At 47.1% G+C, this 115,343-nt stretch carries 84 protein-coding genes (2 of these 84 only partly in view); 44 read left to right on the top strand and 40 right to left on the bottom strand.

Annotation, left to right across the window (positions count from 1 at the left end; genetic code table 11):
• The 10 genes from UNH61_RS09330 to UNH61_RS09375 all read right to left on the bottom strand — a co-directional run.
• Window positions 1-501, bottom strand: the 5' portion of a protein-coding gene (locus UNH61_RS09330) for a trypsin-like peptidase domain-containing protein (protein WP_326991821.1). It extends 495 nt beyond the left edge of the window; only the first 501 of its 996 coding nucleotides appear in the window; the start codon lies at window positions 499-501; its stop codon lies beyond the left edge, outside the window.
• Between the two features lie 258 nt (window positions 502-759).
• Window positions 760-2,130 carry a RagB/SusD family nutrient uptake outer membrane protein gene (locus UNH61_RS09335; RefSeq protein ID WP_326991822.1) on the bottom strand — a complete coding sequence of 457 codons (1,371 nt, stop codon included), beginning with the start codon at window positions 2,128-2,130 and terminating at the stop codon, window positions 760-762.
• Window positions 2,131-2,139: 9 nt separating this feature from the next.
• Window positions 2,140-5,379 carry a TonB-dependent receptor gene (locus UNH61_RS09340; protein WP_326991823.1) on the bottom strand — a complete coding sequence of 1,080 codons (3,240 nt, stop codon included), beginning with the start codon at window positions 5,377-5,379 and terminating at the stop codon, window positions 2,140-2,142.
• Between the two features lie 87 nt (window positions 5,380-5,466).
• On the bottom strand, window positions 5,467-6,507 hold the full coding sequence (locus tag UNH61_RS09345; protein WP_326991824.1) for a FecR domain-containing protein: 1,041 nt from the start codon (window positions 6,505-6,507) through the stop codon (window positions 5,467-5,469).
• Window positions 6,508-6,584: 77 nt separating this feature from the next.
• Window positions 6,585-7,154, bottom strand: coding sequence for a sigma-70 family RNA polymerase sigma factor (locus UNH61_RS09350; RefSeq protein ID WP_326991825.1), 570 nt, complete (start codon window positions 7,152-7,154; stop codon window positions 6,585-6,587).
• Between the two features lie 134 nt (window positions 7,155-7,288).
• Window positions 7,289-7,540, bottom strand: coding sequence for a hypothetical protein (locus UNH61_RS09355; protein WP_326991826.1), 252 nt, complete (start codon window positions 7,538-7,540; stop codon window positions 7,289-7,291).
• Between the two features lie 18 nt (window positions 7,541-7,558).
• On the bottom strand, window positions 7,559-8,197 hold the full coding sequence (locus UNH61_RS09360) for a hypothetical protein (protein ID WP_326991827.1): 639 nt from the start codon (window positions 8,195-8,197) through the stop codon (window positions 7,559-7,561).
• A 19-nt stretch (window positions 8,198-8,216) separates the two neighbouring features.
• Window positions 8,217-10,199, bottom strand: coding sequence for a TonB-dependent receptor plug domain-containing protein (locus UNH61_RS09365; protein ID WP_326991828.1), 1,983 nt, complete (start codon window positions 10,197-10,199; stop codon window positions 8,217-8,219).
• 102 nt (window positions 10,200-10,301) lie between these two features.
• A complete protein-coding gene (locus UNH61_RS09370) occupies window positions 10,302-10,997 on the bottom strand; it encodes a LytTR family DNA-binding domain-containing protein (RefSeq protein ID WP_326991829.1) in 696 nt (231 codons plus the stop codon).
• The gene (locus UNH61_RS09375) at window positions 10,994-12,004 is read right to left on the bottom strand and encodes a histidine kinase (RefSeq protein WP_326991830.1); all 1,011 of its coding nucleotides are present in this window, start codon (window positions 12,002-12,004) and stop codon (window positions 10,994-10,996) included. The genes UNH61_RS09370 and UNH61_RS09375 overlap by 4 nt, the downstream gene beginning before the upstream one ends.
• A 191-nt stretch (window positions 12,005-12,195) precedes the next feature.
• On the opposite strand from UNH61_RS09375, the gene UNH61_RS09380 reads away from it, so the two are divergent.
• From UNH61_RS09380 to UNH61_RS09395, 4 genes are all read left to right on the top strand, one after another.
• On the top strand, window positions 12,196-13,653 hold the full coding sequence (locus tag UNH61_RS09380) for an alpha-L-fucosidase (RefSeq protein WP_326991831.1): 1,458 nt from the start codon (window positions 12,196-12,198) through the stop codon (window positions 13,651-13,653).
• 212 nt (window positions 13,654-13,865) lie between these two features.
• On the top strand, window positions 13,866-14,783 hold the full coding sequence (locus UNH61_RS09385; RefSeq protein ID WP_326991832.1) for a TIM barrel protein: 918 nt from the start codon (window positions 13,866-13,868) through the stop codon (window positions 14,781-14,783).
• Window positions 14,784-14,798: 15 nt separating this feature from the next.
• Window positions 14,799-16,946, top strand: coding sequence for an SUMF1/EgtB/PvdO family nonheme iron enzyme (locus tag UNH61_RS09390; protein ID WP_326991833.1), 2,148 nt, complete (start codon window positions 14,799-14,801; stop codon window positions 16,944-16,946).
• A gap of 55 nt (window positions 16,947-17,001) precedes the next feature.
• On the top strand, window positions 17,002-18,771 hold the full coding sequence (locus tag UNH61_RS09395; RefSeq protein WP_326991834.1) for an SGNH/GDSL hydrolase family protein: 1,770 nt from the start codon (window positions 17,002-17,004) through the stop codon (window positions 18,769-18,771).
• 16 nt (window positions 18,772-18,787) lie between these two features.
• Here the strand turns inward: UNH61_RS09395 and UNH61_RS09400 are convergent, their stop codons facing one another.
• The 5 genes from UNH61_RS09400 to UNH61_RS09420 are packed head-to-tail and all read right to left on the bottom strand — an operon-like array spanning window position 18,788 to window position 23,041.
• Window positions 18,788-19,543, bottom strand: a complete 756-nt coding sequence (locus UNH61_RS09400; RefSeq protein WP_326991835.1) for a LytTR family DNA-binding domain-containing protein — start codon at window positions 19,541-19,543, stop codon at window positions 18,788-18,790.
• Window positions 19,540-20,616, bottom strand: coding sequence for a histidine kinase (locus UNH61_RS09405; RefSeq protein WP_326991836.1), 1,077 nt, complete (start codon window positions 20,614-20,616; stop codon window positions 19,540-19,542). The genes UNH61_RS09400 and UNH61_RS09405 overlap by 4 nt, the downstream gene beginning before the upstream one ends.
• Window positions 20,617-20,634: 18 nt before the next feature.
• Window positions 20,635-21,609 (bottom strand): NAD-dependent epimerase/dehydratase family protein, encoded by a 975-nt coding sequence (locus UNH61_RS09410; RefSeq protein ID WP_326991837.1) that lies wholly within the window; start codon window positions 21,607-21,609, stop codon window positions 20,635-20,637.
• Between the two features lie 3 nt (window positions 21,610-21,612).
• A complete protein-coding gene (locus UNH61_RS09415; RefSeq protein WP_326991838.1) occupies window positions 21,613-22,416 on the bottom strand; it encodes an SDR family NAD(P)-dependent oxidoreductase in 804 nt (267 codons plus the stop codon).
• Entirely contained in the window at window positions 22,403-23,041 is a 639-nt protein-coding gene (locus UNH61_RS09420; RefSeq protein ID WP_326991839.1) for an START domain-containing protein, read from the bottom strand. The genes UNH61_RS09415 and UNH61_RS09420 overlap by 14 nt, the downstream gene beginning before the upstream one ends.
• 180 nt (window positions 23,042-23,221) lie before the next feature.
• On the opposite strand from UNH61_RS09420, the gene UNH61_RS09425 reads away from it, so the two are divergent.
• The 11 genes from UNH61_RS09425 (at window position 23,222) to UNH61_RS09475 (ending at window position 33,763) form a co-directional block, all read left to right on the top strand.
• Window positions 23,222-23,590: a tetratricopeptide repeat protein gene (locus tag UNH61_RS09425; protein WP_326991840.1), complete on the top strand. Its 369-nt coding sequence runs from the start codon at window positions 23,222-23,224 to the stop codon at window positions 23,588-23,590.
• Window positions 23,542-24,345, top strand: coding sequence for a hypothetical protein (locus UNH61_RS09430; protein ID WP_326991841.1), 804 nt, complete (start codon window positions 23,542-23,544; stop codon window positions 24,343-24,345). The genes UNH61_RS09425 and UNH61_RS09430 overlap by 49 nt, the downstream gene beginning before the upstream one ends.
• Before the next feature lie 80 nt (window positions 24,346-24,425).
• Window positions 24,426-26,012 carry a beta-N-acetylhexosaminidase gene (locus UNH61_RS09435; RefSeq protein ID WP_326991842.1) on the top strand — a complete coding sequence of 529 codons (1,587 nt, stop codon included), beginning with the start codon at window positions 24,426-24,428 and terminating at the stop codon, window positions 26,010-26,012.
• Between the two features lie 81 nt (window positions 26,013-26,093).
• Window positions 26,094-26,591 carry an anthrone oxygenase family protein gene (locus tag UNH61_RS09440; RefSeq protein WP_326991843.1) on the top strand — a complete coding sequence of 166 codons (498 nt, stop codon included), beginning with the start codon at window positions 26,094-26,096 and terminating at the stop codon, window positions 26,589-26,591.
• A gap of 10 nt (window positions 26,592-26,601) precedes the next feature.
• Window positions 26,602-27,399: a helix-turn-helix transcriptional regulator gene (locus tag UNH61_RS09445; protein ID WP_326991844.1), complete on the top strand. Its 798-nt coding sequence runs from the start codon at window positions 26,602-26,604 to the stop codon at window positions 27,397-27,399.
• 75 nt (window positions 27,400-27,474) lie between these two features.
• A complete protein-coding gene (locus tag UNH61_RS09450; RefSeq protein ID WP_326991845.1) occupies window positions 27,475-27,852 on the top strand; it encodes a VOC family protein in 378 nt (125 codons plus the stop codon).
• A gap of 251 nt (window positions 27,853-28,103) precedes the next feature.
• Entirely contained in the window at window positions 28,104-29,138 is a 1,035-nt protein-coding gene (locus UNH61_RS09455; protein ID WP_326991846.1) for an AraC family transcriptional regulator, read from the top strand.
• A gap of 273 nt (window positions 29,139-29,411) precedes the next feature.
• Entirely contained in the window at window positions 29,412-29,861 is a 450-nt protein-coding gene (locus UNH61_RS09460; protein WP_326991847.1) for a MauE/DoxX family redox-associated membrane protein, read from the top strand.
• Window positions 29,858-30,337 (top strand): hypothetical protein, encoded by a 480-nt coding sequence (locus UNH61_RS09465; protein WP_326991848.1) that lies wholly within the window; start codon window positions 29,858-29,860, stop codon window positions 30,335-30,337. The genes UNH61_RS09460 and UNH61_RS09465 overlap by 4 nt, the downstream gene beginning before the upstream one ends.
• 6 nt (window positions 30,338-30,343) lie before the next feature.
• Window positions 30,344-33,025, top strand: a complete 2,682-nt coding sequence (locus tag UNH61_RS09470) for a lanthionine synthetase LanC family protein (RefSeq protein ID WP_326991849.1) — start codon at window positions 30,344-30,346, stop codon at window positions 33,023-33,025.
• Between the two features lie 483 nt (window positions 33,026-33,508).
• The gene (locus tag UNH61_RS09475; protein ID WP_326991850.1) at window positions 33,509-33,763 is read left to right on the top strand and encodes a DUF6520 family protein; all 255 of its coding nucleotides are present in this window, start codon (window positions 33,509-33,511) and stop codon (window positions 33,761-33,763) included.
• Window positions 33,764-34,039: 276 nt separating this feature from the next.
• On the opposite strand, the gene UNH61_RS09480 is transcribed toward UNH61_RS09475, so the two are convergent.
• Genes UNH61_RS09480 through UNH61_RS09495 form a run of 4 tightly spaced genes read right to left on the bottom strand, consistent with a single transcriptional unit; the run spans window position 34,040 to window position 40,640 of the window.
• Window positions 34,040-35,401 (bottom strand): redoxin domain-containing protein, encoded by a 1,362-nt coding sequence (locus UNH61_RS09480; protein ID WP_326991851.1) that lies wholly within the window; start codon window positions 35,399-35,401, stop codon window positions 34,040-34,042.
• A gap of 18 nt (window positions 35,402-35,419) precedes the next feature.
• Window positions 35,420-35,869, bottom strand: a complete 450-nt coding sequence (locus UNH61_RS09485; protein ID WP_326991852.1) for a protein-disulfide reductase DsbD domain-containing protein — start codon at window positions 35,867-35,869, stop codon at window positions 35,420-35,422.
• 9 nt (window positions 35,870-35,878) lie between these two features.
• Entirely contained in the window at window positions 35,879-37,318 is a 1,440-nt protein-coding gene (locus UNH61_RS09490; RefSeq protein ID WP_326991853.1) for a RagB/SusD family nutrient uptake outer membrane protein, read from the bottom strand.
• Between the two features lie 19 nt (window positions 37,319-37,337).
• Window positions 37,338-40,640 (bottom strand): SusC/RagA family TonB-linked outer membrane protein, encoded by a 3,303-nt coding sequence (locus tag UNH61_RS09495; RefSeq protein WP_326991854.1) that lies wholly within the window; start codon window positions 40,638-40,640, stop codon window positions 37,338-37,340.
• Window positions 40,641-40,869: 229 nt separating this feature from the next.
• Here UNH61_RS09495 and UNH61_RS09500 point away from each other — a divergent pair, with 229 nt between their 5' ends.
• Window positions 40,870-41,409, top strand: a complete 540-nt coding sequence (locus tag UNH61_RS09500; protein ID WP_326991855.1) for a sigma-70 family RNA polymerase sigma factor — start codon at window positions 40,870-40,872, stop codon at window positions 41,407-41,409.
• 62 nt (window positions 41,410-41,471) lie between these two features.
• A complete protein-coding gene (locus tag UNH61_RS09505) occupies window positions 41,472-42,584 on the top strand; it encodes a FecR domain-containing protein (protein WP_326991856.1) in 1,113 nt (370 codons plus the stop codon).
• Here UNH61_RS09505 and UNH61_RS09510 read toward each other — a convergent pair.
• Complete coding sequence (locus UNH61_RS09510) at window positions 42,558-44,024, bottom strand: hypothetical protein (RefSeq protein ID WP_326991857.1); 1,467 nt, start codon at window positions 44,022-44,024, stop codon at window positions 42,558-42,560. The genes UNH61_RS09505 and UNH61_RS09510 overlap by 27 nt on opposite strands.
• 99 nt (window positions 44,025-44,123) lie before the next feature.
• On the opposite strand from UNH61_RS09510, the gene UNH61_RS09515 reads away from it, so the two are divergent.
• Window positions 44,124-45,161 carry a cellulase family glycosylhydrolase gene (locus UNH61_RS09515; protein WP_326991858.1) on the top strand — a complete coding sequence of 346 codons (1,038 nt, stop codon included), beginning with the start codon at window positions 44,124-44,126 and terminating at the stop codon, window positions 45,159-45,161.
• 91 nt (window positions 45,162-45,252) lie between these two features.
• On the opposite strand, the gene UNH61_RS09520 is transcribed toward UNH61_RS09515, so the two are convergent.
• A complete protein-coding gene (locus UNH61_RS09520) occupies window positions 45,253-46,473 on the bottom strand; it encodes a thioredoxin fold domain-containing protein (protein ID WP_326991859.1) in 1,221 nt (406 codons plus the stop codon).
• Window positions 46,474-46,798: 325 nt separating this feature from the next.
• Here UNH61_RS09520 and UNH61_RS09525 point away from each other — a divergent pair, with 325 nt between their 5' ends.
• The 8 genes from UNH61_RS09525 to UNH61_RS09560 all read left to right on the top strand — a co-directional run bounded on the left by UNH61_RS09525 (window position 46,799) and on the right by UNH61_RS09560 (window position 54,978).
• The gene (locus tag UNH61_RS09525; protein ID WP_326991860.1) at window positions 46,799-47,731 is read left to right on the top strand and encodes an AraC family transcriptional regulator; all 933 of its coding nucleotides are present in this window, start codon (window positions 46,799-46,801) and stop codon (window positions 47,729-47,731) included.
• A gap of 69 nt (window positions 47,732-47,800) precedes the next feature.
• Window positions 47,801-48,757 (top strand): bifunctional helix-turn-helix transcriptional regulator/GNAT family N-acetyltransferase, encoded by a 957-nt coding sequence (locus UNH61_RS09530; RefSeq protein WP_326991861.1) that lies wholly within the window; start codon window positions 47,801-47,803, stop codon window positions 48,755-48,757.
• 159 nt (window positions 48,758-48,916) lie between these two features.
• Window positions 48,917-50,185 carry an L-fucose:H+ symporter permease gene (gene fucP, locus UNH61_RS09535; protein WP_326991862.1) on the top strand — a complete coding sequence of 423 codons (1,269 nt, stop codon included), beginning with the start codon at window positions 48,917-48,919 and terminating at the stop codon, window positions 50,183-50,185.
• Window positions 50,186-50,338: 153 nt separating this feature from the next.
• Window positions 50,339-51,460: a cyclopropane fatty acyl phospholipid synthase gene (gene cfa / locus UNH61_RS09540; RefSeq protein WP_326991863.1), complete on the top strand. Its 1,122-nt coding sequence runs from the start codon at window positions 50,339-50,341 to the stop codon at window positions 51,458-51,460.
• A gap of 115 nt (window positions 51,461-51,575) precedes the next feature.
• Window positions 51,576-52,487 carry an ATP-binding cassette domain-containing protein gene (locus UNH61_RS09545; protein WP_326991864.1) on the top strand — a complete coding sequence of 304 codons (912 nt, stop codon included), beginning with the start codon at window positions 51,576-51,578 and terminating at the stop codon, window positions 52,485-52,487.
• 4 nt (window positions 52,488-52,491) lie between these two features.
• The gene (locus UNH61_RS09550) at window positions 52,492-53,256 is read left to right on the top strand and encodes an ABC transporter permease (protein WP_326991865.1); all 765 of its coding nucleotides are present in this window, start codon (window positions 52,492-52,494) and stop codon (window positions 53,254-53,256) included.
• Between the two features lie 2 nt (window positions 53,257-53,258).
• Complete coding sequence (locus tag UNH61_RS09555; RefSeq protein ID WP_326991866.1) at window positions 53,259-54,305, top strand: histidine kinase; 1,047 nt, start codon at window positions 53,259-53,261, stop codon at window positions 54,303-54,305.
• On the top strand, window positions 54,295-54,978 hold the full coding sequence (locus UNH61_RS09560; RefSeq protein ID WP_326991867.1) for a response regulator transcription factor: 684 nt from the start codon (window positions 54,295-54,297) through the stop codon (window positions 54,976-54,978). Before UNH61_RS09555 ends, UNH61_RS09560 begins: the two co-directional genes overlap by 11 nt.
• Window positions 54,979-55,055: 77 nt before the next feature.
• Here UNH61_RS09560 and UNH61_RS09565 read toward each other — a convergent pair whose 3' ends face one another.
• From UNH61_RS09565 to UNH61_RS09580, 4 genes are read right to left on the bottom strand one after another with little or no spacing between them, the layout of a single operon-like run.
• Complete coding sequence (locus UNH61_RS09565; protein ID WP_326991868.1) at window positions 55,056-56,300, bottom strand: DUF5689 domain-containing protein; 1,245 nt, start codon at window positions 56,298-56,300, stop codon at window positions 55,056-55,058.
• A gap of 25 nt (window positions 56,301-56,325) precedes the next feature.
• On the bottom strand, window positions 56,326-57,777 hold the full coding sequence (locus tag UNH61_RS09570) for a SusD/RagB family nutrient-binding outer membrane lipoprotein (RefSeq protein ID WP_326991869.1): 1,452 nt from the start codon (window positions 57,775-57,777) through the stop codon (window positions 56,326-56,328).
• A gap of 24 nt (window positions 57,778-57,801) precedes the next feature.
• On the bottom strand, window positions 57,802-61,218 hold the full coding sequence (locus UNH61_RS09575; RefSeq protein WP_326991870.1) for a SusC/RagA family TonB-linked outer membrane protein: 3,417 nt from the start codon (window positions 61,216-61,218) through the stop codon (window positions 57,802-57,804).
• Between the two features lie 6 nt (window positions 61,219-61,224).
• Window positions 61,225-62,205, bottom strand: a complete 981-nt coding sequence (locus UNH61_RS09580; RefSeq protein WP_326991871.1) for a FecR domain-containing protein — start codon at window positions 62,203-62,205, stop codon at window positions 61,225-61,227.
• 212 nt (window positions 62,206-62,417) lie between these two features.
• On the opposite strand from UNH61_RS09580, the gene UNH61_RS09585 reads away from it, so the two are divergent.
• Complete coding sequence (locus tag UNH61_RS09585; protein WP_326991872.1) at window positions 62,418-64,061, top strand: hypothetical protein; 1,644 nt, start codon at window positions 62,418-62,420, stop codon at window positions 64,059-64,061.
• Window positions 64,062-64,147: 86 nt separating this feature from the next.
• Here the strand turns inward: UNH61_RS09585 and UNH61_RS09590 are convergent, their stop codons facing one another.
• From UNH61_RS09590 to UNH61_RS09615, 6 genes are all read right to left on the bottom strand, one after another.
• Complete coding sequence (locus tag UNH61_RS09590; protein WP_326991873.1) at window positions 64,148-64,747, bottom strand: sigma-70 family RNA polymerase sigma factor; 600 nt, start codon at window positions 64,745-64,747, stop codon at window positions 64,148-64,150.
• A 77-nt stretch (window positions 64,748-64,824) separates the two neighbouring features.
• Window positions 64,825-66,795: an ATP-binding protein gene (locus UNH61_RS09595; RefSeq protein ID WP_326991874.1), complete on the bottom strand. Its 1,971-nt coding sequence runs from the start codon at window positions 66,793-66,795 to the stop codon at window positions 64,825-64,827.
• A 246-nt stretch (window positions 66,796-67,041) separates the two neighbouring features.
• On the bottom strand, window positions 67,042-67,527 hold the full coding sequence (locus UNH61_RS09600) for a GNAT family N-acetyltransferase (protein ID WP_326991875.1): 486 nt from the start codon (window positions 67,525-67,527) through the stop codon (window positions 67,042-67,044).
• A gap of 138 nt (window positions 67,528-67,665) precedes the next feature.
• Entirely contained in the window at window positions 67,666-69,657 is a 1,992-nt protein-coding gene (ligD, locus tag UNH61_RS09605) for a DNA ligase D (RefSeq protein WP_326991876.1), read from the bottom strand.
• A 13-nt stretch (window positions 69,658-69,670) separates the two neighbouring features.
• Window positions 69,671-72,697, bottom strand: coding sequence for a DUF2723 domain-containing protein (locus UNH61_RS09610; RefSeq protein WP_326991877.1), 3,027 nt, complete (start codon window positions 72,695-72,697; stop codon window positions 69,671-69,673).
• A gap of 102 nt (window positions 72,698-72,799) precedes the next feature.
• Window positions 72,800-73,270 carry a pyridoxamine 5'-phosphate oxidase family protein gene (locus UNH61_RS09615; protein ID WP_326991878.1) on the bottom strand — a complete coding sequence of 157 codons (471 nt, stop codon included), beginning with the start codon at window positions 73,268-73,270 and terminating at the stop codon, window positions 72,800-72,802.
• A gap of 152 nt (window positions 73,271-73,422) precedes the next feature.
• Between UNH61_RS09615 and UNH61_RS09620 the strand changes: the two genes are divergently transcribed.
• From UNH61_RS09620 to UNH61_RS09650, 7 genes are all read left to right on the top strand, one after another.
• On the top strand, window positions 73,423-75,564 hold the full coding sequence (locus tag UNH61_RS09620; protein WP_326991879.1) for a PQQ-binding-like beta-propeller repeat protein: 2,142 nt from the start codon (window positions 73,423-73,425) through the stop codon (window positions 75,562-75,564).
• A 147-nt stretch (window positions 75,565-75,711) separates the two neighbouring features.
• The gene (locus UNH61_RS09625; protein WP_326991880.1) at window positions 75,712-76,299 is read left to right on the top strand and encodes an RNA polymerase sigma-70 factor; all 588 of its coding nucleotides are present in this window, start codon (window positions 75,712-75,714) and stop codon (window positions 76,297-76,299) included.
• 67 nt (window positions 76,300-76,366) lie between these two features.
• On the top strand, window positions 76,367-77,488 hold the full coding sequence (locus tag UNH61_RS09630) for a FecR domain-containing protein (protein WP_326991881.1): 1,122 nt from the start codon (window positions 76,367-76,369) through the stop codon (window positions 77,486-77,488).
• Window positions 77,489-77,953: 465 nt separating this feature from the next.
• On the top strand, window positions 77,954-81,361 hold the full coding sequence (locus tag UNH61_RS09635; RefSeq protein ID WP_326991882.1) for a TonB-dependent receptor: 3,408 nt from the start codon (window positions 77,954-77,956) through the stop codon (window positions 81,359-81,361).
• A 10-nt stretch (window positions 81,362-81,371) separates the two neighbouring features.
• Window positions 81,372-83,138 (top strand): RagB/SusD family nutrient uptake outer membrane protein, encoded by a 1,767-nt coding sequence (locus UNH61_RS09640; protein ID WP_326991883.1) that lies wholly within the window; start codon window positions 81,372-81,374, stop codon window positions 83,136-83,138.
• A 153-nt stretch (window positions 83,139-83,291) separates the two neighbouring features.
• Window positions 83,292-83,867: a TerD family protein gene (locus tag UNH61_RS09645; RefSeq protein ID WP_326991884.1), complete on the top strand. Its 576-nt coding sequence runs from the start codon at window positions 83,292-83,294 to the stop codon at window positions 83,865-83,867.
• 8 nt (window positions 83,868-83,875) lie between these two features.
• The gene (locus UNH61_RS09650; protein WP_326991885.1) at window positions 83,876-84,559 is read left to right on the top strand and encodes a TerD family protein; all 684 of its coding nucleotides are present in this window, start codon (window positions 83,876-83,878) and stop codon (window positions 84,557-84,559) included.
• A gap of 119 nt (window positions 84,560-84,678) precedes the next feature.
• On the opposite strand, the gene UNH61_RS09655 is transcribed toward UNH61_RS09650, so the two are convergent.
• The gene (locus tag UNH61_RS09655; RefSeq protein WP_326991886.1) at window positions 84,679-86,100 is read right to left on the bottom strand and encodes an arabinose isomerase; all 1,422 of its coding nucleotides are present in this window, start codon (window positions 86,098-86,100) and stop codon (window positions 84,679-84,681) included.
• Window positions 86,101-86,221: 121 nt separating this feature from the next.
• Between UNH61_RS09655 and UNH61_RS09660 the strand changes: the two genes are divergently transcribed.
• From UNH61_RS09660 to UNH61_RS09695, 8 genes are all read left to right on the top strand, one after another.
• Window positions 86,222-87,124, top strand: coding sequence for an AraC family transcriptional regulator (locus UNH61_RS09660; RefSeq protein ID WP_326991887.1), 903 nt, complete (start codon window positions 86,222-86,224; stop codon window positions 87,122-87,124).
• 90 nt (window positions 87,125-87,214) lie between these two features.
• Window positions 87,215-89,047, top strand: coding sequence for an amylo-alpha-1,6-glucosidase (locus tag UNH61_RS09665; protein ID WP_326991888.1), 1,833 nt, complete (start codon window positions 87,215-87,217; stop codon window positions 89,045-89,047).
• Between the two features lie 61 nt (window positions 89,048-89,108).
• A complete protein-coding gene (locus UNH61_RS09670) occupies window positions 89,109-90,395 on the top strand; it encodes a hypothetical protein (RefSeq protein ID WP_326991889.1) in 1,287 nt (428 codons plus the stop codon).
• A gap of 101 nt (window positions 90,396-90,496) precedes the next feature.
• Window positions 90,497-91,129, top strand: a complete 633-nt coding sequence (locus tag UNH61_RS09675) for a hypothetical protein (RefSeq protein ID WP_326991890.1) — start codon at window positions 90,497-90,499, stop codon at window positions 91,127-91,129.
• Window positions 91,130-91,215: 86 nt separating this feature from the next.
• Complete coding sequence (locus UNH61_RS09680; protein WP_326991891.1) at window positions 91,216-91,515, top strand: hypothetical protein; 300 nt, start codon at window positions 91,216-91,218, stop codon at window positions 91,513-91,515.
• A gap of 17 nt (window positions 91,516-91,532) precedes the next feature.
• The gene (locus tag UNH61_RS09685; RefSeq protein ID WP_326991892.1) at window positions 91,533-92,387 is read left to right on the top strand and encodes a hypothetical protein; all 855 of its coding nucleotides are present in this window, start codon (window positions 91,533-91,535) and stop codon (window positions 92,385-92,387) included.
• Window positions 92,387-93,058 (top strand): response regulator transcription factor, encoded by a 672-nt coding sequence (locus tag UNH61_RS09690; RefSeq protein WP_326991893.1) that lies wholly within the window; start codon window positions 92,387-92,389, stop codon window positions 93,056-93,058. Before UNH61_RS09685 ends, UNH61_RS09690 begins: the two co-directional genes overlap by 1 nt.
• A 2-nt stretch (window positions 93,059-93,060) precedes the next feature.
• Window positions 93,061-94,371 (top strand): HAMP domain-containing sensor histidine kinase, encoded by a 1,311-nt coding sequence (locus UNH61_RS09695; protein WP_326991894.1) that lies wholly within the window; start codon window positions 93,061-93,063, stop codon window positions 94,369-94,371.
• A gap of 20 nt (window positions 94,372-94,391) precedes the next feature.
• Here UNH61_RS09695 and UNH61_RS09700 read toward each other — a convergent pair whose 3' ends face one another.
• Window positions 94,392-94,709, bottom strand: a complete 318-nt coding sequence (locus UNH61_RS09700; RefSeq protein WP_326991895.1) for a MerR family transcriptional regulator — start codon at window positions 94,707-94,709, stop codon at window positions 94,392-94,394.
• 146 nt (window positions 94,710-94,855) lie between these two features.
• Between UNH61_RS09700 and UNH61_RS09705 the strand changes: the two genes are divergently transcribed.
• On the top strand, window positions 94,856-95,479 hold the full coding sequence (locus tag UNH61_RS09705) for a cysteine hydrolase (protein WP_326991896.1): 624 nt from the start codon (window positions 94,856-94,858) through the stop codon (window positions 95,477-95,479).
• A 116-nt stretch (window positions 95,480-95,595) separates the two neighbouring features.
• Here UNH61_RS09705 and UNH61_RS09710 read toward each other — a convergent pair whose 3' ends face one another.
• The 7 genes from UNH61_RS09710 to UNH61_RS09740 form a co-directional block, all read right to left on the bottom strand.
• The gene (locus tag UNH61_RS09710; RefSeq protein ID WP_326991897.1) at window positions 95,596-99,432 is read right to left on the bottom strand and encodes a TIM-barrel domain-containing protein; all 3,837 of its coding nucleotides are present in this window, start codon (window positions 99,430-99,432) and stop codon (window positions 95,596-95,598) included.
• A gap of 222 nt (window positions 99,433-99,654) precedes the next feature.
• Window positions 99,655-102,417: a glycoside hydrolase family 78 protein gene (locus tag UNH61_RS09715; protein WP_326991898.1), complete on the bottom strand. Its 2,763-nt coding sequence runs from the start codon at window positions 102,415-102,417 to the stop codon at window positions 99,655-99,657.
• A 109-nt stretch (window positions 102,418-102,526) separates the two neighbouring features.
• On the bottom strand, window positions 102,527-104,536 hold the full coding sequence (locus UNH61_RS09720; protein WP_326991899.1) for a beta-N-acetylhexosaminidase: 2,010 nt from the start codon (window positions 104,534-104,536) through the stop codon (window positions 102,527-102,529).
• A 50-nt stretch (window positions 104,537-104,586) separates the two neighbouring features.
• Window positions 104,587-105,675, bottom strand: coding sequence for a DUF4998 domain-containing protein (locus UNH61_RS09725; protein WP_326991900.1), 1,089 nt, complete (start codon window positions 105,673-105,675; stop codon window positions 104,587-104,589).
• A 24-nt stretch (window positions 105,676-105,699) separates the two neighbouring features.
• Window positions 105,700-106,878 (bottom strand): DUF5000 domain-containing lipoprotein, encoded by a 1,179-nt coding sequence (locus UNH61_RS09730; RefSeq protein ID WP_326991901.1) that lies wholly within the window; start codon window positions 106,876-106,878, stop codon window positions 105,700-105,702.
• A gap of 24 nt (window positions 106,879-106,902) precedes the next feature.
• A complete protein-coding gene (locus UNH61_RS09735; protein ID WP_326991902.1) occupies window positions 106,903-108,789 on the bottom strand; it encodes a RagB/SusD family nutrient uptake outer membrane protein in 1,887 nt (628 codons plus the stop codon).
• A 6-nt stretch (window positions 108,790-108,795) separates the two neighbouring features.
• The gene (locus tag UNH61_RS09740) at window positions 108,796-111,987 is read right to left on the bottom strand and encodes a TonB-dependent receptor (RefSeq protein ID WP_326991903.1); all 3,192 of its coding nucleotides are present in this window, start codon (window positions 111,985-111,987) and stop codon (window positions 108,796-108,798) included.
• A 385-nt stretch (window positions 111,988-112,372) separates the two neighbouring features.
• Here UNH61_RS09740 and UNH61_RS09745 point away from each other — a divergent pair, with 385 nt between their 5' ends.
• On the top strand, window positions 112,373-115,343 hold the 5' portion of the coding sequence (locus UNH61_RS09745; RefSeq protein ID WP_326991904.1) for a two-component regulator propeller domain-containing protein. The gene runs 1,070 nt beyond the window's last position; only the first 2,971 of its 4,041 coding nucleotides appear in the window; its start codon is at window positions 112,373-112,375; the stop codon falls past the right edge of the window.

The following is a 115,343-nucleotide window of genomic DNA, read 5'->3' on the forward strand; positions in this document are numbered from 1 at the left end:
CAGCCGGCCATTGCTGGCGCGTAAACTACGGCCCAGCGCGCTCACCACGCCGGCCGTCACCGTATATTGCAGGCCCATCGGGTTGCCGATCGCAATGGCGATCTGACCTACCTGCAAGGCGGATGAATCGGCCAGCTGCAATGCTTTCAGGCCGGATTCATCTATCTTGAGTACGGCAATGTCCGTCGACGGATCCGTACCTTTGATGTCGGCCTTTACCTTTCTGCCGTCTACAAAAGACACCCTGATACCTTCGGCGTCTTCCACCACGTGATTGTTGGTGATAATGAAGCCATCGGAAGATATAATGAAGCCAGAGCCGGTACCTGTTTGCGTACGTTTTTCGCGTGTCCGCCTGTCAGTTACTTTTTTCTCTACTTCAATATGAACCACCGACTCGGCTACCGTTCCCACCACGCCCGTTACTGTCCGGGAGTAGGCATCCAGTAAACTTTGATCGTTTGATGCCTGATGCGTAAGAAATGAGATGGTATTTTCCATGAGTATAGCCGCTCAAATTTATTTCCAGAGCTATACTGGTGCCTTTTTGACATCGATCGACAGTACATTATGTCATCTTTACTTATTATATCAGGGAAAATCCTGATTATTTAGCTATTTTGACACGGGAATGTTTTTGTTCAACAAAGATCTAAACAGCGGGGAGACATTAGCGATTGATATTATTATCCGCTAATGTCTCCCCGCTGTTTCTTAATTCTTAATTCTTAATTCTTCATTCCATATTCCTTATTCCTTCTAATATCCCGGGTTCTGAGGGAAATTCATGATATCTATTTCCTGTTGCGGGATTGGATATAAAAGACGGAATGCCGGGAGGTTTACTTTTTTGTTGGCAAGTATTTCGGAGATGGCGCGGTTGGTACGCAGGAGATCGAACCAGCGGTCACATTCGAAGGGCAGCTCGAGCCGGCGTTGTTTGTAGATTTCGGCGCGGAAGCTTGCCTGATCCGGCAGGTTGGCAGCAGTAAAGGCAGCCAGGCCGGCACGGGTACGGACGTTGTTGAGATAGGTAAAGGCGTTGCCAGTGGCAACGTATCCCTGTTCATTCAGTATTTCCGCCTGCATCAGCAGAATATCCGCGAAACGAAGTACGGGAAAGTCATTGCCGGCATTTCCGTTTACGGGCTGATCAAGGAACTTGCGGGGCATGATATTGGCATTGCCTGTAGGTTTTACCGGATCTGCCAGTGGTTTGCGGAGGTCGTTGGCATCGTAGGCCTTTGTCAGGGTAGTATCTACCGTGATCACCTGCGAGTTGGCGTACCAGAAGCCATGATCCTGGTTGGCAACACCTTTGGCATAACGGACTGCGAATACGATTTCAGCGTTGTACTTGTTGTTGGTGTTGAATACATCTGCCACATTGGGCAGCAAAGAAAAAACTTTGGAATCAATTACATCCTGCAATAACGTTTGTGCGTTACCGTATTTTTTTTCGTAGAGATATACTTTTCCCAGTAGTCCTTTCGCAGCGCCGGCAGTAACGCGGCCCAGGTCGTTGGCCGGGTAGCTGTTAGGCAGGTTGGCGGAGGCGAAGGTAAGGTCATCCTCTATCAGTTTATAGGCAACAGCTACATCATCCCTCTTCAGTTTTACTGCGCTGATAGGATCTACTACAGCAGTTAGTACCGGTACGGAACCCCAGAGCCTCACAAGATTGAAATAGTCCAGTGCGCGGATGAAGCGGGCTTCCGCTTTAATACGGTTTTTCAGCTGCTCGTCCATTTTGATACCGTCGATGGCGCCGAGTAGAGTATTGCAGCGGAAGATGCCATTGTACACACCTACCCAGGTAGTGTAGAAGTTGGTGTTACCGGGGTTGTCGGAATAACGGTTGATCTGGTAGTTCTGACCTGCATTGGAAGAAGGATCCTGATCGGTGAAATTATCGGCCCGTGCTTCCATTAATACCTGGAAATTGTTGCCGTACTGGCTGCTTAAAGCGAGCGACTCATAGCATCCGTTGACAGCGGTGATGGCGTCGTCCTGCGTTTTGAAGAAAGCACTGGGAGAGATAGCGGACGGTGGTGTCAGGTTCAGAAAATCTTTACCACAGGAGCTCAATATTAATAAAAGTGCCGGCAAATAAAGTATATGCTTTTTCATGATCGTTCGTTAAAAAGTGATGTTAAGACCAAGAGAATAAGTACGCGCAAGCGGGTAGGAGCCATAGTCTTCCCCGGCAGTCAGCGCATTATCGGTACGGTTGCTGATCTCAGGATTGAACAGTGAATATTTGGTGAAGGTGAATGGATTCTGCACAGCGCCGTATATTCTCACTGCAGAAATATGAATCTGATTCAGCAAAGAGGATGGAAAATTATAGCCCAGTGCGATGTTCCGTACTCTGACGAAAGAGCCGTCTTCCACATGCCAGGAGGAGGTGATCCCGTTACCACCGGTAGCGAGGCGGTTAGCCCTGTTGATATAGCCGGTACCGATATCATCCGGCGAAACGTAATGACCTTTTACAAAGCTCAGGTTGTTGAAGTTTCCTTCCACATTGGCGATATAACGTCTGAAGAGGTTCAGGATTTTATTACCCTGACTGCCCTGAATAGAGAAGCTGAAATCGAGTTGTTTGTAACGTAAGGTATTGCTGAAACCGAAGATGTACTTAGGCTGGAAACTGCCGATGATGGCTCTGTCGTTGGCATCTATCTTACCGTCGCCATTGATGTCCCTGAATTTCAGGTCACCTACATAGGTAGGGTTGCTGGTTTTAGCGGACGTTTCCAGATCGGTTTTATCGCGGTAGATGCCATCGGCAACGTACAGGTAGTAAGAACCGATTGTTTCGCCGATCTTGGTGATGAAGTAAGCATTACCGGTTCCGCCGGTAGCGACGATCGGAGCACCGGAGGGCCCAAGTCTGGTTACCTTGTTTTTGTTGAATGAAATATTGGCATTGCCTTCGAGCGACCAGTCTTTACCCAGTTTCTTATTATACGATAAAGTCACTTCCACACCGCGGTTATTCAGCGCGCCTATATTTTGCAGATAGGTGCTGAAGCCGGATATTCCCGGTACAGGGAGGTTCAGCAGCAACTTGGTAGTGTTGGAATTGTAGTAATCGACGGTGAGGTTGAGTGCATCTTTAAAAAATCCTATTTCAACTCCTGCATCAAAGCTGGCGGTGCTTTCCCATGTAAGATCCGGGTTAGCAGGTGTTACCACGGAAACGCCGTTCACGAGCGTCTGACTGCCGAGTATATAGTTACTGTTGGTGCTGTTGGTGCCATTGTAGTTGGCCAGCTGTGCAAGTGAGCCATAGTTGGGTATCTGGAAGTTTCCGGTGAGACCATAGCTGCTCCTTACTTTCAGGGAGCTGATAGCATTTATGCTTTTGAAGAATGGCTCGTTGGATACCTGCCATGCAGCAGAGATGGCGGGAAATGACGCCCATTTTTTGTTGATGCCGAAGCGGGAGGAACCGTCTCTTCTGACAGAACCGGTAAGGAAGTATTTATCTGCATAGCTGTACTGCACCCTTGCCAGCCAGGAGTTCAGGCTCCATTGTTCCTGTGAGGAAGAACCCGCGTTTATTTGACCGGCGTTGAGGGTAGTTACGATATCTGTTGGGAAGTTGATAGCGGTGAGTGTGTTATGTTCCTGGTTTTCTTTTTGGACTGTAAAGCCTGCCAAAGCATCCAGTTTATGTTTTCCGAAAGCCTTTGCATAGGTCACGGTATGTTCCATCAGCCAGTTGGTATACTGATCTGTATTGGAGAAACCAGTGGCCACAGAAGGCAGTGTACCCGACGGGATGGGCAGTGTAGAAGGACGGTAGTAATCTCTGCGGAAAGTATTGATATCTGTGCCTACGGAAATTTTGTATTTCAGGCCGGAAAGTATTTCATATTCCATATAGGCGTTGGCCATCAGGCGGAAATTCTTCATACGGTCTTTGATCAGCGTAGCAACAGCTACCGGATTCAGCTGGTTGGTTTGTCCGTATCCCCAAACGTTTACGGAATCTGCGAAAGTACCGTCGGGGTTGCGCACCGGGAAGATAGGCGCATAGCCCAGCGCCAGTGCTACCACACCTGAATTGGGTGCAAACCAGGGGCCTTCCGCATTTACGAGGTGATTATCTGTAAACGAAGGATTCATATTTACACCAAAACGGAACCGTTTGCTGCCACCATCGATCCGGAAGCGGCTGGAATAGCGTTTATAGTTGTTGTTGATAACGATACCATCCTGATTGAGATAATTACCCGAGAAGTAATAGGAGAGGTTGTCGCTGCCGCCATAGATGCTGACAGTATGGCTCTGCATAGGCGCCGTACGGAAGATTTCCTTTTGCCAGTCGGTGTTGGTCAGCCCTTTTTGTCCGGCGAGGTAAGGTAGTACCTGCGGAGGTACCCAGGTAGATGGGTTCTTAGGGCGTACACTGTTAGGATCGGTAGGTTTACCGGTAGGCACCGCATCCAGATAAGCGTTGTTATGGCCGTCGTATACGAGTTGTGCATAATCATAAGCATTGAGTACATCCACGTGTTTATTCACGTTCTGAATGCCGTAGTTGACGTCATAATTCACCGTCAGTTTGCCGGCAGTACCTTTTTTGGTGCGAATCAGCACTACTCCGGTAGAGCCTCTGGAACCATAAATAGCTGCTGAGGCGGCGTCTTTCAAAACATCAATAGAAGCGATATCATTTATGTTGATAGCAGCCAGTGGGTTGGCAGGTTGCTGATAGCTGTTCACACCGGGAGAGGCGTTGCGGGTATCGTTGGTGACCGGCATACCGTCTATCACAAACAGCGGGTTATTACCAGCGCTGATGGAACCAACACCACGCACACGTATAGATACGTTACCTCCGGGTGCGCCGTTGGTTTGCATCACCTGTATACCGGCCATTTTACCGGCCAGTGCCTGATCGAAGGACGTAACAGGCTGCTGCATCAGATCAGCAGAACGAACGGATGCTACAGAGCCCGTAAGCTCTTTACGGCTACGGCTGCCATATCCTACAACTACCAGTTCATTCAAACCATGACTGGATTCCTTCATCCTTACCAGCAGCAGATTTCCTTCTCCTTCTTTTACAACAAAGCCATTTACCCTGTTGTTTTCATAGCCGATAAAGCTGAAAGAGAAATCGTACTGAGCGCCTGCTTTCAGGCCCTGGAACTGAAATACGCCGCGTTCATTGGTAGACGCATTGTAGGTTTCCTTACCATTCCGTTGTTTAACGGAAATGGATACACCGATTAGTGGTTCACCGTTTTCACTTACCACACTTCCTTTCACCAGTACAGGTTTGCCGGCTTCCTGCGCATATGTGTGAATGGCACATAGCAATAATAAAAGAATACGGGAGTACCTTTTTAAAAGTCTGATCATATGATGATGTATTTATGCGATTTACAAAAAAGCCCCCCTGCACATGCTGTATCAGCATATGTCAATTTTGTAAAAGGGCTATTCTATTTATTTACTGATCGTTATGCTATCCCCTGTAGTCCTGAGTTCCAGCTGGTTCATGGCGCATATTGCAGCCAGGATGCTTTTCAGGGAATCTTTCTTCAGCACTTTACCTGTGAAATACAACGCTCTGACATCTTCCTGCTGAAAATTTATCTGTGTTTTAAAGTGTGCTCCCAGTGTGTGCAGGGCCTGGTCGAGCGGCTCATTACTGAAAGAAAGCACTACATTGTTGACCTCTGGAATAGCGCTGGCAGGCACTTTTCCGGTACTGCCGGGCTTCCTGATATCGAATGACCGGGTGATAGTATTAATGGCATATTCTTCTCCCGGTAACAAGTAAACATCCTCGTTATTATCTTTTGTATGTATTTGTACTTTACCTTCTGATAGTTTTACTGCAACGTTGTTTTCCACCAGCGTATTAACGGTGAAGGTGGTGCCCAATGCAGTAACGGTGATGCCGGCTGCCTCAACAATGAAAGGTCTTTTGATATCAGCATGCACAATAAACTCCGCTTTTCCCTGCAGTGTTAGCCGGCGCAGTGTGGCCATGCTACTGTCTTTCCACGTAAGCATACTGCCAGGCGCCAACTGTATAACAGATCCATCGGTCAGCGCCAGTGTTTTTATTTCGCTGCCGTTGTTGCTGATAGTATGACTGGCTGCTATGGCTGTTGCCGCTTTTATTTTCCTTTCTGCATCTATTTGATATTTCAGGTAAACTGATCCGGCAAGTATCAATACGGCGGCGGCAACCGATAGCGGAAGCAGTATCGCTTTCAGCGACCGCTTTCTTACCGGATGCAGGGATGCGGCTATGGCTTCCGCTTCCATGGAGGCATGCAGCCGGTCTAATATGGCGGCAGTTTTTCCCGGAGACAGTACCTGTTCCTTTTCAGCGATGCTTCGTTGATAAGCTTCCAGTAGTGCAGCTTTCAATGGTTCATCTGCTCCCTGCTGCAGCAGGGCTTCCAGTTGAGCAATATCTGCGGCGCTGGCCTGTCCTTTTTTGAATTTGTCTAATAGTAAATAGAACTGTTCCATGTATTCATCTATAAAAACTCAACAACCGGAAAAGAGGGGGGAGGATGCTATGTTACCAATTTGTTAACTAACGAACATCAGTATCCGAAGTAGATACTGAGGAACAACAAACCCGCCAGGGGTGCGGTGGCCTGCTGAGAGGCGATATATGTTTTAATAAAGGCAGAGGATGCTTTGAGATATTCTTTTGCTGTATGCGGAGATATGCCGAGGATAGAAGCAGCTTCCTGCAACGATTTTCCTTCCAGCCGGCAAAGCCGGAAGATCATTTTTTTTCTGGGAGATAATTTTTCAATGGCATCGCTGATCAGGTGCAGCTGCATGTCTTTCAGAATAGCGAAGTTATCGTCGTCTGTAGATACAGGCTGTTCGGGGTGTAAGGCCAGCAGGCTTTTTTCTTTGGCGGCTGTTTTCAGGTATTGAATGGATTTATTATAGCTTACCACAAACAGCCAGCGGTCTACTTCGCTTGTCAGTGACAGTTTATGGCGGTTGTTCCATAATGCCAGAAATACCTCCTGCAGGATATCTTCTGCTGCTTCCTGTTGAGGAACCAGCTTGCAGATATTTTTGAACACGGCCTGGTGATATTGATGATAGATACTGTCGAATGCAGCAACTTCAGCTTTGTTGAGTAGCATAGTCATTTCTGGTGCACATATTTCTGACCACCAAAAATACTGTCAGGCAAACAAACAAAAATACTGGCCAGGTTATATTATGATTATCATTGCGTGTTAATATAAAAAAAGGGGGCTTTAGCCGGTATGCCCCCCCTTTTTTATTTGCTGGTTCCGGCCGGAGGTGCGGGCATCACTGCTTCCCGTTCATGGCACCAGGGGCCTCTGAAGTGCTGTATAGCCAGCCTGGTGAGCAGGATATTGGTGCCAATAAATAACAGGATCACCAATATGGCTGCGATCCTGCTCAGCGTAGCCAGGGCTGGTTTTTTAGAAAAACCACCGAATATGTATCCGATAATGAATACCATGCTCGCAACGAACAACAATCGGATCAAAACAAGAAATATCATAATTCTATAATTTAAAAGTTATTTGATTTTGTTCAGCAATGCCTGATCGTCGTTTTTTCCCCAATGAGGAAGATCATCTGTGCCGGCAGTACCGATATTTTTCAGGCTTTCTGTAGCCAGCTGCCTGGCCTGATCTTTATCACCGCCCCACATTTTAGGAGTGGCGTACTTCACCCACGCAGCAACATACAGTGCTCTTGGGTTTTGCGGATCCAGCGCTCTGGCCTGTTTCAGGTACTGGTCGGATGCCGTGCCATATTTCCGTCCGTATGTCATTGGGTTAATGAACACTTTGGTGCGATACACCATGCTTAACACGGTATAAGCTTCAGCCAGTTCTTTGTGTTGCCGTGCAGTATCCAGCAGGGAGATAGCTTTTTTGATTTGTTCTTCTCCCTGGTTGCTGTAGGGCTCTATTTTTTCTCCGTCGTCCTGAAGCAGGAACCCGATCTTAGCATTACATAGCGCTGCATAGTATGGGGCCAGCCAGGATGGGCTGCTGCTGGTAGCGGAGAATGTTTTTTCCAGTTGTTCGTAATCTTTCACTGTTTGTGCCTGATCCAGTTTAGCAATGAGTGCATGTAAATTGTTGTTTTGAGCAAAGCCTGTGTAGCAGCATATGATCAGGAGGAACAGGATGATGGATTGTTTTTTCATGTTTGTTTTTTTAAGATGATTATAAATTGTTGTCAAGAAAATCGCTTGTACGGTCTATGCCCAGACTCATGAATACGCCGATAAAAAATACCCTTGCAGCGGGAAGCGTTACTGGTTGTTTAATAAGCCCGTTGTAACTGTAATTGTATCCGAATACCTGCCTGTTGCCTGTCAGGTTGTTGATGCCGGCGGCGATGCCTGAAAAATCCTTCCATTTGCGGTTCTTAAAGAAGGAGCAGACGTAGGCAACGTGGAGGTTGCCAACGCTGTAAGGGCGTGTTGTGCCTTCATCAGTGATGAGGCCATTGTTGTTGATATTATAGTAGGGCCGCCCGGCAGCTACTGCCCAGGAAACATTCACGTAAGTGTTGATGTCCGGAAAGTATTTTTTGATGGCAATGGTAGCGGTATGTGGCGCTGCGAAGTAAGGCCTCAGCCTGTACGGATAGTTCAGGAAATCGCGTTTTGTATCGAGGTAGGTGTAAGTGACCCAGTAGTCGAGGTTTTTGAAGGTTTTCTTATCCCGCCAGAATAATTCGGCTCCCTGCGAATAGCCGTCACCGTTATTGTTAAGCTGAGGTGTTGTTTTTATCAGATCGCGGTATTGTTTGTAGTATAATTCAGCCCGTAAGAAACGGTTATTGGCTTTTCGTGTATAATTCAATACATAGTGGGTGGCGCTCGAGAAGCCGGGATTGTTGGGCTGGTACAGAAAGTCGCTGGCTGGCTCCTGGTAGAAGATACCATAGGCGAGGTTGAACTGGCTGCCATCGGGCATACGATAGCCGAGCCCGGCCCGGGGTGCGACCACCATTTTGCGCAGCAGGGACGAATACTCTGCCCGTACGCCGGCTTTAGCTGCCAGATTGGGAGCCAGATAGATATCCCCTTCTGCAAAAGCTGCGGTGAGGTGATCGGTCAGGTGAAGGAGACTGTCGTTGGACGTACCTTTGTCGTTGGTATAAAAATGTTCGGCGCCAAACCGCAATGCCTGGCCTCTTCCCATGAAGTGAGTGAATACAACTCTTGCCTGTGCAAAATCTGTTCGAATGTTACGCAGATTGTTTTTCCACGGCCAGGGCGATTCCACCGGTTTGTTCTTTTCATCGATCAGCGTAGTATGGGTTTGCTCCCGGTTGTAGCTGTAAGCAATCCCTGCGTCCAGCTTCCATTGATCGGAGAGCAGGCTGCGGTAACTGAGGTTGTGATAGCTGTTCCAGCCGTTCACTTTATAGCCTGCACGAAGTACGCTGCTGTCGATGTCCGGATTGTACATGCTTACGTTGCTATAGCTCCAGTTGCTGTAGTATTTCAGCATCCCGGTTTTACCGGTTTTGATGCGGAAGTTTATGTTGCCATCGAGGTACGAAGGACCGGTGAAATAATCGGGCTTTTGCGGGATGATCTTATTGTAGAGCGACTGATTGCTGTAATTGATATTAAACCCGAAGCTGCTTTTGTTATTCTTTGCCAGCTGCTGCATACCGGCACCAAGATTGCCGGTGAAGGCGCTGAAGCTGGCGGAAGTTTTCTCGGGCAGGTCGGTGCTTTCCATGATCAGTGCGCTGCTCATGGCATTACCATATAATGCAGAATAGCCGCCGGAGCTGAAGAGTATACCTTTGAAAAGAAACGGATTGATACGTGCATATTGCGTAACGCCGGGCACGGCAGGGTAGTTAGGCGTTTTCAGCAGGGTGCCGTCGATGAACTGGAGTGTTTCGTCGCCGGTGCCGCCGCGTACAAACAACCCGGCCTGTTCGCCTATCTGCTGTGCACCCGGAAGAGAGCGCAATGCCTGTGTAATATCAGCATTGCTGCCTGCAACAGTAACGGCATCGATAGGCGTGAGTGAAGCTCCTTTAGCTTTATCGCTGGCTTCAAATGCCCCGGCGCTTACTACTACTTCATGCAGCGCCCTTGTTTTCTTCGTTGTGTCCGAAGGTGTTTGCGCCGCTGCAGCAAAGCTTAAACATGTTATGGATAGCAGTATTGTTTTCATCGCCTGAAGTATGATCTGCAGGCAAAGCTATAGGGAAGTACAAGGGTAAATCTGGAGAAACGACATCACGGGAAAGTGTGGCGACAACACCGGTAAGATGCACTAATGCAGCAGCTTGTTTACATTCTCTTTGTAGAATTCGCTGACAGGAATTTCTTCCGCGCCAATGCAAACAAGATCCCGTTTGATAGCAGTTATTTTGCGGGTGGCCACGAGGTAAGATTTATGGGTGCGAATGAATGCACCTGATGGTAATTTTTCTTCCATCGCTTTCATGGTCATACGGGTGAGCACTGATTTGGTAGTACCGGAGAGATGGATTTTCAGATAGTCTTTCAGTGATTCAATATAAGTGATATCATCTGTGATGATCTTTACCTGTGTATATTCCACGTTCACAAAAAAAGAGTGTGGCCCGGCGCCGGCTGTGGGCGTCTGTTTGAGCCGGTACAGTTCTTGTGCGCGGGTGCAGGCTTTCAGGAAACGCTCAAAAGAGAAGGGTTTCAGCAGGTAGTCGACCACCTGCAGGTTGTATCCTTCCAGTGCGTATGATTCGTATGCCGTAACGAGGATCGCCATAGGTGGCTGTGGCAGCGATTGTAACAATTGCAGTCCGCTTAGTTTAGGCATTTGAATGTCGAGAAACATCAAATCTACCTGTTCGTGCTGTATCACATCCAATGCCTCCAATGCATTCCTGCAGGTTTTGACCAATTGCAGGAAAGGCACCTGGCGTATGTTGTCTTCCAGTAACTCCCGTACCAATTGTTCATCATCAACTGCAATACAACGTATCATGAGAGGGTAAGTATTAAAGTGACATGAAATACCGGTTCCTGCTTTACGATGGTTAATTTGTGCCGGCCGGGATAGAGTAATTGTAATCTTGATCTTACATTCGCCAATCCGATACCTGAGCTCTCATCCTTGCTGGCGGCGGGATCGGTATCAAAATGATTCTGTACTTCGAATAGCAGTGATTCGCTGTTAACAACAAGCCTGACTACGATATTGCCGGTGCCGTGTTTAAAGGCATTCTCCACAAAGGGTATCAGCAGCATCGGTTCTATGGCAGCATTGGCGTCGGCTTTTGTGGTGTCGATCTGGCTGTTGATATTGATCTCATTGCCAAAGCGCAGGCGCTGTAATGCTATATAGCTGTTGAGATACATGATCTCTTTCGACAGCAATACTTTCTTTCCAGTAGTATCATACAGCATGTAACGCATCAGGTCGGAAAGCATGATAAGTGCGGGTTCCAGCTGATCGGATTTTTTTCGTGCCAGCGAAACAAGATTGGTGAGCACATTGAACAGGAAGTGAGGGCTTACCTGGGAACGGAGAAATTTCAGTTCGCTGTTGAGTTGTTCTGCCCTTTTTTCCGACTGGATTTTTTCGTTCCTGATCTTTTCTGTAATGCGACAGTAAACGAGACTGATAAGATATATACCAACGGAAGGCGCAAAAACAAACCTATAAACGGTATAGTCTTTTGCCATTTCCGGGAACCAATGCGTCATGATGTTATACTTCAGCGGAAAAGAAATACCGATGAGTAACAACACAGCCGGGAAATATAGCCACCACCATTGTTTGTTCCACAGCCTGGGATAAATATATAAAGCGTGAATATAGAAGATCCCCATGTGTATCACGCCGGATATGGTGAAGAAAGGCCCGGGAATGGCTCCCATCCTGTAATTGCTGGCGGCATCTGAAACAAGATAGGGGAGCAGTAAAATAATACTCCATATGAGGATATGAAGTGTGATAACTACCTTTTTTACCTGAATACCTCTTTTCATTTTTATGTATAGAATAAAGCTACTGAATTTTTTCACGGGAATAGTAGTTGAGCGGGAGATGTAGACAACAACGGCATTTGTAGCGATAAAGCCGGCAGAAGTGCCGATGGGAAGTAATCATTACATTCAGAGAAAATAACATTAACACAGGTACAGGAAGTTGCTAATTTTGAACACGTAAAAAACCACTTATGATAAAACGAAGTCTGGGTACCTTATTGCTGTTATTAAGCACATATATCGTATTTGCACAAAAGTACGAGCCCAACTGGGCCTCTCTGAATAAGCGGGGGATTCCGGCCTGGTTCAATAACGCCAAATTCGGCATCTTTATACATTGGGGCGTTTATGCGGTGCCGTCTTACGCCGTAGTGGGCCCGGGAGGCTATTCCGAATGGTACTGGTACCGGTTGAGAAATCAGGACGATGCCACACATAAGCAGGTAGTTGCCTTCCAGGAGAAAAACTACGGTAAGGGCTCTACGTACGAAAGCCTGGAAAGCCAGTTTAACGCATCGCTGTTCAATCCTCAGCAATGGGCGGATGTATTCCGCCGCAGTGGTGCAAAGTATGTGGTACTTACCTCTAAGCATCATGAAGGCTACTGCCTTTGGGACAATAAGCAGGCGAATGAATCCTGGGGCCATTCCTGGAATGCGGTTACGGGAACGCCTAAACGTGATCTGCTGGGCGATCTGACGGATGCAGTGCGTAAGGAAGGCCTGCGCATGGGATATTACTATTCGTTGTACGAATGGTTTAACCCCGTTTGGCAGAAAGACAAGCAGCAGTACGTTAAAGAAGTGATGACACCACAGTTTAAGGATCTGGTGACCCGCTATAAACCATCCGTGATCTTCTCTGACGGGGAGTGGGATATGTCGGATACCGCCTGGCATAGTCCTTCGTTGCTGGCATGGTTGTTTAATGAGTCGCCCGTAAAGGATGAGGTAGTGGTAGATGACCGCTGGGGCAGTAATACCCGTGGTAAAAACAATGGCGCCACCTATCTTACTTCAGAGTATGGTTCAGGCATGCAGCCCGGTGTCATCTGGGAGGAAAGCCAGGGTATCGGTCAATCTTACGGCTACAACCGCATGGAAACGGCCGACGACTACAAGAAAAGCAGCGATCTTATCCTGATGCTGGTAGATATCGTATCCCGGGGCGGCAACCTGTTACTGGATATAGGCCCCACGGCAGATGGCCGGATTCCGGTGATCATGCAGCAAAAATTGCTCGACATTGGTAAATGGCTGGAAGTGAATGGAGAAGCCATTTATGATACCAAGCCCTGGAAAACCGATCGTCAGTGGAGCACCGGAAAACGACCAGAGGGCAAAGAGGCGAGCTTTATGTCGGGGTACAGTATTACCAACCTGGTGAAAAAATCTCCGGATCACGCCAATGTGGAGATGTTCTTTACGCAGAAACCTGGCGCTGTATACTGTTTTGTACCAGGTTACGAGCCTAAGGTTACCATCCGTGGGTATACCCCTTCCAGGAACACTACCATGAGCATTCTGGGCAGTAAAACGGCTAATAAGCCCATTAAATGGCAGCAGCAGGGTAAGGATTGTGTAGTAGATCTGAGTGGACTGAAGCCGGGGGAAGTGGGAGAGTTGTTTGTGGTGAAAATTACGAATTAGGAACTACGAAACAGAAAATAGCCCGAAGGCCTTAGCGGATAATATTTCCACTAAGGCCTTCGGGCTATTTTCTATTTCGTAATTCTTTTTAATAAAAAATAATTTTAAAAAGTATATTTTTAGATGACGGAGCCCTCTGCCGGTTCCCGGGATTTCACGTTATTGCTTGTCTGTACAGGCGGTATCCGTCAATATTTAAAAATATTTTTATTATGAGTATTTCAAGAAGAAATTTCCTGATGAAAGGTTCGCTCGCGCTGGCGGGCACCGCCCTGTTGTCGAAAAACCTGCTGGCAGGTACAGCTCCCCGTCCATTGCTGGGAGTACAACTGTATTCCATACGTGAAGATATGAAGAAGGATCCTTCCGGCACGCTGAAACAGCTGGCTGCAATGGGATATAAGAATGTAGAGCATGCAGGGTACGGCCAGCGTAAATTTTACGGTTATTCCGCTAAGGAGTTCCGGAAGCTGCTGGACGGTCTCGGCCTGAAAATGCCAAGTGGCCATACCGTAATGGGAAAGCAGCATTGGGATGCAGCAAAGAAAGATTTTACTGATGAGTGGAAACATACGGTAGAAGATGCGGCGATTGTGGGGCAGCATTACGTAATCAGCCCCTGGCTGGATGAAAGTCTGCGTAAAGACTATAATACCTTCCTGGGTTATATGGAAGTATTTAATAAGAGTGGGGAACTCTGCAAACGTTCCGGTATGAAATTCGGTTACCACAACCATGATTTCGAGTTCAGCCAGCAGTTGAATAACAAGAAGCTGTTCGACCTGATCCTGCAGCATACCGATCAAAGCCTGGTAGCCCAGCAGCTCGATATCGGTAATATGTACCATGCCGGTGGCCGCGCGCTGGATATACTCAAACAATACCCCGGCCGTTTTGAACTGATGCATGTGAAGGATGAGATCAAAGCTGCCAAAGGCGGAGAAATGGGCAGCGAATATGAAAGTACCGTACTCGGGAAAGGAATTATACCGGTGAAAGAAATCATCGATCTTGGTAAGAAAATGGGAGGTACCCGTCATTTTATTGTGGAACAGGAATCCTACCAGGGACAGGCTCCACTGGCCGCTGTGAAGGAAGATCTCGCGGTGATGCAGCAATGGGGGTACTAAGAAAACCACGTTCACATGAAATCAACATCTCTACTGGGCGCTATCATGACAATGATAGCGCCATCTATGATTTATGCGCAACAGATCCGCCTGCAGGGCGTTGAAAAAGAGCTGATTGCCGGTCCTGCTACTCAGGGGCAACGTGCACAGTGGCTCGACTCACTCCAACAGTGGCGCACACACGAAAAGAACAGATTACAATATAACGGTAACGAATACACCCGGAAAGAGCTGAGCAGCAATGGCGCCGTAGCTATGTATGCGCAGATCATGGCGCACGATCGTTTCCTATACGATCCGGTAAGCCGGAAATATACGGTAGACCGTTTCCTGAATGACCTGGAGCGGCGTTACGGCGGACTGGATGCCGTGCTGGTATGGCCTACTTATCCGAATATCGGTATCGACAACCGGAACCAGTTCGACCTCGTAGCCGCCATGCCGGGAGGAAAGGAAGGGGTGAAAGAAATGATCCGGCAATTCCATAAACGGGGCGTAAAAGTATTTTTCCCTATCATGATCTGGGATAATGGCACCCGCCGTATATCCATACCTATGGCCACTGCACTGATTCAGGAAATGAAGGAGCTGGGCGCCGATGGATTGAACGGAGATACCATGAATGGCGTTACAGAAGATTTTAAAGATGCGTATACCCTTGCCCGTTACCCGCTCGTTCTGCAACCAGAAATCCATATCCGCGACCTGAAAATGGTGGAGTGGAATACGATGAGCTGGGGTTATTACTGGAATAACTGGGGAGGCAAGTTTGAATATACTCCCGGCGTCAGCCTTTATAAATGGCTGGAACCCCGGCACCAGGTGCATATCACCGACCGCTGGGCGGTTGATAAGGTAAGTAATTTACAGTACGCTTTCTTCAATGGCATTGGGTATAATGCCTGGGAAAATATCTGGGGTGTCTGGAATCAGGTACCGGAGCGTTATGCGGCAGTCATCCGGCGAATCAGGATGATCTACCGGCAGTTTCCGGATGTCTGGAGCAGCGAAAAATGGGAGCCGCATGTGCCGGTACAGCAGGCAGGTGTGTTCGCATCGGTGTTCCCGGGTAAGGCTGCCACAGTGTATACGCTGGTGAACCGCGACAATACCGCGAAAACGGGCCCTCAGATCCGCCTGCCGCATCGCGCAGGAAATCGTTACTATGATGCCTGGAATGGTGTGGAGCTGCAGCCGGAAGTAACGGGAAATGAAGCGCAGCTCAGTTTCCCGATGGAAGGTAATGGCTATGGCGCTGTAGTGGTGGTTAACGGCAACGCAGCTACGAAAGTACTGCAACGTTTCCTGGAACAGGTTCATCAGCTGGCACAAACACCTGTCAATAACTTACCGGATACCTGGAATCCACTGCCACAGCAGATCACAGATCTGCCGGCTACTCCGAAGCCCGCAAAAGCGCCGGAAGGCATGGTGCTCATACCCGCTACCGATGCATATCGTTTTGTTTCGGAAGGGGTGATGATAGAAGGAAATGAATTGCCTGCCGCCATCGGCGTACAATATCCGTGGGAACAGCATCCGCAGCGGTCGCACGAGCATACGATGCCGGTGAAATCATTCTACATCGATCGCTACCCGGTCACCAACCAGCAGTTCAGGCGATTTATGGATGCTACGCATTACCATCCGGTAGATGATTACAATTTCCTGAAAGACTGGAAAAACGGTATGTATCCAGCTGGTTGGGAGCAGAAGCCTGTTACCTGGGTGAGTCTTGAAGATGCGAGAGCTTATGCCGCCTGGGCGGGCAAACGCCTGCCGCATGAATGGGAATGGCAGTATGCGGCCCAGGGAACAGACGGGCGGGCCTTCCCATGGGGAGCAGCCAACCCGGCCAATATGCCGCCAACAGATACTACCAGGGAGCCGGTGGGCCCGGCTAACGTTGACGCCTATCCCAATGGCGCCAGCCCATTCGGTGTCATGGATCTTACCGGTAACATCTGGCAATGGACCGATGAATATACAGATACACATACCCGTTCGGCCGTGCTGAAAGGCGGTAGCTACTATCGTCCGCAAACCTCGAACTGGTATTTCCCCCATGCAAAGGAGCTCACACGCCACGGAAAATACCTGCTGATGTCGCCGGGAATGGACCGTGCAGGCACGCTGGGATTCCGTTGCATAGTGGATAACTGATAACAAGCAGTGAACAATGAACAATGAATAGTTAATATTGCCTTTAGATCTCATTATGAAAAAACAATTATTAACAGGTCTTGCAACCTGGCTTCTATCAACCGGCATATGCGCTGCGCAGGCGCCGCGTATCTATAAAATATGGACTCCCGCCACTACCGACTCCGTATATGCGTTGGAGGGGCAGGGATGGAAATCCGGGTTGAAGAATTATTACGACAGGCTGCCGGCGAGGGCAGAAGGGAAAGTACGCGATCATGTCTGGCATTTATCCAATAGCAGTGCAGGGTTGAGCCTGCGTTTCAGGAGCGATGCAGACGAAATTATTGTGAAATACAAAGTAGGGGGCGATAAAGCGATGCCGCATATGGCTGCCACCGGCGTGAGCGGCGTGGATATGTATGCCAGGAGTGTTGATGGAAATTGGTTATGGTGCGCAGGGCGATACGATTTTGGTGATACAGTGGTGTATCGTTTTGAGGGATTGCGGAAGAATGACCAGCATGTGAAGAATACCGAGTACACTTTATATCTCCCGTTATATAATTCAGTACAATGGCTTTCGGTGATGGTGCCGGAAGAAAGCATGATAAAACCTCTGCCGGTTCGCAAAGAAGCGCCAATAGTAGTGTACGGTACTTCTATTGCGCAGGGGGCCTGTGCATCGCGTACGGGCATGGCGTGGACCAATATCCTGAGCCGGAAACTGGAAAGCCCGGTGATCAACCTGGGATTTTCCGGCAACGGCCGGCTGGAGAAGGAAGTCCTGGATTTCGTAGGCGAACTGGATGCACGTGTATTCGTGCTCGATTGCCTGCCGAATCTTGTTCAGCAGGAATATGCAGGAGCAGTACTAAAAAAACGTATAACCGACGCTGTTAGCCAGCTGCAGCAAAAGCACCCCGGTACGCCAATCTTACTGACAGATCACGACGGATACACCAATGAAGGTACCAACATAGCGAGGAAAGAAAGCTATGAACGGGCCAATACCACGTTGCACGAAGTGATGGATTCGCTCACAAAGGCGGGCGTGAAAAACATTTACCTGCTCACTAAGGCGGATATAGGCCAGGATATTGAGAGCATGGTAGATGGTACCCACCCCAATGATATTGGGATGATGAACTACGCAAATGCCTACACGAAGAAGATCAGGGAAATTCTGCATATGCCGGCGGGAACAACATCCACCACTATACCCATTACACAACGTCGTGATGCTGCCACGTATGATTGGGAAACCCGGCACAATGAGGTGATGGAATATAACAAGACACACCGTCCGGATGTTGTATTCATCGGCAACTCCATCACACATTTCTGGGGTGGCAATCCGGTTGCCCGTGTAAGAAACGGCGTCACCTCGTGGAATAAATACTTTGAGCCGAAGAACCCGCTGAATATGGGCTTTGGCTGGGACCGTGTAGAGAATGTGCTCTGGCGCGTACAACACGGAGAGCTGGACGGCATTGCTCCGCATGATATCGTCATGCTGATTGGTACCAATAATCTGCAGATAAATTCTGACGAAGAGATTACCACCGGGATCAGGTTTCTGTTGAAGGAAATCCAGGCCAGGCAACCATCTTCCAAAATCATTCTGCTGGCCATTCTGCCCCGCAGAAATATGGAAGGCAGGGTAGCCGGCATCAATAAGCTGATTGGCAAACTCGCTGATAAAAAGAATATCCGGTTCCTTGATGCAGGTAAGCAATTCCTGAAGGCGGATGGGAAAATAGATGAAAGTCTTTTCAGTGATGGCTTACATCCGAATGAGGCGGGTTATGAAAAAATTGCGAAACTAATAGCTGCCAGCCTCTAGTGCTGGCAGTTAGCGCTTAGTGGCTGTTTTCGAGCCAGCTCTTGAATTCCGTAACCCTCTCACGGCTAATAATAACATCAGTATCAACATCGGGCGTTAATTGAAGAATTAATCTGCTATTGTAATAAGTAGTAATTTTTTTGATGGCATCTATTTGAATGATAAACTGCCGGTTGATCCGGAAGAACTGGTGTTTGTCCAGCAGCTTCTCGATCTGATCAAGTGAGTAGTCGAGCGGAACGCGCTGATTGCTGACGGTTGTAGCCCAGGTAGTTCCTTTGGCAAACTGCAGCCAGGCAATGTCCTTTGCTTTGACATAGATCAGCTGGTTGTTGATCCGTCCGATGAAACGGGCACTGTCGCGGCGAAGGAATTCTTCTGCCAGCCTGCTGATATCCAGTGTATAGTTCCTGGCAGGCCTGAATTGCTCATACTTCCTGAGGGCATTGCGCAGTTCTTCAAGGTCGATCGGTTTCATTAAATAATCGATGCTGTTTACCTTGAATGCCTGTAAGGCAAAGCCGTCATATGCAGTGGTGAATATGATGGGCGTTTGTACGCTTGTTTTGCTGAAGAGCTCGAAACAGTTGCCATCCGACAGCTGAATGTCCATCAACATCAGATCAACGGGGTGTTGCTGTTCCAGCCAGCGGATGCCGTCTTCCACGGATGTGATCACAGCGGCCACCTCTACTTCAGGCTGACACTTCTGCAATAGTTGTATCAGGCGCTCGGCGTTGTGTATTTCGTCTTCAAAAATTACAACCTTCATGACGCATTTATAATGGGTAGTTTGACAATAAACATTTCATTTTCCTTCAGGATCACGATATTACTATTACCGATCAGCGCATAGCGGTTTTGTATATTTTCCAGGCCTATTCCGGAAGAAATTTCCGGATGGGCCTTGGGCCGCATGTGATTAGATACGATGAGGAAATTATCGTCGTGCTCTACACGGATCACCAGCGGATCATGGGCAGAAAACCGGTTGTGCTTAATAGCATTCTCTATCAGCAATTGCAGGGTAACCGGTGGTATCAGCCCTTTGGTACGTACCTTATCCGAAATTTCCGCAACAAACTGTATGCTTTGCTGATGCCGGATACGGATCAGGAAAAGATAAGAATCCAGGAAATCGAGTTCCGTTTGTACGGGTACGAGGTTCTCAAATTTCTTGTCCAGTATATACCGGTAGGTTTTGGCCAGTTGCGTGATGTAATCGGCCGACAGGTCGGGGCTCTTATACACCAGGTTGGTCAGCACACTAAGAGAGTTGAAGAAAAAGTGTGGATCTATCTGGTTGCGCAAAGCATCGTATTTCGCCTGTATGTTTTCGCGCATCAGCCGCTCTGTCTGGAGCTGGTATTCCTTCCAGCCGGAGTAGTAAAATATAATGCCGTTGAAAGCCAGTATCAGCAGGTAAAACATGAATGCCCCGAAATTTAATTCGTAACTGAAGCGCCTGACGCTTTCCCAGGCTTCGTAACGATGAAAAAACAATGCATCCATACCGGCATACCAAAGACCGAACAGGAAAGCCGCCAGCAGCCCGTATATCAGGAGGATACCACAAAGCAGTATCAGTCGCCCGGAGGCATTTTTGTTCATCGTCTTCTTATCTATTCGTGTAGCCAGCCACGTTGCACCTTCCCAAACAATGAGGCCTACAACAACATAGCAAAAACTGAACACCTGTCCTCTGAAATCCATTATCTGCCATTTTGTAATAAATGTCTGATCGAAGGATTTAAAGATGGTGCTGAAGGTGTACAGTATCAGTATCCTGGACAGATACAGGAACAGCTTACTGGAAAATAATTTTTCATTCGCCTGGAAGTTCATCTGGTTGTTTGTCTGGTTCTAAAAATAGTTATTTTCCTTAAACCAGTTGAATGCCCCTGATACAGCGGCTTCCACCGGAGTGTACCGCACCTGCAGGTCACGTTCCGATTTTTTACCGGAGTAGTAGTTATCCAGGCATAACAAGTAAGCGGTCGTATAGTTCAATTTCGATGAAATACCGGGGATAGAGCCGAACAGCCCGGCAGCCCTGAGTATAAACGCCGGTATCTTTATTTGCAGCTGTTTTTTGCCGGATATTTTTCTCAGCAGTCTGAAAAACTCGCCGTAGCTGAGGTTGTGGCCGGCCAGGAGATAGCAGTCACCTGCCTTCCCGTTTGTAATAGCGCTGATAATACCCTTACATACATCCCTGATATGTACGAAGTTTTTCCCGCCCGGCGGATAGAAGAGCAGCCGGTGTTTCAGACCATACAGGATAAGTTTGCCGGAGCTGGGTTTCACATCCTGCGGACCGATCATAAAAGTTGGATTCACTACCACAGCCGGCAATTGCCGGGCTACTACCTGTTCCAGCACATATTGCTGAGCAAGGTATTTGCTGTTGATATAACCTGAGTTGGCGTTGAACAATGTAAATCCGTTCAGCTCATTTCCCGGGTTGTTTTTGTTGCCGGGACCAATGGTATTGGCAGTGCTTACATAAATGAGCCGCTTTACCTGGCGGACGAGACAAGCCGCTACAATATAGCGGGTAGCCGTAAAATTAGCCTGTTCATAAGCATCAAAGGAAACGCCCCATTGTTCCGTAATACAGGCGGCATGGATCACAATATCACAGCCTTTTACAGCCTCCATAACATCTTCCTGGTTATCGATACTCCCGAAAAAGATTTCACAGGGGATATCAGCGATGCATTTTATATCTGCCGAAGGCCTTATCAATACTTTTATATCATAACCTATCCGGTATAATTCCCGTGTAAGGTTGGAACCCAGGAAGCCACTGGCGCCGGTGACCAATACTTTTTTCATTTTTCAGAGAGATAAAGAATAAGGAATTTCTTTTTTCACTTCCCGGGATACCAGTTTCAGTCGCAATGTGAGCGGCAGCAGCTGCATCAGGGTGTGATTTACTTTGTTCATAATGCCGGGAATAATCACCGGGGCGCCTGCGAGTGTTCTTTTCAGTGCAATCTCTGTCAGTGCGGGAGTAGACAACAGTCCCATTTTTCCTTTCAATCCCTGGCTGATAATACGCCGGGAAGTATGGGAATTGGTCATGATTGGACCGGGATAGACCACGCTTACATGTACCCCTGTATTATCCAGCTCCTCTTTTAGTCCGAGGAAGAAAGAAGAGATAAAAGCCTTCGACGCCGGATATACCGTTTTATAAGCGATGGGCGTGAAAGCAGCCATGCTGGCTATATTCATGATATAACTCCTGGGATGCTGCAGCAGATGCGGAATCAGGAGATGCGTCAGCAAAACAGTGCTGCGTACATTGAGCATGATAATATCGTCTATCCGTTCCAGTGAGGTAGTGGTAATGGAAGATGTGCCACCCACACCGGCGTTGTTGATCAGAAAATCGATGCGATGCTGCGCTGTAATGATTTGTAATTGTTGTTTCAGCATGTCACTGTCCGACAGGTCGAACTCAAATACGCGAACCTTCACATCATACTCCAGTTCCAGGTTTTCGGCTACAGAAAGAAGGTTGCTGCCGGGAAGTGCGATAAGTATAACGTTTCTGCCCATACGTGCGCACTGGATGGCGAATTCCCTGCCCAGGCCGGAACCAGCGCCGGTAATGAGCGTATAGTTATTGTTTGACATATACTTTATTTTCGAGCAGGCCCCTGAATTTGCTCATGGTCCTGAACAGGTTATCGTGAATGATCGGATCCGATACCCAGCGGGGAATCCTGCGACTGCGGTCCGTAGTTACCAAGTAGGTAATTTTCAGTTCTCCCGGAGCAGCAGGCTCTATCAGCCATTTGCCGCGGGTGCCGGTGATACGGGTAGTTTTATTATACAGCGGAAAGCGGCTATCGGCAATGCTTTCAAACGCCACCTCAGCGGCATCACTGCCCGAAAGGGCATGGTACTGGTAAAGCAGCAGGCAGTCCTGATCATCGACCGGCCAGGGAATATCGTACCGGATATACGTTATCCAGTTGGTGGTCTGTGGAGCGGGTACGATCTTATATTCGCTGGCATTGGTATTCCAGGCCTTGCCTCGGGCCTGATCCCTGAACAGGCCTATCACTGCCGGGATTTCGGTCTTTACAAAAAATACTGCCTTGATTTCGCGGACATTGTCTCCGTTACTTCCGGGAATCCAGCGCTCATACAGGGAGATCGCCTGATCGTGTTTCACCAGCTTAAAATCGCCCGTATCCACCCAAAGGGACCTGATAAAAATAATGCTGCTCATCAATAAAACAGGTAGGTGTGCCATACATCATCATTTACTGCAAAAATGCGCAGGCTGGCACGGGCGGCCAGCGATTTTCCGTTGAATTGTAGGATAAGCACCCTGACCTGTAGATATCTTTGTTAGGAGTAATGAAGGAATATTTATATATTAATTTTGTGGAAAGGCAATCGAGCCCGCATCCTATACAAAAATATCCCTTATATGAACTGGCAGAAAAAACTGATATTGAGCTATAGCCTGTTACTGAGCCTCTCTGTTGTAGCACAGCATAATAGTAACGCTGCTGAAGAAAAGAAAAAAGAGGCAGTTCAACTGATGGACAATGGCAATCCCGATGCCGCTATCGCGTTATTGGACGAGGCCCTGAAGCTGGATCCCGATAATCCGGCCATCATCTACGAAAAGGCAGCCGCCTTTTATATTAAGCAGGATTATAAGGCCGCCCGGAAGATCCTACGGGGGCTGTTGAAGAGAGATGACCCGGGCAGCGGGTATACCAGTTATTGGGGAATTGTGAAGATTTGCTCGGGAATACCAAAGATGCCATTGATACCTATGAAGATGGTCTGAAGCGCTATCCGGCTGCCGGGAACCTTTACCTGGAAAGGGGAGTGATGGAGATAAAGAAGGAAGATTATAGCAAAGCCGTTCAATTCTTTGAAAAAGGGATAGAACAGGCGCCTATGTTTTCTTCCAACTATTACTGGGCCGCACGATTATTTTGCCTGGGATCGGCCCAGAAATACTGGGGAATGATATACGGGGAGTTGTTTATGAACCTGGAGTCTGGTTCAAAACGAACAGCAGATATCAGTAAAATTCTCTACGATACTTATAAATCACAGATCCAGTTTCCAACAGATACGAGTATCAGCGTGCATTTTGCGGGGCCGATGACCATCAATATTAATTATAATCCCAAGGATGGGGCAAATGCGTTGGCTGAGTTGCTGAATCAGGCAAACAATATGAAACAGATGTACGGCACAAGGGTATATGAACCGGTGCTGAGCCTGGCATTGGCGGGGGAGAAGCGTATTGACCTGGCATCATTAAACCGTGTACGCACACGTTTTCTGGATGTGTACGAACAGCAGGGGCATCAGACCAGACAGCCGGTGGTATTGTTCGATCGTCAACGGGAAATCAGGACGGCCGGGCACCTGGAGGCTTATAATTACTGGTTGCTGAGCGAAGGGGATAAAGTCGCTTTCAATCATTGGCAACTGGCTAACGATGCCAAATGGCAGGCTTTTGTGGATTGGTTCAGGGAACATGCGATCAGTATTACCGACGATAATAAATTTAATATGGAGAAGTACTAAGTTTTATTAATTTGTCCGCCGGCTGCCTGTCAGGTAGCCGGCGGGCTTGTTTATAGTCTTGCCTAAACTAACAAGTGAATATGAAAAAATACCTGATACTAGCGGTGGCTATCTTTGGCAGTATAACCACTACTGCACAGCAGGCTTGTCCTGTAATTCCTCTGCCGGCAAAGGCAGAAAAGGCGGCGGGAACATTTAAACTGAGTGATAAGACCATCATTGTTACAGCAGATACTTCGTTGCAGGAGTTGGCCCGCTACCTGCAGGAAGAGCTGTTGCAGCGTTTTCACGTGCAGGCAGCAATCGGTGCGGGAACATCATCTTCCGTTATTAAACTGGCAAAGGTTCATACAGCAACTAACGCAGAAGGATATACGCTGCATATGAACAAAAAAGCAGCAGAGATACAAGCCGTCGATAAAGAAGGTGTATTCAACGGGATATCTACTTTGTTGCAGCTGGTATCGGCCGGTACGCCGGCAGCCGTTAGCTGCTGGAATATCGCGGATGCGCCGTTGTATCACTGGAGAGGGCTGATGCTGGATGAGTCCAGGCATTTTTTCGGAAAAGCAAAAGTGAAGCAGCTGCTTAACTGGATGGCATTCTATAAACTGAACCGCTTTCACTGGCACTTAACAGATATGCCAGGTTGGAGACTGGAAATTAAGAAATACCCGTTGCTGACCACCGTAGGAGGGATTGGTAATTATGCAGACCCCAAGGCACCGGCAGCGTATTATACACAGGAAGATATCAGGGAGATAGTAGCCTATGCAGCGGCCCGTTATATTGTAGTGATCCCTGAGATAGATATGCCCGGGCATGCAGGAGCGGCTAACAGGGCTTATCCGGCATTTGATGGAGGGGGGACAGATAAGTATCCGCAGTTCACCTTCAACCCGGGCCGGGAAGGAACTTATGCCTATCTCGCAGATATACTAACGGAAACGGGTAAACTATTTTCGGCAGGGATCATACATCTCGGCGGAGATGAGGTAACATTTGGAAATGCAGGCTGGGATAAGGATACCGGCATTATACGGCTGAAGCAAACTTATGGCCTGAAAGACAGGAAGCAGGTAGAAGACTACTTCATTCAACGTATGGCCGATACCGTATTAAAGCTGCATAATAAAGTGATGGCCTGGGATGAAATAGCTACTGCTACTTTGCCTCCTGACAGTACCATAGTATGCTGGTGGCGGCATGAGAAGCCGGAGAACCTGACGATGGCGCTGAATAAGGGGTACAGCGTGGTGATATGCCCGCGTTTACCTTTCTATTTCGATTTCGTACAGGACAGCTCCCATAAGATCGGGCGCCGCTGGGCGAAAGGAGAGTTCAATAAGCTGCAGTCGGTCTACGATTTTTTGATGTCGAAAGTGCCGGCCACGGTGGGGCATGAGTCCGGCATACTGGGGATACAGGCCTGTTTATGGTCTGAAACAATTCACAGTAACAACCGGCTCGATTTCCTATTATTTCCAAGGATTGCCGCGTTGGCGGAAACAGCCTGGACAGCTGCGGGCAGGAAGGATTTCAAAGCATTTGAACAGCGTTTAAAAGCGCAGCTGCCGCTGTATGATCAGGATAAACTGTATTATTTCAATCCGTTTGTTCCGGAACAGCACAAAGAATCAGGGAAGGGAACGGAGTATATAGATTAGCGTGTCGGTTTTGTTCTATTCTTATCCGCGGGATGGCGGTAATATTGCCATGGGAATCAAAAAAAATCCCCGGAAAATAAAATGAAAACTATTTTACTGGCCCTGGCCCTGATCACTACCTCCCTTGTAACCGGGGTATTTTATGCCTTTGCCGTTTCGGTGATCCCTGCATTTTCGCAGTTATCAGATGCTACGTATATGGATGCCATGCAGCAGATAAATATCGCCATCGTAAATCCTGCTTTTTTATTGAGCTTTATGGGAGCGCCGGTGTTGCTGCCGGTGGTGACGTGGTTATATTCCCGTCCGGCTTTTACGCGGCGTTCCGCGTTATTGCTGGCAGCCACAGTGATTTTCGTGATCGGCACCTTTGGGGTGACTGTTGCGGGGAACATTCCGTTGAATGATAAGCTGGCGGCTTTTCAGTTACAGGGAGCAACCGCAGCGCAGATCAGGGCAGCCCGCGGGGCTTTTGAAGGTCCGTGGAATAGCTTACATATGGTGCGAACCCTGGCAGGGATGGTGGCATTGGTGTTGGTGGTAGCTGCCTGTCTTACGAAAGACAAACAATCTTCGTAAATTTATATCCATGCAATACCTGACCATTCCGCCACCGGCACATTTAGCAGACATTATCCGGTTTTTCTGGGTAATGAACAGCGAAACCGGCTATACCCACTACGGTATGGCCGATGCCTGTGTAGAACTGGTATTCCATACCCGCGGCCATTTTGATGAAATTGATGAGAAGGGAGAACGGAGTAAGTCGTTCACTGCCGGATTGCACGGGGCCTCGCATGTATTGCGTCGTTACACGATAGAATCGGGTTTTGGTATTTTCGCGGTATATTTCTATCCGCAGGCAATACCACTTTTATTTTCGTTACCGGCCTGTGAGCTGGCAAATGAAACGGCAGAGCTGGGGTATCTGTTAAAATCTGTGGGGAGTGAGTTAGAAGAGCGCATTGTGCTGGCGAGAAATACGAAAGAGCGTTGTGAGATCATCTGCAGGTTTACAGAACAGCGTCTGGCAGCGGTGCGAATGGCTGAGCTTCCCGTGTTTTCAGCTATCCGGGAAATCATTCATCAGGCGCCGGTGGAGCGTATAGCGGCGTTGTCGAAGCGTTATTATCTTTCCGAGCGGCAGTTTGAGCGGCAGTTCCGGCAATATGCAGGATTATCTCCAAAGATGTTTGCAAGGATAGTGAGGTTCCAGGCAGCGGCCTCTTTCTACGAGGCTGATAAAATGAGCCTGGGGAATATTGCATTGGAATGCGGCTACTATGATCAGGCGCATTTTATCAACGAGTTCAAATTCTTTTCCGGATTGCATCCGAAGGTTTTTTTCTCAGGGCAGTCAGAAGCCACCGCCTGGCGGGATGTATAATGTCGGTTTTTTCCAATTTTATCTCTTGTGGCAGTTGCAACTTTGCAGGAGCAAACAAATCTAAAAAGAAAAGTTATGAAATTACCAGCAGGACATCAGCGCGTCATACCTTATCTGATCTTAAAAGATGCAGAAGGTTTTTTCAAGTTTACAACCAGTGTATTTGATGCGAAGGAGACATTCCGTAGCTACCGCGAGGAGACGAAAGTATTGAGTCATTGTGAAATTGCCATTGGCGACTGCGCAATCATGTTCGCCGAAAGCACCGCCAACTGGGGCGTTGAGAATGCGGGGTTATTCGTTTATATGGATGATCCTGATGCGGCGTTTAACAAGGCCATAAAAGCGGGAGCAACGGAAGTGATGCCGATGACGGATCAGCATTACGGTCGTTCAGGAGGCGTGAAAGATCCGTTTGGGAATACGTGGTGGATCACAGGAGTTACGAATTAGCAATTACGAATTTGAGCGGAGAATGGCTGGTACGGTAGTGCCGGCCTTTTTTATTGAGATGATTTACTACTAGCGTGTATTCGTTTACGTTATATTCTGTTTCAATGTTAAGTTTTTATTATCGCCATATAACCGCAGTGGGAGCAACTAAATTGGCAGAATGCGTTGTTTCCACCAGCGCGGATTGACCAGGTGGGCGAGCCTGTGTCAACCGATGAGCTGTTTGTATCACCCACTAAATTAGAGTAAGAATGATTATAGACTATCCTGCCACTATGAGATTTCTGCTATCGGCCGCTTCCGACACGATTACAACATCGATACAACAATTGCCGCTGCATTATCAGCATTTAGCCATAAAGGAGGCAGCGGTAAAGTATATGGAAACGGACAGCGGGGATTACATTATCCAGGAGTTGCAGAGCAGGCATTGGGCGATTGGCTGGCTGACTTTTTCCATGCAGCATCCGGCAATAGTGCGGGCGGTGACAGACCGGCCGATGGTAGCCATCGTTTGCGTACCAGTGGGGAAGGTATCTGTTGAATTGCCGGGATATGGAAGTTTCACCTTGCAGAAGGGTAAATTCGGATTCGGGTATATGCCACCGCATCTGGAGTGCGGTATTTTCCTGACAGAATCGCGGAGTGAGATGGTATATTGTTCTTTTTCTCCCGAGTTTTTGTTGTCGTTTGCAGCACAGCATCCGGCTTTTCAGCAGCTTTACGAAGCGCAGCGAAACGGAGCAGCAGCGGGGGATGTATTGCCGGTTTTCAGGATGGGAGTAGAAGAAAGAAAAATACTGGATGCCATCAGGCATTGCACCTTAACGGGGCCGGCCCAGCTTATTTTCCTGCATGCCAGGATCAATGATTTGCTGATCAGCTACTTTACTGTACTGGAAACGGTAGATAAGCAGGAGGTGCGGCAGGAGAGCCAGCGGCAACGATTGATGGAAACGGAGTTATTCATCCGGGAGAACTATCATTTACCGTTGAGGATGCAGTTCCTTAGCCGGAAAGCCGGGATGAACCTCCGGACATTTGAAAAAGGTTTCAAGGGATTGTTTGGTGTAAAGGCAAAAGAATATATAGAACATCTGCGGGTGAAACAGGCATCAGAGCTACTGCGAAATACAGACATGCCGGTTACTGCGATCGCATATCATGTGGGATTTGCCGGCACCAATTATTTTTCATTCGTATTCAAGAAGATACACCATTGTTCACCGAGGGAATTCCGGCGCAGGCATGCGCAGCAAAAGATGGATAAAGGCGAATTTTTGTAAGTTTTTTTATTCGAATTATTGAACATTATATTAAGATTAAGTTTTGATCTTTACATAGACGCGGAAAAAAAGAATGATAGCAAGTTACCTGTTGAATTAAAAGACAGCCCTCAGAATAACGAATTTTATATATGCCAATGAAATCCTTGATATCTGGTTAACGCCATAGTATTTGCAGTACCTCATCATTGATATTCATTCCACGCCGGTGGAGGAGTAGGCGAAATCGCCTGCCCGGAAATGAATTGTTTTACCAGTTTTAAAGAAATGATTATGAAGAAAAGTGTCGTAGTTGATGCTATTAGTTATTTATTGGTGTTGTTGTTTACGTATACGGGGGTGACGAAGTTGTGGGACCAGCATGCATTCATGGTTCAGCTAAGGCAGCATCCATTGTTGCATGACCATGTTGCTTACTTCGTGCCTACTATACCGGCAATCGAAGTACTGATTGTTTTTTGTCTGCTCATACCCAGGTTCCGGAGAAAGGCGCTGGTAGCTTCGGCGGTATTGATGGGTATTTTTACGATTTACGTGGCTTATATGGTGATAAGATATCCTCGTGTGGATCTGCCCTGCTCTTGTGGAGGGGTAATGAGGTTGATGAGTTGGCCACAGCATCTGGTATTTAACGCGTGTTTTACTGTGATGGCGATTATTGCGGTGGTGATGGATAGGAGCAACAGGCAGGAATTCACAGGAAGTAAAATACAGATGGTATGAGAGGGGTGATGATGGTGCTATGTTGCTGTGTGATATTGCAGGCCTGTGTTTTCCGGAAGAAAAGCCAGATACCGGTTTTTAATATACTGATGCCGGATAGTACAACGGTGTTTAGTACGGGGAAGATACCGGAGGGGAAGGTGACGATGTTGGTTTTTTTTAGTCCGTATTGTGAACATTGCCAAAGTGAAACCTATGATCTTATCAAACATATAGATGGTTTAAAGGAGATCCACTTTTATTTTATCAGTATAGAGCCGATAAGCCGAATAAGAGAGTTCACGGAGTTTTATCGACTGCAGCAATATTCTAATATAGTGGTAGGACAGGATTATCAGGGTGTTTTTGTGAAATTGTCCGGGTTACGGACTATACCATCATCATTAGTTTACGATCAACATCGCCAATTGAGATGGACCCTTAAGGGAGAGTTTAATATCGATATGTTGAAAGGTTATCTGAAAGAGTTTAAATAGTTAATTATGCCGATTGATCCAAAAGATGAAGTTGTTTTCGGGTTGGTACCGGAAAGGCAAAAGAAACGGAAATTTACAGATTTTTCTGAGGTACTGACTGGTTATGGAATTGAATTTCAGAAAGAGGGATTTTATTTGAAAGTAGGAGAAATAAAGCAGGTACAAGGTTGGATAATACATCTATCGGTATCTGAATACAATCTGGCGGAACTGGCGAGTGTGTTGATCCCCATATTCATGAAGTTGGAGGTGCCATTTTATATTATTCGGGACACTGAAACAGGACGGCATTTACAGAACGGGGATCTGGGGTATGAGAGACTGGGTAAAACAATTGCCTTATATCCGCAAGAATATACAGATATTATTTTATTAGCTAAACAGATGATAGAGCTAACCGAGGGGATCAGAGGACCATTTATTCCAACAGATAGGCATTTGGGGGGCATAGTGTATACTCGTTATGGAAGCTACAATCCTGTAAAGCTGCCCGAATCCCCAGGGAAGCGATTTATTTATAATATAGCAGGGACATTGGTATTAGATGAGTATACCTTCCCATTTGTGCCTCCAGTTGATGTATCATGGCCTTTTGAAAGCATAACACCGGTATTACCGCCGCGTCAGGGGAAACTGCTGAAAGACAAATACAAATTACTTACAGTGATTAAAGATGATGTAAAGGGACAGGTAATAAAAGGGATTTATATGAAAGGGTTTCTGAATATCCGACAATGTATTATCAAAGAGGGAAAAAAAAATATGTGGATGGATGACTATGACAGGGATATTCAGGACCGGCTACGATGGCAATTTGAATTGTATAATGATTTACGGGGAATTATTCCAATGCCTGAGATCTTTGATTTTTTTGAAGTAAATGGAGATCAGTACCTGGCGATGGAATTTATTAGAGGAACTTCGCTGGAGAATATAGTGTACTCTTCATATATGGGCCGGAACTGGAAGGAACTGCCCTTGGAGAAAAAGGTGCTGTTGTTGGATTATCTGATTAAGGTGATGAACATTATAGCGCAACTTCATGAAAAGAAGTATGTTCATCGCGATATTTCTCCGGCGAATTTCCTCATTGATAAAAAGGGACAGATATTTTTGATAGACTTGGAATTATCCTATTCACTAAAGAAAGGGGAAAAGGAACCTCCATTCAGACTCGGTACTTGGGGATATATGTCGCCAGAACAGATAGCGGCAAAAATTCCTACCGTTGCTGAAGATTTATATGCAATCGGAGCACTAATGATATTTGTGATGACGGGAATGCCGCCTACAAAATTCAACATAAAGGAGAAACAACATTTGCTAAGCAATGTCAACCTATTTATAGGCAGTGAGGAAATAAGTACGTTAATAGCAGACTGTGTATCTACATCGCCGTATATCCGGCCTACTGTTGAAGTTATTATTGATAAGATAATCAACTACCGGGAGCAACTTGTTACAGGTAAATATAGCGAGGTTTATCCCGTGGCACAAAAACCGGAGGGATCACAAATCGATTTGCTTATCAATTCAGGGTTGAATGGCCTGCGGAAAAATAATTGCCTGACAGAGGATTTGATGTGGGATTCTATTGTGGTTCCTGAAATTAGCTACCGGCATGGCAATATATCAAGGGCGTACTTACCGAATCTGTATAATGGTATATCCGGAATTACCTATTGTATTGCCATAGCCCGTCGCATGGGATATGATGTATCTGAGTTGATACAACCATATGAGAAATGTATGGAATTTCTCCATGATTGGTTAACAAAGCCGGAGAAGCAGTTATATGGATTTTACCATGGGCGGGCCGGTATTGCGGTTGCTATAGCAGCCGCCTTAGACGTATCGTTGGTGGAAGATGGACGTAAGTGGGCGTTACTGTTACAGAATTGCTTTGACGAACCCGCCCAGGGCATGAACTTTGCCAATGGAATTTCGGGTCAGGGAATGGCACTGTTGTTAAGTGAGCAATGGGTTGAGCAGGATAAAAAAAATACGCTGTTGAGTCAATATGTTGAGAGATTATTGACTAGCCAATTGAAGGATGGTTCATGGCCAATAGAGGCAAGGAGTCATAATAAGGGCTTAATGGATATCAGCTTTGCGAAGGGGATACCAGGTATTGTTACTTTTCTCTTGGCCTATATCCAAATTATTCCGCATGAAGGTGTTGCATTGGCAATTCGGAGAGGATTAGCCTGCCTGGAGAAAATGGGAAGACGCCGTAATGGGCATTATTTTGAAGAAAAGAAGAATACGGAATATGCTTATTGGTATAGTTTCGAATATGGTGTACCTGGAATAGCATTTTCATTTATAAGAGCATATAAACATTTTAGCGATCCGCTCTACAAAAAGGTAGCCACATCAATATTATCGGAACTGCCGGATTTTCCTCTTGGATTGGATTTTTCTCAAGCAGGAGGACTAGCTGGTGTAGGAGAAGTGTATCTGGAATCCGCTGAGATATTTGGAGAGACGGTGTGGCAAGACCGTGCCGATATAATTGTTGACATGCTGCAACGATTTGCGATAACTAATAAAGGTGGATATACGTATTGGCCAATATCTTTTGGTAACGCGCCCGTCACGGATCTGATGACCGGGAATTGTGGTATTATACATTTTTTAATGAAGTACAGAATGAAGCAACAGATCCCATTTTTATTGACAAGGTAATTTTTTACTTTCTAATTTGAATGATATGAGACATATAAAATTATTCATAGGAATAGGTACATTGGCACTAGGGGTTGCGGGAGCATTTGCAACAATGGCTACTAATAGCCGGTATGCGATGGGGAAGGTATGGACCAGCCTCAAAGTGGCCTGCATTACAATATATACCCCCTGTCTCCTGGATCGTAGCGGAGTTACATGTTTTACGGTATTAGGTCAGATACCACGTAACACAATATTTACACTGGCGAGCATTTGTGGTGGAAATGTATTTCGGAGAATCTATAACTAAATACCATTAAAAATTCTTTACTAATCTTTCCTGCCGCTTATGGCTGCTGATTTTTGTGCACATAAAGTTTACAGTTCTTTCTGCAGAGGTACTGTGAAAAACAGGGGAAACCGAAAACCTGAGATAGAGTAGGTGTATTAAATTAATCCTAAAGTTTTTTTTGTTTTTTGATTTAAAAAACAAAAAATCATATGAGACATACAAAATTGTTATTGGGTGCAGTTACACTCACATTGGGTATTGCCGGAGCTTTTGCTACTATGGCTTCAAATGTAAGGAATATTAAAGCTAAAGTGTTTACTACTTTAAAGGTTGGTTGTATAACTGTTACAACACCTTGCATAGCTGGTAGTGATCTTACATGTCGTACAGCAACAGGTGTGCCCGCCCAAACAGTGTTTACTATTGCTAGTGCTTGCAATGTTAAGTTCATAAGACAACGTTAAAAAGGTTATCAATCAATAAGGTAGCTTGGATACTCAGGCTACCTTATTAATCGAATAATCTGGGAATATTAATTTAATTGTTTGGAATTAGAGAAACAGATAGCTAAGATCTTATTGTAAGACAATAATGTATTACCTGTGATAATATTTACTATAACAATATTTGTTGCGTTAATAACTTTAAATGTCCAGTTGATTAAGTCGTCAATGAGATGCTCTTTGCTAGGCCACCTCATTGTAGTAATCATTCAGGGAATCTGTTACGAATTACCATAATTATTTAGCTTGGATATTTGACGCAGATAATATGTCTTGATTTTCCGTAATTATATGATCGTTTGGCGAATTCGTTACATTGTGAAGTATTAATACTTTCATTTTAATATGATCTTTTTTTAGCGAAAGACCGTTTTCTTCTAACCCCTTTTTGACTTCTTCTTCGGTAAAATAGGGATGTTTAAATTGAATATCAATGCCACCTTTAATACCAGTTTCATCTATTATTGGTATTTTCCTTAGACTGTTATTAAACATGGTAAATAGCGAAAGAAATTCCTTTATAGGATAGTTTCTTGCAACAAATCCATCCATACCTCCATTGAGATATGGCGTTCCCCCTTGGGTTGCAAGTTTCCTACGGCTTGATTCGCTGGATGTGAGTTTCCAACAGGGGAACTCTCTTTCTTCAATGGAAACATCATAGCCAAAGTAGTTTTTTAGATCATTTCGCATAATATGCATTGCAATATTTTTATTACTTTTTTGAGGTAAAACAAGGCTATAACAATATCGTATGTCATCAATTGAATCTTTTGATAGAATTGTTTGTCCAGATGTTTCAATTATTGGATGACTAAAAATTTTTCCGTACAAAGTGTCCTTGCTGCCTCCTATTGTAAACTGACCGAAATATGCCAGCATATATAGATTGAATAGAGTTGCAGCACATGTTTCGAATTTTCCGTTACGAAGCAGAAACTCTGCGCTGAATCCAGCATTAAAATTAAAATTGAGCCCGGATTTGACTAACTGGGATCTAAAAATAAGCCGCTCGTCGTTATCTTTAAGAGCACTTAAATTACCGGATGAATCCACTCGCCCATGAAGTCTGGGCGTTTTGAAAAATGCAACGGATTGCCCTGCCATCATCGCCTCGAGTTGTCTGTCTGAAGGACTGGAAATATATTTGTATACTACCCCTTCCGGATTGATTACTACGATTGTGGGGCATGCTAAGATATCGAACTGACGGAATAACGTGGTATCATATAGGTATGGAATATTAAGTCCTAATTCCTTTTTTAGATTACTATAGAGGGTGTAAATTTTCTTTTCTTTGTCTTCTCGACCTACTAATATATACTGTAGGCGGTCCTTGTACTTCTTTAGTTGTTCGTTTACTTTAGGTAGGGCTTCAATGCATGAGAGACAATGTTTGTCCCAAAAATCAAGTAAGAGCCATTTCCCACGGAAATCTTTAATATTTGCACTACTTACCGTGTAATCTTTAATGCCAGTCAATTGGAAGTTTGGGCAGAGTTTGCCATCCTCGGGGTATTCTGATTCAGTGCTGAAGCTTTGGCCGTAAACAACTTGGAAGCATAGTGACATCAAGAGCATTCCCAAAAATTTAGTCATATGATTTGTATTTTTATATTATTGTATTTGTATTTTGAATACCTTGGTTTCTGGAGGGAGACATTGTTCCTCGGAACATAGCATGAATGTAATGTTCCCCTTTAATGATATTGGTGAACTTTTGCTTGTTTTTATTGTCTGTACGAAATCCACAAAGGATTTGAATTCACATGATTTTATCCCCGCTACTTTACTTTCCCGGAACTCCTTGTTTCCAATTTCTTTGACTCCGCCAAGGAATTGTATTTCGGGTGTTTCGTCAAATTTTATCTCGATGGGATCTACAATCGACTCCTGCGGTTGTATCTGAGAGTAAACATGCCATCCATCCTGGATTGAGGCGCTAAGGTGAATTTCAAATAAACTATCAGTTATTTTTTTGCTGGTAAATTTCCATTGAATCTGTGCCATGGTTGTATTGACAAACCAGGTAAAACAAGTCAGTAATAGTATAAATCTTAGTTTCATGATGTTGAATTAATACCCGGGAGTTTGTTGTAGATGTTGACTGCTTTGTATGTCAGAAATTGGAATAGGGTATAGCTGCTGGAAATTCTGCCAACTACCCCCGCCTTTTTGTGGCGTTAAAATTGACATTACCTGATTAAGTACCCCAGCCCGGCTGAGGTCTGTCCAGCGAAATCCTTCCGCAAATAGCTCAGTTTGCCGTTCATGGAGTATTGCTTTTAAGAGTGGATCTTTAGAGTTGGCGGTTGTCTTAGTCAGACCTGCTCTTAAACGTATACTATCCAAATCGGCCGCCCCTTCTGCAATTTTATTGAGCTGTACCCTAGCTTCGGCACGAATTAGATATTGTTCAGCCAGCCGTAATATCATGCTATACTCTGTTAAAGAACCAGTTCCACTCTTAACTTTGTATTTGAATGGAAAGTAGAACGTTTTTCCTCCATCTGTTATGCTATTTATCCAAGAACTTAGCCGTCTGTCACCTGGTTCAAATGTATTTAGCAACTGTTGACTGACTGATACGGCATTGCTAATTGGAGTCGCCAATAGGATAAAGTAGCTGCCATCATCTGTTTGATATTTGCCATTGGGAGGCGCGATCTGCCAGATGGCCTCGCTGCTGTTTTTTAAGAACACATTGTTGAGGGATGAACAGAGGCTGAATTTCTGCCTATTGTTGATGAGCATACTACTTTGTGTTTCTGCATTAGCATAGTCGGTGATAAACAGATAGGTTCGCGCTAGTAATGCTGTGGCCGCCCATTTTGTGGGTCTGACCCTTTCCTGCCCTGGATTGTTATATATATCAGGAAAGTCGTCGCTCAGCAGCTGTTGGGCAGTTGTAAGATCACTTATAATTTGTTTGTATACATCTGCTTGTGAAGAACGTAACTGGGAGGCAATTATGTTGTAATCAGTGGATGTGACAATGGGTATCTCTCCATATAGATTAGTAAGATAGAGTAACCAGAATGCGCGGATAAATACCGATTCACCGATTAATTGGTTTCTATCTGCTGTCGATAGATTACCCGGCTTCGATAGTCCGCTAAGGGCAGCATTTGCCTGGTAGATATAGCTGTAAGCGTTAGACCATATCAGGTTCGTTCCGTCATTTGCACTTAATCCGTTTACATAAAGTCTGTAATTCAGATTATTATCGTAGCCATTATTGTAGCCAATTAATTCATCCGAGGACAACCCTGTGCTTGCTGCAATACTGCGTATTGAAGTCATTTGGCCATATATGCTTGTAACTGCTGCAATAGCAGTTGATTTTTCTTTAAACACGTTTTCAGTTACCATTAACGTTGGAGGAAGATCTACCACCACAAATTTTTTACACCCTGCATATATAAAGGGTATCAGAAGAATACTGATTTTTAGTATCACATGGATGCCAAGGGATGATTGAATCCGGTTATTGATTTCATTTCTTTGACTTTTCATAGCTTGATTAGATTTGTTATCAGAGAGAAATTTGTATTCCACCAACGACCATTTTTAATGGAGGTAATGCATACCCAGCTGTTATCTCTGGATCTAGCCACTTATAGTGGGTGAAGGTTAACAAGTTTTCCCCTTGAAGATAGAGTTTGACATTTTGTATTTGCATGCGTTGTAGCCAGCGTCTTGGAAGCACATATGAAATACTTATGTTTTTCAGTCGGATAAAAGAAGCATCAGTTACATAAGCGTCACTATTAGATCGATAATTCAATCCACGGTTGGTATTTGCATCACCCGTACTCAATTTTTGATAAAGAGCCCGATCTCCTTTATTATGCCAGACGTTGTTGAGTAATTCGACTGGGATATTGGTATTGTAGCTGCCAGGAACAATAAATAATTTAGAAACATAATCAAACCCAGATTGCTTGGTGAATTGCAGAAATACATCACATTCAAGACTCTTGTAGCTGAACGTATTAAGAAGGCCTCCAAAATACCTTTGTGTAGTTTCTCCAAATTTTATATAATCTTTTGGATCATAGATGTTGTCGTTATTGGCGTCCAATACAGTATAAATACCAGTCACGGGATCTACTCCGGTATATTGGTATGACTTTCTACCGAGTATTGATCTCCCTATAACAAACGAATTTTTATAGCTTGATGCTTCGAGGTTTGGATAGCTGACTAGTTTGTTTCTAGGAATGCTAATATTAACGCTAGTCTTCCAATTAAATCCGTTGAGGTTGATATTATCAGATGTTATATCCAGTTCAATCCCAGTATTTTGAACAATAGCGGGTAGGTTAAACAAAACGGAATAAAATCCAGTTGTACTGGGTAGAGCATAAGCTAGTAGTTGATTGCCACTTCTATTCCGATAGTAATCCAGATTAAGTTGAACTCTGTTGTTGAATAGCCCTGTTTCGAGGCCAAGTTCTATTTTTCGGTTCAGCTCCCATTGGAAATTACTGTTGGGAGCATTCGTTGGCATCAGGCCTGAAACTCCCATATAGTTGTTGTAATCTGTAGAATAGGTACTGTAGAATTTGTAATCCGAGATTTGATCATTGCCGGCAGTTCCATAGCTGGCTCTCAGTTTACCAAAACTTAGTGAAGGGATATTTTCTCTTATCCATCTTTCTTCGGAAAAGATCCACGCTACGCCAACTGAACCAAAGTTGCCAAATTGACGACCAGGCCCAAACCGACTACTACCATCTCTTCGTGCGCTTAGATTAATGATATATTTATCATCGTAGGTATAATTCAGCCTACCAAAAATTGCATTGTATTTATACAGTGAATTTACTGATGTTAGTGCACGTATATTGGCTGCTGCACCTGGATTGCCGATTAGCGCATCACTGGTATACCCCGATGCAAGAAAGGAATTAACAAGATTGCTGTTTTGCTGGAATGTGCTCCCTATTAATACACTGATATGATTGTTATTTATTCTCTTGTCATAGTTGATTTGAGGTTCTGCGATCCAATTTTTGATGGAAGTATTAGCGAAGTTATTTTTCCGGGAGTTGGGGTCATTTGCCATATATGAAGGAAGAGAATTGGAGCCAATTCTATGGGTCTGGCTGGTTGTTATATAGTTGTATCCCAGGCTGGTCTTAAGAGAAAGACCTGGAATTATTTCATAGCTCAGAGACAGATTTCCGATGAGATTGTCAGCGGTGAAGTCGACAGTCCTTTTGGTATAAGTAAGCGGATTTATGAATGTATTATTGGCCCAATTCAAATTGCCTGTTGCATCATATAATGGTGGGGCATCAGGAGCAATAAGGGTGCTTGACGTGGCGTCGAACATAGGGAGATTATTAATGTTATTGAGGTAACTGCCATTTAAATTACTATGGAATTTTCCGTTGGTAGAACTATGAGTAAGACTAAAAGATGCTGATGCCTTTTTATCGGAAAAATCGCCAGGATACACAGTGGTTTGCCTGGAGTAAGCACCTCGCACAGAGAATTGCGTATTGTCGTTACCCCCAGATATAGCAGCCTGGGCATTTGTAAGTTTTGCAGTTCCACCAATCAATAATTTTTGCCAGTCGGTATACCGGGTGGTGTCCCAGGTGCCATTTATATCATAATCTGCTGGCCCGGCAGTTTTACCATCGTTGGTTAATGCTTCTCTGCGCATCGCCAGATACTGTTTGGTGTTCAGCAAAGAAAGCATGTTGGTGACTTTCCCCGCTCCTGTAGATATATTGAAGTCGAATTTTGTTTTGCCCGCCTTCCCTTTTTTAGTAGTAATCAGGATAACACCATTGGCACCCCGTGAACCATAAATAGCAGTTGCATCTGCATCTTTCAGTACATCTATACGTTCAATATCCGATGGAGAAAGCAGATTAAAAGGACTGAGGCCACCACCCGGTTGATTCTGAGTTTGGGTTCCCAGTGGGCCGCCTCCGAGATTGGGTGAAATAGGAGAGGATGAAGAATAGGGCACCCCATCAATAATATACAGTGGATCGTTACCGTTTACGATACTGTTTTGTCCCCTTAATTTCACCACTACGCCTGCACCTGGAATCCCCGACGCCTGAGAAATATATAACCCCGGTATCCTTCCCTCCAATGCCTGTAACGGATTGGTGACAGGCTGGCTTTCGATTACATCAGATTTCACGGTACTGATTGCTCCGGTATTAAAACGTTTAGTAGTAGTACCATATCCTATTACTACCGTTTCATCGAGCTTTCCCACCACTCTTTTCAGCATCACATTCAGTGAACGTTTTTCTTTTATAGAAATTTCCCTGGTTTCGAAACTGGTAAAGCTGATACGTAATATAGTTCCGGATGAAGAATTTGTAAGCTGAAATCTTCCGTTTAAATCAGCGCTGGTACCAACGTTAGTGCCTTTGATTATAATAGTTGCTCCAGGCAGCGGCACGCCCGTTTCATCTGTTACTACCCCGCTGATAACGGAGATGTTGTTGGAATCTGCCGGAGCCGGCTGCTTTACCGGCATATCCTCCTTTCTCAGATAAATCCCGTTGTCAATCACCTTCCACGATATCCCCTTCGCCGTGAAAAGCTGCCCCAGTACCTGATGCAACGGCGCATCACTATAACTCACATGTATCTTTTCTCTTGTATTCAGCTCATTTTCACTGTAATTAAAACGCTTATGCGTTTGCTTTTCTATGTTCTTCAATACGCTGGCCAGGGTTACATCTCCCGCCATCAGTGTCACCCGTTCATCCCCTTTATCCTGCGCTTGTAAAGGCAGGTAGCATTGCATTGACATCAGGATCATTAATGATCCGAGCCGTAGGTTTAAAAATTTGTTCATAAGTGTTTGTTAAGGAGGATTTTTTACTAACTATCATTCAGAGGGAAAAGAGGATGCACATGACATGTACTTAATAGGAACAGAATCTATCAGGAGGTACTATACCTACCACGTTGTTTTGATGTTAACATAATATGAACAACATAGAAACCTTGATTTCTTAACATCCGGTTTACAGTTGTCGGTGTTTTTTTTATTTGCTTGCATATGAAATTTAACCATCATCCGTATGTCGGAAATAAACGATGAAATACTATTCGGGCTGGTAAAGAAGGGCGATCAATCAGCTTTTACCTGTTTGGTGGAACGGTATCAGCATTTGCTCTTTATAGCAGCCTCACAGAAACTGCAATGCGATGAGGAGGCCCGCGATGCGGTACAGGAGGTATTTGCCTGGCTGTGGTTGAAAAGAAATAGTGTGGAGTTGCAAACGTCCCTGCGGAACTATCTTTACGGTGCCGTCAGAAATCATTGCTTCAATGTTATCCGCGCCCGGAAAAACAGTCGCTCAAAGCGTCAGCAATACGCTTATATTCGCGAAATATTTGCGACACCTGCGGAGCTGGAAAACAAAGAACTCGGCCTGCGCCTGCGGCGTGCCATCAATAAAATTGCGCCCGCCAGCAGAACGGCTTTTGAAATGCAATACCTGGAAGGGATCAGTCAGAAAGAGATCGCTGAAAAGCGGGGAGTGGGCTTACAAACAGTCAAAAACCAGGTGCTCGCAGCACTGAAAGAATTGCGTAATAACCTGAAAGGGTTTAATTAATAATTTCTTAATCTCAAAGAGTACTTTTTTGTGCTTTTGGTTCCTTATTCATAGCGTAAACTATGAAACCTGATAAAGAATATCTTATTCAACTGGTACTTTTTGAGATCTCCGGAAAAATCCGGGATGAGGAAAAGACAGAATTGCACCGGATCATTGCCAGCGATAACGGGGCAAAGCGGCTGTATAATGAGTTATACGCCGATTATGGGACTTCTTCAGATTACAACTGGGGAGCAGGGGAGGTATGGAATAATATTCACCGGAAACAACGCAAGCGGTTGACTGGTATCTGCATATCCGGCATCGCGGCTATCGCTATTATATTTGCCGGGATCCGGTTTATGAAGCCTGTTCCCAAAATACAGCCGGTAGCAGGTAACAGTAAACATATTCAGTTACAGCTCTCAGGCGGACAACTCATAGATCTCAGCCAGCAACAAGGCCAGGTGGCAGCCGGCGGTACGGTACTGCAGAACAACCGCCAACAACTGCATTTTGATGCCGCAGGCTCCGGCGCGCCCGAATACGCCACACTTACCGTTCCCGCTGGCAAGGAATATACCGTTCATCTGCCGGATGGTTCCGATATTCAGCTCAACGCTGAAACCCGGCTGATGTTCCCCATGACTTTCAGCGGAGATACCAGGGATATCACCATTCACGGGGAAGCCTATCTGAAAATCGCCCGGATACCGGAAAAGCCTTTCGTAGTACATCTCCCGGGTACTACCGTACAGGTAATAGGAACAGAGTTTAATGTTAACACGTACACCGACAAACAAGTTAAAGTGTCGCTGGTGAAAGGAGCCGTTAAACTCAGGGCCGATGGAGATTCTCTGCTGCTGAAACCAGGTGAGGAATCAGTAATGAGAGAGGGCATGCCGCCAGCTGTGGACCGCTTCGATCCGGATGATGTACTGGCATGGCGGCAGGGAATGCACCTCTTTCATCAGGCAGGCGCCGCGGAAGTTGCTACGTTGATACACCGTTTTTATGATATCTCTGTACAACTTGATAAAATACCTCCCGGAAATAAAACTTTCACCGGCTCTATTAACAGGTACAGGCCGGTAGCTCATTTCCTCGAGGGATTAAAGTACGCGAGATTCCTTGATTATTACTTCGATAAAGATAGTATCCTGCATCTAACTCCGCCTGTCGCCGGCAGGTAGCGCCTTGTCAACACGCTCCCAGATTAGCAACAGGAAGCAGAAACTAAGTATCATCGGAAATACCTGGTAACGGAATACAACCGGCGACGCAAGAATGCTGAAGCCCGCATTAATGAGTAGTATGAGTATCACTACGGCAACCGCCTGGTCAAACAAACTATCCTTTGCCATCTTTTTTCGCTCCCTGATCCATCTGATAAGAATATAGATAAAGTAAAGATTCAATAGCATGAAGATGGTCGGAAACAACAACAAAATAATGCCCTGGGCGGTCCAGGAAGCTGCATGCAGCGAATGATGAGGGTAGTGAAACCACTGTACCGCAATATCGGATACCTTGTTACTCCCCAGGTTATATACTTCCAGTTTTTCTAAAGGAGGAAGCAGGTAGTTAAGAATATTAGGCAGGATGAAATACCGGAAGAATGCTACCGGGTGGTGCGTGATCAGAAATTGACCATAACGCTTGTAAACAGGTGCTGGCGCGCCCCAGGAAATAAGTCCGTTGTATTCGTAATCCTTTTCGCTGCTGAATCTGGCGCTATATTGCTTCAGTGGAGCGATAGGCTGACGGATATAATAGGCGCCTTCACGCGGAGTAACAGATTTCATATCTTCTGAAGCATGGCTGAAATAGCTTTTTACCAACGTATCAAATTCCCTGCATTCCACTGGCGGGGTTTCCTGTACGTCAATGAATGGATACATATACAAGGCATTGTTCGCCAGCTGCCAGCCGCCGAATATCGAAAACTGCCTGTGACCGGTAATCTGGAAGGCACTCTCCCGTGTATACTGTACAAAAGCGATGATGAATAAAAAGGGCAGCAATATGCCCGCAGCTTTCCAGGGTATTTTGTAACGGGAGAAGAAAAATACTATCGCGCCAACAATAGGGTAGTAGAGTGCATTATACCGTAACGTAAACAGAATGCCTATCAGTAACGCCTGTACGAATACCAGGCCTGGCGTTGGCCGGTGTACAATCCACAGCAGCGTTGTGGCCCACCAGATGCTCAGCCCCAGGAACAGCGCATCGCTGGAAATGTAGTTGCTGAGATATAGTAACAGCGGATCGAAGAACAGGCATATAAAAATAATACGACTGGTTCGTCGCGAAGGCTCGTAAAGATAGCGCAACGATAGAAACAAATAGAACGTGGCGCCCTGCACAAAAAAGTATTGAAATGCTACGAGCGCAGTGTCGGAGCTGCTTATCTGATGAAACAGCCAGAGGAATTTCGAATAACCGACCGGCCAGATATTGACATCCATTTTTCTGGCAGCTGCAAAAATATAGCTGTACGAATCGGAAAAGAAATCGGCGTAAGGATAGCAATACTTGAAAATGATCAGCTGTAAAATCGCGCCTGCTGCAGCGATATACCCATAAACAAGATTATCCTGCTGTTTTGCGAATGAGGGAAAAGTGGTTGACATATGGCACAGGTTATTTATTAAATTAACAGCGTTTCCCTGAAGTCATACTGCTGTTTCCCTGAATTATTAAATGATAATAATAATTTAACATCAATGATAATGAAGAAAATTATTTTCCTGTTGTTACTTAGTTCGGCCGCTCTTGCACAGTCACGCTGGCCCGCGGAGAAAGCTGCCAACTGGTATAGTCGTCAACCCTGGATAACCGGTGCCAATTTTATCCCCTCCACCGCCGTGAATCAGCTGGAAATGTGGCAGGCCGAAACTTTTGATACGGCTACTATTAATCGCGAGCTGGGGTATGCAGCCGGCATCGGTTTCAATACCATGCGGGTATACCTGCATCATGTTGCCTGGCAGGAAGATTCCGCCGGCTTTAAAAACAGGATACAACAATACTTGCAGCTGGCAGATGGCCATGGTATTAAAACCATCTTTGTATTCTTCGACGATTGCTGGCGCGATCAATACGCTCCCGGCCCCCAGCCGGCGCCGGTTCCGGGGGTGCATAACAGCCGCTGGCTAAAAGATCCCGGAAGTTATATCGATCGTCAGCCCGCCCTGATGGATACCCTGGAATGGTATGTAAAAGACATTCTCCTGACTTTCCAGCACGATAATCGCATCCGTTTCTGGGATCTCTACAACGAGCCCGGTCACTTCGGGCATGGCGATAAAAGCTGGCCCCTGCTTCGCAATGTAGTCAGCTGGGCCCGTACGATACAACCGGATCAGCCCATCAGCATCGGCCTTTGGAATAGTGAATTCAGTGCATTCAACAAATACCAGCTCGAAAACTCCGATGTCATTACTTTCCACAACTACCGCGATACTACCTCCCTGATGGCGGCCATCGACACCCTCAAACAGCAGGGGCGCCCTGTCATCTGTACGGAATATATGAAACGCCCCAATAACAGCATCTTCTCAACTCATCTGCCTATCTTCAAAAGAAATGGTGTGGGCGCTATTAACTGGGGACTGGTAGCCGGTAAAACCCAAACCAATTATCCGCAGGGCAACAAGGGAGGTGAACCTGAACCGCCGGTTTGGTACCACGATATTTTCCGCACTAACGGAGAACCGTTCAGTGAAGAAGAAGCAGAGATGATAAAGAGAATGACGAATAGCCTTTAGTCTTTAGTAAAATGCAGCGGAGATTACGTTATATTTAAAATAACATAATCTCCGCTGCATTTTACTAAAGACTAAAAGCTAAAGACTATTCTCACATCTCTCCCTTCTTCATCTTTTCCAAAGTATCCTGGTAATTTTTCTTTTCAGTGTCGTTGGCCTTGTTAAGGGCTTTTTCTTCCCAGGCTAAAGCGTCCGTTTTTTTACCGGATTTATAAAGCAGGTTGGCGTAAGTATCCATGTAAGCAGGAACTTCCTGTTCTTTGAAAGAACGTTTGCTCCATTCCAGGGCTTGCTCTATGCAGGCTTTATCGTTGCATTTTTCGAAGATGGTCCATGCATATTCATTCAGTTCTTGCGAGCTGGCTTTGTGACCGTATTTTTTCATATAGGCAACAATGTTAGCCACCGCTTTGTCGGCATCTTTGATGTAGCTGTAATACTGCACTTTTACTTTCAGCATCAGCTCTTCCGCAATGGACGGATATTTGGCCTTCACCGTTTTTTCAACCCCATCCCAGTCTGGCGCGCCTTGTCCGTTCTTCATCAACTGCGGATATACGTCTTCGTTAGCAGCAACTTCCATTACTTTTGCTTCCGCTTTTCCTGCACCCAGTACTTTGTCTACCCTCGCCGCGTTGTGCAGGAATACATCAAAGCCGGGATCTGTGCTCTTGCTGGTGAACTTAGACAAGAGATCCAGATTACCGGGTGTGTAAAGATTTTTTTGTTTGCTGATATACAGTTTGGCAACTTCGCTGGCATTTTCCTGGTCGTATTTGGTAAGCGCTAATAATGCCAGCTGACGCAGGAATGCGGTATCCTGCTGACCTTTTTTGTAACGATCCAGTTGTGTGTAGTACTGATTGGCAGGGTCCAGTGATGCTTCACATCTTTTAATGAACCCGTCGGCATCAGCGCCACCGACCTGACGGTCTACCACATGGCCGTCCGGCGCAAATACCAGGAAGGTAGGATAAGCACGGATGCTGTAATCCTTTTCAATCTGCTTGGCAGTAGCATACCAGTTTTTGACGTCGTCGTTATCTTTGCTGGTTTGGTCCATCTGCACTTTTACGCTGACGAACTTGCTGTTCATGTAATCGCCCACTTTTTCCTGCGGAAAAATGGTGTTCGACATCATCTTACATGGCCCACACCAGGTGGTGAAACAATCTACGAAGATGTACTTGTTTTCAGCTTTTGCTTTGGCTTGTACGTCAGCCCAGCTTGTTCCATGTTCAAAGTGGATACCTTTGTCCTGTGCAAAAGCCATTGCTGGTAACAGGAAGGACAGAAAAAGGATTCTTTTCATAACAGATTTTAATTTGTTGGTTTTGATTGATAGCTACTAATTTACAGCAGTTCCTGCATAAATCGGGAAGCACTGGATAATAATTTGACAGGATAAGTTGAATCAACAGACGTGGGAAACGTCGCTACCAGCGTAACAACATAGTTGTTGTTGCGGTTAACATCTCCCGAAATAATAATAACAACTTTTATGTTGATGAAGAAAAAGCTATCTTCCTCATTACTACGTTCTTATAAAATTCCGGCGATATAGTATAATTGTACCGGTTTGTTTCTTATATTAAGAAAAATAACGCTAACTTGTTGATAAGCTAAAAGTCTTAGCCATGCCGGTAAAACATTTTGTACAGCAATTAGATCTGACTCATCCAAGGCAACTACAACGCCTGGTGGAGAACCGTCGCGTTTTTAATCTGAAAAACTGCGAGCTGAACATATTTGAAAGTTACCAGGAAGATTATCGTGTGCCGCTCACATTCGGCGACTTTGTAATCACCAGCATGGTACAGGGAAAAAAGATCATGCACCTGAACGAGCAGCCATCCTTCATATACCAACCAGGTGAAACGGTGATAGTGCCTGCCAATGAAACGATGATCATCGATTTCCCGGAAGCATCGTCCGATAACCCTACCCAGTGTATCGCCTTATCGGTCGATGAAGCCTATATCCGTAATACCCTGCACTATATGCAGGAGTACTATAACAGCGCTGCCGCAGAAGAGAATAACTGGGAGATGCAACTGCACCAGTTCCATTTCAGCAACGATGAAGATATGGCTGCGCTGATCAACAAAATGGTTCGTATCTGCCATAGTACCGATCTTACCCGCGATATTTATGCGGACCTGAACATGAAGGAGCTGTTGATCAGAATACTGCAACATCAGCACCTGCAACTGATAGGAAAGGAGAAGCATACCCACAGCAATAACAGCCGTTTCCATTTTGTGCTGCACTACATCCACGAACATCTTACGGAAAATATACCCATCGATTCGCTCTGCCGGAAAGCATATCTGAGCCGTAACATCTTCTTCAAATGGTTTAAGGAACAGTTTGGTATCACGCCCCTGCAATACATCAACCGGGAGCGTCTGAAACTGGCCAAACAACTGCTGGCCGATAAAAAGAACAGTATCAGCCAGGTGAGCGCCCAATGCGGCTTTAATGATACCAATTACTTCATCCGTCTTTTTAAAAGTGCCGAAGGCGTGACGCCAGGGATGTACCAGGCGGGAATTACAAATTGGGGATAATTGACAATAATTATGCTCTTTTTATAATTTTTACGTATTTTAGTAACCAGTTACGTAATTTATTACAATATGGACTTCTTTAATAAAACAGGAAAAATGGCAGTGGGTAGCCGTCTTCGTATGCTGACGGAAAAAATGACTGAAGATGCCCGGCAGATCTATGCGCTTCACAACATCGACATGCAGCCGAAATGGTTTCCCGTATTTTATGTATTGTCGGAGGGAGAAGAGAAAACCATCACCGCCATTGCCAAAGAAATAGGGCATACCCATCCTTCTGTCAGTAAGATTGTCAGGGAGATGAGTAAAAAAGGACTGGTCGCGGAAAAGAAGGATAAAACAGATGGCCGCTGTAATGTGGTAAGTCTTACTAAAAAAGGAATAGACATCACCCGTGCTATCCAAAACCAGTATACAGACGTGAACAACGCCATTGAAGCCATTTCCGCCCAAGCCACGCACGACCTCTGGAAAGCGATCGAAGAATGGGAATACCTGCTGGAACAGGAGTCGCTGTTGAGCCGGGTGAAACGGGCCGGCAAACAGCGGGAAGCCGGAAGTGTAAAGATTGTTGACTATGAACCTGAGTATAAAGCTGCCTTCAAAGCCCTGAATGTAGAATGGATCTCGAAATGGTTCACACTGGAGCCTACTGATTTGAAATCGTTGGATAACCCGGATGGATACATCATCAAAAAAGGCGGATTCATTTTCGTGGCCCTGTACAACAACGAGCCGGTAGGCGTATGTGCCTTAATAAAAATGGATGATCCTGATTACGATTATGAAATGGCCAAGATGGCAGTATCGCCCAATGTGCAGGGGAAAGGCATTGGGATGTTACTCGGACAGGCCATCATTAATAAAGCGAGGGAGTTGGGGGCACGGAATGTTTACCTGGAAAGTAATACACTGCTGAAACCGGCCATCAGCCTGTATCATAAGCTGGGCTTCAAAAAGGTGGCTGCCCGTCCCACGCCATACGAACGCGCTAATATTCAGATGGTGCTCGACCTTCGCTCTTAAAGCGATTAACATAAAAACTGCTGCCCGTAGCTTGCTGCGGGCAGCAGTTTTTTTATGCCCGTTGCATATTATTTATAAAAACAGCTGCGTATATTAGTTGTCCGGGGCTCTCCACAGCTACCGCATCCACGTTATGTAAAAAATTAAAAAACTCAGACTATGATATCACCTGACCCATTGGAACAGGCGCAAATCCAAACCACGAAAAAATCCGCGTTATCGCCGGCCAGATTTACAGAAAAGAAATACATCACCACCCTGATATTTGTGACGTCCCTGTTTATGTGCTGGGGCATCGCATTATCTATGGGAGATGTGCTGAACAAACATTTCCAGAATGTACTGAAGCTTAGCAAAGCCCAGTCGGGCCTTGTTCAGTTCTCTATATTCGGCGCCTACGCGCTGATGGGTATTCCTGCGGGATTATTCATGAAAAAGATGGGATATAAAAAAGGGGTATTACTGGGGTTGACGCTGTATGCGCTGGGAGCCTTTTTATTCGTTCCTGCCGCCAATGCCGGATCTTTCAGCGTTTTCCGGGTAGCATTGTTTGTGCTGGCATGTGGGATGGCTACACTGGAAACGGTAGCCCATCCGTTCACGGCTGCATTGGGCGATCAGCGCACGAGCGATCAGCGGATCAACTTTGCACAATCGTTCAACGCTGTAGGCACCATTGTAGGGCCCGCATTGGGAACTTATTTCCTGCTGAGTGCAGGAAATGAAGCGGGGGCAGAGCTGCATTCCGTAAAGCAGTTATACCTGTATATCGGTGTGGTGATTGCCGCCATTGCCCTGGCTTTCTCCTTTGTAAAGGTACCGGCGCTTACCGATCCGCACGATGGCGCTTTAGCAGAAGAGGTTGCGGTGGGTATGCAGAAGCCTTTGTTCCGGCAGCCGCATTTTGTATGGGCCGTGGTGGCGCAGTTTTTTAATGTAGCCGCCCAGGCCGGCACCTGGGCATTTTTCATCAACTACGGACACGAAGTGATGAATTTCTCCGATCAGAAAGCCGGTTACTTTATGCCACTCTTCATGGGAATGATGCTGGCGGGCAGGATCGTGGGCACTGCACTCATGCGGTATATTGCACCGAATAAACTATTGGCGGCATTTGCAGTGGGAAATATTCTTATGTGCCTGATAGTGGCACAGGGCTGGGGCTGGATTTCCTACATCGCGCTGCTGATGATCAATTTCTTCTTCAGTATCATGTACCCTACTATTTTCAGCCTGGGGCTGAAAGACCTGGGGCCGAAAACCCAGCAGGCATCTTCGTTTATTGTGATGGGGATGTTTGGCGGCGCCGTGTTTCCCTTCCTCATGGGGCGTATTGCTGATGCCAATATTGCGGCGTCTTACTATCTTCCTATAGTATGTTATGTGGTCATCTTCCTATTCGGTTATAAACTATACAAACTCAGATAAGTATCTGATGATATAATAGCCCGGGTGCTGCTTTGTTGCGGCACCCGGGTTTATTTTTGTCCTAACGCTGATGCCAATACGCAAATGCTCCCAGAACAATCGGATGCCACTGTTTGTTACTCACCTGATAACCGGATTTATAAACGATGAGCTATGTTCCGTAAATCTAAAAGCATTGTCACCCGCCTGTTATCTGTGGCGGGAATTGCAGTGAACGGCAGTAATCCCTGGGATATACAGGTACACGACGAAACTTTTTACCCCGAAGTATTACACAAAGGATCCCTGGGGCTGGGTGAATCTTATATGCACAACAGCTGGGACAGCGACCAGGTAGATGAATTTATTACCCGGATACTGTTGGCGGATCTGGATACCCACGTTCAGCAGGATATCAGTTTTAAGCTGGAGATATTGGCGGCGAGGATGGTCAACTTTCAATCTCCGTCCAGGGCTTTCTCTAATGGCAGCGCTCATTACGACACAGGCAACGATCTTTTTGAAGCGATGCTGGATCAGCGGATGACCTATACCTGTGGGTTCTGGGAAAATGCCAGCTCGCTCGATGAAGCCCAGGAACACAAACTGGACCTCTGTTGCCGCAAACTCAATCTGCGCCCGGGAATGCACGTACTCGACATAGGCTGTGGCTGGGGAAGTTTTGCCCGGTTTGCCGCGGAAAAATACGGCGTACGGGTAACGGGAATTACCATTTCCCACGAACAGGCCGAACTGGCGAGGGAACGCTGCAAAGGGCTGCCGGTGGACATACGGCTGGAAGACTATCGCAGCCTGCATGAGCTTTTTGATGCGATTGTATCGTTGGGGATGTTCGAACACGTGGGATACAAAAACTATCATACTTACATGGAGGTCGCCCATCGCTGCCTCAAAAACGACGGACTGTTTCTGCTGCATACGATCGGAGGAAACAACGCTCATACTTTTACCGATCAATGGTTGAACAAATATATTTTCCCCAATGCCATGATCCCCACCATCAGGCTGATTGGCCAGAGTATAGAAAACCTTTTTGTAATGGAGCACTGGCAGAACTTCAGCGTCGACTACGATAAAACGCTACAGGCCTGGTTCAGGAATGTAAGCGGTAACTGGGAACAGCTCAAAGCAAGGTACGATAATACCTTTTTCAGGATGTGGAAGTATTATCTGCTTTCCTGTGCTGCCTCATTCAGGGCAAGAAAAAGCCAGTTGTGGCAGATCGTGTTGTCGAAGCATGGAGTGCCGGGAGGATATAGATTTAATATCGATTAATTGATGTTGCAGAACGAAAACCCCGTTTTGCAGAAAAACCTGTTGCAGTGGCTGGAAAACTTCCGCCAGCCGGAAATGCCGCTATACTTTTGAGGCATTACCAAACAAGGTTTATATGTCTGATTATAGTATTGAAACCAGGCAGCTTACCCATTATTTCGGGAGAGATGAAAAAGTATTGGATAACATCTGTTTGCAGGTCCCTAAGGGAGCTGTTTACGGATTCCTGGGTCCCAACGGAGCTGGCAAAACCACTACGTTACGACTGCTTCTGGGCCTGTTAAAGAAGCAAACGGGCAGCATAAAGCTGCTGGGCGCCGACCTGACTACGCATCGGATTCCCCTGCTGAAAAGAGTGGGAACGCTGATTGAATCCCCATCTGTATACGCTCATCTTACCGCAACGGAAAACCTGGAGCTGCTCCGCTGTCTGTACGGTTGCCACCGGTCGAGGATCAACACCGTGCTGGAACTGGTGAAGCTCGATGATACCGGTCGCAAGAAAGCAGGCCAGTTTTCATTGGGAATGAAACAGCGCCTGGGGATCGCCATCGCCATGCTGCATGACCCCGAATTGCTGGTACTCGATGAGCCTACGAACGGACTGGATCCCGCCGGCATTATCGAGATGAGAGCGCTATTGCAGCAACTGAACCGGGAAACGGGTTTAACCATTCTTATTTCCAGTCATCTGCTGTCGGAGATCGAAAAGCTGGTGACCTATGTTGGCGTCATCAACAAAGGAAAGCTGCTTTACCAGGGCGAATTATCGGCGCTGGTTCATCGGAAAGGACCGGTTACCAATACCCTCATTGATTGCAGCGATGCTGCGCGCGCCCTGCAACTCAGCAGGGAGCTGGGATTGCAGGGAACGCTGAACAACGGCGGACTGCTACTGGAGAACGTTCCCCGCGATATGATGGCTGCCCTCAATCAGCAGCTGGTGCTTGCCGGTATCAGCGTGTATGAAATCAATCCCGCAAAGCACGAACTGGAAAATGTATTCATGGACCTGATCAACAATTAATCATATGATAGCTATCTTTCTACACAGTTTCCGCAGCGAATGGCTGAAATGCAGGCGTACCACCGCGGCGTGGCTTACGCTGTCGGGAGGTTTCTTTATTCCGCTGATTATTCTCGGACAGCGGTTTTATCTTCATGAAAACCTGGTAAAGGAAAACAGTTCTCCTGAAATATGGACAATGCTTCATCAAAGCTGCTGGAAATTTATGGCATTCTTTCTTTTGCCAATAGGCGTGATGCTGGCCACCAGCCTGATCGGACAGCTGGAATACCGTAACAACACCTGGAAGCAGCTGCATGTAACGCCACAACCGCCTACTGTCATCTACTTTACCAAGTTAAGCGTGATACTGCTGATGTTCCTGGAGTTTTTCATACTATTTAACATCGGCATATTTCTGACGGGAATCATACCTGCACTGGTGATAAAGCAGGTGCCTTTCCCTGCGGCAGCCTTCCCGGTCAGGCATTTCATGTACACCAGCTGGCACTTTTTCCTGGCTTGTCTTCCGGTGCTGGCATTACAATATGCCATGAGCCTGCACTTCCGGAATTTCCTTATATCGTTGGGTGCAGGGCTGGGGTTATATGTTTTCTCCCTGATGACCTTCAGATGGGAATACGGCGTCTTTATTCCTTACTTTTATACAGGGTTTAGTTTTTCAGGAAATCCGGCCGATCCCCGGATATACCAGTTTGCGCTGATATATTTCGCAATATTTGGTACACTGGGATACCTGTTGTTTATTTATAAAAAGGAACGAGGATAAAGATGGAAAGATCTGTAGTGATACTGTTACATATCGGCTACTGGATATTGTACGGAATGCTGATAACAGTGCTGTTGCTCATTGCGCTGAGAGGCCCGGCCGGCTGGTACGACAAATGGTACCCGCTGATGTTGTCGCCGGTGCCGGTGATTTGCCTGTTGCCGGGAGTGATAGGATTTTACAGTTTTTATACCATCCTGTTCAATCGTTTTCTTGTTCATAGAAAAATCCCTGCTTTTCTGCTGATGGCGTTGCTGTTTTCTTTTATTGCCGCTATTGTTACCATATCGGTGTTGTTGTTGCCTCCATTACACTGGCTGCATCATGTGAATGTAAGAGGAGTATCGTTTTTGATGGGAACACTCATGGGGCTTGCGGCTATTCATGGTACGATAGGGCTGGTGTTGAAAGGGTTCATCAGCTGGTATGGTGATATAAAGTTGAAAGAAGAATTGAACCGGCGGAATCATGAAACAGAAATGGCGCTTATCAGGGCGCAGCTCAATCCTCACTTTCTGTTCAATACCATTAACAATATTGATGTGTTGATAGAGAAAGATGCCGCAGAAGCATCTGTTTATCTTAACAAACTATCAGACATCATGCGCTTTATGCTGTATGAAACCCGGGAAGAAATGATCCCGCTGCGGCGGGAGCTCGACTACATCGAAAAGTATATTGCCCTGCAACGCATCCGTACCTCCAATCAGGAATACGTACAATACGAATTGAATGGTGAGCCCGGCAACAGGATGGTGGCGCCGATGCTGCTGATCGCCTATATCGAGAATGCATTCAAACATGCTGTGCACAAACGGGAAGGACCGGTGGTGAACATCGCCGTGGACATCAGGCCGGCACAGATCTTCTTTAGTTGTGAGAACAAATACCAGCGCTTATCAGCGGAAGAAAATAAGTATAATGGTCTTGGTAACGAACTGCTGCAACGCCGGCTGGCATTACTGTACCCGGGAACACATACCCTGGATATTTCCGATAGCGGAGGCGTTTACCGGGTCAATTTAACGCTACAGACCAATGAAAATTAACTGTGTAATCATAGAAGATGAACCATTGGCGCAGGAGCGCATCAAAGGTTATCTGCAGAAGTTGCCTTTTCTGCAACTACAGGCCGTTTTCGACAATGGTGTAGATGCCCTGGTTTACCTGAGGGCTAATAAAACGGATCTCATCTTCCTGGATATCAATATCGGCGAAATCTCCGGTATACAACTGCTCGAAACCGTGAATAACAGCGAAGTGATCATCATCACCGCCTACCACGAGTATGCGCTGAAAGGATACGAGCTGAATGTAACGGATTACCTGCTCAAACCTTTTACATTCGACAGGTTTCTGCAGGCAGTAGAGAAAGTGAAAAGCAACCTGGTACGGGAAGCGCCGAACCGGAATTACATCTTTGTAAAAACAGCATACCGGCTGGAAAAGCTATGGCTAAACGAAATATTATATATCGAAGGCATGAGGGACTACCGTAAAATCCATACCATCAATAAACGTATCATGACCCTCAAAACTTTCCGTGAATTCGAAGAAGAAATTCCTCCGGAAATCATCTGCAGGGTGCATAAATCCTACATGGTGGCCATTGATAGGATAGATGCCATTGAGCGGGATGGCCTGAAGATAGGAGAGATGATCATACCGGTGTCGGCTAGTTATAAGAAAGAGCTGTTTAAGAGAATTACGAATAACTATTAGTTTTTAATAAAATGCAGCGAAGATTACATTGTATTAAAACATTGTAATCTTTGCTGCATTTTATTAAAGACTAACTGCTAGTTGCTAAAGACTGCTATATCATCTATACTTAACCGTCCATTCAGAATATCCGTTCCATTCGTTGTGCCCAGTCCGAGCTTACATACGCGGAAACGTACGGCTCCCTTGATATCCATCAGGAAGGACGCTGTTTTAGATACCTGGCCGGGATCTGAAATAACACGACCGGTTTGTTGCCATGTTTTTCCCTGATCTGTCGAATATTGCAGTACGAAGCTGCTGCTGGCATCGGTGTAATAAGCGCCGTAGGAGAGGGTTACTTTGGATGCACCATTAGGCAGGTCGTAGTTCATTTGTACATATGCGGGCTTGCTGAGGTTTTGCTGCATACGTATACATTGCTTACCGGCCGGATTGAAGCGGTCGCGGTCCCGGGTATCGCCGAGGATAGCCTGATCCAGCAACCAGGTGCCGGTTTTCAATTCCACTGTAGCTGCTGCGTAACTGCCTTTAGCGGAGGCGTTGGGCGATTCGAAATCTTCCGGATAGCCTTTGTATAACGGACCGCTGGCATTGCTGACGTCTGTTGCATTGCGCAGGTTCAGCTGTTTGATAGCGCCGGCATATAACGGAATACCGGTAAAGGTGGCGCTGGCAGGAATCCGGTTGGCCGCAAAAGCGGCGCTGGCAGCGGTGTAGAGCACAATAGAAGAGTCCAGTCCATCGTACAGCGACTTGCTACCCGCATAAGTTTCTCCGGGACCAGGAAGATTTTTGAAATCGGCGTTTACCTTTACCAGGGTAGCTTCGTAGATAGCGAAGTTAGTAGCCAGTTCAGAAAGGGAAATGGATTTCACGGTTACTTTTGCCTGCTTCCTCAACAAGCTCACTTTATCGGCGCCTACATTGCTTAATTGCAGAGCGCCATTGTTGCTGAGCAGGGTTGCACCAATTACATTCACCGCTACGGAATCGCCTGCGCTGTAATTGACGGGTGCATTGCCACCGAGGGAAACAGCAATGCCGCGCAGGTTACCTCTGCCTATATCCTGGATAATGAAATTACCTGCCGGCAGGTTATGGCCGCTGGTATCAGAAATCACTACGCCTGTGATGCGCTCTGCGCCCATGAGATGATCGGTGGTCAGTTTTATTTCATTGCCACGGTAGATGTTCCGCAGTACTTCGATGGAAGCTACCGGACTGGGAGTACCATGTGCGTAATCGATATCTTTCTTCAGGCAACCGGCCAGCGTCATACAACACAACAGGGCCAGCCCACTAAATCTTATATGCTTCATGAAGGAGGTATTATTGTTTAGAAGATCAGTTTTTATTCCACCACACTTTGATGTTCAGATCGTCGCCACCCATAGCTGCTACTGCTTTCTGATAGTTGGCGCGGTTCAGCGATTGTACATATACCGGGTATTTGAAGCGCGAAGGCATCTGACCATTGTTCATCAGGCCTGGCCCTTTCGGCAGCACCGGATGACCGGTACGGCGGTATTCATGCCATTGCTGAAAATCCGTGAAAAACAACGCATAGTATTTCTGCAGCATGATCTGCTCCAGTTTGGCATCGGCCGTACCGGCCGTATTCCATTTAATGCTTTCACGGTCGAGGTAACCAGCGGGCATTGGCAGGCCCCATAGCGTAATACCGGCTTCCACTGCTTTGTTGTAGTATGTTTTGGGATCTCCGGAAATGTATCCTTTAAGGGCTGCCTCTGCTAAAATAAGCTGTACTTCCGGGTAGTTGATGATATTTCCCAGCAGGGGCTCATCTTTTAAAGCCGACAGGTAATACGACATTCTCGTGGGTATATCTCCCGGAGCATAGCCGCTGGGAATACCTTCGTAAGTGCCGTTCACCGTACCCGCCCATTTGGCAATACGGGGATCGCCCCATTCTTTCAGGTTATTGATGAAGAAGGTCGATAAGCCATTGTCGCCGTTAAAGTCAAAATCACGGTACGTATTGAAAGCCGACGTATAGGGGTACACGGTAGTGAAACGCAATATAGCTGATTCATCGTTGCTGCTGAACAGCGGATAGTTAGAGGCATTGGTTTCCACCATCTCTTTGATCTTTGCAGCTGCGTTCATTTCCTGTTTTCCGGATACTCTCATCAGCAGCCGCAGGTAGAGGGAGTTGCCAAATTTCCGCCATTTGGCAGGATCTCCGCCGTAGAGCGGATCTAAAGGCATGTCGTCCCGGTTCAGCGTCTGGTTGGCCGACAATAAAGTGTTGGCATCTTCCAGTTTACGGAACAGGTCGGGATAAATATCCTGCTGCGCATCAAATTTAGGCTGATAAATAGTGTCTCTGCCGCGGTTAGCTTCTGTATAGGGTATATCTCCGAACATATCGGTGAGCATGGAAATACTCCATACTTCCAGTATCTCACCCATACCCATATACGTTTTTTGCTGCAGCCTTTGTCCTCCTTTATAGATGTCGAGGAAATTGGTTCTTTCGAGGTACCAGTTATTCCACATATTGTCCGATTCGCCGGGGCGGATCACATAGCGGTGAATTTCTTCGGAATTGCTGGTGGGTACATGGTCCTGCATCAGCTCATTGGTCAGCCGCAGCGCACGGGTCTGATTATTATTCACCACTGAATAAATAGCAGGCGCCAGCAATGTTTCCGGAGTGGCTACCGGAGCGGCATTCGGGTTATCATTGATTTTTATAAAATCCTTCGTACAGGAGGCTGCGGATAAGCCGATAGCTGTAAGCAGGGAATAGGTGGTGATCCTCATATGTTTCATGACAGGTCTTTTTTTCAGTGATAATTAGAAGGAGGCAGTCAGGTTAATACCAAAGCTGCGGGTCGATGGGAACTGCCCGATCTCAAATCCTGCATTGATATCTCCATCGTTCAGTGTACCGAACTCCGGATCAAATGCCGGCCAGTTGGTGAACACCAGCAGATCGCGGCCATAGATCCCAATCGTAGCCCTCGTGAAGCCTATCCGTTTCATCAGCTGAGGCTTCAGCGTGTAATCGAGACGGGCTTCGCGCAGCTTGATGAAGTCGGTGCTGAACAGGTTCGATTCTATATTATCACGTTTGTAATGTTCTGAATAATAGGTCTGGATGTTGGATGCAATGACGTCGTTCTTTCTGAAAGTACCGTCTTTGTTCACTTGTACGCCATCACCGATGATGCCGTTGTAACGGCCGGGAATAGTTTTTTTCAGCTTACCTTCATCTGCCAGTACTGAATGAGTGAGGGAATAAGCTTTACCACCGGTTTGTCCGTCGAACAAAAAGCTGAAGCGGAATTGTTTATAAGAGAAACTGTTGTTGATGCCTGCTTTCCAGTCGGGGTTGGTGTTACCGAGGTATTTCGCCGTTTCGGACAACATCGGGTAGCCCTGGGAGTTATAGATGATCTGTCCGTCGGGAGAACGTTGGTAGCCCAGGCCGTAGATGTCGCCCATGCGGCCACCCGGACGGGCTTCGATAGAACCGCGTCCGGCCGGACCGGTAGACATCACGTATGTTTCAATTCCATCCGGGAGAGAGCTGATCCGGCTGCGGTTAGCAGCGAATGTGCCGTTCACGGTCCAGGTAAGGCCGCCCTTAGGCTGTTTCACCGGAGTGCCGTTGGCTTCTATTTCGATGCCCTTGTTGGTTACTGTACCGGCGTTCACGATAGTACTTTTGAAACCGGTAGCTCTGTCGAGCGGTGCAAGGATGATCTGGTTATTAGTATTGTTCTGATAGAGCGTAATCCCAAACCCGAGGCGGTTTTTGAAGAAAGAAGCATCTACGCCTGCTTCTACGCTGACCGTCTTCATCGGCTTCAGCTCAGGATTCGCGATATAAGTCGGGTTAGAAAGGCCACTCTGAAAATCTTCTCTCAGGTAACCAAACCGGGTAAAGTAAGGAGTGGTACCGCCGCTACCAACACCGGAAACGGAAGTTCTTACCTTCAGCAGGGAAATGGCAGCCGGGAGTTTGAAGATATCCGACAGAATGGCCGACGCGTTAACAGACGGATAGAAGAAAGAAGTATTATGCGTGGATGTTTCGGAAGCAAGTGTACTGCTCCAGTCGTTGCGTGCGGTAACATCCAGGAACAGGTAGTTATTATAGCTGAACTGTGCAAGGCCGTACAGGCTGTTCACCTGGTATTGTGAATTGTACGGATTAGCGACAGGCGTGTTTTTACTGTTGGCAAAGTTATAAATACCAGGATATCTCAGTTTATCGGCACGTACTTCATCTTTGTTGTAGAAGTTTTTCATCTGGCTGCCTCCGAATGAAACAGTGGTGTTGAAACGGCTGGTGATAGTTTTGTGATAACGTACAAGGAAGTCGTTATTAATTTCACGTGAGTAGATATTCTGTGTTCTGAACATCCCATCGGCGAACTTCTGCGTGTTTTTCGGACGCTGCTGTGAGCGGCCTTCGGTGCTGTAGTCGATCGCTGTACGCACCATCAGGCTAAGGTCTTTTGTAAAGTTGTAGGTAGCAGACACGTTGCCGATTACGCCGTTTCTGTTCACTTTGTTCAGCATTTCATAGGCCTGGAGATAAGGATTGTCGAGCAGGCTGCTGAACGGACGGTTCTGCGCCAGTTGTTCCTGTCCGGGTAACCAGTATTCCTTAAACCAGTCGAGGTTGGCATTGGGCACCATACCCCGGATGAAATACATGATCGTTTGGTTATTATAACCGGTGGATGGCAGGTTATCGCTTTTCTTATTGGTATAATTTACTTTGGTAGCGATCTGCAATTTGTCGGATACCTTGTGGTTTACAGACAGTGCCACTGTGTTCCTGTTGTAGCCGGTGTTAGGTACTATCCAGTTGTTGTTCAGGTTGGTATAAGATAAGCGTACAGAGGTATTGTTATTGCCGCCTTCGAGCGTGACACTGTTGGTAAAAGTTTTCCCGGTATTGAAAAATTCTTTACGGTTATTTTTATAGGGAACCCAGGGAGTACGTTGCGTACCGCCGGCATGTGTAGCCGGATCATACTGGAAATATTGCTGTCCGTCGAATTTTGGTCCCCATGCAGAGCTGGTGCTTTTGGTGCTGGAGCCATCGGCGGTACTACCGTAGGAGTACCAGCTATCCTGGCCTGAGGCACCCTGTCCGTATTCGTATTGGTAATCGGGCCAGCGGTTAACCCTCTCAAACGTAGCGTTGGAATTGATAGTAACGCCGAGGCCTTTTTTTACCTTACCGGATTTTGTGGAGATGATAATAGCGCCGTTAGCACCTCTGGCGCCGTAGAGCGCGGCAGCTCCCGGGCCTTTCAGTACTGATACGCTTTCGATGTCGTCGGGATTGATATCATTCAGACTGGTACCGAAATCAGTAGGAGAGTCGGAGTCGAGGTAGGAGCCGTTGCCGTTACCGGTTTGTTTGCCACTGCTGCCGTTGATGATCACACCGTCTACCACGATGAGCGCTTCGCTGCTGCCGGTGATAGCATTTTCGCCGCGGAGGATGATCTTGGTAGAACCAGCGGGGCCACCGTTAGCTTTCAGCATATTGAGGCCGGCTACTTTACCGGTGAGGGCATTGGTCCAGTTGTTGCTCAACGCGTCGGTCAGCTGATCGCCGCTTACCTTGCTAACAGCATAACCGAGCGCTTTCTCGTCGCGTTTAATACCCAGTGCCGTTACCACTACGCCTTCCAGCTGGGTAACGTTTTGTTTCATGCTGATTTTCAGATTAGGAGCGTTGCCTGCGGCGGCATAAGTATAGGGATCGAGTCCGATGGCGCGGAACATCACCTGGCTACCTTCCGGTACCTGCAGGTCGAACAGACCGTTTTCAGCCGTTACCGCCATCATTTTACCATTTACGGAGATGCTTACGCCGGGAAGGGGGCCATCGCTGCCAGCGCCGAGCACCACGCCTTTTACAGCTACTTTTTCCGCAGCAGTAGTGTTTTTATTTTTGATATAGACGTTGTTGTTTTGTAATCTTACTTCCAGTCCGGTTTGTTCGGCAATCAACGCCAGTAATTTCTCCAGCGGAAGCTTGTCTGCCGGCAGGTGCAGCTCATGTGATTCAGCCAGCACTTTATCGTCGTACATAACGGCGATCTTTTCTTTTTGCTGCAGCGTACCTATCAGTTCCCGCAGTGAAATTTTTTTCTTGCTAAACTGAATGATACGGGAAGCCGTCTGGGCCCAGAGAGATCCGGCCAGCAGCAGGCAACATAGCCCGCCAACAATTTTTTTCATATAGGTTTATTTGTTTTTGAAATTGCTTTTTATAGAGAGAACAATGCTATCAGCGTGTATTTCATATTGCGTACCGGCGAGGAAGCTTAATCCATCCAGCACTTGTTGCATCCCATGATCCTGTATGTTACCGGTGAAGGAAACGTGTTGTGGCTTGCCGTGAATGATGACGCGGCGGTTATACCAGTGTTGTAGTTTCCCGGCTATGCTGTACAGATCGTCGTTTTCGAATACCAGCTGATTGTTTCTGGTAGCGAGGATATATTGCATGGATGCGCTATCCGTTACCATGGTACTTGTTAGCGGATCTATAGTAGCTCTCTGCAGTGGCAGCAGCTGAATGCTTTTGCCGCCGGCATCTACCTGTATTTTACCGCTGGCAACAGCAATTTCCTGTTTCATATTTTCCCGGGCTGTTACCTGGAAAGAAGTGCCCAATACCGTGATCCCCGATAAGCGGGTATTGACCTGAAAAGGCTTGCCGGCATTGGTGGCAACGTCGAAGAACGCTTCCCCGCGGAGCGTTACCCGGCGGTTGTCTGTATTAAATGCCGCAGCGTCGTATTCCAGTACAGAGTTATATTGCAGCCATACCTGTGTGCCATCGGGCAACACAACATTTTTCTTATCCCTGGCAGAAGTGGCCAGCTGTATGGGTTGCGGCTTATGCGGCACCGGGCGTTTCCACATCCATCCCATCACAGCTAATAATAGGGCCAGTGCGGCGGCAGCACTGTAACGCCACAAATGAAAGAGGCGCCCGGTGCGTGGCCCGTCGCCGGAGGCTTCCAGCGATTCCTGTACTTTTTGCCAATACTGCTCCGCTGTTTGCTGATCAGCTGCCGCTTCCAGTGTTTGTTTGCGTTTAGCCAGCGCCGTTAGTATATCCCTGTTTCGCTGCGATTGCTGCAGCCAGGCTGCAACAATTTCCCGTTCTGTGGGATCGGATAATTCCTGTATATATCGAAATAAAATTTCCTCGTTCAATTTGTGCCGTTTAATATAGAGGAGGAGGGAGGCGTGGAAAATTCCTGTGAAAGCGTGTTAAGGAATTATTAACAAGAGGAATGTGGTGAAGGAGGGTTATTTCAGGGGGCTACGCGTATACATTGCGTAGGGAGATTTTAATTTACAAGTAATCAGCTGCCATTAAAGACTAATTGAAGAATTGTATTGTTTCATTGTTTAAACCCTTTTTTATGTACGTGAAAAGTATTCTTACCATGATGAGTATTCCCACCCCGCCTTTAAATGAAGAGGTCACTGCAGGTGGTTATTTTAATGAAGGAGATGGCGGTGGCGGTACCTTTATCTGGGTTCCGGTAACCACGCTGCCGGTGCTGGATCAGGGGATCCACATAAAACACAATACCCGTACCGACGGTTATTTCCTGAGATTATATTCAGGCAGTATAAGTGCCAGGTGGTTTGGCGCATCGGAAGCCCAGGTGGATAATACAACTGCGCTTCAGGCGGCAATCGACTATTGTGTCAGCAATGACCTGAATTTGCAACTCAATGGTGATTTTAAAATTGCCTCCTCATTATTCATTGATAGGCAGGTAGACAGTCAGATTTTTGCAGATTATTTCGTCATTTCTGATGGTGCTATCAGTACAGAAAATAATATCGCCGTGTTTTCCACGAGATTGCCTGCTAACGACAAGAACACGCCTTTGACTCAACTGGTGAGATTCCGGGAAATTGTATTCAAAGGGAATAGTGCAAACGCCGGGGTTTATGTACTCGATAGCAATAAATACCTGAGAACCAGTTTTGAAGGTTGCAGTTTCACTGGTATAAAATTCCTGACCAGCAATTACTATGTGCAATCTATTTATATGACCAATTGCCAGGCAAGATACTGGAATGGTATATTTTTTAATACAACGGCGGGAAGCTATGATATAAGAATTGCAACCAGCATCTTTGAAAGTGGGGAGTCATTTGCCAATTTTTCTGCAACTACTGCAACCTCTGACAGGGTTTCAAATGTGTGTATTATAAACAATCTGATTGAGAACATGAGAGGATACGGGATTCAATACAATCTCACCTCATCCCTCGTGATCAGTTTTAATTATTTTGAAGAGAATGCGCTTGGAGATATTTTATGTGCGGACACTGTTGGCATAGCTCAGGAAAATAGAGGTGTGGCTGTTATCGGGAATTTTCACCATCGCAAACAAACCGATGAGAATTTTTATCCTGTTATTTGGGGCGCCACGAAGGGTGGAGTTTCTTTGTCAAATACAAGTAGTCAGAATTTGGATCAGTTTAATACAAGTGTGTCGGAGGTGTTTGCCGGCAATGCTGCAGCCTGGAATAATGCTAATACTCCTGACCATTTTAGTACCACTAAAATTTACTTTGGAACTTCCCCGGCGGTTAACGGTGGAGTTGTCTATTATTCGTCAGCGGTAAGTCGCGGTACGATAGTATTTAACACCAGTATAACCTCCCAAACGCCTAACATCGGCTGGATATGTATACAGGAAGGTACCTATCTCACGGCAAAATGGGCTGCCTTTGGGACCACCAATGCACTGGTGGAAAACAAAAGTATTGTCTTAACCGGAAGCGAAAACCTGAATACGATGACAGCCAGCGGGTACTTTTTCCCGGTTACAGTGGCGAACTGGGTAAATACAGGCGTGAATTACCCCGTGAATCAACGAGGGGTATTAAAAGTGCTTTATTCTGAAAACCCTTCTACTGCTGAGGTCATCCAGGAGTATACAACCATCTCAATGGGAGTAACAGATAAAGTGAAAATTTATTATAGAACCTATTATGGATACGGTGGATACTGGTCTCCCTGGGTTCAGGTGCAGACAGTCTGATAAGGATCTGATTGCAGGAAGATATGATAAGACGAACTTTCCTGTTAAGAAAAGCACCAGCATGTACTGTAGCTAAAGGTGGCTATTCATTGCTGCCAGCTACAACTGGCAGCAATGATCCCTATTACCATCAATCCCGTCTCACAATCCTGTACAGTGAGTTTCCGGGTTTTGATCTCTTCCTGTAACATGCGAATAGCAGTATTCAGCTGGTACTCCACTTTTTTGGACGTAATATTCAGCACCTGGGCGATCTCCTTGTTGGTCAGTCCGAGTAATTTCAGATCAATGATCTCCTTTTTTACCGGATCCAGCAGTGATAGCAGCAATTGCAGGTTTTGCCTGGATTCTTTGCCGGCCAGCTGTCCATCGGGCGTGTGGGAGGATACTGCTTCAGGCAGGTGTTCATTCGGGAGAGGGATGGTACGTTGACTTTTACTATGATGCTTTTTACAAAGCCGGCGGGCAGCTACCAGCAGGTAATTCTTTATACTGGTATTTACAGAAATGCTAGCTCGCTGCCGCCATAGGTTGGCGAATAATTCAGCTGCCACGTCGCGCGCCATTTCGTAATCGCCGGTGAATGAATAGCAGTAACGGCTTACCAATACGAAATATTCATCATACAGCGCTTTGAAGCCCTGCTGATCCCATATCACATTATGCCCGGTAGATATTGGTGCCATACAAGTGCGCAAAACTAGCTAATGCGTGGGACAAGTCATCAAATAATAGCAAGGAATTAATAAAAAGTTTACATAGGTTAATCCACCACCTGTCTGTTTTTGGCCACATTCCACAACACCTCATACATTTTTTCAGGGGCGAATGGCTTATTGAGGATATCGTAAATTTTCAATTTGGCCAGTCTCATTTTTACTTCTTCCATGATATCAGCCGTGAAAATAATAATATGTGTTTCCGGGTATTGGCGGCGTACAATCTCGGCAAGTGCATACCCGTCGATTTCCGGCATATGCAGGTCGAGCAGCACCGCATGATACTTATTGTTTTCAAGAAAAGCCAGCGCTTCTTTCCCATTGTAGGCGCAATCCGGGAAAACCCCGAAAAACTCCAGCTGCTTCCTTGCCACTAATACGTTGATAGCATTATCCTCGGCGAATAGAATGTTCAATCCAGTCAGCTTTTTCTCAAACCCGGTGATGGAAGAAGGTCGCTCGAACCTAACGGGGCTGTTTCCGTCGTTAGCAATCTCGAATATCAGATCGAAATAAAATTCGGTTCCTTCTCCGGGTGCGCTTTTCAGAAAAATCCGGCTGTCATGTAGCTCCACCAGTTTTTGTGTGATGGTGAGCCCCAGCCCGGTTCCTGAATGTTTCCGGTAAGTTGTCTGCTGTAGCTGCTTAAAGCTCTCAAAGATAGTCTGGTGCAGGTGTTCAGGAATACCAATACCCGTATCTTTTATGGAGAAATGGATGGTCACCGTATTCTTCTGAAGCGCTGTTACCTGTAACATAATCGTTACTGAGCCTTCGTCTGTGAATTTGATGGCGTTACTGACAAGATTATTAAGGATCTGTCCGAGCCGCACGGGGTCGGCAATGATCCGGGTGGGAATATCATCGTCCAATAAGCTTTTCAGCTGAATTTTTTTGGCCTCTGCCAGGGATTTAAACTGATTCTTGATGTTGCGTACCAGTTCGGGGATATTTACTTCTGCCTTTATGAGCTCCAGCTTGTCACTTTCTATTTTAGTAAGATCAAGGATATCGTTGATCAGTCGCAACAGGTGATCGGCCGAAAAGATCAGGCTCCGGATGTACTCTTCCTGGTCCATCGTGTGATTGAGCTTGAGCAAATTGGAGATACCGATTATACCATTAAGCGGCGTACGTATTTCATGGCTCATAACAGAAAGGAAATCCGTTTTCGCCCGGGCTGCGTTTTCGGCAATATTCTTTGCAGCCACGAGTTCCATTTCGGCCATCTTCATTTTGGTAATATCCATTAAAGCCCCTTTCAGGATGGTAACTTCGCCATCTTTCATGACAGGCACCCCAATAGCCCTGACCCATTTCTTCGTCCCTTTAGCAGTAATCAGTTGCAATTCGAGATCATAGGACGTGTTTGTCCGGATACCTTCCAGGGCAATTTGGTTCAACCGGGTGCGGTCGGCGGGTTCATAAAAAGCCATGGTATTCTCGAATGTTGGAACGAAATCATCATCTACTTCGTAAACTGAATAGTTTTGCCGCGTCCAGAATACCTCTCCTGTGACGAGATCCAGTTCCCATCCTGCAGTATCGCTTAGCTGCTGGCTTACGTCCAACAGCAGGTTGCTCCGCTCCAGGCGCTCGTTCACGGCTTTGAGATCCTGCTCCTGCTGTATCTGAGTGGTAATATCTTCAATGAAACCCGTGTAGTGCAGCGGAGCACCAAGCTCATTATACACGAATTTGGCGTTGGCTTTGACATGGCGGATTCCCTTTGTCGGATGCCAGATACGATAACCAAAGTCAAAAATTTCTGTTTGCTGACGCAATACATTTTGCAGAAGGTCGGCCACCCGCGGCATATCTTCCTCATGCACGATTTTCATCCATCCCTTTCCCAGGGATTCCTCCCGCGAAAGGCCGGAAAGAATTTCCCATTGCCTGTTCACAAAAATGACGTCACCCTCAGCGGTAGCCTGAAACGCCCCAAGCGGAGTTAAGTCAAGTACATTGTGTACGGCACTGTTTTCATTAAAAGGAACCGGGTCTGTCTGCTTCATCTGCATCAGGAATTTGAGGATAATGGCTGTTTAACGGAGGCAATTCATTTATTGTATGAAGATAATATATTTTATTTATAGGTCTATTGAAAATAACTACTATAAGATAGGGACCAGAATGCCGTTCATGTAAAAGAAAATGCGGCTTATTTTATTTCAACCAATAGCTTACTTTAAGTTGACCACTAATATCAGTTGCCTGTAATAACAAAGGGCTGTGCAGAACAGCCCTTTGTATCAATCCTGTTATTTCCACCAGTGGTAATAATTATGATGCCCATCATACTCGAAACCACAGCGTGGGTATAGCTGATTCCCAACGTCGTTGGTCTTTTCGGTTTCCAGCATCAGGCCGCAGGCGCCAGTTTCGTCACACCATTGCTTGCAACGGTCTATTATTGCTACAGAAAGTCCGATGCCTCTGTAATCGGGATGAACAAACAGATCACTGAGCAACCACTGTTTCTCCAGTTTTATGTAGTGATACAACTCATATAGTTGCACAAAACCGGCCGGTTTACCATCGATGTAAGCCAGGAATACATGGGATTGCTGATGGCTTATCCTGTCGTGCAGAAATTTTCTGCCTCGTTCATAGTCAGATGGCTGGCGGTAGAAAACACGATACATATCAAACAACATAGCGGCATCTTCCAGTTGGCTGATGGTTGCTTTGATGAGGGTAGCAGTTCCTTTTTTTACATGGGCTGGTTGAGGATGGATTGCTGACATTACATAATATTTGGTTCGCTGCAAATGTCCATCGATACTGGATCATTCAGGTGGTCCAAAAATTACATAATGTGCTAGTCCAGGAAAAAGATGCAGTCGGGGGTAGCTGTCAGGTAAAATAAATGTTGAGGAAGAAAGCTACAGCAGTGCCTTTAATTTATTCAGCACGCTATTCATATTAATTCCTTTGCCTAGCAACCCTTTCAACAAATCGCCTTCACGGGCGAGCCGTTGCTGCATGTTGTAAATATTGAAGTCGCTGACCTTAAGGCCAGGTTTCACTTCGTCCCAGCGAAGCGGCGCGGAAACGGTGGCGCCCGGCCGCGGGCGCAGACAGTAGGCGGAGGCCATCGTCTGTATTTGCCGGTTCTGGAGGAAATCCAGGTATATTTTTCCCTTGCGCTTAGCAGGCGTTCTTACCACACTCGTATTGCCTGGCAACCGTTTGTTGACAACGCCCACTATCAGTTCCGCCAGCATCCTCGATTGGTCAAAGCTGTATTTGGCGCCCAGCGGTATCAGTATATGCATGCCCGTGGCCCCTGAGGTTTTTACGAAACTAAGGGCGCCAATTTGGTCCAGCACCTGCTTCACTTCCCGGGCAGTAGCTATCACCTGGTCGAAGGAATTGGTATCCGGGTCGAGATCGATCAGGCAGTAGTCGGGTTTTTCCGGCTTGTTGATCCGCGAATGCCAGGGATTCATTTCTATGCAGCCAAGATTGGCCATATACAACAGACTCGCTTTATTGTCGCACACCATGAATTCTTTCGTTTGCCCATCGGAGTCGCTGACGTAGGGAAAACGGGTGATCCAGTCGGCTACTTTATCTTCCACATTTTTCTGGTAGAAACTAAATCCTTTGATACCTTCCGGAAAGCGGTTGAGCGACTGTGGCCTGTTTTTAAGATAAGGCAGTATATAATCAGCAATAGCAGCATAGTAGTTGATCATATCCCGTTTGGTGATACCTTCATCGGGCCAGTATAATTTATCGAGATGGGTGAACGTTAGCAGTTTCCCGTCTACTTTCCGTTCCACCTGTTTTTCATCTTCCGGAAGGAAATTATCTGCAGGATGTTTTGCCATATGGATTTGTTTTTTGGCAGATGCTTTCGGTGGAGACGCTACTTTTACGTTTTTCTCTCCGGCGGCGGATTTATCTTCCCGCAGCCCGAGAAAAACAGGATGCCGTAGCAGGCCTTCTTCAGTAACCTCGGTGAATTTTACTGTGCAAACCAGTTCGGGCTTTAGCCAGGTGGCGGGCATATTGGTGACTGGCGCAGTTTTAAAAGGATGATGGGCGGTGATCAGGGGCTGGAATTTTATAAACAATGATTTCAGCTGTTCATCATTGAAACCTGTGCCGGTATGCCCTATATATTTCAGGGTTTTACCTTCATATTTTCCCAGTATGAGTGCACCGAAATGTTTACGGCTGTTCCTGCCTTTCGTATAGCCGCATATGATAGCTTCTGCCTGTTGATGATGCTTTACTTTCAGCCAGGCATCGGTACGCCTGCCCATAGCATAGGCGCTGTCTGCTGCTTTGGCCATGATGCCCTCCAGGCCCCTGGCAACAGCGGCTTTGTAGAAGCGGAGCCCGTCGCCTTTAATATGTTGGCTGATCCTGATTAACGGATCATTGTTTGGGAGCAGCTCCTGCAGGATCGCTTTGCGGGCTTCCAGCGGTAGCATGGTAATGTCTTTCCCATTATACCACAACAAATCAAATACCTCATATGCGAGGTGCGCACTTTTTCCCTGCTGCAGATATTGTTGCAGGGCCTGGAAATCGGGGAGCCCTTTTTTATTGAGTGCTACTATCTCTCCGTCGAGTACTGCTTTTAGCCGCAGCTTTTTCAAGGCTTCACTGATCACGCCAAATTTTTCGTTGAACGGTTGCTGATGCCTCGACAGCAGATCTACGCGGCTGTTGTTAAGATAAGCGACGGCCCGGTATCCATCCCACTTTATTTCGTATAGCCATTCGCTGTTGTTGAATGGTTTGTCGCTCAGCACCGCCAGCATGGGCTTTACGTGCTCCGGCATGGGAGCTGTTTTTCCCTGCTTCAGCAACGGAGTGACGTGACCGGTTGCTGCCGGCGGCCTTTTTTTTACCGGGCTCATGACGGATAATGAGTTATTTAAGTTTCAACCCCGACGAATCAGCGAAACTTGCCTGCATCTGTTGTAAACGTGCCATGATAGCAGTGCTTGCCTGTTGATCCTGTGTGAACGCATCTTTCATATTAACAGGCAAGGAATTATAATAGTTCAGCTGTTGCTGGCAGTCCCGTATCACTTCGTCCGCAATAAGCTTGCCGCGGGCTTTGTTCCCGCTCAGATAGTAGGCATAAGCATATTGCATGGAAGTGATATTGTGCATGGCGCCGCCTTCGCCGGAAACCATGCCATAGGGCAGCGTAGCGGCTGGCAGCATCTTGTATCCATAGTCGAGCGCTTTGAGGGCGGAATCTTTCCTGCCCTCGCCGGCGAGGGCAATGCCGAGTGTGGCGTAAGTTCTGCGTATACCCAACAGTATACGCCGGCCGTTTTCATCGAAGTAAGTGCCGGGCCGTTCTGCGCCACCAAAGCGGAATTTCGTCATCAGTGTGTTGTACATGTCGGCCGTATTAACGTTCGTACCCAGTTCTTCGTTGGGTTGTTTTTTCACAGGCACCAGCCGGTAGGTGAGCCCCTCCTGTCGCATGTAGCTGTTCAATCCCAGGTTGTATGGCTGGGAGAAATATATAGGCCGGTTCCAGTTGTTAGCTGCAATGATATTCAGTTCCGCCAGGTCATTCTTGAACAGCGCATTGCCCGGTACCGTGAAATCCATTTCCGGCGCAATCTTACTGCTGTCGGCCGCCGGCACGGTGCCGTTGGCTACTACTGCCGCTTTGTTGACCGGTACAAAAAACTGATGCGTAGGGAAGTAGTTGATCCCATTTCCGCCTTCTGTCTGCAGTTTATTATTATCATCTCCTATGAACGCCATAATCTCATTGAGATTAAAATACTTGTCCTGCGGCACATTGCCGGGATTGAAGAAGGCTACATAGTTGCGGTTGTCGCCGAGGTATTTATCCGGCGCCCAGCTGAATGGTACCGGCGCGCTCTGATTTACCCTGCGCTGCATCTGGTTAATGGCCCAGTCGGAGCCCAGTAAGCTGGTAACGGTCACGCGTATATCAGGCCGTATATTTTCTACTTCCTGTGCGTACCAGAGCGGATAAGTATCATTATCGCCACCTGTGAACAGCACGGAATTAGGCGCGCAGGAATTGAGATAGTCGGCTGCCGAATCTCTCGCAAGGGATTTCATGGAGCGGTCGTGATCGTCCCATTCCTGGGAGGCCATCAGCACCGGCACCGCCAGCAGACAGGCCACTCCGGCCCCCGTAGCCGCGATATTGCCGGGCAGTTTTTTCTTCAGCAGGTCAAACACATGCAATACACCCAGCCCTATCCAGATGGCAAAGGCATAGAAAGAACCTACATAGGAATAGTCTCTTTCCCGTGGTTGAGGACCATATTGATTAAGATAAAGTATGATAGCAATGCCTGTAAAGAAGTACAGCAGGAATACCACTATCATATTGTGCCGGTCTTTTTTCCATTGGTAGATGATTCCCAGGATGCCCAGCAACAGTGGTAGCATAAACAGCGTGTTATGTGCTTTGTTGGCTTTGAGGGTGTCCGGCAACAGGCTCTGGTCGCCCAGCCGCATGTTGTCAATGAACGGTATGCCTGATATCCAGTTCCCATCCCGCACATTGCCCAGTCCCTGCAGGTCATTCTGCCGGCCGGCGAAATTCCACATAAAATAACGCCAGTACATCCAGTTGAACTGATAACTCATCAGCCATCTCATATGATCGCCAAAAGAAGGCTTTTCATCTTTGCCCAGGCCCAGCCAGCTCTGGTAATAATCCACATGGCCGAGGGAGTTGTCACTGTCCCACGCGCGGGTGAACAGATGTATGTCGTCGGGATTATACTTGTAATCGAACTTGGTACCGACTACATCATATTTTCCTGTCTTCTCATTTTTATAATAAATATTTCCTGTTTCATTATTGCCAGTTGGTTTGGCTGTAAAGTCCGGCCCGCGCAGGATTGGCCAGGTGCCATATTGCGAACGGTCGAGATACGCCACCAGCTCAATCGGGTTATTAACGGATTGCATATTGATGGCCGGCTTCGCATTAGCACGTATCAGGATCATGAAATAAGACGAATAACCTATCAGGATAAACGAAAGACACCAGAGCCCCAGCTGGAGGAAATATTTCTTCCTTTTTATAGACTGGTATATTCCAAACGCGATCAGCGATGCAATCAGCAGGATGGCGAAGAAAGCGCCTGAGTTGAAGGGCAGGCCCAGGTCATTGACAAACCAGCGATCGAACCAGCCGACTATTTTAATGGTATCCTGTATCACGAGTATCTGCACAATACCGGTGAGCGCACAGGCCAGCAAAAAGGCCAGGATAGCGCCCCGGCGTGAGTAGCGGTAACGGCGGAAATAATAGGTCATTACAATGGCAGGGATACTCAGTAAGCTAAGCAGATGCACGCCAATCGACAGGCCGATCAGATAAGCGATCAGAAAAAGCCATCGGTTGGCATAAGGCTCATCGGCCTGCTCTTCCCATTTCAGGATAGCCCAGAAAGCCATGGCAATGAACACCGGGGAAACCCCAAACACAATCCCTTCCACTGCGGAGAACCAGAATGAGTCGGAGAAAGTAAAGGCAAGTGCTCCCACAGCACCGGCTGCGATGATGGCGATCGTCTGCTCCCGGCTAAGGGGAATATTGTTCTTTTGCAGCAGGCGCCTGCCCAGGTGGGTAATGGTCCAGAAAAGGAACAGGATGGTAAAACCACTGCTCACGGATGAAAGCAGGTTCACCTGTTGCGCCGCATGCACATTAGGCCCGGTGGCATCCCAGCTGCCCGCAAAGAAAACAATGAACAGCCTCCCCAGCATGATAAACAGGGGAGCTCCCGGCGGGTGCGAGATTTGTAGCTTATAACAACAGGGAATGAATTCTCCGCAATCCCAGAAACTGGCGGTAGATTCCCGGGTAACAATAAAAACAGTGCAGGCAATGGCACAAATAATCCAGCCTGTCACGTTATTCAGTTTCTTGAAGCTGTCCATTCAGGATAGTGATTTTATAAGAAAAGTGTGATGCTTATAAAATTAGGGGACATTCCTGAAAAAAGATGTTAAAATTCCTATAGAATTTACCGCTGGCAGGGGTTATTCTTTCCAATTCTTTTCAAAACGGCCACTTCTTTCCTTGATACGTATGCGGTATACGACCGGCCGGTTAACCGGTTCGGGGGTTTCGGGATTGGCCAGCGCCTGGTGCATATCCTGTACTCCTGCAGTTTCACTTACATGCTGATGAGCGGCCAGATGCCCCACCAGGTACTTCATCGCATAATATTTTTCCTTGGGGTCTGTAATCTCTTCATAATCTCCCCATACTATTACACTACGCCAGTTAGCACTGTTGATAATCTCATCTACCTGAAAACAAACGTGCGGATGCTGACGCATAATGTCTATTTTCAAGCCCTCTTTGGAGTGCACTACTACATAGTTATCGTTATAGGCGTAACTGACAGGCACGATATACATTTTTTCTCCATCAGTACAACCAATACGGCCGGTAATATTGTTCGCCATTACTTCATTGATTTCATCCTGAGTCAGTTCGCCTAACATAGCATTGGTTTTTGAGGATTAAAGAACAGATTTCGCTGCTAAATTACAAAGAATTTGATGAACGGTGCCCTTCTTGCTTTTAAACTTCGGCATAACTCATTAAGTTTAGGAAACAACCAGATTAATCGACATTCTCAATCGCTGATTCCACGATGAAACAAACCTCCCTGATGCTCCTGCTGCTGAGTTTAGCGGCATGCAATAGCAAATCTGATTTCACCACCTGGGAAGTGACCGGTGGAAGCCGGGCCAATCAGCGTTATTCGGGTATTACGCAAATAGATACTGCCAGCGTGAAGCAACTCCGGGTAGCCTGGGTATATCATTCGGAGAAAAATGACAGCACGCGGTTTGGACCAATGGAATGTAATCCGATAGTCGTGAATGGAATCATGTACGGTGTATCGCCCAAATTGAAACTGTTTGCCATTGACGCTGCCAGCGGACAGGAGAAATGGCATTTTGATCCGGCGGATTCGGTAGCCAATCCCACCTGGCATCGTAACAGTGTAAATATGAACCGGGGCGTAAGCTGGTGGGAGCATGAAGGTGATCAGCGTATTATTTACAGCGTAGGCCCGGTGGTGTTTTCAGTGAATGCTGCTACCGGGCAACTGGTATCATCATTCGGAAAGCAGGGGGGCATCGACCTGCGTTATGAGCTGGGCAAAGAAAATCCCGAGGAGATGTTTCTTTCACCTACTTCGCCGGTGATGGTGTATAAAGATCTGTTTTTTGTCAGCGGTCTCGCTGGTGAAAATACGCCGGGACATATCATGGCATTTGACGCTGCTACCGGCAAACAACGGTGGATATTCCATACCATCCCTCATCCCGGGGAACCGGGGCACGAAACCTGGGAAAACAAAGATGCCTGGAAATTTATGGGCTCCACCAATGCCTGGGCAGGATTCAGCCTGGATGAGCAGCGGGGCATATTGTATGCTGTTACCGGAAATCCGAGTAACGATTTCTACGGCGGCTCGCGGCTGGGAGCCGGATTGTACGGCAACTGCATTATTGCGCTGGATGCGCAGAGCGGGAAAAAGATATGGCATTACCAGACGGTGCACCATGATGTATGGGACCGCGACTTGCCAACACCGCCGGTATTGATAACGGTAACGCATAATGGAAAACAGGTGGATGCTGTAGCACAAACCACCAAGCAGGGCTTCATTTTCGTGCTCAACCGCGAAACGGGCGAACCCGTGTATCCTGTTACGGAACAGGCATTTCCCGTGAATACACCGCTGGCAGGAGAGCGTTTGTGGCCCACGCAGCCGGTACCGGACCAGCCCCGCCCTTTTGCCCGTCAGCACCTCACGGAAGCAGATCTGAACAACCTGGTGAGCGACAGCTCCCACCAGGATCTCCTGCGTCGTTTCAGGAGTTACAGCAACGGCACACCTTTCACACCGCCTACGAAAGAAGGCACGCTGGTGTTTCCGGGATACGATGGTGGCGGAGAATGGGGCGGGCCGGCCTTTGACCCCGAAAGTGGTATCCTGTATGTGAATGCCAATGAAATGGCCTGGGTGTTAAATATGGTAGATAATAAGCCGGCAACGGCAGCTGTTACGAATGGAGAGGCCGGCGAAGCTGTTTACCGGCAAAACTGTATGGGCTGTCATGGCCCCGACCGGAAAGGCGGAGGCGATTATCCGTCGATACTAGGAGTGGAAAAGAAATATAGTAAAGAGAAGTTCCTGGAACTGGTTACTTCCGGACGTAGAATGATGCCGGGTTTCAACCAGTTAAAGCCGGAACAGAAAGATGCGCTGGCATCGTTTATCCTCCGGCTGCAGGCCAATCAGAAAAAAGGGTTTAAAGGAACAGCGCCTAAGCAAATGCCTCCGCAGGATCTGTATGGCTTTACAGGGTATAATAAATTCCTTACCAAAGAAGGATATCCGGGTATCAGGCCGCCCTGGGGTACGCTGAGCGCTATCGACCTGAATACCGGCCATTACAAATGGCAGGTACCTTTCGGGGAATTTGCAGAGCTGAAAGCCAAAGGGATACCCATCACCGGTCGGGAAAACTACGGTGGGCCGGTGGTAACAGCCGGAGGACTTATTTTCATCGGCGCTACCGGCGACGGAAAGTTCAGGGCTTACAATAAACGGAACGGCGAATTGTTATGGGAAACGGATCTGCCGGCTCCGGGTGTAGCGACGCCGGCCGTATATGCACTCAACGGGAAACAATATGTGGTAATTGCCTGTGGAGGCTCCAAATGGGGCGGGAAACAGGGCGATGCCTACGTTGCCTTTGCGTTACCGGGAAAGTAACCTGCTGATAGAAATAAACGTTAAAATCCATACACTTTTTGTTTAAAAAACATACATATTTTACCCTAAGATTATCTAGATTGCAAATGTATTTACCAGCATGGGTACTGACTGGTAAATGTCCTTTCTGCAATTAAATACCTGGTAATGTCCGGATGGGCTTTCATGGAAGACAGTGAACTTTTACATCTCCTTCAGAAAGGGGAGGTGCGGGCATTTGATGCTATTTATACACGTTACTGGTCTGATCTCTATAAACATGCTTTCTATACCCTTAAATCAAGGGATGCAGCGATGGATGTGATCCAGGAAGTATTTACCTGGCTCTGGCTTCACCGGGAAACGGTGCAGATCACTTCTCTGAAATATTATCTTCGTGCGGCTACCCGCTTTAAAATGGCTAATTATCTGAGAGATACCAAAACCAGGCGGGTGTTTATCAGCGATCTTCAATACACTACCGAGAGCAGTATTCAGCCGGATGAAATCTCCGTGCGGGAATTGAAGGTAGTCATTGCCCAGGCCGTAGCTGCGTTGCCGGAAAAATGCCGGGCAGTATTCAGCCTGAGCCGGAATGAACAGTTATCACACGCGGAAATTGCTTCCCGCCTTAATATCACCGTAAAAACTGTCGAAAACCAGATCACTATTGCGCTGAAGCGCATACGCTTATTCATCGGGCATTCTGTACCGGTTTTCTGGTTATTGCTAACATACCTTCTGAAAAATTTTTGAAAAAAATTTATTCCGCCTTTGGGGGGAAGTGCTTTTTCATGTGCCTCATTATTAAACATCCATTTAAGTGAATCATCAACAACTAGCTCAACTTGCCGGTAAGATCGCGGATGGTACCGCTACGGAAGAGGAAATTGTTTTATACAACCAATGGCTGAGCAGTGTAGGTGAAGAAAGTGGCTGGAACGAAGCTGAACTGGGCAACTACCAGGAAACAGCAGATATATTGAAACAACGCATTTACAAAAATGCAGGGATCAGGAAGCGGGGATTGACAAGGAATATAGTAAGAGTATCTGTGGCGGCCGCTGTAGTGACATTATTTGTAGCGTTGGGTATAAAGCTTAGGAAGACAACGAAAGAAGGCAGCAGCCATGCTCCGATGGCGGGAAAAGCCATCCTGCCGGGAGGCAGCAGGGCGATGCTGACGCTGGCAAACGGGGAAACGGTGCAGCTGGACAGTACGGTGAGCCACACCATGCAGCAGGGCGGAAGTACCATTCAGCTCGGGAACGGACAGGTGATGTATGTCAGCAACACCCATTCCGGAACGCCGGAATATAACACACTGTCAACGCCCGCCGGTGGCCAGTATCAGCTGGTATTACCGGATGGTTCCAAAGTATGGCTGAACGCGGCCTCTTCACTTCGCTTTCCTTCCGGATTTACCGGGGAGGAACGGAGAGTGGAATTAAAGGGGGAAGCTTACTTTGAAGTGACCGCGGATGCCGCGAAGCCATTTGTAGTGCAGGCAGGCGACAATGTAGTGCATGTACTGGGCACACAGTTCAACTTTATGGCTTATAATGAAGAGCCCAGTGCCGATGTAACCTTGCTGGATGGAGCGGTAAAAGTGATACACCAAACAGATTCAGCCACCCTCAGGCCGGGCCAGCAGGCCCGCCTGGCAGACAATCAGAAAATAACGCTGGTGAAACATGCAGATACGGAAAAAATAACTGCCTGGAAGAATGGCTATTTTTCACTGAACGGCGAAGGTACTGAAGTGGTAATGCGACAGCTGTCGAGATGGTACAATACCGAGGTAGTATATGCAGGCAGTATACCTGATCTGAAGTTCGAAGGAAGTATAAAACGGAGCTATGAACTGGCCGACGTATTAGCCATACTGGGTGAAAGCGGCATCCGTTTCAGGATGGAAGGAAGAAAAATTGTTGTGTTACCATGATGATTGAAATTATCGAGTATATAAATTTTAAAGACCAGAATCAATAAAAAAACCGGGAATGCGCTAACATATCCCGGCTAAAGAGGCAAGAAAATACACATCTGTTAAGCTTTTTTCATTACCTAAATCTAATTTATGCTTTTAGACGCTCGTTTCCAAACCATCCCTGGCGTAGCGCGACGCTACCAACACAGTTATGGCGCCCATTTATCCGTCGGTGAGTATACTGACAGGTGAGTTAAAAAGACCGGTATCAACAGTGAACACCTGAACCGGTAACAGGGAATTACCACTTATGAATCAGCAATATCAAGGGTTGCAGCTGGTATACGCTAATATGCCGATTTGCAGGATAGCCTTTGTGCGCATCTGTTAAGCATCCTTAATCATTTATCTATGCATTTAACTGCATGTTTTGTCAACAACAGCGGGCATGTACGCCTATTGACCAAAATCTGGAGAATCATGAAACTTTCTGCATTTTTCATCCTGATTACCTTCCTTCAAATCAGCGCGAAGGGGCTGGCACAGAAGATTACGCTGGCGGAGCGGAATAAACCGATCCAGGAAATACTTATCAAAATTGAGCAGCAAAGCGGTTACAAGTTCTGGTACCATTCCGGTGTACTGGACGGTACCCACAACGTGAGTATCGACGCCAAAGACCTGCCACTGACGCAGGTATTGGATATGTTTCTGAGAGACCAGGGCCTTACCTGGAAGATCATTAAGGAAACAATTGTACTCAACAAGGCAGCACTACCTGCCAGTGCCCCCGCCGCAGATACGCTGCGCGGGCGCGTTACAGACAATACCGGTAACCCGGTGCCCGGCGCAACTGTACAGATAAAGGGAACTAAAAAAGCGGCGGTTACTAACGGCGACGGCTACTTTAAAATGTCCGGTATAGAACCAGATGCGGTGCTCATCGTTTCTAATATTGGTTATGAGCGCCAGGAAGTGCAGGTTGGTGGCAGAAGCCGTATCGACATCCAGGTGAAACCGGAGGTGTCACAACTCGAAAATGTGGTGGTGGTAGGATATGGTACACAGAAGAAAGTAAACCTGACGGGTGCTGTGGCACAGGTGTCGGGGCAGGTACTGGAAAACCGTCCCATGACCCGCATCAGCCAGGGATTGCAGGGGATGATCGCCGGCCTGAACATCACCACCAACAGCGGTGGTGGTGCGCCCAACGCCACGCAGAATATCAATATCAGGGGATATACCGGTATCTCTACTTCCGGCGCACAATCCGGTGGTCCGCTGGTAGTGATCGACGGGGTACAGGGGGGCGATATCAATGCCATCAACCCCAGCGATGTGGAAAGCATTTCTGTGCTGAAAGATGCTGCCTCTACTGCGATCTATGGTTCCAGCGCTCCCTATGGTGTGATTCTTATTACCACCAAAAAAGGTAAGATCGGTCAGGGTGCCCGGGTTACCTACGACAATAACTTTTCCTGGGCACAACCCATCAACCTGCCCAAGATGCTGAATTCACTGGATTTTGCAAATCTTTATAATGAAGCTTTTGCCAACGCCGGCCGCGCACCTTTTTTTGATGATGAAACACTCGCCAGAATTAAGGCTTATCAGGCAGGTACACTAACTACTCAAACGATAAAGAACCCCAACGTTCCGAATGGATGGAATAACTGGAATACCGGAAATGCAAATAACGACTGGTTCAAGATCTATTTTAAAGATTTTGCTTTCAGCCAGCAGCATAATATTTCGGTAAGCGGCGCTACAGAAAAAAGCAACTACTATGTTGGTATCGGATATAATGATAAAGCCGGTATGTATAATTTTGGGAAAGACGATTTCAAACGGTTTAATATCCGCGCCAACCTGTCGACCAACATCACCAACTGGCTTACTTTCAACTTCAGAAGTACTATTTCACGTTCCCTGTACAACACCCCCAACGTGTATTCAGGGCAAACAGGTGGTAACTACATGCACCAGATTGCAAGGAAATTCCCGACGGTATCGCTGATCAACCCGGATGGTCATTACTCCGACGAAAGTAACGTGCTGTTGCACCTGCAGGGCGGACGGAATAAAAACACAGAGGATCAGCCCATGCTCACCGGTGAATTCAAAATCAATCCGCTCAAAGGTTGGGACATTACCATGAACTACACTTTTGACGGTGATTTCTATGATGCCCAGAACCAGCTTAAAACAGTGTTCGTTTACCTGCCCGATGGCTCTACTGCTCCATCCGGTGGTACTACTCCCAACGCATTTACACGCAACAATTACCGCAACGAGCATCATATCGTCAATGCGTTTTCTTCATACGAAAAACAATTGGGCGGCCATACACTCAGGATACTCGGTGGTTTTACCAGTGAGCTGACAAACTATACCTCTTATTCTGCCAGCAACAGCCAGCTGTTTTCCAATGATATACCATCGCTCAGCCTCACCTATAACACCACGCCAAGTGTGAGCGACCAGGTGCGCCGACTGGCTGTGGAAGGCTTCTTCGGACGATTCAACTATAATTTCAAAGACAAATACCTGTTGGAAGTAAACGGTCGTTATGATGGTACATCCCGCTTTCTCGCCGGTCATCGCTGGAAATTTTCTCCGGGTGTATCTGCCGGATGGAATATCGACCGGGAGAACTTCTGGAAACCGATCAGCCATATTGTAAACGCGTTCAAGCTGAGAGGTTCTTATGGTTCTTCGCCTGATCAGCTGTTCCTCGGCGATCCGAGTGTTTATACCTATTACCCGTTCTATCCGGCCCTGGCCACCAGTTCACCTAACAGTACCTCCTGGCTTTTCGGTGGTAGCAAACAGGCTTCCGTGAATCAGCCGCCGCTGGTAAACCCTGATCTGACCTGGGTAACGGCTACTTCCTATGGGGTAGGTGCCGACCTGGCCCTGCTGAACAACCGCCTCTCTGTTACTTACGACTACTATATCCGCAAAGCAGATGATTTCGTAGGCCCGTCGGCGGTAGTTCCCGGATTGTTGGGAACAGGGGTGCCACCAGTGAACAACGCCGCCATCCAAACCAAAGGTTTTGAACTGACACTGCAATGGGCTGATAACATTGGTGAATTAGGCTACAATATAAGAGCTAATCTTTCTGACTATAGAGGAAAAGTAGTGAAATACAACAATCCCGCACGCTCGCTGAGTACCTGGTACGTTGGCCAGAGCATCGGTGAAATCTGGGGATATACTACCCAGGGCCTGTTCCAGTCAGACGAAGAAGCAGCCAAAGCCCCCAGTGCACAGTTCTGGAAAAGCGGCTGGCATGCAGGGGATGTGAAGTACGCCGATCTTAACGGAGATGGTATTATCAGCAACGGTAAAAATACTGTCGACAGCAGTGGCGACCTGAGAGTGATCGGTAACAACACTCCACGCTTCCAGTACAGCCTGAACATGGGTGTTAACTACAAAGGTTTCGATCTGAACGTATTCCTGCAAGGGATCGCTAAAAGAGACGCCTGGATTGGTTCCAACTATTTCTGGGGTATTGTGGGAGACGAGTGGCAAAGCTCTCCGTTCACTGCAAATCTGAACAGATGGACCCCCGGTACACCGAACGGTTATTTCCCGAAATATTACATGAGCCAGGAAAATGGTAAGAATACACAAATACAAACCAGGTACCTGCAAAATGCCGCGTACCTGCGTATAAAGAGCGTACAGCTGGGATATACATTGCCAGCCGGTTTGCTGTCGCGTATACATACAAAGAAAGTACGTGTATACTTCGACGTAGAAAACCTGGCTACATTCACGAAGCTGCTTAAAACAATGGATCCGGAATTGTCTATCAGTGATGCTAAGATCTATCCATTACAACGGACTTTTTCCTGTGGCCTCAATGTAATTCTTTAATTCTAACAACATGAGAAATATGCGTTCTTTCAAAATAATGCTGGCGCTGGCGACGACAGCCTTTACCTTGTTTTCCTGTAAGAAAGATTTTCTGGACAGGACACCGGAAACCGTGATCAGCGATGCGCAATTCTGGAAAACATCCAATGATCTGAAATTATACTGCAATAGCTTTTATACTGCGTTCCCGGCCTATACCGGCTATGGTACTATCGGAAATACGGGCCAGGATGCAGATCAGGGAAGCGACAACATGATCAGCATGAGTTACAATACCTGGATGAACGGAGAAACCGTGATACCTTCCGGTCAGGGTGGTTGGACCTGGGGAACTGTCAGAAATATCAACTACCTGCTGGCCAACTACGTCAAAGTGAATGAGCCCTGGAATAATGTGAAAACTTATGTAGGGGAGGCCCGCTTTTTCCGTGCATATTTTTATTTCAACATGATGAAACAATACGGGGCACTGCCCTGGCTTAGTAAGCCACTGCTGCCATCTTCCCCGGAATTATACAATAAAAGGCTGGCGCGTAATATCATCGCTGATTCCATCATCGCGGATCTCGACAGCGCCATTAATTATCTGCCTTCCAAAACGGCTGCACAACCAAGCAGAGTATATAAAGAATTTGCACAGGCGTTTCAGTCGAGAGTAGCCCTGTACGAAGGTACCTGGGAGAAATACCTCTCAGGTACACCCTTCGGGGTATCCGGTTCTACAGGTAATAAATACCTGCAGAAAGCAGCAGATGCGGCCAATGCGGTAATGGCATCCGGACTGTTCGCACTCGACAATGCCGGCAAGGATTACGGCTACTGGTCGCTCTTCAATCAGACTGATTACAGCGGCAGTAAGGAAGTGATGTTCTGGCGTCAGTACAACCTGACTACCGGACCTACACATAACTGGCACAGATATACGAATTCAGGAGCTGGCCGCGGTCTTACCAAGAACCTGATAGACGACTATCTCTGTGCCGATGGACTGCCTGTTGCACTGAGTCCGCTCTATAAAGGGGATGATTCTCTTACTACTGTTGTAAGAGGAAGAGATCCTCGCCTGGTGCAGACTATCTATGTGAACGATGGTGCACACATCATTACCAATAATCAGCCTGGCGGCGCGCCGAACATGCTTTTCACAGTACCTACATTCAGCGCAGCCAACGAAGGAAAACCCGCTACCGGTTACCAGGTATACAAGGGCCATAATCCCGACTACTTCCAGCAATACGCCGGTGATGTAGGCACTACAGCGTTGATCCTTTTCCGTTATGCAGAAGTATTACTGAACTATGCAGAAGCAAAAGCGGAACTGGGTATGCTTACTCAGGGAGATGCAGACCTGACTATTAACAAGATCAGGAGCCGCGTTGGCATGCCGGCCCTCAATATCGGCGCCATACAAACAGATCCGAACTGGGTATTCCCGGCACTCAGCCCTGTACTGAACGAAGTGAGAAGGGAGCGCCGTATAGAGCTGGCCTGTGAAGGATTCCGCCACGACGACGTGCTGAGATGGGGCGCCGGCGGCAAACTGCTGACAGGCTGGAAACCGAAGGGTGCTAAACTGGCTCAGTGGACGACCGTAGTACCTGCTAATCTGCTGGCCACTTACCCTACAGATGCCAGTGGATATATTGAGCTGTACAAGAATATACCGGCCATGTCTGTCGGCTACAAATTCAACGCAGCAAGAGACTATCTGCAGCCTATTCCGCTATCGGAGCTGCAGGTGCCGAATGCCACGATAGACCAGAACCCGGGGTGGTGAGAATTAAGAATATAGAAAGAAGAATTAAGAATGAGGGCGGAGATAGTAAACGCGAAGTTGATGTTCGCGTTTACTATCTCCGCCCTCATTCTTAATTCTTCATTCCCTATTCACAATTCCCCAAATTCCTTATCTTCGGCAAAACATTGAGAAATGGCTATCAATTTACAAAAGGGACAAAGGATTGATATTGGTCTCTCTAAAATCAGCCTGGGTTTAGGATGGCATCCGAATGAGGGGACAGGATATGATTTCGACCTGGATGCCTCCGCTTTTATGATCGATGAGAACAGGTTGATTGTTAAAGAAGAGTTTTTTGTCTTTTATGGCAATACGGATTCCCCGGATGGTGCATTGCATCATACCGGTGATGACCCTACCGGAGGGAACAGCGCTGAGGGCGATGATGAAACCATACAGGTCAATCTTTCCAGGATAGACCCTCGTGTAAGGGAGATCCTGTTTGTGGTAACCATACATGACGCTATCGCAAGGCGACAGAACTTCGGACAGGTACGTGATTCTTATATCAGAATTGTGGATGACGCAAGTGGCAGTGAGATTGCAAAGTACGAACTTGGAGAAGATTTTTCTATAGAAACAGGCGTGGAATTCGGTCGTCTCTACCTGAAAGACGGCAAATGGAAATTTGAAGCTTCAGGTATCGGCTACCGGGAAGATCTTGCGTTTTTCTTATCCAAGTACTTTAAAGGACAGATCATTAAATAACCGCTTATATGGCAATTTCTTTGGTAAAAGGCCAGACTATCGATCTGCGCAAAAATGATACAGGCGAGGAGTTCGACCTGTCGACCGTAACCGTGGGGCTGGGTTGGGACGTACGTCAGAAAAAGGCTAATGAAGGTTTCTTCGGCAAATTGTTCGGCGGAGATGCAAAGGAAGAAGAGTATGATCTCGATGCCATTGCTTTCCTGCTGGATGCCAACGGGAAAGTAGCTAATCTTGGCAGAACCGTTCAAACACGCGATGGCAGAAGCCAGGGATTATATGAAAGCGATGTTATTTTCTTCAACTCCATGAAACATCCTTCCGGGCATATCTGGCTGACAGGCGATAACAGAACAGGTGCCGGCGATGGCGACGATGAACAGATCATTATCCGGTTGAATGAAATGGATAATCGCTATCAGAGGATTCTCTTCCTGGTAAGCATTTACCAGGGGCGTCAGAATAACCAGCACTTTGGAATGATAGCGAATGCCTTTATCCGTGCGGTAGATAAAAATGGCAGGGAGATTGCCAGGTTCAATCTCTCCGGCGATAGTACCTATAACGGCATGTGCTCCATGACCTTTGCAGAAATTTATCGTAAAGATGGATCCTGGAAATTCAGAGCCATCGGTGAGCCGCATCAATCCGACAGCTTTATCGATGAGTTGAAAAAATTAACTTATTCCTGATACCGGCCATAGGCTAAAAAAGTGGCCGCTGACGAGAGCTTCCGGCATTTCAATTTTGATAAGGACCGGAAAGCGGAACTGAAAAGTGTGGAGAACGGGAAGTGAACCTGATGTTCCTCTCAACACACTCTTACGGTTTCCATTCCAAGTATTTCTCCCAATTTTTCCAGTTTACCTGCAATATGGCCTACACCAATAGCGCAGTGATGTGCAGGTCCGGCTTTACTCCAGTTGTTAACAAAGGATTTAATGTCGATAGGAAACTGGTAACGGCTGTTAGTATTGCCGATCTTCAGGATAGGGCCAGGTACCGACCTGGCCTCTGCTATGAGCAGTTTTAATTTACCTGTACCGGTTTCAGCAACCGACAGCAGTGTAACAGGACCGTGTTTTACTTTCATCTCTATAGATAATCCTTTTCCCGGCTTACCATGATAAACACCGAGTGGCTTCAGCAAAGGCCTGCCTTCTGCAATAGCCAGATGTCCCGGGCCGTCATGTCCCATCAATACAATTCCTTCATTGAAATCCATTCCGTAAAATTCCGTGAAAGAACCACCTGCATTAAAGAGGTCCATGATCTTCATGGCCTGCGCATTTTTCACTTCGTATTCTCCGGCAACAGGGATGCCATGCGCTGTCAGTAGGGAGTTTCCGGCTATAACGGATGCGATCAGATCTTCATATTCACCATCCGGTGTGCCCTCGTAATAATAACAAAGAGAGCCCAGCTGATGATGTGCTGCCAGTTTATCCAATGCTACTGCAGTTTGCGCTGCCCGCTGTACTTCGTGTTCCGGACATTCGTCCAGCACTTCCATTTCTTCCCGGATCTGCTGTACTTTCCGGGCTGTTTCGGCCGCACTCACCGCATGCCGGAATGCAGCCAGCTCGCACATTTCAATATGTTGTATATGTCCGCCGAAAGTAGCCGCCTGTAAAGTCAGGTCGGAATAAATATCGAGCATACCGTTGTAATAATGTCCCAGTACCCCCAGCCGGTTATGTCGCATGGCAGCCGCTACAGCAGCGGCTTCTTTCCAGTCGGCTATTTCCTGCCAGGCTTCTTCATCATTCAGCGTACCGCTGACCACATGGAATTTTATGGCGGCACGGTTGAATACGTTGGCGATTTCCGGTACGGCGCAGGCCTGGCAATTGGCCAGCCATTCGCCGGTCATGGTGCCGCGGTCACCAAGACTGTTAAACCAATCATAATCGATGGCAGCTACCGGCTGCATGTTGAGTATCACCACCGGTACTTTTGCTTTCTGAACAACAGGTAAAACAGTGGCGGAGAGGGCATAGGTAGATACATACAGGAAAATGATGCTCACATCTTCCTGCTTAAACCGGTCGGCCGCCTGACGGGCTTTGTCTACCGTATCCACTAATCCGGTGTTCACAATGCTAACTACATCATCCTGTAACCTCCTGGCAATCACCTCCTGGTAGCCTTCCAGACGCTCCAGCAGGCCGGGAAACTGAGGCCAATAAGTGGATAATCCTATTCCGAAAAGGCCGACTTTGATACTTCCCATATTCCTGTTTTTTCTGCAAAACTATTGGCCGCTTGCGTATAGTCGTGGTAGTTTCTGTTTTTTGTAATCCGATTTCTGACACACCTGTTCCGGAAACGGGAATAAGTTTTTATTTTTAATAATGCAGAGCCGCAAACCAAAATCCGGGGCATCCCTGATCAAGTATCTTACCATTAATGAAGACGACATTAACTGGGGGATAACCGTTACTACAATCGGCTACCAGTCTGTATCGCCGCATAGCAGGTATCCATCAAAGGACCACCCGTCGGGCTATCGTTTCAGTCCGGATACCGGCAGGATCCTCGACGAATACCAGCTGATCTATATCACCCGTGGCGCCGGGCGTTTCAGTTCTGCACATCTTAATAATTCACCCGTTACAGAAGGCGCCGTGATGCTGCTTTTCCCGGGCGAATGGCATAGCTATACACCAGAACCCGCCACAGGATGGGATACCTGGTGGGTAGGATTCCGGGGCGCCGCTGCCGACCAACTGTTCCGGCATCATTATTTTCAACGGCAGGAACCATTGTATCAGCTGGGATTCAGCGAACAGCTGGTGGGATTATTCAGGCAGATAACAGAACTGGCAGCAGACGAGCAAACAGGCTTCCAGCAAGCCATTGCAGGTATTGTGATGCATATGTTGGGCACCGTGTATTTTTCTGTCAGGAACAGCCGGTTACAGGAAACAGAAATTGCCACGAAAATAGAAAAAGCAAGATTGCTGATGCGTGAGCATCCCGATGGCAGCATCTCGCCGGAACAACTGGCACTGGAGCTGAATATCAGCTACTCCTGGTTCAGACGGATGTTTAAACAACATACTGGGCTTTCACCGGCGCAATACCAGCAACAGATCAGGACGCAACGGGCAAAGGAGTTGCTGGCAGGTTCCAGGAAAACGATCAAGGAAATAGCTTACGAACTCAATTTTGAATCTACCAATTACTTCACTTCTTTTTTCAGGCAAAGGGTAGGGGTTACACCCGCTGCGTTCAGGAACAATACCAGGGGATAATGTCATTTTTCATTATAATCAGGTCAATTGCCAACAGCCCGGCCGCCGTAATTGGGATAAGTTTATGAAGTATCAAGTTTGTTTATACCAATGAACTCCAGACGTAATTTCATCAAACAATCGTCCGCTGCTATCCTGTTGACAGCCATGCCACGACTGCCCGGATTTTTCAATGGCACTGCCGGCGATTTCAGCTTTAGCTCCCCGTTTTTTAAACTGACCCTGTCCGCCGCATCGCCGCAACTGCTCTACTTTACAGCCGATAGCCTGGGGCAGTCGCACCTGGATAACAGTCCGCTGATTATAACTGCAGCAGGCGAAACTTTTACGAGCCGGCAAACCGGGAACAGTATCAGTTATTATAAAGATGATCAGCTGGCCTGGCAGTTTACCTGCCACGATAAACGGATAGAAATCCGGTCGCATGGCAACGCAGCGCCGTTTGAGATTACGGTGGCACAAAAGAAAAATCATTGCACCGTGCTGGGACATATGCCTGTAGATGGACAGGTGAAGTTTCCCTGTATCTGGCATATCCCGGGACAGGGTACCTTCCGGATCAGCTGCAACCAGCCGGATGTGCAGTTGCAATACGACGCATTCCGTTTCGACTCCGGCAATACCCGGGGCGAGCCATTTGTAAAACTGGGCTTTAATGCCGCTGGTTCCGGAAAGCCTGAACTGGTGTATGTACTGGAGCCCGTGACTATTTACCGTGAGATGCCGGCGATCAAAGGAGACCCGCGCTTCGACGGATACCGGAAGAACTATATCAATATTTTTCAACTGAATCCGCGTATTGGTACGTTGGCTAACAACAGTGCCAGCGATGCCTGTACGTTCACGTTATTCCTGTATGCCGAAATGGCCCGTTATACACCGGCCCTTGCGAAAGACCTTACCGCGCTGGACCTGATCCGCAACAGCCTCGATCGTTACCTCGGAGGCATGAAAGGCTACGGCCAGGTGGGCTATAAAAACGGGGCAGCGTGGCAAAGTGAATACGACTCGTCCGACAGCATGCCATCGCTGATTATCGCTGCGTGTTACTATATTCTTGACACAAAAGATAAAACCTGGGGCCGCCGCAGCTACGCAGGTATTAAAGAATGGACCGCGAAAATGCTGGCTACAGACCGCGATGGCGATGGACTCATCGAATATGGGTATTCCGGCAACTCCGGCAGCTGGGACGACAAGCCTTTCAAAAGGCCTGCGAACTGGTGGGATACTATCGGGTTTGGTCATGCCGATGCATATTCCAACGCACTGGCCTACCGGGCATTAGTGTTGCTGGCACAGGTAGCGGATATGCTGCAGGAAAAGGAGGATACACGTACATACGCTAATGCTGCTGCTAAATTAAAGGCCGCTTATTATCCGGCTTTCTTCAACAATAAAACCAATGTCCTCGCCGGATGGAAAAGTAAAGATGGCGAGTTGCATGACTACTATTTTATGTTTGTGAACAGCATTGCTGTTTGTTATGGATTACTGACCAGGGAGCAGTCGGCGCAGATCATGAAAACCATGTTGCAGAAAATGAAGGATGTCGGGTATGCTAATTTTCGTGTAGGCTTGCCCGGTAACCTCATTTCAATAGCAGACAACGACTATGCCCATCACGACCCTCGTTGGGGATATCAGCGTTTCCAGGTATATGAAAACGGAGGCGCCTCCGGTTGTTATGCTTACTTTACCCTTCAGGCATTATATGATACAGGATTGAAGAAAGATGCAGAACGCATATTGTTTCCCATGCTGGAGAGCTTCCGCGACGGCGGTTTCGAAGGGAATTGTGAGGGCACGGAAATGACCAAAGACTGGAAGACCTGGAATGGTGAATGCTGGGGATATGAGGGATACCTGGTTGACAATTACCTCACATTGTTGGCGGTAAAGAATTACAGCTCGGAGCGATAGTTGTTGCATATAGATTTTTATATAAATTGCAGGCGCAGTTGTATTGTTATAAAAGATCTGTATGCATAAGGAATTTACGCTTGTTACCCGCAATGAGGCTATAGCCCGCTATCAGGTAGATGCTTTTATCTACGAGAGCAGGGAAGCATTTATGGACCAGGTAGAAGAAGACACTTACTTTTATATCCACGAGGGAGACCTCACGCTTACCGGCAATTTTGTGCTGGATCTTGAAAGAACAGAGAAGGGGGAATATATCAACGGATTTATTATCATCGGGAATCTTGATGTAAGTGGTAATATCGTCAATGATGAGGGCGACTACGGGCCGGTACTTTACGTGGCAGGAAACGTAAGTTGCCAGAGCATGCTGATAGGTGGTTCGCCGGTTCGTGTAACCGGTAACGTTACTGCACGTGAAGTTATCCTCTTATACTACAATCACGGATGGATGCAATGCGATGGTGTATTCCGGGCGCCGGTAATGCTGGTAGATGACTATTACCTCATGCCGGGAAAGAAAGAGATTACGCTGTTTTATTATAATGATCGTAATCCCGCATCGCCGGAAGAAAACGAATATGCAGAAGACGAAGACGGTGATCGTATTTTTTCGCCACGACTGCGGGCGTTGTTGAATAATCCATTGACAACAGATGTGGAAGAGCTGGGGCGCGACCTGGCGAACGGAGAGCTGGTGCTGGCGTCGCAGGAACGCGATGCGGCGTGGTGGGCGATGAAGGTCGGGAAAAATTATCGCGATCTGAAACGGGTACCAATGGCGTTCCGCACCCGGGAACTTTGTATGCAGGCGATGAGCCATTGTATACAGGCGCTGACCTGGTTCCCACGGGAATATATAAACGAGGCGCTGGCGTTTGAAGCAGCCGCGAAGAATGGAATGGCGCTGCGTTATTTACCGGATGAACTGATTACGCGCGCCCTGTGTTACCTGGCGGTAAAACATGGAGGTTTGTTGCGGACCGACATACCTGAACGGCTATACGAACCTCAGTTATTAGAAATGGCGATCATGGTGAAGGATTTTCAGATGGAGTTTATTCCGGTGGAAATGATAACGAAGAAGTTGCTGGTGACTTATGTGAAGCAGGGAAGAGGAGCCTGGCTCGACAGGTATTGCAGCCAGTCGGGCGTGTCTAAGCAGGAAGTATTGCAGGAGGTTATTGATAGTGGAATTAAGTATGTAGAAAATATTTTTAACTGGCATCTCTCTGTTGATACGTATGCTTATGCGAAGCACTGTTATGATAACCCGGAGTATCAGGAAGAATGGGAGGGGTTAGTACAGCGATTTGCCCGTAAGATAGGTAGAATCAGAATTGAGTAGTGATTCGTCATAATATGGCCAGAAAAGTTTCCGTCGATCTTCTCTTTTTCATCCTCGCTTCATCTTCGCATTATAGTTTTGCTTTTATAAAAATCATAACTATGAAGTCACAAACATTAATGATAGCAATTATGCTATTCTCAGGCGCAGCGTTCGCCCAGCAGGCAACAGTTAAAACCACTCATACGACCAGCGCCAGTGCCGGCGGTGGGCAGGGCGGAAGTAATGTCCAGGCAGGAAGCAGTAGCAGTGCTATTATGTCTGTTCGTGGTAATGATAATAGTGGTAATAATAATGTAAGTCATAATAGTAAGGCGACAGTATCTGGCAACAGTGATAATAATGTAAATAGTAATCAGGCAATAGTATCAGGCAATAGCGATAATAGTAGCGTAAATAGTAATAAGACAACGGTATCCGGCAATAGTGCTGCTCAGGGAAGTGCGGCTATAGTAACTCCTGATGTGAGCGGGGTAGCTCAGCAGGCAGGTAGCCAGTTGAGCACTTCAACCGATGCGGCAGCAGCGAATGCAATAGAAGTAGGGAACAATGGTGTAAGTACAGCGGTACATGCAGCTACTACAGCTCATCAGGCGGTATCAGGAACAGCAGGATCTGTGTTGAAAACTGCTACTGGTGTTAAATCTGCGGCTCAACAGTCTGTAAATGTGAAAGTTACGCCTGTTCATATTAATACAAGGGTAGTTACTGGTGCAAAAGTAGGCATCTTGTAATTTTGAAATAAAATGCAGAATTTTGTCTGCAGCCAGGGGCTAAGTTTTTCCGGTCTTCGTATGTTATGGTGAGAATATTTAGATTTATGTCCGTCCTGCTGCCTTTTTGGGCAATATTTCAGCTGCAAAATGGCTATGGGCGGGGGCATGTTACCACAACATACGGAGAACGGCCAGGGTTTAACCGCTACCTGATTTATTCGGACAGCGTGCCGCCATTGAAAAACCAATCTGAAAAGCCGGTTGAAAAACCAGATGTACAACTTCCGGAAATAAAGGAAGTACCGAAATCGAGGCGGCTTATCAAGCCAATGGCTATTCCTTCTCCATTGCCCATCAAACCTATTAAGGTTATTAAACCAAGAATTATAAATGGATTGATCTGACAAGGCAAATATATGTTATGAGATATGCACTAATGCTTGTATTCCTGATTGGAATGCATTGTGGATCTGTGTACGCGCAAACTGACACCACCGAAGCTCCTTCAAAGAAAGTAACGTTTACCATAGGAGCGTTATATACGAATAACGCCAACTACTATGGGCAAACTGCCGAGAAAGCAATGCCGTATGTAGCTACAGCTGCCAATGTACAGTTCCGTTCGGGATTTTATTTAACGGGAACTGCTTACCGCCTGTTGAGTGATTCCGGTACTTTTGTATCTGCCAGCAGCGCAGGCGCCGGGTTTGATTTTCCTATCGGAAAAAAACTGAAAGCAGATCTGTCATACAGCCATACATTTTACCCGGCTGATTCCAGGTTTCTGCAGGCGGCAAACAGTGATAACGCGTCTGTTTCACTGAAATACAAATATTGGATGACAACCGGTGTGAATGCCGACTATGCCTTCGGAAAGCGGAACGATATGTTTGTAACGCTGAGCACAGAGAAGCAGATTTCGCTGGGCAGTTTTGCAAAAGGGAAGGATCTGATCACGCTTACGCCTTCGGTAGATGCGGTGGCCGGAACACAGCATTTTTACCAGACCTACGTACAGGAAAGGATCTCACAGCTGTCGAAACTCGGGTTGCCTATCCCGATTTTGCCCGGAGTGCCTGCAAACAGCCAAACAGTAACAGAAGAAAGTACGCGTTTCGATCTGCTTTCCTACAACCTCCGCGTGCCATTGGCCTATAACCGCAGCCATTATATGCTGCAGGTGGAGTACCAGTTGTCGGTATTAAGTGATAACGCGCTTTCAGGCGCCGGAACCAATCATTCTTTTGTTAATTGTAGTTTTTATTACCAGTTCTAATGAGAGTACTGATAGTTGAAGACGAACAAGCCATGGCTACTGAGATGGAATCATTTCTGAGAGGAACTTATTCCTGCGACACCGCCGCCACCGCTTCAGCGGCAATGTTGCTGCTGGAGGATAATCCGTACGACTTTGTGCTGTTAGATCTTGGACTGCCCGACATGGATGGACTTCAGCTATTACAGCAGGCGCGTAAAATACGAACAGAAGCTGCGTTTATTGTATTAACGGCAAGAGGCCAGCTGGAAGACCGGATCAGAGGACTCGATCTTGGAGCGGACGACTATCTGCCCAAGCCCTTTTCCCTGCTGGAGCTGCAATCCAGGATGCAGGCGATTTCCCGCCGGAAATTCGGTCTCCAGGAATCAGTGATTGCCGTTGGCGATTTTAATCTGGACCTTCAAAAGCGCGCTGTTTATTTCAACGATATCGAAGTAACATTATCCCGGAAAGAGTTTGACCTGCTTAGCTATATGCTGCTGCATAAAAACAGACCGCTTACCCGGATGCAGTTAAGTGAGCATATCTGGGGCAGCTTTGCTGATACCGATTATGATTCCAATTATATCGATGTACACATTAAAAACATCCGGAAAAAATTATCAGCGCACGGAACGGTTGAATGGTTACAAACTATCCGTCATGTTGGTTATAAGATAAAGATCTGAGTGTGAAACTACAGACTAAGCTGACTCTTTTTATTACGTTATCTAAAATGGCCGTGGCGACACTCTTTATATTGTTGCTGCCCTGGCTGGTGGAGAGTATTGCCTTCAAGTATAACGACTCCTACCTGAAGGAACAAAAGAAAAAGGTGCTGCGGGTGATAGCGAAAGACGGCATTGATACCTACCTGCAGGGAGAGCAGACCTACGGTAGCTACACCATGCTGAAAGAGGAATACATTTCACTGGAGCCTGCCAGCCGCTTCTTTTTACGCGATACCATTTCCACAGTAAAACGTATTGTAGAAGGAGATACGCTTACCTACCGCGTACTAAGCCACGTGCTGCAGGATCACGGACGCGCATTTATGCTGGAAGTGGGAAAGAAAACAGCTACAATCAGCCAGTATAACCGCCCGCTGCAAAGAGTAGCGTTATATGTGCTCGGAGGGCTCATCGTTATCACCATCGTCACCGACCTGATATTCACCCGGTTCCTGCTGAAACCACTGGGCGCCATCATCAGGGCACGCCTGCTGAACAGAACAATTCCCTTCCGGAAGCATATGCCGCCGGTTAACACCAGCACAGCCGATTTCCGGTATCTCGATAATTCCCTGATGGAGCTCATGGATCAGATCAATGAAGCGTTCGAAAAGGAAAGAGAGTTTACCTCGAACGCATCGCATGAACTGATGACTCCAGTCAGCATACTGCAGTCGAAAATGGAGAACCTCATGGTAGATAATGATCTGACCCCGGCCATGCAGCGAAAGGTCATGGGAATGATGACTACCCTAAACCGGCTGAAGAAAATAGTACATTCCCTTTTATTAATCTCCCGTATCGAAAATGACCAGTTCCCCCGGAATGATGAATTAAAGCCCTCCCTGCTGATAGGGGAAGTGACAGAGGAACTGACGCATCGTATGGAAGAGAAAGCGCTGCAGCTCAGGATCACCTTATCCCGGGATGTTATACTCCGGAAAATGAACTACGATCTGATGTTTCAGCTGCTGCATAATCTCATCAATAATGCCATTAAGTTCAACCAACCAGGCGGAGAGGTAATCATAAGGGACGAAACCTTCCCGGGAGAGTATCATCTCCTGATTGAGGATACCGGGCCTGGTATAGACGAACAGGATATGGAGAATATTTTTCATCGTTTCCGGAAGGGCACGAGAAACAAACAAGAAGGCTACGGGCTGGGATTAGCCATCGTAGCAACAATTGCGCAATTTCATGGGGTTAAGATAAAAGTATTGCGCAGAGCGCCGCGGGGAAGTACTTTCACACTGGTATTCCCGGTGTAAGCATCAATAAAGTAATACCATTACTTCTTCTGAAGCTTCTTTAAAGTCTGCTCTATCATCTCTAACCGGTTCTTTACCTTTTCAGCTGCTGCATCAAGGGTATAACCCTCATCCAGAAGTTCCTTGATGAGCAACATTTTTTTGATATTCTTATAATCGTATCGCCTGTTTTTACCTTCTTCTTCAGTTAAACTGACAATAATTCCCTTATCTTCCCAATAACGTATCTGCCGTGTTGGAATACCCGTAATCTGCGCTACCTCACCTATACCCACGACTAACTTATCTAAAAAATCAAAGTCGAAAGACAAGTCAATATTTGGTTCTGATTTCCCCATTTTGTAAATTATTTACAATAATTGTTGTAAATGTAAAATAATTCCCCTTATTTTGCAATTGTAAATTATTTACAATTTATGTCAAAATATGTCATTTATTGCTTTGTAACTCCAATCAGTAGCTTTTTACATTTTAATTTTAATCAATGAACAGGCAAACAAATGCAGAAGCAGGCATCACCGGCCCATCAGCGCTCCTACTTATTGAAACACAGAACGAATGGATGCATCCTGACGGCAAACTGCGCCAGGGGCTTATTATCGACGAAAGTATGACGTCAGATTCCATCGCTAACATTGAAAAAGCGCTTGGCTACGCCAGAAAGAACGGCATCACGGTAGTGTATGTAGGATTGAACTTTGCAAAAGGATATCCCGAACTGGGAAAAGGACAAAGTGGTTTGCGGAAAGCGATTCCGCGGGCAGGTACTTTTCAGAAAGGTAGTTTTGGCGCCGAATTTTTCGAAACGGTACAGCCGCTGGAAGATGAATTCATCGTTGGCGGCAGAACAGGGGCAAGCGCTTTCTCCGGTTCTAACCTGGATGTTTTTTTGAGAAGTAATAACATACAAAATCTCTATCTCGTTGGCTATGCTACCCACGTATGTGTGGAAAGCACTTTACGCGATGCACACGATAAAGGCTATAATACGCACGTTATTTCAGACGCCACTGCTGCCTTCACAAGAGCACAGCAGCACTATTTTCTCAATGAAATAGTACATCATTTCGGAGAACATCTGACCACACAGGAATTTACGAATGGATAAGACTAAAAATACCAAAGCGGCACAGCTTCAGGGTGCTGCGCCGCTTTGGTATTAAAATGTTTCAACCCGGATGATTGGCCTGGGTACTAAAATACTTAACCCAGGATGGTCCTGACTTAAAACTTTATGGAATTCAACTGTTTGTCTACCAGCATACCATCCACCGGTTTTAAGTTATAATTCAAGGCTCGTTTCGCTTTGAACTTTATCACGAACAGATCCGTCGTACCTGATAATGTATCCTGATCACCAATATTCACAAAAGTAGGATACAGCGCTTTTTTACCGTTGCTATGCAGCCGGTCGTTGGTCATGTTCTGCATGTTTTTCATATGAAGCGGCACAATCCCCACCAGCTCAAGATCCCGGCTATCATAAGGTAATGCAAAACTCAGGGCATTCACGCCCCGAAGACCGGTGCCACTTACTTTTATTTCAACGATATCGTCTTTTTCATAGGCATGTTTATTGGCGTTGATGACTAATCTGCCCTGCAGGCTATCTTTGGCCTCAGCATCTACGCCTCCATCCAATCGGGTAGCTACCGTGGATATGTCGTAAGCATCAATTAAACCATTGTTATTCACATCTCCCTTACTTACATACCCATCAAAATCAGCATCTCCTTTTCTTAACCCGGTATAATTGATATAAGACGTGAGATCGTTGTTATCTATTTTTTGATCATTGTTGATATCACCCGGAATAATACTTACGGAACCAGGAGCTTTAAATACATATAATTCCCGTCCCGAGCCATATCCGCCAACAGCATCGGTTACGGCTATTTTGATGTATCGGGCAGTAGGATGATTCCTGAAAACATATTCCTTTACATCTCCCGTTTTAGCCCACTCAAAAGAGCCGGCATCATTCCAGTTGATTTTATCCGTACTGTAAGAGATACTTCCTTTCAATAAAATGCCATTGCCCCGGTTACGCGGCAGGTATTGGATTTTATCAAGCTGGTTGATAGACATCAGATCCGCTACCAGTTCAAACGGAACCGCTTTGCTACTCCATTGTGTATGCCACATGCTGGTTTCATCAAAGTCGAACAGATTAGCCAGTTCATTTCCCTCTTCCGCCGGTGCTGTAGACTGCCCTGTGATATTCTTAATAGCAAATTCCAGCGGATTTGTTTTGGTGCGGGCAGCAAACTCTTTCCAGTCCGAATGCCCCGTCTTGTTTACTGCCCGTACCTTGAACGCATAGGCAGTTTCAGGAACCAGGTCTTCAAACAAAAGTGCCGTATCTGTAATCGTGCTGTAAAGCTGACCGTTGAACTCAATTTCGTAATAATCTGCATTGGCAACTTTACTCCAGCCGGGTGTCAGCGTGTAAGCCTTCGCGTTAGTATCGGCAACCTGTGCCTGCATTGGAGCCGCCAAAGTACCGGTCGATTTAGCGAGATGTTCCGCCGGTGCAAAGCGATAACCGTTTACACTAAGCTTCACAGGATTAACCGTAATATCAGTGGCTGCAATTTTCACCAGCAACTGCGGATTTTTGATGATGGCAACTTTTTCAAAAGCAGTTCCCTTCGTTGCAAATCTGTTGAGGTCAGGCGCCACGTCATAGAAATATACATTCGTATTGTTCAGAAAATCCGCTTTAGATGTGGCCTTTCTCAATTTTACAGCACTTTTTCCCAGCAATGCAGCTACACTGGCTGGTTGTTGGCTTACATTGACATGAAATTCCGTGGTTTTAATCTTTACAAATCCTTCGAAATTTCCCTGAGTCGGATGAACTGTAATAATGGCCGTACCTTTTTCAACCGATGATGTAATCAGGGTAGTAGCGCCTTTCCCTGCCTGATAAGCTTCGGTAAACCCATCATCGTCGTATTCTGTAAAGGCCGATTTGCCATCCGGGTATACTTCGTATATACGCAGCCCTTTGTTAATTTCTGAGATGTTATTGTTAGGATTAGCCATCGGGATGATAGCTCCGCTTTTCACAAACAGCGGTAATTTCCAGATAGGTGCAGCGAAATTGTTGATGATACGGTTGCCCTCATACCGGTTGCCGGAGAAGTAATCGATCCAGGTGCCTTTAGGCAGATAGATGCCATTCTGTATATCATTTCCTGCTTTATCTGTATGGATTTCTTTATAAACAGGGGCAACCAGGAACCAGGGACCATACAGGTACTGATACTGTGTACACCGGCCAAATGTATATGCCTCCGGATATTCCAGGAACATGGCCCGGATCATCGGCAGTCCGTTCATCGCTTCTTTGGCAATACTGTAGGTATAAGGAATCAGCGCCGACTTCAGCTTCAAATAAGTACGGTTAATGGAGGTGGCTGGCTCGCCCAACGCATGGGGATATTTTTCATTAGCGCCCCATCCGTCCATATTCAACTCCATCGGCGTAAAAGTCTTCCATTGAAAGTCCCGTATATTCACCGCCAGGTGCCTGCCTCCGAAGATACCGTCCATGTCGGAAGTAATGTTCGGCTGGCCCGATAATCCTGATCCGAGATAGGTAGGAATATGAAAACGGATATACTCCCAAACGCCGCCCGTCTGATCGCCGGTCCATACGCCGGCATAACGTTGTGTACCCGCCCATCCATCAAGAGAAATGATAAAAGGCCGCGCATCATGGCCCTCCCGGGGCATAATATTCGCAGCATCGGCAACGCCGTTTAATCCGAATGAATACCCCTGGCCCACCCAGGCCACGTCTGTTTTTAATACCCTTACTCCGGCCACCCCTACTTCTTTGATGATATCACGCTGCAATAAGGCGCTGATACTATCTATCGGATGCAGGTCCGACTGTGTCCAGAGGCCTATCTGCACGCCATGCTGCTTCGCATAGTCCCCGAAAGATTTCAGGTTGAGCAGGTTGCTGTCCAGCGTACTTGTTTGTCCATAACCCGCACCATAGCCGTCGTTGGGCAGTATCCAGCCGAGCGGCATATCATGCGCCTGGTACCGGTCTATGACAGCACGGGCCGAAAAGGGGTAGTTGTTCTTTTCGCCGTTCAAAGATTCCTTTGTGCCTCCATTGTCTTTCTGACTTTCTTTATACCGTTTTCCATCTTCAAACAAAATACCGCTGGTATCTGCTTTCCAGTAATCACGGTTATAGGCATTCAAATGCCCTTCATAAAACCCGAATTTGGGCAGTAATACAGGGTGACCGGTGAGCTGGTAGAAATCATTGAGCAGCGCTGCCGGTTGCTCGTCGATCATGAAGAAAACATCGAGGGAATTGGTTTCGTGAGAAACATTAACCACTCCTTTTTCCGCTGCTCCAAAATCGTATTTCCCTTTTTTAAAGGTATACCACATCAGGCCGTAGCCGTTGGTGGACCAATAAAACGGGGTAGGGGAAGCTACGCCGCCATCCGTCCAGCTGTTTTGGTTTTCAATGGCAATGGCCTTACCCTTATGTGAGAATCTTCCGTTTTGCACGCCGCCACCATAGAAATATTCCTCGGGATTTTCTTTCAAACTCAGCGTCACCTGTTTTTTGCTAAACTGAACCGGTCCGTTTATTTCTGCTACCTTTTTCTTTTCGCCATTCAACACCCTGATACGGGATGAATGCTTATCCAGCATAATGCTGACTTTACCGCTGCTGATATTTACCTCATCCGGAGTTTCAGTTATAGTTACTTTCGAAACCGGCCGCCGCGGGTTATCCACTAATATTTTCGCAGGCGGCGATGCCAGCGGGTCACTGAAATCCTTGCCGGTACTGTCGCATAGCATCCGGAATATATTCTCGCCGTAGAAATCCAGCAACAGGCGCCGCTGATTAGATAACTGCAGGGCTACAGTAGTTGGATTGATTTTTTGGATGCTTATTATTTTTACGGTATCTGGCTGCTGGCTGGAAATTTTCTGCTGCGCCGCTACCTGTAAAATGCCTGCCGGGGAAACGAATGGCAGCAAAAAGCCGGGTATTACAAAACGTAATAAGTATTTCATGATCACTGGTGGATGGTGTAAAAATCTCATCCTGTAAATATAAACCAGAATCAAGGATGATGTATAATAAACGCAAACGTTTGCGTCTGGCGGATAAAGCCATTTATTTACAGATGACAGGTAGATAGGGGCAACAACGTAGTTTCCTGTCTTTGATGGATGGAGGGGTTGAGCTGATGACCTGAGAAAGCCGGCCTGCGAAAGGCCGGCGTTTTACCTAATCTAATGCGTGTCCGGAGTGACCTTAAAATGATACACCCCGGAGCCGATGTTATAAAGTGATTGTTTTCCTTCTTTTCCGGCAAAACGGATGGCTTTCACCTGGCTTACCGGCTTGCCGTCGGCCAACACCCGGCTGTTGCCGGAAGCCGGGAGGTAAACCGTTGCCGTAGTATTGCAGGGAATCTTTACGGTAAGCTCAAAGGTACCGTCCTGTTCCTGCCACTCGCTGCTGATCAGCCCGTAGAGCGATTGGTAGCTGGCCCGGGCAAAGGTGATACCGCCCACCGGTTGAGGGTGTATGATGATATGTTTAAACGCTTCGCTGTTTTCTGCCTGTCCAATGCCTGCCAGGGTATTATAAAACCATTCCATCAGATGCCCCAGCATCAGGTGGTTGTTGGATACGTAACGATATGCCTGCCAGGATTCCGTCAGCGAAGTAGCGCCATGCTCCAGCTGGTAGCCATATCCCGGCACATCGGTACGGGCATTCATCCGGTATATCAGATCAGACTTTCCCGCTGCCTGTAGTACACGCAACAGGAAACTATGGCTGATCTCCCCGGTAGTAATGCTATTGTTCCTGTTTTGTATATCTGTAACAAGATGATGGATTACTGCATCCTTATCTTGTGGCGGTACCAGCCCCATATATACCGGAAGCGCGTTGGCAGCCTGACTGCCAGAGGCATATTGTTGGGTTGTTTTATCGAAGAAGAATGTATTGAAGGCTGTCTTCACCCTGGCCATCTGTGCCTGATACCTGCGAACATCATTGGTATATCCCAGTACCCGGGCGGTTTGGGCAAGTATGCTCAGATCGTAGTAATAGAACGCCGTAGCAGTATTACTCTTGGGGGTATTCTGTGATTCTCCCACGCCGTTGGGGCCGATGTCGAACCAATCGCCCAGGCCAAAGCACAGCGTGTCATTTACGGATTTGCTCTCTAAATACGACACATACTGCTGCATCATATGATAGTTGTCGCTGAGTATTTTTTTATCGCCATACCAACGCCAGGCATTCCATGGCACAATCACAGCGGCGCTGCCGAATTCAGGCGCATCACGGAATCCGCCGGAAAAGACTACATACTCCGGCGCTATATCCGGTACCATGCCGTTGGGCAGCTGAGCTTCCCGCATGTCGGCGGTTATTTTCCGGAGCAGCCGGGCTACGTCGAAATTATACTGGATGGAATTCCCCATCAGGTGGGCTTCTTCGAGCCAGCCCAGTTTTTCACGATGCGGGCAATCGGTGAACACGCTGGCCATATTGCTTTTCACCGCCCAGTTGACAAGACGGAAAATCCTGTTGAACAGCTCATAAGAGCAGCTGAAATCGCCCACGGTAGCTGCTGCATTACGGGTATGCCATCCGGCCAGCGCCTGTACTTCCGGCAGGTGCTCCGGATTATTTTCATTGGCAGGTACGGCGCCTTCTACCTGAAGATAACGGAAACCATAGTACGAAAATTGAGGATGCCATTGTTCAGCGTCGGCTCCTTTCAGTGTATACTGGAACCAGCAGGGGCCGCCGGAGGCCTGTTGCGTTACCGAACCATCGGCTGCCACCAGTTCTCCCGGTATTATTTTCACGGTACTGTCTTTGGGGCCGGTAACAGTAATAGCCGGAATACCGGATGCGTTCTGGCCCAGATCATATACCCATACGCCCGGGCGGGGCTGGTATACTTTTACCGGTTTCAGGGTATCCATTACTTTCAGTGGGTCTGCCAGCTGGCTTTCCAGGTTAGCAGGACCGCTTACTGTCATTGCTGTTTTCCAGGAGCCGTCGTTGAATGCAGGCTGGTTCCAGCCAGCCTGCTCCAGCGTTGCATTGTAATCCTCTCCGCCGTAAATACTGGAATAGACTACCGGACCTGGCGCTGTTTTCCAGCGCTGATCGCTGATGATGTTTTCGCTGCTGCCATCGTTATATTCAAGGAACAGCCGGCAGATCATTTTCGGGTATCCGAAAGTGCCTTCCAGCTTGCGGTAGCGCTCTTTCGGAATATGATAGAATCCATTTCCCAGCATCACGCCCAGCACATTACTGCCGGGGCGGAGCTGTTGGGTAAGATCAAATGTTACATAGAGCGTCTTTTTGTCGTACTGCGTCCAGCCGGGATCCAGGAAGTGATCTCCCACTTTATATCCGTTCAGGCTCAGCTCAAACTGGCCCAGGCCCGAAATGTACATCGTGGCCCGTTTCAGGGGTTTCTTCACGGCAAACTCTCTGCGCAACAGCGGCAATATGTTCCGGCTCCCGGCATTGGCGGTGCGCTGTTGGTTATTATCTCCCGGCAGATCTTCAAAAGCAATCCAGTTTGCGTGCTGCCAGTCGTGCTGCTCCCGCAGCCCCATTTTCCACTGCCCGGGCGCACTCCACGCGGTAGCTTGCCCCTTGCTGTCCCAGATACGTACTTTCCAGTAATAGGTTTTGGCGGCACTTAGTTTCTTTCCGGAAAAGGGTACGTATGCCGACTGTGACCCGGGCTGGCGCCGGGAATCCCAAACGTTACCATTGTTTTGCTGCAGCAAATCCGGATCATCTGCTACCAGAATCTGATAAGCACTTTGCATGACGCCACGTGCATCCGACACCAGCTCCCACGATAAATGCGGGTTGTCAGTTGTTATCCCCAATGGATTTATTTCATATTCGCATTTCAATTGAACCACCCGCACACTGTCTTTCAGGGTGGCATGGGCATTGTTCGCAAAAAGGAGGCAGGTTGCTGCCAGTAAATATCTTAACATAAATTCCGTTATGGCTGATTTTTCAAGGCAATACCATTATAATTCGTATGCTCGTTAACGTTATATAACATTGATGCGCATACGATATTTTATAAAACCAATTGTTTGTTTATTTCCCCGGCTGGTACCTGGTATTGTTTTCGTACCAGTTGATTCCTTTTTCACGATGCACGGGTATCACGGTATACATCAGCTTGGGTGGTTGTTGCCAGTCTTTCATCGGATCGAAACTGCTCAGCGGCAATTTAACCAGCACGCTGTTCCAGCCTTTCTTCACTTTCACCGCGGTTGGTGGCCGGTAAGAGAAGCCTTCATCTATCATCGGATCTTCCAGCCGGCCTGCTTCCCGCCCGGGCGCAGCCCATACGGGAGGCGCTACCAGCGCACTGTTCAGCCATATCCGGCTTTTCATATAATCCCATTCGCCTGCCGGGGGAGTGGCATCTGCACCGGATCTGGAAAGGTCTTTCAGCTCTGTGAACATGGTAAGCGTGGTATCGCTGTCGCTCCAGAAACGGGTGAACGCATACCAGGTAGTGTTTTCCTTCGGTGCAGGCAGCCAGGCGGTTGTGCCCATGAAAGAATGCGTTTGCCAGAGCCAGATGGTACCGCCGGTAACATGGAGCGCGGCACCGGAGTCGGCCAGCGATGCCTGGCTTTGCTCCGGCCAGTAGGAAGTGTTCAGGTTGCCCTTGTTTTCAAACGGACCAAACAATTTCCAATGTATGCCTGTTTGCTTCACGTACTGAAACGGCAGCTCCGAAAAGTAGCGGCGTTTATGAACAAGCAGCCGCGCCTCGAATGAGGCAAAGTCTTTCGCCCGTTGCGTGTTGTCGTCTCCCATAAAAAATACCACCCCGGGATAACCTCCGCCCCGCCAGCTGCGCTCTGCAAAAGCTAACATCGACGGATACACGGGCGTCATCAGCAACAGATCACTTTCTTTTGCAACCCGGCGATCACTCCACAGGCAGATCTCAGCTCCCATCATACTTTCATCGCCCTGTGTACGTTCGCCTATCTGCCGGTTGAAAATGGTGACTACACTGTTCATGGGATCAAGGTCGCTGAGGTAGAGGGAGCGGGAATCGATATACTTTACCGCAGCATTGCCGATCTTTTCATCCCGCCACATCTGCCGGATGGTGCTCCCCGGATCTCCGCCCGGCGCCCAGGTAATCACTTCCTTATGGTGCCGGTGTATGATCTCCGCTATGGCAGGCAACAATTTATTGTTGGTAATATTTACTTCGTCGGCGCCGATATGGATGTACGGAATATCGTAAGTAGCGGCCACTTCATTGATCGCTTCTTCGAGGATGCGACTTCCTTTCTCACGCTGCATATCTTCTCCGGTAGCCCGCCGGAAAGCAGCGCTATGGCCGGGAATATCAATTTCCGGCACCAGCGTGATAAAGCGATCCTTACAGTATTGGATCAGCTCTTTCACTTCCGGGATGCTGTAATATTGTCCCTTGTTTCTTGTCATGTGTTCCGGCGCTGTGAGCTCAGGATGCCCGGCTATCTGCAGTCTCCAGGCTACATCTTCAGTCAGATGAAAGTGGAAAATATTCATTTTATAGCGGGCCATCACATCTATCTGCTGCTTCAGCTGAGGAATGGATTGGAAGTTGCGCCCTACATCCACCATGTAGCCTCTCCACCTGTAGGCCGGGTAATCAGTGATATCGCAACCGGGCAGGGTATGGCTGGCGGTGATGAGCTGATACAGGGTTTGCAGTCCGTTGAATATACCATGAGGGGTACTAGCGGTAACGACTACACGTTTTCCGGTAACCACCAGCTGATAAGCTTCTTCGGGCAAATACGCTGCGGGCACATGACCCAGTTTCAGCTGAATGCTGTAATCGCCCGTGCTTGCCTGCTTTACGGAGGCATGGGCGCCATGCGTGGCCAGTACCTGTGCCAGTATGCTGGCTTCCTTTGTCAGGGAGTCCCCGCTGGCCACGATCTCCCGGCATTTGGCCAATGGGAATTGAGCCGTTGTCCAGGAGACCGACTGTGGGAGCGGTATGAGAGAAGGGTGTTGTTGGGCCTGGAGTTGCAGACAGGCCAGTAGAAACAACATCATGAATAGTTTGCTGAGGTACTTGTTCACTGAAGATATTTTTTGAGTTAAAAATGCCTGATGAGCGTGGAACGTGGCAATCAGAATCCTTCAGCACTGATATCCCCCAGCACAATGTATGACTGCGGTCCGGTCAGTCCTGTGAATTTAAAATATCTTGCCCATGGATGCAAGGGAATATTGAACAATTGTCCCTCATCGGTCTGCCGGTTGAACGTAAATGTGCCAAGATCGGTCCACGTGATATTATCACTACTCGTCCATAATTTGAAGGTATCGCAGCCTCTGTCGTCGCCTGGCGCCCTGTATAGCGTAAACGATGTTATCTGGTGTGGTGTTCCCATATCCACCGAAAACCAGTGCGGATAGGCGGGCTGCCCCACCCAAAGCGTGCGGGGATTACCATCTATCATGTTAGTGACCGTGTATTGATCTCCCGGAAGCGGGCTCGAAGAGTTAGCGATCTTCCAGTTTTGAGGACGGATGGCAAATGGCCTGCTGGTAACGTAATCCGTATAGAACGTATCAATGCTCAGTGAATCAGGCAGAAAAACCGTCCGGTACTGATAACCGGTGCCCGGCTTCAGATCCCTGATAGCGGAAGTTGTTGAGCTAATGGGAAAACTACTCACCCGGTTATTGCCCAGCGTATCTGTATATTTTATCTGCGTAGCGTAAGCGCCATTGGAGATATCCGCACTGCTCCAGGTAGCCACTGCTGAGTCAGGATACAGCACGGTGTTTAGTACGATCCGGCTGAGCAAACTGGATTGGTAGGTATCTCCGTAACTTGCTCCAAACACCTCCACTGGTACGGACGAATTACCTTTAGCATCATAGGTTTTGATGATAAAGGAATATATTTTTTCAGGAAGATTACTAATGATGCAGCTGATCGTATCTCCAGCCGGGGGGATGGTTACACTGATAGAATCAGTATAGTTATTCCAGAAAACCTTTGCAGTGGCTACATTAGGATCCGCATTTCTCAACCACGTAATCTTAGCCCGGTTGTGGCCCGCGTGTACCTGTGGCTGATTGGCTTTTCCTGAGTAGAAGATGCCATCCGGCACTGCAAATTTCCGGTAAGTATCATCCATTTTTTTACATGCTGTAAATGCCGGCAGCACAAGGCATAACAATGGGATATAGCAAGATAATTTGTTCATTTTTTTGTTTTTAAAATTCGGAAGTCAGGGTACAATTTGTCCCCACAAATCAATTTCCGCAATCACGATAGCGCCCGGTGAATCGTAGGTTTCCAGCGTTTTGAAACGTATATAACGCACGGCTGGCAACAGATGATCGAAGGTGAAATCTTCCCCGTGAAACCAGGCGTAGTTCATGTCTTCAGCGGTATTTTGCCCCATCGGCAACCCCGAAGGTTTGAACGAGGTGAAGGTGCCCAGTAGTTGCCAGTTGCCCCAGCTGCCATCCGGACTTGGATTATTAGTACCCCATAGTTCAAATTTCTTCACGGCGCCACCGGCGTATAAGTGATCATACCGGAACTGGTGTTCTACAATGCGGCTGAGCACTACCTTTTTACCGATGTCGATGGTGAACCATTGCGGCAATACGGAGGCATTGGTAGACGCGAAGATGTTATCGTACCAGTTGATGCTGCCATCCCAGAGATGATCGATGGTGAGATTGAAGTACGGCTGCCAGGTGTCGGTAGGCAGCTTCAGCGCACTCCAGGTGTTTTTGGGCACCGATATTTCGTATATGGGTTTCAGTGATTTGATCAGGGTATCTGATTTATTGCTCCATCTGTCTCGTACAAATACCGCAAACCTTCTGACAGTGGTATCGAATCCTCTGATAGAAAAATTGCCGGAAGGTGCGCTGGTGTAGAAGGTATTGATGGTGGTCCAGGTGTTTTGCCCGGTAGAATCCAGCATGACGGATATAGCCAGGTTATCTTTCGCATCGTTCTGGAAAGAGATCTGTACGCCGCCGAAAGTGGCTGCCATCGACAGGGTGTTGAAAGTGGTGAGCACCGGCGCGCGCAGCGGTTGTACCTGTATATCTATCGGCGCAGAAGCTTTTTCGTTTCTGCCAACGCTGAACAGTTGTACATGGTGAACCAGCGTATCGCCAAAGCCCACGAGGTGCAGGGTATCTGCGAAATAGGAAGCTTTGGTTTCGCGGAGGTTGCCCGGCCGGGTATCATATACCGCTTTTACGTACGACAGATGAGGATCTGCCGGGAGCTTGTAAGTGACGATAGCACCGCCAGGCACTGGTGTAACCCGTATGTTACTTACCTGTGCCGGTGCGGGCGCATTGGGATCTGTATATTCAATTCTGCCATCTTTTTTACAGGAAAAACACAGCAGGCATAACAGGCATATGATGATATATTTCATATAGATAATTTTATAGGGAGATGTTTACCATCCCAGGTTTTGTACTAAACTTCTGTCGGTCGACAGGCTTGTTTCGCTGATAGGCCAGAAGTAATTCTTCAGCCCGAACGACTGGTTGAAAATGGTTTTGGGCCTGTAATAAGTGTCTGTCAGATCCTGGCTTACATCCCAGCCTTTAATGGGCCGGTTCAGTACAGTTTGTGCTTCTTTCCAGCGCCGGAGATCCCAGAAACGCTGGCCTTCGAAAGCCAGTTCTATCAGTGTTTCCTGGTGCACGATATCTCTCAGGCCGTGTTGGGTGGTATACTTCGCGGGATTGTTGGAGTAGGTGCTCCAGGCAGTGGCCACTGGTTTCAGGCCTGCTGCGTCTCTTACCATATCCAGGTATTGCAGCGCTTCCCCGGTTGGGCCGTTGCTTTCATTCAGTGCCTCGGCGTACATGAGGTATAGCGCGGAAAGCCGCATGATAGGCCAGGGATAATAAGTAACGGAATAATCATTCCCTGTTCCGATCACATTCTGGAAATGAATGGGCTTTTTCATGTAGTACCCGGTAACAGTGCCGAAGTTGGGTTTGCCGCCGCCATTCACTTCATGGTGTTTGGCTTTCAGATAGAATAGATCTCCGGGCTTGCTGTCGTCGTATCTTCCCTGGCCATACATGACACCTCCGTCGAATCCCAGATCGGCATAGAAACGTGGCTCCCTGTTGAAATTCAGATAAGCGGTGGTATAGTCTTTATGTATATAGAGCGCATCGCTGTCGCCCGCTGTCCTCAGTGAATAGCGGTTGTTATAATCGTAAGTTTTATCTTCCGAAATAGGCACGCCATGATCTGTGTAAAACAGTTCCGCCATGTGGAGCGGAGGAGATAACCAGCCGCGTATCCATGTAATATCGCGGTTGGCGGGGTCCCAGGAGGTAGATATCAGCCATTGGAGATTGGTGGCATTGGTTTGTGTATTGGCCCAGATAATGCCGCTGTTCCATCTTTCGCAAAAGCTATTCCGGATGCTCAGCTGCGTAGTGATGGTATCGGTAAGATGGTACATCTGGAAATCGGGATGATACCGGTAAAGATGCATGCCTGCCTGTTGACAGGCATCTATGGCCCGTTTGCAGGCAGTGGCGGCAGCATCCCATTTCGTCTTTGAAAAAGCAGTATTGAAAAGGGGGATACCATCCTGGCCCTTTAGTCCGCCCTCATCGGTATTGCCGTTAAACAAGGGGCTGGCCGCATATACCAGCACCCGCGCTTTTACAGATAAGGCAATGGATTGTGTAACACGCCCCAGCTCATTGGCAGGATCTGTGATGGTGGGCGGAAGGTAATCGATAGCGCCATTGATCAGCTGTACGATGTAATTGAAGCAGGAATCTACCGGCGCCCGGCCTATGTTTATTTCTTTCCCTTCTGCATTTACCGCCACATTTGTTTTCATCAGCGGTATAGGGCCATACATCATCACCAGGTAAAAATTGTAGTATGCCTTCAGAAACTGTGCTTCGGCAGTCCATCTGCGTTTTTCTGTTTCTGTAAGATCAGGCACCTTGCCGATGTTGTCCAGGAAAATGTTACAATCGCGGATGGCTTTGAAATAATATCCCCATCTGTCGCCGATGGGCGATACCACGTTCTGATATCCCTGCGCAATGCTGAAATATCCGCCTTCGGTGGCGAAACGCCACAGCTCATCGCCACCCACCATCGCCGGATCGTTGTCGAGATCCCCGTTTCTGGGTATGTACGAATAGCAGGTGAACAGGTATTTCTTGGCCTGGATACGGGTTGTGAAGGCGTTGTCGAGTGTTGCCACATTATCGGGTACCACATCCAGGAATTTCGAACAGGCGCTGCAAAGGCATATGACCAGCCATAAAAGTGTTCTGTTAATGCTACTATTTTTCATGGTCGATTAGTTAAAGTTGATATTGAGTCCTATGTTCACTACCCGCTGTACCGGGTATCCCAGGCCATTTCCGCCCATTTCCACGTCCCACAGTTTGAACCTGCTAAAGGTGAGCAGATTGGTAGCGTTGAGATAAATGCGGCACAGGGAAGTATGCATTCTCTTCTGCCAGCGCTTCGGCAGGGTGTACCCCAGCTCTATCTGTTTCAGCCGCAGGAAGGCGCCATTGCGCATGAACCAGGTGCTGGGTTGCGCATTGTTCTGATTGATATCCGGGCTCAGACGAGGCCACAGTGCATGCACATTCTGATGATCTTCCGACCAGTGATCGTCTGCATAAGCTTTCAGCAACTGATTCTGCAGCGCGCCGGAGATCTGCTCATTGGGATATCTATAGGCTGCAAAAGGAGAGGTGGCAGACGGATCTATCCAGAAAGATTCGTTGGCCAGTCCCTGGAAGAAGGTAGAGAAATCCAGGTTTTTATAGCCCAGGGAGAACCCGAACCCATATACGATTTCAGGCACCGTAGGATGTCCAATGGGCACCATATCGGCCTGGGTAATCTGACCATCGTGATTTACATCGAGGTATTTGATATCGCCGCCGCCGTACTGACCGAAGTTTTGCCGGGGCGAGTTGAGGGCTTCCGCATCGTCCACGAATAATTTTTCTGCGATGTAGCCGAATACCTGGTTGATGGATTGACCGGTATGATAACGATAAGACTCTGCATACTTCGGCTCTTCGTAGTTTTTATATTTGCTGGTGGCGTAGGTGAAGTTGCCCATCACAGCCGCCCAGAAATCGTTCCGGAAGAATTCTTTATAGTCGAGCGACATATCCACGCCCGATGCCGTAGCCACACCAACATTGGCCATCACCGGCGCCGAAAAGCCCGCTGCCTCGGGGATATACGCCCGGTTCATGAGAATATGATCGCGATACTGGGAGAAATATTCCGCGGTAAAATTCAGCTTATTGAACAGGCCCAGATCCAGCGCTATGTTTTTCTGTTTGGATGTTTCCCAGGTGATATCAGGATTTGCATACCGGGAGATGGAAATACCGTTAAGGCTGTAGAGGGTGCCCGGATCCCGGCCAAAGGTAGCGCCTTTGCTGTTGTCGTTCATATTTACGTTCGACAGATAGAAGAACCTGTCCTGCGGCGAACCGATGGCGTCATTACCGATGATACCATAGGTAGCTCTCAGCCGCATGTTCGATATCACATCATTCGTTGCCTTCATGAACGGTTCATTGGAAACAGTCCATGCCAGGCCGAAAGAGGGGAAGAAGCCGAAGCGATGGTGCCGGTCGAACCGCTCAGACCCGTTGTAGCCAAAGTTAAACTCGGCATAATAGCGTTTGTCGTAGTCGTACGTGAGCCTGCCGGATAAGCCCAGGTTGCGGAAGGGCAGCGATTGTTGCAGATCGCCCGCATTGGCATTCAGGCGGCTTTGCGCCATGAACACCATCATCCCGCTTACCCCGCTTTTATTGAAAGTTCGATCGTAGTTCAGCCGCGACTCCAGGTAAAAAGAAGTGCTGATAAGTTTAGCGCCTTCGCTATAACCCAGGTATTCGGTGCCTTCATTGGGATTGATATTGGTGGTGAAATACCCCCTGGATAATTTATCGTATGCATCCAGTTTATACCAGAACGGATTGTAGTAACGGCTTACGTCGAAATAGGACGTCCGGTTGGTATTCATCATGGCGCTGGCCACCAGTCCGGGTGTGATGGCCTTCAGGTTTTGTTTCAACTCCAGCTGCGCCAGCATAAGTGAGCGCGAATAGTTCTTGTATCCTTTCACCATTTCAGCATAAGGATTTATATACTGGCCCTGGTCGTAGTTGCCGAACATAATATGCTTTACATATTTATGAGCGTCGTCGGCCGGGAAATAGGCAGGGAACAATACCGGATTGGAGCGCATTACTTTCTGGTACATACTGGCGCCGCCATCGAGCGGACCTGTATAATCATCGAAGCTGCCGCTGAGTCGTACCGTCATTTCCGTTGTACGGGTGAGATTCACGTTTACATTAGAGCGGAGGCTGTAGCTATTGAGGCGGATATTGCTGTTGAAGTTGTTGCGGTGATCTACTTTCATGAGGCCATTATCGCGGTTGCAGGCGCCGGATACATAGTACCTGGCAACGCCGCCGCCACCGCTCACGCTCAGGTTGGCGCGCTGGTTCATGGTGTATTCTTTGAACATCGTCTTTCTCCAGTCGTTCGCCGGATAGGCGATACCGTCGGCGCCGGCCGCCGTATTCTCAATTTTTTCTTCGGAGTAGGGGAGTACACCGAGCGGATCGCGGGTGAGCACTGCTTCATTGGCCAGCTTCATATAAGTGACCGGATCGGCGAGCTCAATGTTTTTCGTAGGTGCGGACACGGAGTTTTCCACGCGGAAAGCCAGGTGCGCTTTACCGATGGCGCCTTCTTTGGTGGTCACGAGGATCACGCCGTTGGCGGCCCTGGATCCGTATAAAGCCGTGGCGCTGGCATCTTTCAATATCGAAAAACTGGCAATATCATCTACCTGCAAACGTGCAAGGTCTGTGGTCGTCAACTCTATGCCATCGATCAGTATCAGCGGATCTTTCTTATACCCGAAGGTGGTAACTCCCCGGATGAAGAACTGCGCATTATCCTGGCCCGGCTCTCCGCTCCGCTGGAACGCAATCACCCCGGCAGCGCGACCAGCAAGGGCTGTTGTGAGATTACTGGAAGGTACCTTCAGGTCGGCCGGCCGGATGGTAGTAACAGAACCTACTACATCGTTTCGTTTCCTGGTACCAAAGGCCACTACTACTACGTCTTTCAGTTGACTGGAAACGGATTGTAATGTTATATTTAATGTAGTTTGGGTTCCTATCTTTATATGTTTTTCGATGTACCCGATATAACGGAATATCAGGGAGTCGCCGTTTTGCGCCTCAATAAAATATTTCCCCTGTTCGTTGGTGGTAGTACCCCGTGAAGTACCCATTACCTGAACGGTTACCCCGGGAATAAAGGAATTGTCGTCCGATGAAGCCACTATCCCGGAAATAATGCTGCGTTGCTGCGCGAGCAGCCATGAGCTTTGCAGTAGTGCCAGCAGCAGCAAAAAGAACTGCTTGTAACGTGGACTTTTTTTGGAGACAATAAGGAGACAGCGCGTTAGTAATAACGTCGGATTTTTCATTGTGCAGTACTGTTTGCATTTAATGTAAGTGGTGGTAGCAGGCTTTAACGCCGGGTGCTAGCTGCCGGCCATTAAAAATACCTGCCGAAACTAATTCCGGTTGATATTGGTCTGATTTTCCAATTTGGCTGCAATGCCACCTGTTCCGCTAATGTCAATGGGGGGAATGAACCGGGAACGCTGGTGGATAGTGGATCCTGATAGCCAACATAAAGCAAAAGTCTTTCAAATAAAATGAACAAACCAACACTTTAAGAGATAATAACTGAACTATTTTGACTATTTTCAAGAACGAGGGCTTTACGTTATGATAATTTTGCCGACAGAGGAAAAGTGAGGAATAATTTATTACGTTTATTACCAATAGTGTTATCAACCGTTTTAGATGGTAATCAGAAAATTTTTGTGGACAGTTGTAACCCTGATTCTTTTTAGTAGTTCCACGCGAGCCGACGATTTTCCGGGAGTATCCTGTTTGGGTATCGAACAGGGCCTTTCCAATAATTCCGTTACCTGTATTTTCCAGGACCACAAAGGATTTATGTGGTTTGGTACTTACGATGGACTGAACAGGTATGATGGTTATGAATTTACCACCTTCAGGAAACAACCGGGTGATAAAACCTCTCTGCTGTTTAACCGGATCACTTCCATTGAAGAAGATGCCCAATGTAATTTATGGGTTGGGACTATGGGCGGATTGAGCATTTACAATGCGGTGACGTCTAAATTTACGATTGGCAGTTATATTCCATTTAAAGGCAGCCAGCCCGGTTACATCACGGAAAGGGTGAATGCTGTTAAATCCGATAAGCAGGGAAATATATTTGTTGCAACAAATAACCTGGGATTGCTGGTATACAGAAAGGGCGCTAAGGTTGCTTCACAAATACCGTACAGCAACCTGGCTCATTATGATGTGACCGCTGTTGAGTTCGACGAACAGCGGGTATGGTTGTTTATCCGCAATGAAGGATTGTGTCAGTACGACTACGCCACCAATACTATCCGGATGGTAAATAACACGCTCCGGAGCGTGAACTGCCTGAAAACAGATGGTGACGGCAGTATTTTCGTTGGCGCCAGCAGCGGTGTTTTTCAGCTGAAGAAAAACACGAATACATTTTTAAGTATCCTTCCTACAGCAGATAACGTTGTTCATTTAACATTTTTAAAAAACCACGACCTGTGGATAGCGACCGATGGGGGAGGCATATTCATATTAAATACATCTACTGGAAAAATAACCCCTTTTCCGGAAGCCGGCGGGCAACAGGCCTTGTCGAGCCCCGCGGTGTATGATATATACCAGGATAAAGAAAACCGCATCTGGATCGGAACTTTAAGAGGCGGTATCCATGTAATAGATCCCGTGAAAGCCCGCTTTAAAACCATCCGGCATGATCCGCTGAATAAAAACAGCCTGGTGTATAATTTCGCTTCCAGCTTTTCTGAAGATACCGCTCATAACCTATGGATAGCCACCGATGGGGGAGGCCTGAGCTATTGGATGAGAGCGCAGAACAAATTCATCAATTATCAGCATGAAAAAGGAAATCCGCATACGCCTTCCGCTAACCTGGTAACAGGTGTAGTGAATGATGTAGATGGAAATGTGTGGATGTCGTTCTGGAATAGCGGGATCAATCGCTTCAACCCGCAAACCGGTGTGTTCGAAAAATTCAGCTGTATTAATAATGGTAAAGAAGAACGGAATGTATGGAGGTTGTATAAAGATAAACGGCAGCAGTTATGGGCTTCTACATTCGATCCCGGCAGCCTCTATCGCTTCAACCGGCAAAAAAATATCTTTGAACTGTTCGATGATCAGCTGGTAGATCTGCTCACGATTGCGGAAGACAGGGAAGGTGGTTTTTGGGCGGGAGAATACAGCACGCTGATCAAAATCGACCTGGTTCAAAAAAAACATCAACGGTATAAGATTGGCAGCCGGGTCAGGGCGATCCATGAAGATAAGGCCGGCCGCTTCTGGATAGGCACCGAAGATGGTGGCCTGTTGCTGTTCGACAGATCTGCCGGCACCTTTAAACGGTTTACCGACAAGGACGGACTATGTAGCAACGCTGTACTGAATATACTGGAAGACGCCAGGGGAAATCTCTGGCTCAGCACCTATAACGGCATATCCAAATTTGATCCTGTCTCCCTAAAATTTACTAATTACTCCGCATCTGATAACCTTCAAAGTAATCAGTTCAACTATAACGCCGCACTGGTGCTGCAATCAGGAGAAATGGTATTCGGCGGCATAAAGGGGCTCAATATTTTCAGACCGGAACAGATTTATGCCAATGAAACTGCTCCGCCGGTTTTTATTTCAGGGATAAAGGTCAATAATGTGCCCATTGAAGCGGATGCTTCCTATATCAGCAGGCATTCAGATGATCAGATACAGGAAATAAAGCTGCCGTTTAACAAGGCCACACTTTCGCTCGACTTTGTAGCGCTCGAATATACTTCCCCGGATAAGATCAGCTATGCCTATCGTCTGGAAGGCAGGGATGATGGCTGGATTTATACCGGAAGAAGCAGGTCGGTCAACTATACCAGTTTGCATGAGGGGAAATATGCTTTTAAAGTGAGAGCCACAGATACGGATGGCGCCTGGACCGGCAGGGAACAACAACTAACCATCCTTGTATTGCCGCCCTGGTACCGGAGCTGGTGGGCTTATTTGATGTATACCATTGCCGGAGCAGCGCTGATCTTTGCCTGGCTGAAATACCAGGCGCAGAAAACCAGGATGGCATTTGAAGTAGCCTGGGCCAAAAAGGAAACAGAAAGGGAAAAGGAAATGAATGAAAAGAAGCTCAGCTTCTTTACAAACGTTTCCCACGAATTCAGGGCCCCGCTGACGCTGATCATCAACCCCCTGAAAGAATTGCTGTATCATCCGGAAAAAGCCTCGGGTAACGGCGACCTGAGCATCGTTTACCGTAATGCCCGCAGGCTCCTGAGTCTTGTTGATCAGTTACTGCTGTTCCGGAAAGCAGATACAGAAGCGGATAAACTGAAAGTAGTGAGGCTGAATTTTTCCGCGCTTTGCCGGGAAGTATATATCTGCTTCAGCCAGCAGGCGAAAATGAAAGGCATTACCTACAACTTCAGCTGCAACAATCCGGATATAGAACTATTCGTTGACCGGGAAAAAATGGAGATCCTGCTGTTTAACCTGTTCTCCAACGCGCTGAAATTTACTCCCGGGGGCGGCACGGTATCTATCGGCATCGAAGAGGATGAGCGATCCCTCACGCTGAAGGTAAGCGATAGCGGGTGCGGTATTGAAAGGCATGTGGGCGACAGGCTGTTTGAGCGTTTCTATCAGGAAAAAAACA

This window comes from Chitinophaga sp. 180180018-3, assembly GCF_037893185.1.
Lineage (GTDB): Bacteria > Bacteroidota > Bacteroidia > Chitinophagales > Chitinophagaceae > Chitinophaga.

Bases quoted from the DNA above. Each gene is read 5' to 3' on its own strand.
- UNH61_RS09615 (WP_326991878.1), bottom strand. From the start codon at position 73,270: ATGTTAGGCGAACTGACTCAGGATGAAATCAATGAAGTAATGGCGAAC.
- ligD (WP_326991876.1), bottom strand. From the start codon at position 69,657: ATGAGCCCGGTAAAAAAAAGGCCGCCGGCAGCAACCGGTCACGTCACT.
- UNH61_RS09400 (WP_326991835.1), bottom strand. From the start codon at position 19,543: ATGAAGGTTGTAATTTTTGAAGACGAAATACACAACGCCGAGCGCCTG.
- UNH61_RS09420 (WP_326991839.1), bottom strand. From the start codon at position 23,041: ATGGCACACCTACCTGTTTTATTGATGAGCAGCATTATTTTTATCAGG.
- UNH61_RS09700 (WP_326991895.1), bottom strand. From the start codon at position 94,709: ATGGGGAAATCAGAACCAAATATTGACTTGTCTTTCGACTTTGATTTT.
- UNH61_RS09405 (WP_326991836.1), bottom strand. From the start codon at position 20,616: ATGAACTTCCAGGCGAATGAAAAATTATTTTCCAGTAAGCTGTTCCTG.
- UNH61_RS09470 (WP_326991849.1), top strand. From the start codon at position 30,344: ATGCCGATTGATCCAAAAGATGAAGTTGTTTTCGGGTTGGTACCGGAA.
- UNH61_RS09525 (WP_326991860.1), top strand. From the start codon at position 46,799: ATGCCGGTAAAACATTTTGTACAGCAATTAGATCTGACTCATCCAAGG.
- UNH61_RS09730 (WP_326991901.1), bottom strand. From the start codon at position 106,878: ATGAAATATATCATCATATGCCTGTTATGCCTGCTGTGTTTTTCCTGT.
- UNH61_RS09640 (WP_326991883.1), top strand. From the start codon at position 81,372: ATGAGAAATATGCGTTCTTTCAAAATAATGCTGGCGCTGGCGACGACA.
- UNH61_RS09510 (WP_326991857.1), bottom strand. From the start codon at position 44,024: ATGTCAACCACTTTTCCCTCATTCGCAAAACAGCAGGATAATCTTGTT.
- UNH61_RS09460 (WP_326991847.1), top strand. From the start codon at position 29,412: ATGAAGAAAAGTGTCGTAGTTGATGCTATTAGTTATTTATTGGTGTTG.
- UNH61_RS09435 (WP_326991842.1), top strand. From the start codon at position 24,426: ATGAAAAAATACCTGATACTAGCGGTGGCTATCTTTGGCAGTATAACC.
- UNH61_RS09735 (WP_326991902.1), bottom strand. From the start codon at position 108,789: ATGAAAAATAGTAGCATTAACAGAACACTTTTATGGCTGGTCATATGC.
- UNH61_RS09500 (WP_326991855.1), top strand. From the start codon at position 40,870: ATGTCGGAAATAAACGATGAAATACTATTCGGGCTGGTAAAGAAGGGC.
- UNH61_RS09440 (WP_326991843.1), top strand. From the start codon at position 26,094: ATGAAAACTATTTTACTGGCCCTGGCCCTGATCACTACCTCCCTTGTA.
- UNH61_RS09370 (WP_326991829.1), bottom strand. From the start codon at position 10,997: ATGATACGTTGTATTGCAGTTGATGATGAACAATTGGTACGGGAGTTA.
- UNH61_RS09515 (WP_326991858.1), top strand. From the start codon at position 44,124: ATGAAGAAAATTATTTTCCTGTTGTTACTTAGTTCGGCCGCTCTTGCA.
- UNH61_RS09690 (WP_326991893.1), top strand. From the start codon at position 92,387: ATGAGAGTACTGATAGTTGAAGACGAACAAGCCATGGCTACTGAGATG.
- UNH61_RS09575 (WP_326991870.1), bottom strand. From the start codon at position 61,218: ATGAAAAAAATTGTTGGCGGGCTATGTTGCCTGCTGCTGGCCGGATCT.
- UNH61_RS09725 (WP_326991900.1), bottom strand. From the start codon at position 105,675: ATGAACAAATTATCTTGCTATATCCCATTGTTATGCCTTGTGCTGCCG.
- UNH61_RS09685 (WP_326991892.1), top strand. From the start codon at position 91,533: ATGAGATATGCACTAATGCTTGTATTCCTGATTGGAATGCATTGTGGA.
- UNH61_RS09620 (WP_326991879.1), top strand. From the start codon at position 73,423: ATGAAACAAACCTCCCTGATGCTCCTGCTGCTGAGTTTAGCGGCATGC.
- UNH61_RS09705 (WP_326991896.1), top strand. From the start codon at position 94,856: ATGAACAGGCAAACAAATGCAGAAGCAGGCATCACCGGCCCATCAGCG.
- UNH61_RS09670 (WP_326991889.1), top strand. From the start codon at position 89,109: ATGCATAAGGAATTTACGCTTGTTACCCGCAATGAGGCTATAGCCCGC.
- UNH61_RS09380 (WP_326991831.1), top strand. From the start codon at position 12,196: ATGATAAAACGAAGTCTGGGTACCTTATTGCTGTTATTAAGCACATAT.
- UNH61_RS09655 (WP_326991886.1), bottom strand. From the start codon at position 86,100: ATGGGAAGTATCAAAGTCGGCCTTTTCGGAATAGGATTATCCACTTAT.
- UNH61_RS09415 (WP_326991838.1), bottom strand. From the start codon at position 22,416: ATGTCAAACAATAACTATACGCTCATTACCGGCGCTGGTTCCGGCCTG.
- UNH61_RS09635 (WP_326991882.1), top strand. From the start codon at position 77,954: ATGAAACTTTCTGCATTTTTCATCCTGATTACCTTCCTTCAAATCAGC.
- UNH61_RS09560 (WP_326991867.1), top strand. From the start codon at position 54,295: ATGAAAATTAACTGTGTAATCATAGAAGATGAACCATTGGCGCAGGAG.
- UNH61_RS09530 (WP_326991861.1), top strand. From the start codon at position 47,801: ATGGACTTCTTTAATAAAACAGGAAAAATGGCAGTGGGTAGCCGTCTT.
- UNH61_RS09680 (WP_326991891.1), top strand. From the start codon at position 91,216: ATGTCCGTCCTGCTGCCTTTTTGGGCAATATTTCAGCTGCAAAATGGC.
- UNH61_RS09565 (WP_326991868.1), bottom strand. From the start codon at position 56,300: ATGAAGCATATAAGATTTAGTGGGCTGGCCCTGTTGTGTTGTATGACG.
- UNH61_RS09590 (WP_326991873.1), bottom strand. From the start codon at position 64,747: ATGGCACCAATATCTACCGGGCATAATGTGATATGGGATCAGCAGGGC.
- UNH61_RS09520 (WP_326991859.1), bottom strand. From the start codon at position 46,473: ATGAAAAGAATCCTTTTTCTGTCCTTCCTGTTACCAGCAATGGCTTTT.
- UNH61_RS09455 (WP_326991846.1), top strand. From the start codon at position 28,104: ATGATTATAGACTATCCTGCCACTATGAGATTTCTGCTATCGGCCGCT.
- UNH61_RS09600 (WP_326991875.1), bottom strand. From the start codon at position 67,527: ATGTCAGCAATCCATCCTCAACCAGCCCATGTAAAAAAAGGAACTGCT.
- UNH61_RS09490 (WP_326991853.1), bottom strand. From the start codon at position 37,318: ATGAAAAGTCAAAGAAATGAAATCAATAACCGGATTCAATCATCCCTT.
- UNH61_RS09645 (WP_326991884.1), top strand. From the start codon at position 83,292: ATGGCTATCAATTTACAAAAGGGACAAAGGATTGATATTGGTCTCTCT.
- UNH61_RS09360 (WP_326991827.1), bottom strand. From the start codon at position 8,197: ATGAAAAAACAATCCATCATCCTGTTCCTCCTGATCATATGCTGCTAC.
- UNH61_RS09335 (WP_326991822.1), bottom strand. From the start codon at position 2,130: ATGAAAAAGCATATACTTTATTTGCCGGCACTTTTATTAATATTGAGC.
- UNH61_RS09425 (WP_326991840.1), top strand. From the start codon at position 23,222: ATGAACTGGCAGAAAAAACTGATATTGAGCTATAGCCTGTTACTGAGC.
- UNH61_RS09550 (WP_326991865.1), top strand. From the start codon at position 52,492: ATGATAGCTATCTTTCTACACAGTTTCCGCAGCGAATGGCTGAAATGC.
- UNH61_RS09610 (WP_326991877.1), bottom strand. From the start codon at position 72,697: ATGGACAGCTTCAAGAAACTGAATAACGTGACAGGCTGGATTATTTGT.
- UNH61_RS09475 (WP_326991850.1), top strand. From the start codon at position 33,509: ATGAGACATACAAAATTGTTATTGGGTGCAGTTACACTCACATTGGGT.
- UNH61_RS09570 (WP_326991869.1), bottom strand. From the start codon at position 57,777: ATGAAACATATGAGGATCACCACCTATTCCCTGCTTACAGCTATCGGC.
- UNH61_RS09545 (WP_326991864.1), top strand. From the start codon at position 51,576: ATGTCTGATTATAGTATTGAAACCAGGCAGCTTACCCATTATTTCGGG.
- UNH61_RS09345 (WP_326991824.1), bottom strand. From the start codon at position 6,507: ATGGAACAGTTCTATTTACTATTAGACAAATTCAAAAAAGGACAGGCC.
- UNH61_RS09375 (WP_326991830.1), bottom strand. From the start codon at position 12,004: ATGAAAAGAGGTATTCAGGTAAAAAAGGTAGTTATCACACTTCATATC.
- UNH61_RS09555 (WP_326991866.1), top strand. From the start codon at position 53,259: ATGGAAAGATCTGTAGTGATACTGTTACATATCGGCTACTGGATATTG.
- UNH61_RS09385 (WP_326991832.1), top strand. From the start codon at position 13,866: ATGAGTATTTCAAGAAGAAATTTCCTGATGAAAGGTTCGCTCGCGCTG.
- UNH61_RS09465 (WP_326991848.1), top strand. From the start codon at position 29,858: ATGAGAGGGGTGATGATGGTGCTATGTTGCTGTGTGATATTGCAGGCC.
- UNH61_RS09390 (WP_326991833.1), top strand. From the start codon at position 14,799: ATGAAATCAACATCTCTACTGGGCGCTATCATGACAATGATAGCGCCA.
- UNH61_RS09650 (WP_326991885.1), top strand. From the start codon at position 83,876: ATGGCAATTTCTTTGGTAAAAGGCCAGACTATCGATCTGCGCAAAAAT.
- UNH61_RS09395 (WP_326991834.1), top strand. From the start codon at position 17,002: ATGAAAAAACAATTATTAACAGGTCTTGCAACCTGGCTTCTATCAACC.
- UNH61_RS09445 (WP_326991844.1), top strand. From the start codon at position 26,602: ATGCAATACCTGACCATTCCGCCACCGGCACATTTAGCAGACATTATC.
- UNH61_RS09485 (WP_326991852.1), bottom strand. From the start codon at position 35,869: ATGAAACTAAGATTTATACTATTACTGACTTGTTTTACCTGGTTTGTC.
- cfa (WP_326991863.1), top strand. From the start codon at position 50,339: ATGTTCCGTAAATCTAAAAGCATTGTCACCCGCCTGTTATCTGTGGCG.
- UNH61_RS09340 (WP_326991823.1), bottom strand. From the start codon at position 5,379: ATGATCAGACTTTTAAAAAGGTACTCCCGTATTCTTTTATTATTGCTA.
- UNH61_RS09660 (WP_326991887.1), top strand. From the start codon at position 86,222: ATGCAGAGCCGCAAACCAAAATCCGGGGCATCCCTGATCAAGTATCTT.
- fucP (WP_326991862.1), top strand. From the start codon at position 48,917: ATGATATCACCTGACCCATTGGAACAGGCGCAAATCCAAACCACGAAA.
- UNH61_RS09410 (WP_326991837.1), bottom strand. From the start codon at position 21,609: ATGAAAAAAGTATTGGTCACCGGCGCCAGTGGCTTCCTGGGTTCCAAC.
- UNH61_RS09355 (WP_326991826.1), bottom strand. From the start codon at position 7,540: ATGATATTTCTTGTTTTGATCCGATTGTTGTTCGTTGCGAGCATGGTA.
- UNH61_RS09505 (WP_326991856.1), top strand. From the start codon at position 41,472: ATGAAACCTGATAAAGAATATCTTATTCAACTGGTACTTTTTGAGATC.
- UNH61_RS09595 (WP_326991874.1), bottom strand. From the start codon at position 66,795: ATGAAGCAGACAGACCCGGTTCCTTTTAATGAAAACAGTGCCGTACAC.
- UNH61_RS09450 (WP_326991845.1), top strand. From the start codon at position 27,475: ATGAAATTACCAGCAGGACATCAGCGCGTCATACCTTATCTGATCTTA.
- UNH61_RS09480 (WP_326991851.1), bottom strand. From the start codon at position 35,401: ATGACTAAATTTTTGGGAATGCTCTTGATGTCACTATGCTTCCAAGTT.
- UNH61_RS09715 (WP_326991898.1), bottom strand. From the start codon at position 102,417: ATGTTAAGATATTTACTGGCAGCAACCTGCCTCCTTTTTGCGAACAAT.
- UNH61_RS09710 (WP_326991897.1), bottom strand. From the start codon at position 99,432: ATGAAATACTTATTACGTTTTGTAATACCCGGCTTTTTGCTGCCATTC.
- UNH61_RS09365 (WP_326991828.1), bottom strand. From the start codon at position 10,199: ATGAAAACAATACTGCTATCCATAACATGTTTAAGCTTTGCTGCAGCG.
- UNH61_RS09495 (WP_326991854.1), bottom strand. From the start codon at position 40,640: ATGAACAAATTTTTAAACCTACGGCTCGGATCATTAATGATCCTGATG.
- UNH61_RS09740 (WP_326991903.1), bottom strand. From the start codon at position 111,987: ATGAAAAATCCGACGTTATTACTAACGCGCTGTCTCCTTATTGTCTCC.
- UNH61_RS09350 (WP_326991825.1), bottom strand. From the start codon at position 7,154: ATGACTATGCTACTCAACAAAGCTGAAGTTGCTGCATTCGACAGTATC.
- UNH61_RS09675 (WP_326991890.1), top strand. From the start codon at position 90,497: ATGAAGTCACAAACATTAATGATAGCAATTATGCTATTCTCAGGCGCA.
- UNH61_RS09585 (WP_326991872.1), top strand. From the start codon at position 62,418: ATGTACGTGAAAAGTATTCTTACCATGATGAGTATTCCCACCCCGCCT.
- UNH61_RS09665 (WP_326991888.1), top strand. From the start codon at position 87,215: ATGAACTCCAGACGTAATTTCATCAAACAATCGTCCGCTGCTATCCTG.
- UNH61_RS09625 (WP_326991880.1), top strand. From the start codon at position 75,712: ATGTCCGGATGGGCTTTCATGGAAGACAGTGAACTTTTACATCTCCTT.